The organism is Chitinophaga alhagiae (assembly GCF_003568665.1).
In the GTDB taxonomy this organism is placed as follows: domain Bacteria; phylum Bacteroidota; class Bacteroidia; order Chitinophagales; family Chitinophagaceae; genus Chitinophaga; species Chitinophaga alhagiae.
In genome coordinates, this window is the sequence record NZ_QXMH01000002.1 from 57,672 (window position 1) to 173,014 (window position 115,343).

The following is a 115,343-nucleotide window of genomic DNA, read 5'->3' on the forward strand; positions in this document are numbered from 1 at the left end:
CTTATTACCTGTACGCCAAGAACAGCATCCCCGCCAAGCAGAAAGACCGCTATGAAACGGTGCTGACCGAGTACCTGGAGTTCTCGGACCGGTACCCGGATAGCAAATTGCGCTCTGATGCCGAAAAATACTTTACCTTAGCAAAAAATAATCTTAAACACCTGGAAAATGAGCAAAATAAAGAGAAGTCTAACCAGTAGCATGAACCCCTGGGTAGAGACCAGGAACACCACTGACATCAAGAACAGAACCGGTAACCTGTACGAGTCCATTGCCATTATTGCCAAAAGGGCAAACCAGATCAATATCACCGTAAAGGAAGAGCTGCATTCCAAACTGGAAGAGTTTGCCAGCCATACGGACAACCTGGAGGAAGTGCATGAGAACAAGGAGCAGATAGAGATCTCCCGTTTTTATGAGAGACTGGCCAATTCCGCTATCCAGGCTACCAACGAGTTCCTGGAGAACAAAATTTACTTCCGTAAGAACGATGACGATCTGTATAGCTGATCTCACCGTTTATCACGAAAAATATTAACTTCATAGCGGCAGAATGTTTTGTTCTGCCGCTTTTGTTTTGTGACATGCTACAAGGGAAAAAAATTCTTTTAGGGGTTTCCGGCAGCATTGCGGCCTACAAGGCGGCCATACTGGTGCGCCTCCTGGTAAAGGAGGGGGCCCAGGTAAAGGTGCTGATGACGCCGGCCGCCTGCGATTTCATTACCCCGCTTACGCTTTCTACCCTTTCCAAAAACGAAGTGGGGGTTACCGTCAGCGAAAACGGCACCTGGGCTAACCACGTGATGCTGGGCCGCTGGGCAGACGTGATGCTGATAGCCCCGGCCTCCGTGAACACCATCGCCAAAATGGCCAACGGCATTTGCGATAACCTGCTGCTGGCCGTGTACCTCTCCGCCACCTGCCCGGTGCTGTTTGCGCCGGCCATGGATGAGGACATGTGGCTGCACCCCGCCACCAAAGCCAATGTGGCCCGCCTGCTGGCCTATGGCCACCGGCAGTTGCCTGTACATAAAGGGGAACTGGCCAGCGGCCTCTTCGGCGAAGGCAGAATGGCCGAGCCGGAAGCCATCGTAGCATACCTCTACAGCTTTTTCAGCGGCGAACAGCAGCAAAAACCGCTGGCCGGCAAAACGGCCCTGGTATCTGCCGGCCCCACGCAGGAGCCTATAGACCCCGTGCGTTTCATCAGCAACCATTCCAGCGGTAAAATGGGCATTGCCCTGGCAGAAGCCCTGGCGGAAGCCGGCGCTACGGTGGAGCTGGTGCTGGGCCCTACACACCTGGGCACGCTCCACAAAGGCGTGCATATCCATCGTGTGGTAACGGCGGCAAATATGTTTGACCAATGCACGGCACTGGCCCCTTCCGCGGATATCATGGTGATGGCCGCGGCGGTGGCCGACTACAGGCCCCGCAGCGTGGCGGATAAAAAGATCAAGAAGAAGGAGGAAGACATGCGCCTGGAACTGGAGAAAACGGCAGACATTGCCCGCACCCTGGGCGCGCAGAAAAAGAACGGCCAGGTGTTGGTGGGCTTTTCGCTGGAAACCAACAACGAAAAAGAATATGCGCTGAAGAAATTACAGGACAAGAACCTGGACATGGTGGTGCTCAACTCCCTGAACGACGCCGGCGCCGGGTTCAACCATGATACCAATAAAGTGACACTGCTCTCCCGCAGCGGGCAGGAGCAGGTGCTGCCCCTCCAGTCCAAACAGGAGGTGGCCCGCAACATTGTAATGGCTATAATTGATCTGCAACATGCTTAAACGGATTGTATTCTTTTCCCTTTGCCTGCTGGCCTGTTACCGTTCAGACGCCCAGGAGCTGAGAGCCAACGTATCTGTGCAGGCGGCCCAGCTGGGCACCAGTACAGACAAAAAAGTATTTGCCACCCTGCAAACGGCCCTTTCGGAATTTATCAATAACCGCCGCTGGTCTGATGACGCTTATGCGCCCGCGGAACGCATAGAATGCAACTTCCTGCTGAACGTTACCCAGGCTTTGGGCAACAATACCTACAAGGCATCCCTCACCATACAGGCCACCCGGCCGGTGTACAACTCCGGCTACACCACCAGCCTGCTCAATACGCAGGATAACAACGTGGTGTTCAAATACGTGGAGTTCCAGCCGCTGGAGTTCAACGAGCAGCGCATTGTAGGCAATGACCCGCTGGTATCCAACCTCACCGCCATACTCGCGTATTACAACTACATCATACTGGGCCTGGATTACGACTCGTTCTCTCCCCGCGGCGGCGACGCTTTTTTCAAAAAGGCGCTTAACGTGGTGAACAACGCGCCAGACGGCAAAGACATTTCCGGCTGGAAGGCGTTTGAAGGCAACCGCAACCGCTACTGGCTGCAGGATAACCTGCTGAACGTGAAGTTTGCCCGTTTTCATGACGTGATGTACCAGTACCACCGCATGGGGCTTGACCAGATGTATGAAGATACCAACAAGGGCCGCGCCGCCGTTATGAACTGCCTCACGCTGCTCATGGGCATTCACGAAGAGCTGCCCAACTCCATGCTGCTGGCCGCTTTCTTCAATGCCAAAAACGACGAACTGTTTAAAATATTCTCCAAGGCGCCCCCGCAGGAAAAAACCAGGGCGGGGCAGATGCTGGCGCAACTGGATGTGCCCAATGCAAATAAATACCAGCAATTAAGATAAATGATGAACCTGAGAAAGACAGTCGGCGTTTTATTGTTCAGCGTGCTGCTGGCCTGCGGACAGGCAGACAGAACGCCGAAGGGCGTATTGCCCCCTGAAAAGATGCGGGATATTTTGCTGGATATGAACTATGCGGAAGTATATGGCCGTGACCAGGGCGTAGACACCGTGCATATTGCGGATAGCGTGAGGGAGCAGCATATCAAGCGGTACTATGTGCAGATACTGCAGTTGCACAACGTTACGAAAGACGAGTTCCTGAACAGTTACCGGTTCTATGAGTTGCATTCGGACCGGCTGGAAGAAATATACAAGCAGATGCAGGCTATTGTGCAAAGGCGGAGGGAAGTGATGGATTCCATTGAGCGCAAACAATCCGACCTGAAATATGGCATTGAACGGCGCACGCACTGGGACTCGCTGTACTGCCCGGCAGACAGCCTGCGGCTGATTTTACCCTGAACCACCACAACACCAAAACATGCAGAAAGTAATTGTTAACGCTGACGAGGCCGTGAAAGACATTCCCAGCGGCGCCACGCTGATGCTGGGCGGCTTTGGCCTGTGCGGCATTCCCGAAAACAGCATTGCGGCGCTGGTACGCAGCGGCATCAACAACCTCACCTGTATTTCCAACAACGCGGGGGTAGATGACTTTGGCCTGGGCCTGCTGCTGAAAACCCGGCAGATCAGGAAAATGATGGCTTCTTACGTGGGGGAGAACGCGGAATTTGAACGGCAGCTGCTCTCCGGCGAGCTGGAGGTAGACCTCATTCCGCAGGGCACCCTGGCCACGCGCATACAAATGGCGGGGATGGGCATCCCGGCGTTTTTTACCCCCGCCGGTTATGGTACCGAAATAGCCGAAGGCAAGGAAACCCGCCGCTTCAACGGCAAGGATTACCTGATGGAACTGGCGCTGCATGCGGACTTTGCCATTGTAAAGGCCTGGAAAGGGGATACGATGGGCAACCTCGTATTCCGCAAAACCACCCGCAACTTCAGCACCTCCATGGCCAAAGCGGGCCATATCACCATTGCCGAAGTGGAGCACCTGGTGCGGCCGGGTGAGCTGGACCCGGACCAGGTACATGTTCCCGGTATTTATGTACACCGCATTTTCCAGGGGAGCGGTTATGAAAAACGCATTGAGCGAAAAACAGTTAAAATCTAAAACCTGCTGTTATGGCCCTCGATAAATTTGGTATTGCAAAACGTATTGCGCAGGAGCTGCGTGACGGTATGTACGTGAACCTGGGCATCGGTATTCCCACGTTGGTATCCAACTTTGTGCCCGCCGGCATTTCCATTATGCTGCAGTCTGAGAACGGGATGCTGGGCATGGGCCCTTACCCCGCGGAAGCGGAGATAGACGCAGACCTTATCAACGCCGGCAAGGAAACGGTAACCGTGCTGCCCGGCGGCGCCTTTTTTGACTCGGTCGAGAGTTTTGGCATGATACGCGCGGGTAAGGTAGACCTGACCGTGCTGGGCGCCATGGAAGTGTCTGATACGGGAGATATCGCCAACTGGAAAATACCCGGAAAAATGGTGAAAGGCATGGGCGGCGCCATGGACCTGGTGGCATCTGCCCAAAACATCATAGTGGCCATGATGCATACCAACCCCAAAGGGGAAAGCAAACTGCTGCCGCAATGCTCGTTACCGCTCACCGGTGTTAAATGTGTAAAAAAAATAGTGACGGAGCTGGCTGTGCTGGATGTTACGCCGGAAGGCTTTCAGCTACTGGAACGCGCGCCGGGCGTGAGTGTGGAGGAGATAAAAGCTAAAACGGCCGGGCGCCTGGTCATAAAAGGCGATGTGCCTGAAATGGTTTTATAATCGTAACTTACAGTATGCAATTGTGTTATAACGGAAAATTCATGGCGGCTGATAAACCGTTGCTGACCGTAGATAATCGCAGTTTCAGGTATGGCGACGGATGTTTTGAGACCATGAAGGTGTACCAGGGGCAACTGTTGCTGGCCGACCTCCATTTTGAGCGGCTGATGATGAGCCTGCACATTCTTCATTTTCACATTCCACCGCACTTCACCAAAGAATACTTTACCGGCCTTGTGCTGGAACTGTGCCGCGCCAGCGGCGTAAGTGACCTGGCCCGTGTGCGCCTCACCGTATGGCGGGCCGGAACAGGACTGTACGATCCCGTAGACCATACGCCGGAATTTATCATCCAGTGCTGGAAGCTGCCAAGGCATATTTTTGAGCTGAACCAGGCCGGCCTCACCATGGACGTGTTCCCGGACGCTATCAAACCGGGAGACAAACTGTCAAGCGTAAAATCCAACAACTGCCTGCCCTACGTACTGGCCGCCCTTTACGCCAAAGAGCACCAGATCAGCGAGTCACTGTTGCTGAACCAGTACGGCCGCGTGGCAGACAGTACCATTGCCAATGTTTTTATTGTTAAGGGGAACGATATACTAACCCCGCCGCTCAGCGAAGGCTGCGTGTGCGGCGTGATGCGCAAGCACCTGCTGCAGACCGAAATACCTTTCAAGATAAAAGAACAGCCGCTCCGGATCAGCGATCTGGAGAACGCTGACGAAATATTTCTCACCAACGCCATTTACGGCATCCGTTGGGTAGGGCAGTTCCGCGATACCAGTTACGGGAACGCTGCTTCCGTGATCCTGCATGACCTGCTGTACGAGTCTATGTTGTAAGCGGGCATCTCAGGCCACCATCGATTTCAGTTGCTCAATGGCCGTTCGGCCTTCTTCGCCCAGGTCAAGGCTGAACTGGTTAACGTAAAGGTCTATATGCTGGCGCATCACCTGCTCGTCCATTTCCTGGGCATGCGCTTTTACATAGGGAGAAAGCACAGGGTAAGCGGCAAAGGCCTGCTGCAGGCTGCTGCGGATCAAAGCGTCTACCTGCTGCTGTATTTCCTCCGGCACGTCTTTCCGTATAAAAATACCGCCTAATGGAATGGGCTGGCCTGTTTTGTTTTCCCAGAACTCTCCCAGGTCCGCCAGTTTGACCAGTCCTTTTTGCTGATAGGTGAAACGGTTTTCATGGATGATAACGCCGGCGTCTGCGGCGCCGCTCAATACGGCGTTCTCGATGTCTGAGAACAGCATGATCTTTTTATGCCGGGCATCCGGGTAGGCAATGCTGAACAGCAGGTTGGCCGTGGTGTTTTCCCCGGGAATGGCTACCGTGAGGTCTTTCACCCTTGCGGCCTCCACAGGCTCGCGGGCTATCAGCAGCGGGCCGCAGCCTCTTCCCAGCGCGCTGCCGCTGTTGAGCAGGCAGTATTGGTCCGCCACTTTGAGGCCGGCGGCAAAACTCAGCTTGGTGATGTGCAGTTTGCCGTGCATAGCCCACTGGTTGAGCGTTTCCACATCTTCCAGCAGGGTATTGAATTGCAGGCCGTTGGTGTTGAGCTGGTGGTTGACCAGCGCATCAAATATGAACGTATCGTTCGGGCAGGGCGAAAAGCCCAGTGTCAGTTCCATATCCGGTTATTCTTTTTGACGCAGCTCTTCCAGCAGGGAGCGCAGCGTATTGTTTAGGTTTTGCAGGGCAAGGGAAATGTTCCATTTGCTTTTGTCCCGCGGTTCCACATAATTGGAAATGCTGCGCAACTGTACAAAAGGTACCTGTTCCAGCAGGCAGCTGTAGTGGAAGGGTGCTCCTTCCATCGTCTCCACGTCTGGCCGGTATTGCGCCTGCAGGCGGGCAACAGCGGTTTCGCTGCCGCTCACGGTATTGACGGTAACGCCTGTTGCCTGCGGCAGGCCCTGGAGGCTTTCCGGGAAAAGGCGCAGCGTATTCACCAGTTCTTTTTCCGTAAAAGGCGGCATGCCGGCTTCCCACAGGCCCATGTCGAACAGGTCGAGAAAACGGCCGTTGTCATCCGCGCCCAGGTCTCCCAGGGTCTCCCGGGCTACCAGTACGGTTTCTCCCAGCGGCCAGCCGCGGCGGAAACTGCCGGCAATACCGGCCTGTATGGCCAGATCCGGCCTGTTGCGGGCAAAATACCGGCCCAGCTGCCAGGCGGCGGCCATCATGCCCACGCCGGTGATCAGCACGTCCACATCGGGGTACTTTTCTTCGTCCAGCCAGTTCAGCGCTGTTTTTATTTCCAGTTCCGTAGCGGCAACGAGCAGCAATTTCATCCTGTAAAGGTACATTAAACTCCTACATCCCCCCGTTCTCGTCTAATTGCTTTAAATTTGCAGAAATTTATCACAACTACTAGAAATGATCTATCTGACGCGCGTGGAGCATTTTAATGCGGCACACAAGTTATTTAATCCGCAATGGAGCAAGGAGCAGAACCTTGAGGTGTTCGGCAAATGTGCGAACGACAACTGGCATGGCCATAATTATGACCTGCATGTGACTATCAAGGGCAACCCCGATCCCGAAACCGGCTTTGTGTTTAACGCCAAAACCCTGGGGGTATTGATCAAAGACGTGATCGTTGAGAAACTGGACCATAAGAACCTGAACCTGGACGTGGATTTTATGAAAGACAAGTTCACTTCTGCGGAAAACGTGGCCATTGCCATCTGGGAGCAACTGGAAAAACACCTGCCGGGCACGGTGCAATTGCATTGCATCAAGTTGCACGAAACCGCCAAGATCTACGTAGAATACTACGGCGGCAAATAATTGACTAAAAACAGGACTATGGCTTACAAGAAGGAAGAAAAGTACGAGGAGAGAGTGACATCGGGACTGATAGGGAATTATAAGGAAGCAATAGCGCTGCTGGGAGAAGATCCGGAGCGCGAGGGGCTGTTGAAAACCCCGGAACGGATGGCCAAGGCCATGCAATATATGACCCAGGGTTACGGGCAGGATGCCCGGGAAATACTCCGCGGCGCACGTTTTACGGAATCTTACAGTGAAATGGTGATAGTGAAGGACATAGAGCTGTACTCCATGTGCGAGCACCATATGCTGCCCTTCTTTGGCAAGGCGCATGTGGCGTATATCCCCAATGGTTATATTACCGGCCTCAGCAAGATAGCCCGGGTGGTAGACGTATTTGCCCGCCGCCTGCAGGTGCAGGAGCGCCTTACCCACCAGATACTGGACGCTATCCAGGAAACCCTGGAGCCGCAGGGCGTAGGCGTGGTGATCGAGGCACAGCACCTTTGCATGATGATGCGGGGCGTACAGAAACAAAATTCCGTGACCACCACCTCCGCTTTCAGCGGCCAGTTCCAGGATGGCGCTACCCGCGCGGAGTTCATGAAACTGATCAGCTCTGACCTGCTCAGCCGCCGGTAAAATGCCCCGGCAACAAGGTCCCTATGGTTTAAGCCAGCATCTGCCGGATTAAACCATATTTTTTTACATATATTTGTTATCTGATAATTAACAAGATTGAAGCAAATCAAATGAAACACGCCTTTGTATTTCCCGGTCAGGGAGCACAGTTTACCGGTATGGGTAAAAGTTTTTACGACAACAACGCCCAGGCCCGGTCTTTATTTGAAAAAGCCAATGAGATACTGGGTTTCCGGATTTCAGATATCATGTTCGAAGGGTCTGAAGAAGACCTCAAACAGACCCGGGTAACGCAGCCGGCGGTGTTCCTGCATTCCGTGATCGGTTACCTCTGCCTGAGCAACCCGCGCCCGGAAATGACGGCCGGCCACTCCCTCGGCGAGTTCTCCGCCCTGGTGGCCAACGGCGCCCTCGGTTTTGAAGATGCCCTGCGCCTGGTGGCCATCCGCGCCAACGCCATGCAGAAGGCCTGCGAAATAACGCCGTCCACCATGGCCGTAGTACTGGGTATGGAAGATGCAAAGGTAGAAGAGATCTGCGCTACCATTACAGATGATGTAGTGGTGCCCGCCAACTATAACTGTCCCGGCCAGCTGGTGATTTCCGGCACCAAAACGGCCATTGCCCGCGCCATTGAGCTGCTGAAAGCCGCTGGCGCCAAAAGGGCCATGGAGCTGGCCGTTGGGGGCGCTTTTCACTCCCCGCTGATGGCCCCCGCCCAAAACGAGCTGCAGGCCGCCATTGAAAAAACGGCCTTCAACACGCCTGTTTGCCCCGTTTACCAGAACGTGGTGGCCAAAGCCGTAACAGACCCGCAGGAGATCAGGCAAAACCTCATCAGCCAGCTCACCGGCGCTGTAAAATGGACACAATGCGTACAAGCCATGATCGCAGACGGTGCGGGCCGGTTTACGGAAGTAGGCCCCGGCAAGGTACTGCAGGGACTGATTGCCAAAATTGACAAAAACGCGGTTACGGACGGTATCAGCACCGGACTGGAGGAAGCGGTAGCGAAAGGATAAGCCGCAGGCTGCCAACCAGTTCAGCAAACACGCAAACCTGCTGCATCAGCAATATGCATATACTGCAGGGTGGGCGATCCGTTACAAGCCTGCTTTGTGGCAGGCGTGATATTTGGCCGGAACAGGTTGCGGCAAAGACATATGGCAGGGAAAATGCGGCCACATTATAACAGTAGGGCCGCATTTTCACTATACATGGTTAATTTACTATCAGAAAAGCAGCATCGCTGCATGTTCACCTCCTGCATCGGCATTTCCAGGAGTTTCCTTTAACACGCTCCCATGGCAGGTTTTAGCATATCTTCACTATAGCTGCTCGTGACCTTGGCTATAGATGGGCCATATCTCCTCCATATCAAAAGCATGGATGCGTGTAGGTGCAAACATATTTGCATTAGCCGATTTTCGATACTATTGTAACTATTCCTCCAGCTTTTCCGTTTTACGCATACAATACATCCCGCCATGAAAACAACTTTTTTCTCCATCCTGGCAGGCGCGGCCCTGCTCACCGCCTGCACCAAATCTCAAAGCCTGGAAGACCGGTGGCTGGAAAAAAGCCAGCGGAAGGAAGTGATCGTTTTCAGGGAGGCGGTACCGGGCGCCGGCACCGATGTTGCGGAAGAGCGGAGCTTCTATTTCCAGAGCCGCCAGCTGTCGCCTGAAGTAAGCCGGGCCAACGAATCAGGCATTTATTTTTACTCCGTTCAGGGAGACAGCCTGCTGCTGCGCACCCGGCAGGAAAAATTCTATTTTCGCATGAGCGCAGACGGCCGCTCTTTTACCATCGGGCGTTTCTTTACAGACCCGGGCGGGCTGGGAGATATACTGGTGTTTGAGAAACAATAGGGGCGGCGCCGCACACTATTCCGCCACCCTCCGAACATCCGCTATTGTTCGCGTACAAATGCCAGCTAACGCCGCACACTATTCCGCCACCCTCCGAACATCCGCTATTGTTCGCGTACAAATGCCAGCTAACGCCGCACACACTATTCCGCCGCCTTCCGAACATCCGCTATTGTTCGCGTACAAATGCCGGCTAACGCCGCACGCTATTCCGCCACCTCAATGCTCGCATTCCACCACTCCGGGTCAAACTTCGCATTGTACTTTTTATAGAAATTGATGGCGGGCTCGTTCCATTCCAGCACCTGCCATACGATCCCGTTCAGTTTCCGCTCTTTGGCTTCCACTATCAGCCGGTCAAATAACAGTTTGCCAATGCCCTGGCCGCGGGCGCTTTCCGTTACAATGATATCTTCCAGGAACATGCGGCTGCCTTTCCACGTAGAGTACCGGATGTAGTAGAGGGCCAAGCCGGTGATAACGCCGTCTGTTTCCGCTATAAAGGCCCACCATACGGGGTTGGGGCCAAAGCCGCTTTGCTCGAAATGTTCCAGTGTTACGGTAACCTGCTCCGGCGCTTTTTCGTATAAGGCCAGTTCCCGCACCAGTTCCATCATGCGGGCGCAATCTTTTTTCTCTGCTCTTCTTATGTGAATGGGTGTAGACATATTCCTTTTTTATTGCAAAGCCTGGTCAAGGTCATTGAGTATATCCGTTACGGCTTCTATGCCCACGCTCATACGGATGAGGCCGTCTGTGATCTCGTATTTCTCCCGTAGTTCTTTCGGCACGCCGTAGTGCGTCATGGAGGCGGGGTGGCATATCAGGGTGTCGCAAGTGCCGAGAGATACGGCGCGGAGGCACATCTGCAACCGGTCTATAAAACGTTTGCCTGCTTCCAGGCCGCCTTTCAGCTCAAAGCTCAGCATGGCGCCGGCGTGTTTCATTTGCCGGGCGGCAACGGCAAAGTCTGGATGGTCTGCCAGGCCCAGGTAGTTCACTTTGGCCACGGCGGGGTGCCCGTCAAGAAAACCGGCTACCTCCATAGCGTTGTGGCAATGACGCTCCATGCGCACTTCCAGCGTTTTGATGCCCTGTGTCAGCAAAAATGCGTCGAAGGGGTTGCTATTGGCGCCCAGCAGGCGGTGTACCTTTTCTACCGGGCCCCGCATGGCTTCCGCATCCCTTCCTATCAGCACGCCGCCAATGGCCGTGCCGTGGCCGTTCAGGAACTTGGTGGTGGAATGAAAAACATAATCTGCTCCATAGGCAAAAGGCTGCTGCAGGTACGGGGTGGCAAAGGTGTTGTCTACCGCGGATACCAGCTTGTGCTGCTGTGCCAGGCCCAGGAGCGCTTCCAGGTCTACGCAGCGCAGGGTAGGGTTGGCCGGCGTTTCCAGGTACATCATGCGGATGGCGGGATCTGCCTTGATGGCGGCTTCGGTGCCTGCCACGTCCTGCATGTCCACTATCACCGCTTCAATGCCCAGCGGCGGCAATATTTTCCTGAACAGCTCGTCTGTGCCGCCATAGAGAGAATAGTGGGAAATCACTTTGTCGCCTGCCTTGAGGTGAGAGAGGAAGAGGGTAGACAGCGCGCCCATGCCGGAGGAGTGCAGTTTGGCCTTGGCCTTCAGCGGGCTGCCGTCCGGGCCGGTAAGGCCAAAACATTCCAGCGCCGCCATTTTTTCTTCGGCTTCGCGGAAATTGGGACTGTCCCAGCGGGTGTAAATATAGCCGTCTTCCTGCCCGCTGAAGCGGCGCATGCCCTGGTCTGCAGAGTCGTATACATAGGTAGACGAAGCGTATATGGGTGTAAGGTGGGCATACAGGGGATCCTGTTCATGCCCGGCATGTACGCATACTGAACTGAAACCAGTGAGCGGTGTTTGTTTCATGGTTTGATATTTGAATGTTTTCCGGTTATGAGTATCTTGTTATAATTTTTTCCTTGTAAAAATAAGACATAATTAGATGAAGGATCTCCTGTTGCAGTTGGCAACGTACAACATGTGGGCTAACCAGCGGCTGCTGCATCTGCTGGGAGGGCTGGGAGAAGAGCGGTTGGACAGGGACCTGGGCAGCGGTTTCCCCACCTTGCGCAGCACCATCTATCACATCTGGGATGTAGAGAGCATCTGGTACCAGCGTTTGCAGCTGGCTACGCCGGTAGTACGGCCTACGGTGGGTTTTACCGGCACCTGGCAGGAGTTTGCGCAGCAGTTCGGCCGGCAGAGCGCCATGCTCCGGGATTTTATTGCCACCGCTTCAGACGCCCGGCTGGCCCATACCATTGAATACCATCACCCGGTAAAGGGCATCTGCAAGTCTGCCGTGCAGCATGCCATTCTCACCGTGTTCAATCATTCCACCTTCCACCGCGGGCAGCTGGTAACCATGCTGCGCCAGTCTGGTGTGAGCAAAATACCGGCTACGGACTTTATTGAGTTCACCCGCAGCAAGAAATAAGTTAAGTTTGTATCTATGAGTCTTCCATCTTTTTACGTAAACGTTCCCAGGCACCTGGTAGCAGTAGATTGTATCATATTCGGGTTTGAGGACGGGAAGCTGAAGCTCCTGATCATCAAAAGGAAAGTAGACCCTATGGAGGGCGCCTGGTCTCTGGTGGGCGGTTTTGTGCAGGAAGGCGAAAGCACCAACAACGCGGCCACGCGCGTATTGCAGCAAACCACCGGCATACAGGATATTTACATGGGCCAGTTGCAGTGTTACGGAGACGCGGGCAGGGATACCGGCGCGCGGGTCATTTCCGTGGCCTATTATGCATTGATACGTGTCAGCGAGCATGACCGCATGCTGGCCGATAAGTACGGCGCCCACTGGCTGTCTCTGCACCAGATACCGGAGCTGATCTTTGACCATAGCCAGATGCTGGCAGACGCCCTGGCGCGGCTGCGAGACAAGGCGCGCTTTCACCCCATCGGGTTTGAGCTGCTGCCGGAAAAGTTCAGCCTGCCGCAACTGAGGAACCTGTACGAAGAAATTTACCAGCGCCCGCTTGACAAGCGGAATTTCAGGAAAAAGATACTGGCTATGGACATCCTGGAAAAGCTGGACGAGAAAGACAAAAGCACGTCCAAAAAAGGAGCGAACCTGTACCGTTTCGACAAAAAGAAATACGCGGCCCTGGCGGATAAGGGTTTTGTGTTTGAGATATAACGTCATCCTGTAAAAAAACAATGGCGCCCAAACGGGCGCCATTGCCATTGTATGCCTGCCGGCTTCGTTAGGACTTCCGCTTCCAGATATCCACTTCCACGTCATTCCGCCGGTTGGCGCCATCCGTGCTCCTCCCTTCGGCAATGTATTTTTCCAGCAACGCCGTGAGCCGTTGAACAATTTCCGGATGTGCCGCTTCTTCATTGACCTTTTCAGCGGCATCTTTTTCCATGTCATACAATTGCACCGCCGGCAATCCGGCCAGCAGCGCGTCTTTGTTCTTCGGCGCGGCCCATCCACCGGAACCTGCTCCCAGTATCAGTTTCCAGTTTCCTTCCTGTATGGAAAAATTGCCGTCTATGGAATGGAATACAATAGCCTCACGCGGTTGCTTTCCTGCGCTGCCTTTCAGGTAGCGGAGTATGCTGTAACTGTCTTCCGCAGCATTGTCTGGCAGCGCTGACGCGGTAATGTCGGCACAGGTGGCCATAAAATCCGTGAGAGATATCACGTTGTCACTGGCGGTGCCCGCCTTTACCTGCGCCGGCCACCGGGCAATGAACGGCACGCGGTGCCCGCCTTCCCAAATGTCTGCCTTATACCCCCGGAACGTATAGCTGGGCTGGTGCCCCAGGGCTTCCACATCAAACTGTTTCAATACGTAGGGCGCAAACCCGTTATCGCTGGTAACAATTACCAGTGTGTTGTCTGCAATGCCCAATGAGTCAAGGGCCTGCATGACCTGCCCCACCGCCCAGTCTGTTTCCATCATATAGTCGCCGTAATCCGTAACCCCGCTTTTGCCTTTGAAGGTACTGTCTGGCACAATGGGCGTATGTGGGGAGGGCAGTGCAAAATACAGGAAGAACGGCTGCTCCCCCGATGCCCGGGACGCCATTACCTGTTTGGCTTTGCCGGTAATAACGGGCAGTACGTTTTCCGCTTCAAAATCAGCGGCGGCGGGCCCTTCGCGTACCCATTTTTTTGACACCGCGGGAATGGCGGTAGCCTTATCGTTCTCTATGAACACATAAGGCGGCATGTCAAGAGACGCGCTGATGCCAAAAAAATAATCGAACCCGAGGCTGAGCGGGCCATGTTGTATCGGCTGGCTGTAATCTATTTCCCAGCCTGTTTTTGCCAGCGAGTCAGCCTGGCCTTTCAGCTGCCAGTCCAGCCCCAGGTGCCATTTGCCGATGGCGGCGGTGAAATATCCTTTTTCCCTGAGCATGGCGGCCACGGTAAGGCGGTTGCTGTCTATCAGCGGCGGGGAGTAACCATAGAGCACGCCTTTCTGCAGGCGGGTACGCCAGGCATAGCGGCCGGTAAGCACGCTGTAACGGGAGGGCGTGCAAACGGCGGAGCTGCTGTGGGCGTTGGTGAATTTCATGCCCTGTTCGGCCAGCTTGTCCATATGGGGGGTAGCTATTTTGCCGTTGGGGTTAAAGCAGTGAACATCACCATATCCCATATCATCAGCCAGGATGAACACGATATTGGGTGTGGCCTGTGCGGTTTTTCCGCCCGGCGCCTGGCCGCAGGCCGCTATGGAAACGGCGCCCAGCAGCAGGATGCACGGGAGCCAGCCGCCCGGCCCAAAAACAGTTTTTCGCATATCAATCATCGTTTTGTTTAAAAGTACCCCGGGTTCTGACTGCCCAGGTTGGCGTTGTTAATAAATTCGGTAGCCGGCAGCGGGTAGAGGTAATAATTGTTACCGGTAACCGGGTGCGCAATGGTCTTCTGGTCAGGGAACTGCAACTGCAGGTAATCGAGCTGCGGCTGAATGGCTGCCTTGAGCAGTCCCCGGCGGTTCAGGTCAAAATACCGTTTGCATTCAAAGCTCAGTTCCACGCGGCGCTCCTGCGCAACGGCGGCCCTGAAAGCGGCCTGATCGGCAACGGTGGCGGCGGTGAGCGCTGGCAGGCCGGCTTTCAGGCGGCTGGCATTCAGCAGGTTGAAGGCCTCGCCGTCAGGCACAAAACCGTCTTCATTCAAGGCTTCCGCGCGTACAAGCAATACTTCCGCATAACGTATCAGCGGAAAGTTCCAGGTGCTCATGCCGGCCGGGTCTTTTTCGTTGAAGTATTTGTTAACGTATTGCAGGCTGCCCGCCGGGCGCGATGCGTCAATGAAATTGGGCAGCCCGTAACCGGCCATGATAACGCTCCTGCGCCGGTCTTCCGCCTGAATGGCCTGTACAATGCCGTTGCCGGAAGAGGGGCCGCCGCCTTTGCCGTTCAGCAAATTGTCTGTAGGCAGAATAATGGCGCTGCCACTGGGCGTTTCTCTCGGCGCAAAGAACGTACTGATGCTGCTGGTGGTTTCCCCGGCCACGCCGCCGTACTGCACTTCAAATAATGCGCCTGCGCCGTTTTCCGCGGAGCCGTTAAAATTGGCCGCATAGTTGTCTGCCACGGCGCCCTTTCCAATTACTTCGGCCGCTTCCCGGGCGGCATCGCCCCATTCTCGCAGCTCCAGGTGTACCATGGCCAGCAAGGCCCTGGCCGCATAACTGGTAGGCCTGCCCGCTTCCTGGCCGTTGCCGCCGGAATAGGTGGCGGGCAGCAGCTGGGCCGCTTCGCGCAGGTCTGTTTTGATCTGGTCATACACTTTCCCGATGTCTGCCCTTGGCAGCTCCGCGTCCTTGCGGTCTTTGACCTCGTCCAGTATCAGCGGCACGCCGCCAAACAGCCTCACCAGGTTGAAATAATAAAATGCGCGCAGGAACTTGGCCTGTCCTTCCATGGCATCGCGCACGGTGTTGCTGGAAAAATCGGTAACGTGCTGCAGATTGGCCAGCAGTTTGGACGCCCTGGTAACACCGCGGTAGTGCTGTACCCATACGGTTTGCGAGTGGCTGAAGCCTTGTTCCACCACATAAATGTCCGGCTCCAGTTCATTGCGCCAGGCCCAGCCATCGTCACTGGCCAGGTCTGTGAGGCGCTGCATGGGCCCCTGGTACAATGCCATCAGGGGCGCATACACGCCGTTCAGCACGGTAGTGGCGCCTGCCTGCGTGGTGAGGAGCTGGTCAAGCGGTATCTGCCCCTGCGGAACGGGCGAAAGTATCTTCTTGCACCCCAGCAGCAGGAACCCGCATAACAGGAAGATGGTACCGGTATATTTGAAGTATTGCATGCTCGTGTTTTTTAAGTTCGTCAGTCAAAATGTGATCTGTGCAGACAGTGTGTATTGCCGCGTCATGGGGTAAGGCGTGTGATCTATGCCGCCCGTCAGCAGGTTGGCGCCGCTGGAGGCTTCGGGGTCAAGCCCCGAATAACCGGTGAGGGTGGCAAGGTTGGTGCCTGACAGGGTAACCCTGGCGGCGTTGACGCCCAGCCGTTTTACGGTGGCGGCCGGCAGCTCGTAGGAGAGGCTGACGTTTTTCAGGCGGATAAAGTCCGCATCTTCCAGGAAGCGGGTAGACACGCGGGTGGCCAGGTAGGTGGTATTGCCGCCCTGAGAAGGCCTGGGAATGTCTGTACTGGTATTTTCCGGCGTCCAGAAATTGGCTACTTCCGCCAGTTGCTGGTTGAACGGAACAGAGCGGGCGTTCAGGTTGCGGATGGAATTATACAGCTTGTTGCCTGTGGCAAAGTTCATGAATACGGACAGGGAGAAGCTGCCGTAGCTGAAGGTATTGTTGAAACCGCCTGATACCTTGGGCTGGGGGATGCCCACAAAGGTCTTATCTCCATCATCAAGAATGCCGTTGTTGTTCAGGTCCGCATAGCGGGGATCTCCCGGTACGGCGCCAGACCATTTGGCCGCTTCGGCCTCTTCGCCCGGCTGCCATACGCCCATGTACTGCAACATGTAAAAGCTGCCTATTTCCCGGCCCGCCACCGTCATGTTAGACGGCTCGTTGGCCAGCGCAATATTGTCTCCCGGTATCCGCAACGGGTCTCCGATGGAGTTGGTGCCGATGTTCAATGCCTTGTTCCTGTTGAAAGACATGTTGAGGTCTGCGTTCCACCGGAACCGCCGCTGCACAATGCCCGCATGGAGGTCCATTTCCACGCCGGAGTTCTTTACCGCGCCCAGGTTCACCGTGGGGTTTTCCGGCACGCCGGCGGTAAAGGGGATGGGCAGCCTGATGAGCAGGTCTTCAGAGCGTTTGCTGTAATAGTCCGCCGTGAGTGCCAGCCGCCCGTTCAGCAGCACGAGGTCGAAACCCGCGTCAAACTGCCTGGCGGATTCCCATTGCAGCATGGCGTTGCCGATGTTCTGCGGGGCGTTGCCCACTACAACGGCGTTGCCAAATACATAGGGCGCGGCGCCTGCGCGTGTGATAAAAGCAAAATCCCCGATGTTCTGGTTGCCTGTGAGGCCGTAGCTGGAGCGGAGCTTCAGTTCGTTGATAACGGTGGAATGTTTCAGGAACTCCTCGCCCGTGAGCCGCCAGGCCGCGGAAACAGAGGGGAAGATGCCGTATTGCCTCTCTTCGCTGAATTTGGAAGACCCGTCTCGCCGCACGGTGGCGGTCAGCAAATAACGGTCATCAAAACCATAGTTGACCCGCAGAAAGGAAGAGGCCAGCCCCGCGCTCACATTGCCGCCACCTGCCGTGAAATTGGTCTGATTGGCCAGCTGGTTGAGCGAGTTATCTACCGTGCCGGTACCGGTAACGGTGGAAGAACGTGTGTTGAACTGCTGTGCGGAAACACCGGCCAGCGCTGTCAGTTTGTGTTGGCCGAACAGTTTGTCGTATTGCAGCGTAAGGTCGGATACCCAGTTCACATCCCGCCGGGAGGCTTCCGTTACGCTCCCGATGGCGCGGGTGAAGATGCCGATCTTGTAATAGGGCAGGAAGTTGTAGGTGTTGCTGTAAACCAGGTCTGTACCAACGTTGCCCGTCATAACAAGGCCTTTTGCCAGTGTGAGCGAGGCTTTGATGTTGCCCAGCAGGCGGGTGGTGTTGCGTTCGTTGACCGGCGTCAGCAGGTTGATCAGCGGGTTGCTGTTTTCCCCGAAATATGGATCGGCAGTAGTGGCAATGGCGGTCAGGTTGCCGGCCTCATCATAGGGCAGCAGGTAACGGTGGCTGGATATCAGCCCGCGGTACGCGCCGCCATGAAAACTGTCATTGTTGACCACATGCTCGCGCTGGTGCGTGCCGGAAAGGTTGGCCGAAAGCCTGAGCCGGTCCCGGATGGTGAGGTCGTTATTGCCCCGGAAAAAATAGGATTTCAGGTCGGAGTTACGGATGATGCCTTCCCGGCCGAGATACCCGGCGGATATGGCAAAGCGGTTGTTCTCGGAGCCGCCGTTCATGCTCAGGTTGTAGTTCTGCCTGAAGGCCGCCCTGGTACCCAGCTCCTGCCAGTCTGTATTTATTTTCCAGACAGGATCGTTCGGGTTTTCAAAAGCCGCGGTGTTGCGGTTGGAGTTTTTGAAGGCTTGCAGGAATAGCTGGCGCTGCTGTTCGGAAGACAGCACTTCGTACCGGCGGGCTATCTGTTCCATGCCCGCATCTGTGCTGAAAGTGAATTGCGTTTTGCCCGCCTTGCCCCGGCGGGTGGTGACGATCAGCACGCCGTTGGCCGCCCTGGCCCCGTAAATAGCGGTGGCGGACGCGTCTTTCAGGATGTCTATGGCCACAATGTCTTTGGGGTTGATGGTAGAAAGGCCGCCGCTGTAGAGGGGTACGTCATCTACGATGATCAGCGGGTCGTTGCTGCCGGTTACGGAGCCGATGCCCCTGATGGAAATAGCGAAGCGGCCGTTCAGGTCGCCGCCGGTCTGCCGCACCTGAACACCAGGCGCGCGGCCCTGCAGGGCATCCTGCAAATTGGCCACGGGCCGGCTTTGCAGTACTTTTTCCCCTACGTTGGCCACTGCCCCGGTAAGGTCTGTTTTTTTCTGCGTGCCGTAGCCCACCACCACTACTTCATTCAGGCCCGATGCCGCGGGTTGCAGGGCAATGGTCATTTCTTTTCCCGGGTCTGCTTTTGCCTCCAGCCGTTCATAACCCACCCTGCTGAAAACCAGGGTGGCCCCCGGTTCTACATCTGCCAGCCGGAACCGCCCGTTCTCATCGGTCACCGTGCCCTGCTGCCTGCCTTTGACCTGTACTGTTACCAGCTGCAGCGGGCTGTTGCTGGCGGCGTCTTTTACAACGCCCGTAACCGCCGCGGTCACCTGTTCCGGCGCGGCGGGGGGAGGCGGTATGTTTTTCCGGGACAGGATGATGGTTTTTCCATCTATCACAAAAGACAAGGGAAGCGTACGGAATACTTCGGCCAGCGCCTGTTGGAGCGGCTGCCTGTCAAAGAAAGCATCTATCCTGCCAATGTCTTTCGTCATCTGGTTATTATACAGGCAGGTGTAGCCGGTCTGCTTTTTGACCTCGGCAAAAAAAGCTTCCAGCGTCATTCCCTTTTTGCTCATGCTAATGTATTGTGCATTGACGCTTGCAGTTGCCTTCATGCAGAAAACCAGCAGTAAGATATGCAGCTTCATAAACAGAAGAATTTTTGGGAATAGGCGAACTGCCAGGGCATACGTTTGCCCCGATCCATTTATTTGCATAAATTTGAATTGTTGGGTGTCTGTCAATAAAATTGTTACCTCAGTTTTACCAGCATTGCCCAATTCAGCCAGGCGCACCGCAAATGTTCCTGGCTTTTATTTTGAACAATGTATCAGTTTTTCATACGCTGTTATGTTTTCATACGTTTGCCGTTTTTAGGGTGATCAATCGATTTATTGTTTCCGGAATACATGTACGTTGCCGTTTTGTATGCTGAAGCCCGCCGCGCCGGTGAGCGAGAGTTTTTTCAGCACGGTTTCCAGCGCTTCTCCGCGGCTGATCTCGCCGGTGAACTGGAGTGAAGACACGTCGTTGTCATACACTACCTGCACATCATACCAGCGCGCCAGTTGCTGCATCACCTCCTGTATGCTGCTGGTCTTGAAAAGGAATACGTTGTTTTTCCAGGCCAGTACCATGGCCGTGTCTGCCTGCACTACCTCAATCTGGCCCTTTCCCCTGCCAACCCTGGCCTGCTCTCCCTGGCGCAACAGCTTTGCCGCACTGCCCGTTGTTACGCGTACCGCGCCGTTCACCAGGGTGGTGTTGATGCTGCCGGCATCTTCATAGGCCGTTACATTGAAGCTGGTACCGAGTACCTGTACTTCCATGCCGTTCAACTTCACATAAAACGGGGCGCGGGCGTTGGCCTTTACTTCGAAGAACGCTTCACCCAGCAGTTCCACGCGCCGCTCGCTGTTTGAAAAAGCCGCCGGGAAAGTCAATGTGCTGGCCGAGTTCAGCCACACTATGGAGCCGTCAGGCAGTACGATCCTGTACTGGTTCCCTTTCGGAACAACTAAATGATTGAGGGGGATGGTGGCCGCTGCGGCAGGCGCTTTGCCGGCCTTGTATATGAGGGTGCCGGACTGTTGGATGATGTTTGTGCTGCCCTGGCTGGCCAGGTTGCCGTTGCCGGCGCTGTCAAGCGCTACCTGGCTGCCATCCGCCAGCACCAGCCGCACGCCGCCACTGCCGGGCTTTGCGGGCGCCTGCGCCATGGGGGGATAGGGTGGCGCCGCTTTGTTGCCCATACCGTTCCGCATAAGCCAGTACCCCGCCCATACCAGGCATAGCAGGGCGGCCGCGGCCGCCAGGCGGTACCAGTTTTTTCCTTTACGTGGCCGCTCTTCCGCCATGGCCTGCTCCACCGCCTGCAGCATACGGCTTCTGAACCCTTCCGCCGTATCAGGCCGCTCCAGCCCTACCTCCTCCGTTTCTTCATTGCCGGCGGCATCGTACCAGGCATGCAGCCATGCCTTTTCTTCGTCAGAAGCAGTACCCGCCAAATATTTGCGGGCAAGTTCCGCAAGCTGTGCTTTGTTCATACATCTAGCCGTTACATTAGTATATAGAGTGCCTGCCGCAACAATACCCCCTAACCGGGCATATTTTTTTCAGGCAATGCGGTTTACCGGAGAATGAGGAAAAGGAGCAGGCCAGGGAAGGAACAGAAGAGCCGGGCCAGGTTGAGCCGGATGTTTTTCAGCGCTCTTGTAAGATGGTTCTCTGCCGTTTTGGGAGATATTTTCAACATGCCCGCCACCTCGGAGAGCGGTTTGTCTTCTATTTTGTTATATACAAATACCAGCCGGCATTTTTCCGGCAGGTTGTCAGCCAGCTTTTTCACCAGCTCCATCATCATTTTATTGTCCACCGCCTCTTCCAGGCCGGCTGCCGTGCTGGGGCCTTTATGCAGGTAGCGGTGCCTGGCCTCTTCCTGGCGGTTTTCCCGGGCAAGATGGTGGTATACGGCGTGCCGGGCCATGGTGGCCAGGTAGCGGGAAGGGTGGTCTATTTCCAGGGCATGTCTTTTTTTCCATAAAACGATGAACACGTCTTGCACTATTTCTTCACAAATGGCGGCTGACGGCAGGCGCTTATGGCAGACAAAAAACAGTTTGTTCCAGTACCGGTCATACAGTTCCCTGAAGGCAGACACATTATCTTTCCTGATGTGCTCAAATAAAACCTTGTCTTCCAAAGATGAAAAAACACTCATGAATTGTCAAAATAGTATTATACCGGAAATTGTTTAACAGGCATCAGCGGCCCGAACAGTGGCAATGGGCCTTTTTGTTTTGATAACCGCAATCCCTTTATTGGCGGCTGTTGCAGTCATTTTTGTATCAGAATGTTATTGGTTGATGCAATTGCTTTTACTAAAGTAATTAAAATAATGATTTTCTAATAGCCTTCTTTTTTGTGCCGTTCTTATGTTATTATAACATAAAAAAGGAAGGGCTGACCTTGCGGCCAGCCCTTCTACTATCATCCGGTGTTGTCAGTTCTTGTGGTTGCTCCCGTCATACGCCCACTTCACATAGCAGGCGCCCCAGGTAAAGCCGCCGCCAAAGGCGGCCAGTATCAGGTTGTCTCCCTTCTTCAGCTTGCTTTCCCAGTCCCACAGGCAGAGGGGAATAGTGCCGGCGGTAGTGTTGCCGTAGCGCTGGATGTTGATCATGATCTTTTCTTCCGGTACGCCCATATAGTCTGCCGTGGCGCTGATGATGCGGAGGTTGGCCTGGTGGGGTACCAGCCAGGCAATATCTTCGGCGGTGAGGTGGTTGCGGTCCATAATGTTGCGGGCCGCTTCAGACATGTTGGCCACTGCGTACTTGAACACGGTCTTTCCCTCCTGGAACACGTAGTGCTCGCGGTTGGCCACTGTTTCCGCAGAAGCGGGGCGGTTGGAGCCGCCGGCCTTCATATTGAGAAATTCCCGGCCGTGGCCGTCGCTTTTCAAGATGCTGTCCACCAGGCCCAGCCCTTCGGTATTGGGTTCCAGCAGCACCCCGCCGGCGCCGTCGCCAAAAATGATGCAGGTGGCCCTGTCTGAATAGTCAATGATGGAGCTCATTTTGTCCGCGCCTATGATCATTACTTTCTTGTAACGGCCGCTTTCAATGAACCTGGCGCCAGTGTCCAGCGCATATAAAAAGCCGGAGCAGGCGGCGCCAATGTCAAACCCGAAGGCATTTTTAGCGCCTATCTTATCCGTAACCACGTTGGCAGTAGCCGGAAACACCATGTCTGGCGTAACGGTGGCCACTATCAGCAGGTCAATTTCTTCGGCGGAGATGCCTCTTTTCCGTAAGATCTCCTGTGCTACAGGTACGCACAGCTCGGAAGTGCCTTTCCCTTCGCCCTTCAGTATCCTTCTTTCCTTGATGCCCGTTCTGGTGGTGATCCATTCGTCTGTTGTGTCAACGAGTTTCTCCAATTCCTGGTTCGTCAGTACATAGTCGGGAACATACCCACCCACCGCTGTAATAGCGGCCGTTATTTTGCTCATATTGTTAGGATAAGTTATTAAAATGGGCGTAAAAATACGACATAAACGAATAATTATATTTATGATTTAAATTTGGCCTCTTATTCTTGCATATGATCGCTTATCTGAACGGCAAATTAGCCTATAAATCGCCCGCCCTGGTACACCTTGACGTGAACGGGGTGGGGTATGAAGTACAGATCAGTCTACACACCTGGTCCCAGATCCAGCACCTGGAAACCTGTAAGCTGCTTACTTACGTACATATCAAGGAGGATGCCCACACCATGTACGGCTTTTTTGAGGATGCCGAGCGCAGCATGTTCCTGCAACTGATCAGCGTTTCAGGCATAGGGGCCTCTACCGCCCGCATGATGCTCAGCTCCCTCCACCCGGAAGACATTCAGCGGGCCATTGTGATGGAAAACGAAAAAATGCTGGAAGGCGTGAAGGGAATAGGCGCTAAAACCGCCAAGCGCCTGATCCTGGAGCTGAAAGACAAGATGAAGAAGCATAAAGAAGAAATAACATATTTATCTTCGCCCAGTCACAATACAATACAGGATGACGCGTTAAATGCTTTAGTCACCTTGGGAATAGCCCGTAATATGGCGGAGCAGGCGGTACAGAGGGTACTGAAAGCCGAGCCGCAATTAAATGAATTGGAGATACTTATAAAGAAATCCCTCAAAAATTTATAATTTTAAATCCTTGACCTCTTATAAAACCTAAGATCGCTTGGCAAGAAAGAAATACTATGGTGCTATTGCAGTAATAGGTGTTGTATCTTTAATCATTGTAGAATCTGCCTCCAGTAATAGTTCGGGGAATACCTATAAAAGAATACGGGGAATAGTTGAGATTGACGAAGGGCATATACCTGTTCCAGATACGACTTCCAAGCCGGACACGCTGAAATACCCCATCCGTGACAGGAGGGGCACGGCTGTTACAGACCCCGTACGCAATGTTATTGACCTCAAAGACCCCGCCAATATTCAAAAATCTGTTGAGTACGACCCCGCTACCAAACAATATATCATCACAGAAAAGATCGGGAACCAGTTTTACCGCCAGCCCACCGTGCTGAATTTTGATGATTTTTACCGGTTGCAGGCCGCCCAGAGCGAAAAAGACTACTGGCAGAAAAGGGCCAGCACCATCGGCAACCTCAACCAGCGCAGCCAGGCGCCCCAGCTGTATTATGGCGATAAACTTTTTGACCGCGTATTTGGCGGCACCAAAGTAGACATCAGGCCCCAGGGGAGCCTGGGCCTCACCTTCGGCTACCAGGGCCAGAACGTGAAAAACCCCGTGCTGGTGGAAAGGGCCCGCAAAAACGGGGGGTTCGACTTTGATATTGACATCAATATGAACGTGACCGGGCGCATCGGGGAAAAACTGAAGCTCATCACCAATTACAATACCCAGTCTACCTTCGATTTCGAAAACCAGGTAAAGCTGGAATATACCGGCTACCAGGACGAGATCATCAAAAAAATAGAGGCCGGTAACGTTAGTTTCCCCCTCAGCAGCTCCCTCATCCCCGGCGTACAGTCCCTGTTCGGTATCAAAACACAGTTGCAGTTTGGCCGCCTCACCGTTACCAGCGTGCTCAGTAACCAGAAGTCGCAAAAGCAGAACATGGTGCTGCGGGGCGGCAACAGCACGCAGGATTTTGTGAAAAGGGCGGATGAGTACGAAGATAACCGCCACTTCCTGCTGGCGCAGTTTTTCCGGGACACCTTCAACTACGCCATGGGCAACCTGCCGGTAATACGCAGCCAGGTGTACATTAACCGCATTGAGGTGTGGGTCACCAACAAAACCGGCGCCACTACAGACACCAGGGACATTGTGGGCCTGATGGACCTGGCGGAGCAAGACCCCTATAACAAAACCGCCATTACGGTACTGACCAGCAACCAGCTGCCGGACCGGAACACGAACGACCTGTACCGCAACCTCGTTAGCGACCCAGCGGCCCGCTACTCCGGCACGGTGGTGAGCCGCCTGCTGGCCCTGGGCCTGCAACCCGTGCAGGAGTTTGAAAAGACCTTTGCCCGCAAGCTGGACTCTACGGATTACACCCTCAACCGGCAGGTGGGCTTCATTTCCCTTAACCAGCAGCTGCAGCCTGATGAAGTGCTGGCCGTAGCCTATCAATACACCTACAACGGGCGTACCTTCCAGGTAGGAGAGTTCTCGCAAGACGTGCCGCCGGACCAGAACAACTCCGCCAACCAGCAGATCCTGTTCCTGAAAATGCTGAAAGCCACCTCCGCCCGCCCGGCCCTGCCCATCTGGGACCTGATGATGAAAAACATCTATTCTACAGACGCCTACCAGGTGAACCGGGCAGATTTCAAGCTGGACGTGCTGTATAAAGACCCCGGGAAAGACCAGGGCACAGATACCCGTGTGCCCAGTGAAAAACGCTACCTGCCGGATGCCAAAGGGCAATATGCCGGCGCGCCCATCATTTCCGTGCTCAACCTGGACCGGTTGAACAACCAGAACGATCCCCAGCCGGATGGGGTGTTCGACTTTGTGGAGGGTTTTACCATCACTTCCCAGAACGGCAAGGTGATGTTCCCCGTGCTGGAACCGTTCGCAGACGGCCTGAGACCGGCCTTTGGCGGCGATGCGGCCCTGGAAAAGCAGTACATGTACACCATGCTGTACGACTCCATCAAGGTGGTGGCGCAACAGTTTCCCAACCTCAACCGCTACCTGATCAGGGGTTCCTACAAATCCAGCAACTCCTCCGAAATATCCCTCAACGCCTACAACATTCCCCGCGGCTCCGTTTCCGTAACGGCCGGCGGGCAAATGCTGCGGGAAGATGTGGACTTTGTGATAGACTATAACCTGGGCCGTATCAAGATCATCAACGGCGGCGTGCTCAGTTCCGGTGTGCCCATCAACGTGCAGTTCGAGAACAACGCCCTCTTTGGCCAGCAGGTGCGCAACTACATGGGCACGCGGCTGGACTATTTTGTGAACGACAAGCTGAACATAGGCGGTACCGTTGTCAGAATGAGCGAGCGCCCCTACTACCAGAAGGTGAACTACGGGGATGACCCCATCAAGAACACCGTGGTGGGCCTGGACGCGAACTATATTTCCGAGTGGCGCGGCCTTACCCGCCTGTTAGACAAGCTGCCCAACTTTCAGAGCCAGCAGCCTGCCTCCATCAACTTCACCGGTGAGGTGGCCCGGCTGTTCCCCGGCCACAGCAAGCTGGTAAACGCCCCCGGCAGCAAGCAGGGGCAGGTGATGATAGATGACTTTGAAGGCACGCGCAACGGTTTTGACCTCAAATTCCCGGCCACCAGCTGGGCGCTGGCCTCCACACCCAAAGACGCCAGTGACGCCAACGGCAACATCCTGTTCCCCGAAGCGGACGATAACGACACCCTTTCTTACGGCAAAAACAGGGCGCTGCTGGCCTGGTACATCATTGAGCCTACGCTGCAGATACCCAACTCGCCCAACCGCCCGCGCGGGGTAGACGCCAAATCGCAGCGGGACCTTCGTACCCGCCTCATCTACCAGCGGGACATTTTCCCGAACCGCTCTACAGACTTCGGGCAAAGCCAGCTGAGCACGCTTGACCTGGCGTATTACCCTACGGAAAAAGGCCCCTACAATTTTGAGTCTTCCCTGGCAGGGCTGAATATAGACGGTACGTTGAAAAACCCTAAAGCGCGCTGGGGTGGCGTGATGCGCGCTATTGACAACAGCGACTTTGAAACGGCCAACATCGAGTTCATAGAATTTTGGATACCCGATCCCTTTTACGACAAGCCCGGCAGCTCCGGCGGTTCATTGTATTTCAACCTCGGCAACGTGTCTGAAGACATCCTGAAAGATTCCCGCAAGTCTTTCGAGAACGGCCTGCCAGACCCTTACAACCCCGCCAACCGCAACAAGCTGGACTCCACCCGCTGGGGCCGTATCCCCAAATTCCAGCAGCAGATCACGCAGGCCTTTGACAACGACCCCGCCATCCGCCGCTACCAGGACGTGGGGTACGACGGTCTCAACAGCGAAGACGAAAAGAACTTCAGGGCGCAATACCTGAACGACCTGGCCAGCGTGTTCGGCGCCGGCTCCGCCGCTTACCAGAACGTGGTGAACGACCCCTCTAACGATGACTACCGCTGGTACCGCGACGGGTATTATGACCAGGGCGCTGGCACAGACATCCTGGGCCGCTATAAACGCATTAACGGGCCAGACGGCAACTCGCCCGTTTCCAATGATAATTCCGCCTTCTCGCAGGCCGCCACCAACTACCCGGAGTCTGAAGACCTGAACCGTGACAATACCATGAACGAAACGGAGGAGTACTTCCAGTACCGCGTAGATATCAGGCCAGACATGCAGGTAGGCTCCAACTATATTGTAGACAAGTTCCCCGTCAGGAACGAAATGGAAGACGGCACCATCGTAACGCAGAACTGGTACCAGTTCAAGATACCGATGAACCAGTATGACAAAAAGGTGGGCAATATTCCTGACTTCAAGTCCATCCGCTTCATGCGCATGTTCCTCACCGGCTTTGAAGACTCCGTGGTACTCCGTTTTGCCAAGCTGGACCTGGTGCGCAACCAGTGGCGCCGCTACCTGTACGAGCTGCGCCCCGGAGACCCCATACCGGTAGACGAAAGCACCACCTTCAACGTATCTGCCGTGAACATTGAAGAGAACGCCCGCCGCGAACCGATCAACTACGTGCTGCCCCCAGGTACGCTGCGGCAGAACACGCTCAGCAACAACAACACCAATATCCAGCTGAATGAACAGGCCCTTTCCGCGCAGATCTGCAACCTGAAAGATGATGAGGTGCGGGCCGTATACAAGAACCTGAACCTTGACCTGCGCCAGTACAGCCGTATGCAGATGTTCATCCACGCAGAGGCGGTGGGTGACGCGCTGGCGCTGAAAGATAACGAGCTGCAGGCCATTATCAGAATAGGCAGTGACTTTACGGAAAACTATTACGAGTACCGCATCCCCCTGAAGGTAACCGCCTGGAAAGCCACGCGCGATACGGACGTATGGCCGTCAGAGAACGAGCTGAACCTGGACCTGAACGCGTTTGCCAAGCTGAAGATGGAGCGCAACAACGATGGCTCCGCTTCTCCGCTGGTACCTTACCTGAAGCAGGATGGCAAGAACATTCTGGCCGTGGTGGGCAACCCCAGCCTGGGCGATGTGCGCAACATCATGATAGGGGTGCTGAACCCGAAAGATGACGGGCTGCCGCACTGTACCGAAGTATGGTTCAACGAGCTGCGCCTCTCCGGCCTCGATGAAAAAGGCGGTTATGCGGCGCTGGCCAGGGTAGACCTGAACCTGGCAGACCTGGGTACCCTCACCTTCAGCGGCAACATGCACACGGCCGGCTTTGGCAGCGTAGACCAGCGGGTGAACGAGCGTTTCCGCGACAACTTCCTGCAATACGACATTGCCACCAATCTTGACCTCGGCAAGCTGCTGCCCAAGCGCACCGGTATTACCGTACCCGTGTACGCCGGTTATTCCCAGACCACCAGCAACCCGGAATATGATCCGTATGACCTGGACATCAAGCTGAAAGACAAGCTGGAAATGGCGCGGGACAAGGAACATCGGGATTCCATCCGCCGCAACGCGCAGGATTTTACCTCCATCAAGAGCCTCAACTTCACCAACGTGCGCAAAATGGGCGCGGGCAGGAAGAAGAACAGGATATGGGACATAGAGAACTTTGACGTGAGCTACTCGTTCTCGCAGATGAACCGGCGCAACCCGGTGATAGAAAGCGATGTGCTCACCCGTCACCGCGGTGGCGTGGGGTATAACTACGCTGGTACGCCCAAATACATAGAACCGTTCAAGAACCTTATCAAGAGCAAATCTCCCTGGTTTGCGCTCATCAAGGAGTTTAACGTGAACTACGTGCCTTCCATCATGAGCGTAAGGGCAGACATTACCCGCCAGTTTGGCGCCACACGGCTGCGCAACGTGGGCGGCGGGCCTTTCCAGCTGCAGGAAACGTACGATAAATATTTCCGTTTTGACCGGTATTATACCTTCAAATGGGACTTCTCCCGCAACCTGTCTCTCGACTTCAACGCGGTGAACAATTCCCGTATAGATGAGCCCAACGGCCGCATCAACACCGATGCCAAAAAAGACACCGTGCGGAGCAACTTCTGGAAAGGCGGCCGTACTACCAATTACTTCCATAATGCCACGGTTACCTATACCGTGCCCATGGGCAAGTTCCCGCTGTTGAGCTGGACCAACCTGGCCCTCAGCTACGGCATGGAATACCGCTGGGTAGGCGCTTCCCGCCTGGCCACCTACCTCGGCAACGCCATCGAGAACTCCAACCAGAAAACCATTACGGGAGAGTTGAAGTTTACGGAGCTGTATAACAAGAGCAAATGGCTGCGTAAGATGAACGCCACTTCCACGCCAACAAGAGAATATGTACCGCCCGGCATGGCCAGTGCGCCTAACGCCGCTGCCGCACAGCAGAAGAAAACAGAGGACGAGGATGCCACCTCGCCGGTGCTGAAGGCGGTGATGCGCGTGCTGATGTCTCTGAAACGCGTGAACATCAACTATACGGAGAACGTGGGCACCCGCCTGCCCGGCTACCTGGACAGTACCAAGCTGCTGGGTATGAACTGGCAGACCATGGCCCCGGGGCTGGAGTTTGTGGTGGGTAGGCAACCTACCAAAAAATGGATGGACAACTTTGCGAAGAAAGGCCTCATTACGCCAGACACGCTTTTCAACATCCAGTTCCAGCAGCAGTTCACGCAGAAGCTGGACATACAGGCCCAGCTGGAACCGGTGCGTGACCTGCGTATAGACCTGAACCTCACCAAGTCTTTCACCAAAACGCATACAGAGCTGTTCAAGGACACCATCGGGGACGGCAGCGGCTTTGGCCACCTGAGCCCCTATGACGCCGGCGGGTTCGACATTACTTTTATTGCCATCAAAACCATGTGGGGCAAGATCAACGCTACCAACGGTGTGTCTGAGACCTTCCGCCAGTTTGAGAATTACCGCCAGGTGATCTCTGAAAGGCTGGGCCGGCAGAACCCGTACAGCAACAATGGTACGGTGCCGGAATATGATCCCAAAGACCCGCAGTACCGCTACGGTTATGGCCGTTACGCACAGGATGTGCTGATACCCGCCTTCCTGGCGGCGTATACCGGCGAGAGCCCGGAAAACGTACCGCTGCTGAAGCAGGGCAGCTACACCGTGCGCACCAACCCGTTCAAGAACATTCTGCCAAGGCCCAACTGGCGTATTTCTTACAACGGCCTGAGCCGGGTGAAACCGTTCTCGGACTTCCTCACCAATTTCACCCTGACGCATGCCTACATCGGGCGGCTCACCATGAACTCCTACAATACGGCGCTCATGTTCTACGATCCGCTGTACCTGGGCTTCCCGTCTTTCAGGGACTCTATATCCGGTAATTATATCCCGTACTTCCTGGTGCCCAACCTCACTATTTCAGAGCAATTTGAGCCGTTGCTGGAGGCAGACATGACCTTCACCAACTCGCTTAACCTGCGCGTGGGTTTCAAACGCAGCCGTACCCTCAGCCTCAGCCTGATAGACTATCAGCTGAGCGAAATGCGCAGCAGCGAAATTGTGGTGGGCGGCGGTTACCGCGTACGCGGCCTGCCCATGCCGTTTGCGGTAGGCAAAGACGGCGGGCGGAAGTTGGAGAACGATATGAACTTCAGGCTGGACCTGAGCTTCCGGGACGATAAAACCACCAATAACCGGCTGGATGCGGACTCGCCACTGCCAACAGGCGGGCAAAAAGTGATCAGTATTGCGCCCTCCATAGACTATGTGGTGAACAACCGGTTGAACATCAAGTTCTTCTATGACCGGCGCCAAACCATCCCGGTTATTTCTACTGCTTACCCCATTACCAATACCCGCGGCGGTATTACACTGCGCTTCATGCTGGCGCAGTAGGGGAGAAGAGCGGAACGCAACAAACGGGGGATCCTGAACAGGGGTTCCCCGTTTGTTGTTAGCGGATATAATGATGAAAATCATTTGGCTGCAATACGGATAAGTTTACTTTTGTAGCGTTCCTTATGAAGTACATATTCGTCATAGTCACATTAACAGGCCTTATGCTGCAAACCTTCGGCAAAGGGCTGGTATTGGCGGAATACCTGCTGAATAAGGAATACATTGCCCGTGTACTTTGTATCAACAAGGCAAAACCCGAAAAAGGCTGTAACGGCCAGTGCCACCTGATGAAGCAGATGGAGAAGGAAACAAAACAGGAAGAAAAGGGGAATGCTGTAAAAGACAAATACGAAGTGATCATTATACAGGCGGATTTTCCGCTTCCCTTCACCCCCAGCACCGGCGGCATAAAACTGTTTGCCGCGTATAACGGCGGAATGGCGCAAGACCCGCTCCATGCCGTATTTCACCCACCCAGGGCGTAAGTTGCAATTGACGGTTGCCCGTTGCGGGCAGCACGTTTTTACTTCACTGATCGAAGCAAGATGGATGCGTTTGCAGAGCGGTACCAGCCTGCAGGCTCACCTCATCTAGCAGGAACAGACCGGCATGAATATGCTGCAGGCATTGCCCCGGCGGGCTTTTGCCACCGCATGGCGGGCATGCATCCATACCGGCATTGACTCACCGGCAGACCAACTGCAACGGGCCCTGTACTGCGCACCCTGCAGTGCCCCGCAGTAAACTGTCTGCCACGTATAACCGGGCTGTTGCCCCGGGGGCGCTCCGCGTGCCCGGCAACGTAGTGGCCACTGGTTACGTAAAACCTATAGCATGTCAAAATTTTCCGTCCTTATTGCGCTTTTAATATACTGTTTACCCCTGGCCGCACAGCAAACACTGAACGGAAAGGTAGTAGACGCCATCACCCGCGAGGCCTTGCCCGGCGTTAGCGTGCGGGTACTGCACGGCGGCCCGCAGGGCTGCCTCAGCGATCACAGCGGCGCCTTTACGCTGAACGGCCTCCGTACCGGCCGGGACTCTATTGCCGTTTCCTTTGTGGGCTATGCAGAGCAGCGCCTGCCCGCTTCGTCCGGCATTATTTACATGGAACCGCTGTCTACCCGGCTCAACGAGATCATTGTATCCGCCGGCAGGGAAAAACAATACCGCACCGAAGCGCCGGTGGCCATCAGCACCATTTCCACACAAATGATCAGGGAAACAAAAGCCACCTCGCTGGAGCAGGTGCTGAACAAGGTAAGCGGCGTGTACATGGTAGACCTGGGCAATGAACAGCATACCATGGCCATCCGCCAACCTATCGGCTACCGCAGCCTTTTCCTTTACCTGGAAGATGGCATTCCCATCCGCACTACCGGAGACTTCAACCACAACGCCCTGATAGAGATCAATATGGCCACGCTCAAGACCATAGAAGTGATCAGGGGGCCGGCATCGTCCCTGTATGGCAGTGAGGCCGTAGGCGGCGCCGTTAACTTCATTACGGCTTCCCCGGCATTGCTGCCCACGGCCCGGGTACAGGCGGAAATGAGCAACCAGGGCTACAAACGTACAGACTTCAGCGTGTCCGGCACCAGCGGCAAGCTGGGCGTGCTGCTGGGAGGCTACTATGCAGATCAGCGCAATGGTTACCTGGACCACAGCGATTTCCGTAAACTGGCGCTCACCCTGAAAACAGAATACGCTTTCAGCGAACGCAGCAAATGGACCACCACCGCCTCTTTTGCAGATTATAAAACAGACCAGACGGGCGGGGTAGACAGCGCCAATTTTTACTCCAGAAACTACAAGAGCTTTCACACGTTCTCTTACCGGCTGGTAAAAGCATTACGGCTGCGCAGCACGCTCGAGCAGCGCTGGAACGATCAGAACACCACCAGTTTCACGCTCTTTTATCGCCACAACGAAATTGGCCAGAACCCTTTCTACGCCATTAAAACCACCAGCAACCCGCTGAAAGCGCGCGGCGAGATCAACAGCGATCATTTTCAGAGCTACGGCATGCTGGTACAGCACAAGAAGAATTTCAGCTGGCGCAATGCTTCGCTGATGGCGGGCGTGAGCGCTGATTACAGTCCTGCCGGCTACTACGCCCGATACATAGACGTAGACCGTGATGCCGCCGGTTACTTCACCGGCTATACGGAAACAGACTCTACGCTAACGGACTACCGCGCTGCGTTGCTGAATACCGCCGTGTACGCCCAGGCGGAAATGAGCCCGCTCAACCGCATGAAGGTAATTGCCGCGCTGCGGTATGACAGGATGGACTATGATTTTGACAACCACCTGCCGCCCTCTGCCTTTACCGGTTCTCCGGACGAGCGCAACTACTTTCACGCCTGGACGCCGAAGTTGGGCCTTACGTACGACTTTGGGCATGACAGGGGCCTGTATGCCAACTACAGCGTAGGGTTTGCGCCGCCCAATATTTCCGAATTGTACCGCGGCGTGAAAGTGCCGGTGCTGAAACCCGCCAGCTACAACAACTATGAACTGGGCGGCTGGTTTGCCTTTGCCGGCAACAAGGGTTATGTAGATGTAAGCCTATACAGGATGGACGGCCGCAACGAGATCGTAAGCGTGCGCCTGGCGGATAACTCTTCGGAGAACCGCAATGCCGGCCGTACGCGCCACAGCGGTGTGGAATGGAACCTGCGCTATGCCCCGTTGCCGGGCCTTTTGCTGCGCACCGGCGGCACCTGGGCACAGCATGAATTTATTGTGTACGAAGACAAAGGCGCGCAATACGGCGGCAACCGCATGAACGGCGCGCCCGCGGTGATCACCAATACGGAGCTTGGCTGGAAACCCGCTTTCCTCAAAGGCATCCGCACGTCTGTAGAATGGCAGTGCGTAGGCCGGTACTATATGGACCCCGCCAATACGGAAACATACGGCGGTTACAACCTGCTGAACGCGCGCATAGGCTACAACTACAAAAATTTTGAATGCTGGCTGAACTGCCGGAACGTGGGAGATGTGATGTATGCCACCACGGCAGAAAAAAGCGCCTTCGGCAAAAGCTACCGGCCCGGCCCCAACAGAACGTTTAACGCAGGTGTGGCGTATACCATCACTGCAAAAAAATAAAGATGCGATATTACCTGTTTTTGTTATTAGCGTTGGCCGCCTGCCAGCCACGGAATTTCAAGGGAGGGCAGGAAACGGTGCTTTCAGACACCGCGCGCAATGCCTCCTGCGCGTACATGACCGTTACACCGCAGGGCCAGCCTGTGGTGAGCTGGGTGGAAGACGGGAGCATGTACTTTGCCGTATCGCCAGACGGCGGGCAGACCTTTTCCGCCCCCCGCCAGGTCACCACTGCGGAGGGCATTCAGCCCCATGCGGAAAACATGCCCAAGATCATATTCAGGCCCAACGGAGAAGCCATAGCCATGTACGGCGTGGAAAGCGACGACCCGCGGAACAAATACGCCGGTAAGGTGCGCTACGCCCGCTCCGCAGACGGCGGCCTGCACTGGGAGCCTTCCCGCCCGCTGGTAACAGACACCGCGGGGTATGACCAGCGGTACTTTGACATGGCGCTGCTGCCCTCCGGGGAGGTGGCCGCCATCTGGCTGGACAACCGCAAGTTTCACCAGCAGGAGGGCTCTACCCTGTACATGGCCATTGCCGCTGATACTGCCGGCTTCCGGCAGGAGCGCGCACTGGTGCAAACCGTTTGCCAGTGTTGCCGCACGGCACTGTATACAGACGCGCAGGGCGCGCTGCATGCCGCCTTCCGCGATATTATGAATGACAGCATCCGGGACATGGTACACATGGTGTCAACAGACGGCGGGCAAACCTTTTCCCCGCCCGTGCGCATCAGTGCGGATAACTGGGTGATCAACGGCTGCCCGCACACGGGGCCCGCCATGGTGAAGAACGGCAGCGGCGTGCATTTTGCCTGGTTCACCATGGGCAGCGGGCAGGGAGTGTTCTACTGCCAGTCGCCAGACAATGGTATCACCTACTCCAAAAAGGAAAGCATCAGCGCCCTGCCTACGGCCAAACACCCGCAGCTGGCCGCCCTTGGCAGCGGAGAGCTGGCCCTGGTGTGGGACGAAGCGGCAGACACCGCCGCCAGCCGCATTGGCATAGTGCATAAAGCAACTGACGGAAAAACGCTGGCACAGGGCTTTCTCACGGAGCCGGGCGGCTACGCCAGCTTTCCTGTGCTGAAGGCAGTGGGGGAGAACCAGGTACTGGTGGCTTACAAAAGGCGGCAGGGGCCGCGGGAGGTGGTTTGTGTGAGGATGGTGAGCCTGTAACGCTGCTTGATCGGATCAGGAAAATAAAAGGGAGAACGTGGTTGCCGCGTTCTCCCTTTTATTAGGGCCGTGCCACAAGCTCGTTTGCCCTGAACGCCCGCCCGTACGGCCGTTGCACCCGCTATGACGTTACCCTGACATTCCACGGCCCCAAAACCAATGATCGGATCGGGAAAATCTTTGCCAGGCGACCGCTCCGCCGCCGCAAAGCCCTTTGATGTTCAGTACTTTTGCTCCGTCAAATCAAGGGAAATCAGCTTTAGTGGAGATGTTCAGTAATTCAAAGAGACATAGCATACATTTGTTTTTTACTTTATCCCTTCTGTTTATAGCGCCAGCCTATACAATTGCCCAGCAAACGCGGGGCGTATTATCTGGCCGCCTGTGGGATAAGGAGAATGGGCGCGGCGCCGATTCCATTCTCGTTATTGCCCAAAAGGACAGCCTGCAATTCCGCGCCTACAGTGCAAACGGCGGCCGTTTTTCTTTTGGGCCGCTTCCTTCCGGTACGTATAAAGTAAGCATAGCGGGCATGTTGTTCAAAGCCCCCGTCAAAACCGTTCACCTGCATAAAGACCAGCAGGTGGAGCTAACGGTGGAGAAAGCGCTGCAAACCCTGCAGGAAGTGTTTATCACCGCTTCAGAGGCCAGGGGCATGACCAGCACCTCCGTCATTGACCGCAGGGCCATGCAACACCTGCAGCCGTCCAGCTTTACAGACCTGCTGGAGCTATTGCCCGGTGGGCGTTCCAAAGACCCTTCGCTGACCAGTATGAACCGCATCAGGCTGCGCGAAGCGGGGGCGCCGGAAACAGACTATGACATCAGCTCCCTGGGTACGGCCTTCCTGGTAGACGGGGCGCCCATCAATACCACGGCCAATTTGCAAAGCTCCAGCGTATACATAGCCAGTGACCCCAACCAGTACCGCAACACCACCAACCGCGGTGTAGATATGCGTACCCTGTCTACAGACGACATCGAGAAAGTGGAGATAGTGCGCGGCATTCCCTCCGTTGAATACGGAGACCTCACCAGCGGCCTCATCAAGATCGAGAGAAAGAAAGGATATACGCCGTTCACCGCCCGCATGAAAACCGATGGTTTCAGCAAACTGTTCGCGTTGGGCAAGGGGTTTAATGTACCGGGGCAGGATATGTCCGTGAACGTAGACCTTGGTTTTCTGGATTCAAAAAGCAAGCCCACAGATAATTTTACGAACTATAAAAGGATCAATTCCAGTATACGCGCGGAAAAACGCTGGGAGAACAGCTACCGCCGCCTGAAATGGTCCGGCTCATTCGATTATGCTACTACGGTAGATAACCAGCGCACAGATCCAGACAACGGGTACGCGCCGGTAGACAAGTTCCGTTCCCGGTTCAACCGCTACGTATTCAATACCAGCCTGAAAAATGAAGTGACCCGCTTGGGCGCTCTTGTAAAATCCTGGGAAGTAAATACGCAGGTAGATTACCAGCGGGACAGGATGGACGTTACAAAATGGGTGCAGGCCCGCTCCGCCACCATATTGGCCAATGCCTTGACGGAAGGGGAGCATGATGCTACTTTTATCACCCCCAGCTATGCCGCCGAGCTGCTGGTAGACGGCCGGCCGCTCAACGCCTTTCTGAAAGCGAAAATGAACCTCGGCTTCCGTACATCCGCTATCACGCACGATGTGAAGCTGGGGCTGGAAACCAATTACAGCAAGAACTTCGGCAAAGGCCAGATATATGACCTCACTTACCCCATGAACCCCACCGGTTCAGCGCGGCCGCGGGCCTTTGATACCATCCCGGGCATGCTCAACCAGTCTTTCTTTGCGGAAGATATGATGACCTTCAACGTAGGCCGGCACAAGGTTGCCACCGCTGCGGGCCTGCGCGGCATGAGCCTGCTGGCTATGGACAGGCAATATGCCATTGCCAATAAAATTTATCTCGACCCCCGCATCAACACCCGGTGGACGCTGCCCGGCATCCGTACCGGCCAGCATACCCTGATGGTTACCCTGGGCGCGGGATTTGGCCTGCATACAAAAATGCCCACGCTTGACATGCTTTACCCCAACCCGAAGTACACGGATATTGTGCAGCTTAACTTTTATCACAATAACCCGGACTACCGGAAGGCCAACGTGGCCACTTACGTTGCCGACGGGATCAACTATCACCTGAAACCTGCCGTAAACCGCAAGCTGGAATTTAACGGGGATTTTGAGCTGAACGGCAACCGCCTTTCGCTCACCTACTTTCATGAAAAGCTGACATCCGGTTTCCGCTCGGCTTCAAGGTACCGCGTGCTGGATTACAAGATCTATGACAACGCGTCCGTAGACGCCCCCAACCTGACCGCTCCGCCTGCTACCAGTGACTTTGATTACCGGGATGCGCGCCAGTTCTTCAGCTATTCCGTTACGGCCAACGGCAGCGCGCTCATCAAGGAAGGCATAGAGTTCCAGTTCGTTTCAAGGAGGCTCACCGGCATCAATACCCGCTTTACCGTAAACGGCGCCTGGTTCAAGACCAACTACGTTAACAGCTTCCCCTTGTACAAAGGCATCAGCTCCAACGTTATCATAGACGGCAAGCAATCACAATACATAGGGGTGTATGACTACCAGGATGGCGCCTACCGCGGCCAGCTGAACACCAACCTGACAGTAGACAGCTATTTGCCCGTGCTGGGCCTCACGGTGTCCGCCTCTTTGCAGAACATCTGGTTCAGGATGGAGCAATATCATTACAACAACGGAACGCCCGTGCAATACATGGGGATAGATGGCATACTGCATCCGTATACCAAAGAAAGCCTGGAAGATCCCAACCTGGTTTGGCTGAAAGAAACTACCAGCGGCATCCTTTTCCAGAAGCGCCTCGTTCCTATTGACCTGCAGGGCAATGTAAAGGTGACCAAAGAATTTAAAAAGAAGGCGGCCGTTTCCATGTTCGTGAACCGGTTGTTCACGTACACACCAGACTATGTTTTCAATAATACTATTAACAGAAGGAGCGGCTTTAGCAGCCCGTATTTCGGAATGGAACTGAATCTTAACTTTTAAACAGAACAGATATGCGTCAAATTAAATTACTCTTATGTATACTCGCGGTGACAGGTACGGTGTTTACTACTGCCTGCAAGAAAGACGGCCTGACCATCAGGCAATCTGCCGTGGGCCTTACGCTGACCCCGCCCGCGGGATTGCAGAACGTGCGGACATCTAACGTAGTGCTGGTGTTCAAGGAAAGCAACAGCGGCGTAGACAGCACTTTTCACATGAACGGCAACACACCGCCGGCTATCACACTGCCAGACGGCTCTTATGAGGTGACCCTGGAAGGTGATGTGGAATACGAACTGGACGATGTGAAATACTCCCGCAAAATACGCGGCCACAAGCAAGGCGTGGCCGTAAGCGGCGGCACCGTAACGCTTGATATTCCCCTCTTCCTGTACGATGAAACGGCGGGCCTGGTATTCAAGGAAATATTCTTTACCGGTACGGTAACCCCGGAAGGCAAACAGTATAACGGAGACAAGTACTTTATCATCTACAATAATTCTGAAGATACGCTGTATGCAGACGGCCTCGTAATTGCGGAAGCGGCTTTCCTTTCCACCACCAAAAGAGAGTACGATCCCAATGTAATGCCCGAAGCCTTTACACCGGGTGCTATGGTGATGATACCCGGCAAAGGTACAGAGCACCCGATATATCCCGGCAAGCAGATCGTGGTGGCCAATAACGCCATCAATCACAAGGAGTACAACCCCAATTCATTCGACCTGCGCAAATCCGAACTTGAACTGACCTTGCTGGGTTCTATCAATGTAGACAACCCGGAAGTGCCTGACCTGGTGAACATGAACGGTTTTATGACCATGCATAACCGCGGGTTTAAAAGCTACATCGTGGGCCGTTTGCCGGAAGGGACTACTATTGATAAGTATAAAGAAGAAAACAAGTACACCTACTCGTATATTCAAACCAACGGTACGCCCCGGTATGTTGACGGGTATAAATTTCCCAACAGCTGGATCATAGATGCCGTGAACCTGTCTGTGCCCGCCGTGTTTGAATGGATACTGACTGCGCCGGAGCTGGACATGGGCTGGACATATTGCGGTAAGGTAGATTCTGACGATGGCCGTTATGGCAAGAGCGTAAGGCGCGCCGTACTGTCTACCAATCCTGACGGGCGTGTGATCCTGAAAGATACCAACAACTCTACCAAAGACTTTGAAGCAGAGGCCAAACCCTCTTTAATGCAATAATACATGCGCTGGCAACAAACAATATTGACAATGGCCATCCTGGGCGCCGCGCTTACCGCAGGCGCTCAGGATTCCATGCCTGTGCGGTTGATCAGGGAACAAACATCGCCGGTGGTGTTTCTGCGAGACGAGGTGTATGCCAGCCCGGCATTGAAAGTGTATCAGCGTGAAAACACCTGGTCGCGCCTGTCTGCCTCCTTTCGCCATTCTGACCAGGAGCTTTATTTACAGCAGGAGGGCAGCGGCCGGCAAACTTTCAACGTACACTCTGAAACATACCTGAAACCCGGCCCCAAAGCTACTGTTTGGGGCCAGGCCTATTACAGCAATGAAGAGCTGTACAAAGTGAAGTTTAATGAAACGGCGGATTATCAGCTGGTATATCCGTATGTGATGGCAGATTCCGTGGGCGGAGACCTCAAGTCAGAAACCTATGCTTTTGCGGGCGGCCTGGCAAAGGCGGTGGGAGCATACCAGCTAGGCTTCCAAGCCGGGTTTAAAGGCCTGCAAACTTACCGGGACAGAGATCCGCGCCCGGAGAACATATCATCTGTTATCAGCCTGGGCCTGTCCGCTTCCCGTAAAGTGACGGAACGTTATACCCTGGCCCTTGACCTGAGCGGCCTGAAATACGGTCAGAACAACAAGCTGGATTTTGTGAGTGAACTGGGTTACCCGCTGGTTTATCATGAAGCCGGTTTGGGCGCCTACAATGAGTTCTTGGCAGGAGCCCGTACCAAGGCCAGCTTTCAAGGCTTGGGGTACGGGGTGGCCTTAAACTTTGTGCCGGTGCAATATAAAGGTTGGTTTGCCCGTGCAGGCTATAATCACCTGAATATTGGCAAACGGCTGACAGATATTATTGATGACATCAGCGTTATTCATGAAAATACGCTGAATGGCGCCGTTGGCTACATGTTTGATGCAGACCGCCGGCACTTTATTGCCGAACTGCGTGCAGCTACGGTGAAGCGGGAAGGCATTGAAGCCCGCTTTATCAACACCGGTGGCGCCAACGGCGTACAGAAAATAGCCGAAGACGTAAGGTACGTACACGATGTAGCCACCTTCCGCTTCCGTACTGTATACGGGCGCAGCGGCGGGGCCATAGACTGGTTTGCCGGGCTGGAAGCCGGGTATGAAGATAATGCGCAGCAATACGTAATGCCCAACCGGGAGCTTTCATACAGCCAGATGCTGATAGGCGCTGACATTACCGCCAGGAAGCAGCTGGGCGGCATCATGTTGTCGCTGAACGCAAAGGCCCAGCGGCAGGAAAACCTGGAAAGCACCGGCCGCTGGAATGACGTAAGCCCTCAGCGCGCCATTTTTACGATGCTGAATAGTAACTTTGCGTATCTCACCGCCTCCGGTATGAACTATGGCGGAGGGCTGCGGGCAGACTTTCGCCTTACCGGCAAGGTATCCTGCTTTATCAGTGCGGACGCTGCGTACCACAGCGGCATAGAGAGGAAAGACCTGAGGGTGACAACGGCATTTCAATTTTAATAACAACGACCAATTGCAATGAGGCGGGAACTGATTATACTGGCAGTTTTGATGATTTTTTTGACGGGCACGGGTTTCCTGTACAAAACAGACCCCGGCAGCCTGCGGGCGCTCTATGAAAAGCCTGTGGCAGAATGGCCGCGGCCAGACATAGACTCCGGCGTGGTATGGACCGAATTTAAATCACTGCCGGGAACGGATACTTCCTATTTCAGGATCATTGCGCAGCCGCAGGTAAAGCTGGGCAAACTGCTCTTCTTTGACCCGCTGCTGTCCAGCTCCAGCCAGATATCCTGCAGCAGCTGCCATGACCCGCACCTCTCCTGGGGAGACGGCCGCCGTGTGTCTCTGGGAAGCGACCACCTGCAGGGTACCCGCAACACGCCCAGCCTGCTCAACGTTGGCCAGCGCAAGTCTTTCTTCTGGGACGGCCGGGCCTTTTCTCTGGAAGACCAGGCCACCTTCCCCATTGAGGCGCATCATGAAATGAATATGGACGCCAAACAGCTCGGCCCCAAACTGGGCGCCATCAAGGCATACCGGGCATTGTTCAAAGATGCTTACGGCACGGAAGACATTTCCACCGAAAAGATAGTGAGCGCGCTGGCGGCCTTTCAAAAGACCATTACCAGCAGGAGAAGCCGCTTTGACAAGTTCCTGGACGGCGACCATAAAGCCATGACGGACGAAGAAATTCACGGCATGCACCTGTTCCGCACCAAGGCCCGCTGCATGAACTGCCACAATGGGCAGTTCCTTACAGACGAGAGCTTCCACAACATCGGCCTCACCTATTACAAACGCAAGTATGAAGACCTGGGCCGCTACAACCTCACCAGCAACCCGGACGATGTGGGCAGATTCAAAACCCCTTCCCTGCGGGATGTGATGCATAACGCTCCCTGGATGCACAACGGCCTGTTTAACGATATTACGGGCATTGTGAACCTCTATAACAGCGGCATGCACATGATAGACCCCAAGCCGGAGCAAAAGCAGCAAGATAGGCTATATCCCTATACAGACCCGCTGCTGAAAAAACTGAACCTTACACGAGACGAAATAAAAGCGGTGGTAGCCTTTATGGACGCCATTACGGCCACGCAATACAAAATGCAGCGGCCGGAGCTGCCGAGAGATTAGGCGCGGTCAGCGCACTATCACCCGGGAAATCCTGCCTGACCTGAACAAAAAAAAGCATCCGCCATAAATAATAAAGGCCTTCGCATTGCGAAGGCCTTTATTATGAAAAGAATTTTTTCAGCTATAGCCGAAAGTGTAAGATTTCTCCACCTTCCAGCTTTGACGCATGGCCCACCGGCCGTAGTTGTTTCTGCGAGACCTGTCAAAATAGAAACTCAGAAACTCCTTACATCTAGGATAGTACAGTCTGATGACGTACATAGTAACAAATGTTAGCATAGGGATATGGTTATAGGATTTATAGGCTCGTTTTCATAGTTGTACCCTTTTGGCACTACTGTACTTTTCTGTGAATCAGTTCCGTGGTATTTATAAGGCACCCGGCGTGTTGCCGGTACACACAATGCCGCTCAAAACATATAGGATTTCAAATATAGTTTTATAATTTAAAGTATAGTATAACACGTATGTGTAATTTTACCGGTGAATATAATAGGCATTGGCCTGCGCCGTGGGCGTTATCACCAGGTCATTGATACAAACGTGGGGAGGCAGGGAGCAGCAGTAATACACCACATCCGCCACATCCTGCCCGCTGAGGGGCGTAAAGCCCTTGTATACATCTTTGGCCTTGCCTTCATCCCCCTTGAACCGTACCAGCGAAAATTCCGTTTCCGCCGCGCCCGGGTGTACCGCCGTTACCTTGATATTGTAAGGCAGCAGGTCTATGCGCATACCTTGGGAAAGCGCGTCTACCGCCGCTTTGCTGGCACAGTACACATTCCCTTTGGCATATACGGTTTTGGCGGCGGTAGAGCCTATGTTAATGATATGCCCTTGCCGGCGCGCTTTCATCCAGGGCATAACAATGCGGGATACATACAACAGGCCTTTTACATTGGTATCCAGCATGGTGTCCCAGTCATCGGTGTTGCCTTCGTCTATGGGGGAGAGGTCAAGCGCAAGACCGGCGTTGTTCACCAGCACGTTGATGGCCTGCCATTCAGCCGGCAGAGAGCCAAGGGCAGCCTCGCAGGCGGCTTTGCTGCGTACGTCAAATGCGAGGGTATGGGCCTTGACCTTGTACTGCTCCTGCAGCCGTTGCTGCAATTGCTGCAGGCGCTCTTGCCGGCGGCCGGTAATAATGAGGTGATAACCTTCTCTGGCAAACCGTTCTGCGCAGGCTTCACCAAACCCGGCTGTAGCGCCGGTAATGAGGGCAATTTTTCCAGTCGTCATGGTGCGTTTGTTTAACGCAGCAAAGTTACCGTTCCTTTCTTTGAAATTTTCTGCCCGTTGAGATCGGTGCCTTCCAGTATCCAGAGGTAGGTGTCAATAGAGGCCGGCCGGCCCCTGTAATAGCCGTCCCAGCCTCGGCGGAAGTCGAGCGAATCGAATATCAGCTCACCCCAGCGGTTGAAAATGCGGAAGTAGGCGTATTCTTTAATGCCTACCGGCGTGAACCGGAAAAAGTCGTTCAGCCCGTCGCCATTGGGCGTAAAGGCGTTGGGAATGTAAAATTCGGGGCCGGTATAATATTTCACATTGATCGTATCATATCCGAAGCAGCCTTGCTGGTTGCTGACCCGCAATACAAAGTCTATCTCGCTGTTCCAGTTCAGCAGCGGGTCACGCGCATTAGGATTGTTCAACCCGGTGGGTGGGGACCAGGCATAGATCTCCCCGCCGGAGCCTTGCAACTGCAGCGGCTGCCCCCGCGCCAGGATGGTATCATTGCCGGCAAAGGGATTGACCTCGTATAGCCGGAAGTTCTGGGTAACGGTAGACGAGCAACCCCGGTCTGTTTCCAGCTGCAACGACACGCTGTATACCCCTCCCCGGGGAAAGCGGTATACGGGGTTGGGCACCAGGGCCGTGTCTAGCGGCGTATCCGGCACGCCAAAATCCCATTTGCGCGAAGTGATGCTGCCGTAGCGGTAGCTGGAGGTATCATTGAACTGTATGGGGTTTTCCCGGCAAAGCCCGCTGATGGTAAAGCCGGTGCGCAGGCCGGGGTAATTGTTGATGCGGCCGGTGATACTGTCTGTGCAGGGGAGGCCGGGGTTGACGATCAGTTTAACCGTATAGGAGCCTGTGTCCGGGAAATGATGGAAGAACACGTTGCGGGAATCCGTGATGGTGTCCGTTCCATCGCTGAACGTCCATTGGTAGGTGGAAGTAAAGCCGGCTACGCTGTTGTTGGTAATGGGCACGGCAAAGCCCAGCGTATCGTTGCAATGGTTGAGCAGGCTGGGGGTGGAGGCGGTAATGCGTGTTACGCAATTGTATACGGTGATGAGAATATCTTTATGATGCACGCCCAGCAACCGGCCCGTGGCACGGTCCCATTCAGACACGCATACGGATACTACAAACTTGCCAGACCTGTCCGGCACGCCGGTAATAAGCCCGTTATTGTCAATGGCCATGGCGGGGTTGCCGCCCATAGGCCCGCCTCCGTGATAGGGCGGAATATAGCTGACCGTGGTGGTGTAAGGCGGGGGGGATACGGCCTCGCTGGTGCGGGACGTGCCCCCGGCCAGCGCGCTGCAGAGGGAATAGGTCAGACTGTCCCCGTCAGGGTCTGTAGCGGAATAATTATAGCGGAAGGGGAGGCCGGAGCAGATCACAGGCGCTTCATCAATCCCGAAGTAGGCGCTGTTGTTACCGGGCCTTGAATCGCTGCCGGGTATCACGGTGTAGAAAGTAGACCCTTCTCTTTCGGAGTTGTAAATGTTGGTCAGCGCCTCACCGCGGCAGCAGCGCTGATAGGATACGGTATAGCCGCCGGGCACTGGCGCCAGGTTGATGGTATCACTTTCATAGAAGGCTACTTCCAGGTAAATAGTTTGCGGCGCCAGGCAGGGGTTTTTCAACGTGTCGCGGATGGCGCGGGTCACCTTGATCTCCATCATTCTGGCGGCTGTAACACGCTGGCCGGAAGAATTGAAAATATTGACAGGCACGGGGTTCTCAAAATAGTCCAGGCAGCCCTGGCGCGTGCCGCATACAAAGTCTCCGTCCCGGTAGAGTTTCAGGGTAAAAATATAACGATAGGTCCCATTAGTGGCATTAAATCCTACTGTGCGGTAGTAGATCTCACCGCCGATGATATGATACGCACTCGCGGTGCTGATCAACATCCAGCTTAGTATAAGAAGGGTAACAGATTTGCCCATGGGGTAAGGCTTTCTTGTTATACTGAATTTACGGAAAATAAAGGGCCTGCTGAAATATAAATAGCCGGAAAACCGCCACAGTTCTATATATTAAAGATAATAAAGTGTAATGCTTTAGTTGATAGATTTATCCGGAAAAAGGGTAGAAAGAAATGTGGAGCGGCAAGTTTTGGGACGGGTATAGGGGGTATCAGCGCACCAGGGTTACAGTGCCTTTATATTCAACCATTTGCCCTGTTTCGTTCAGCCCGCCTACTACCCAAACGTAGGTACCGTTGGCTGCGGGGCCGCCGCGTTGCTGTCCGTCCCAGCCTTTCATATATTCCTGCGTGCTGAACACCAGCTCCCCCCAGCGGTTGTACACCCTGAAGTAGTCCAGTTTTGTAATGCCTACCGGCAGTGGCCTGAATATGTCATTGAGGCCATCTCCATTGGGCGAGAAAGCATTAGGTACATATATTTCAGGCCCGGCCATAAAACGGAGATTGATATCATCTTCTCCCAAACAACCTTCCGGCGTGTATACCTTTAAGTGATAGGTGAACGTGCGGTCAATAGTGGTAATGGGGTTGGGAATGTCGGGATCGCTGAGCCCTTCCGCGGGAGACCATTGATAGGTATACCCGCCGCTGCCGTTCAACTGGAAGGGCCGGCCCTTGATCACAATGGTATCGTTGCCGGCAAAGGCCGGCACCGGCGGTACAACGTTCACCGTAACGGAAGATGTAATGGGTTTGGGGCATCCCAGTGTGTCCGTTACCGTTACCGTGTAGGTGGTGGTGTCTGTTGGCCAGGCCAGGGTACGGGGTTGGCGCGGACTGGTCAGCGTGCCGGCGGGAGACCAGTTGTAAAATGCCCCGCCGCTGGCTTCCAGCCAGATGCTTTCTCCATGGCAGATGGTGGCATCTGCGCCGGCGTAAGCGGCCGGCGGGTCTACCAGTTTGTAAAAAACAGAGTCTCGCGCGGAGCAGTTGCCCAGCGTTACCAGTATTTCATACTGCGTGCTTCTTGCGGGCACAATGGTTTGCGAGCGCTGCGTACCTACTATCTGCCTGGTATCAAGGTCTGTCCAGGTGAAGGCGTAAGGCCCGTCTACCACCGCGTTCAATGATATGGGGTCTCCTGTGCAGATCACACTGTCTGCCGGTGCGGTGACCAGCAGTTTGTCCTTTACATCAATAAACACTTTTTGGGTGTTCACACATCCCGTCTGGTCGGTAAAGGTTACTTCGTAAGTAGTATCTACCCGTGGCGCTACTGTGGGCGTGGCCGTGTTCTCCCCGGTGATGTTGTACAGCGGCTGCCACTGGTATGTGCCGGCCAGGCTGCTTTCTGCGTTGAGTTGCAGGGCGTCCAGGATGCACAGTGCGGTATCGCCCGTGGTGGTAAAGGGCGGCTTGTCGTAGATCAGCAGCGTGTCAGAGATGGTCCGTTCGCAACCTTTGTCCGTTTGCATAAAAAGTTTAACAACATAATTGCCCGGCTGGGTGTATTGCCATTGTGAGGCGGCAAGGTTAGAGGTATCATGTTGCAGGCTGGCTTCGCCAAAATCCCATTTCAGGTACTCAAAATTGCCCACATCGTTGGTAGAGGTGTTGGTGAAAGTGGTGGGCTGTGTAGTGCAAAGGCCGGCAAAATCAAAAGACGGCCGCAGGAAGGGATATACATGCACGGTGGCAAAGGTACTGTCTCCGCAGCTGCTGTTGGGGTCTACCACCAGCTTCACCTGGTAGGTACCCTGTGTGGCGTAGGTATGCGGAAAGGTGCTGAGGTCTGTGGTGGAGAACGGCGCGGAGCCATCCCCGAAATCCCATACGTATTCTTTGCCTACGGTGCTCTGGTTGCTGAAATTGATCGTATAGCCGTCACAGTCCGCATACTTGTCCGGCATGGCCGCTGTTACCTGCCGTACGCAGGATTCCACGGTGAACTGGAATTCTTTCCGGTGCTCGCCGATCAGCACACCGTTGCGATACTCATGGGCAGATACTGTTACAATATAGAGGCCGCTGCGGGGGGCAATGCCGGAAATAAGGCCGGTTTGCGGATCTATGGTCACTTTGTCTCCCAACGGCTGCGCCGCGGTAAAAGGGTTGTTGTACTCTACCGTTTCTCCCGGCCCGCCAGACCTGACGGGTTTAGGGTCTGCCTGGGTGCCGCCTTTATAGGCGGTTGAAAAGGAATAGACCAGTGAATCGCCATCGGGGTCAACGGCCGCAAAATTGTACCGGAAGCGGTTATTGGCGCAAACAATAGCGCCCCTTTCCGCATCAAAGCGGGGGCTTTTATTATTTTGAAAGCCGCCGGCCGTACCGGGAATGCGGGTGAAGTAGGTAGCGCCCACATCGTTGGCGTTAGAAGAGATATTGGTGAGGCCGGTACGCCGGCAACAACGTTGAAACGTGGCCAGGTAACCGTTTGTATTTGCGGGCAATTTTACGGTGCCGCTGTAATAGGCTATCTGGTAACATACCGTAGGCGGGTTCACAATGCAGGGATCTATGTCTGTAGCGCCGTAACGCTGCATGCTGCCGCGGTCAAATTCATAGCTGTTTACCAGCGCTCCGCCCGCGTGGTAAATAGTGATGAAAGCCTCCGCGTCAATTTGGGAGGGAGTGGCATCGCAGCGGATAAAAAGTTTGAGGGTGATCTCGTAAACATTGTCTGCCCCTTCCGCCCTCACAAAATTATAATACATTTCCCCGCCGATAACATGATCGGCCCTTGCAGCCATAGCACCCAGGCCCAAGAGGAATATAAGCAGCAGTTTCCGCAATGTTTGTGAGTGCTACGACGAATGTTGGCAAAATGCAACGAAATGGTGTAATACCAGGTTACTTTCTTCATATACTTCCAGCAGCCCCATATGCCCTACCTGGTCAAAAATATGTATGCTGGCTACGGCCGGCATGGTTACTTGTGGTAACGAATTATCAAGCGGCACCGCCTGGTCTTCCTTGCCGATCACGAACAGTACCGGTACCTGGATGGTTGCAAGCACTTCCGTGCGGTCCGGCCGGGCCATCATGGCTTCGTAATAGGCAATACAGCCCTCCGGGGTGGCGGTGGCCAGCGCCTGCTGGATGTAGTTGTCTACCCTTGCTGCCTGCTGGTTGCGGAAAGCAGCGGCAAACATACTGGGCAGCGTTTGCCGGAAGAAAGACTCCAGCCCGTATTGCTGTATCATGCGGATGGATTTTTGCCGCCCCTCCTTTTTCTCCTCACTGTCCGGCCTGGCCGTGGAGCTGAACAGCCCCAGCCCTTCCAGCAGGTGCGCATATTTTTCAGCAAACGCCAGGGCCACGTAGCCGCCCATGGAATGGCCTATCATGGTTACCTGGCTGATGTTTTCCTCTACCAGTATGGCATATATGAACTCAGCCATACTTTCTATGCTGAGGCCGTCTGTTAACTGCGATCTGCCGGTGCCAGGCAGGTCAGGCACCAGTACGCGGTAGTGGTTGCGCAAAAAGGCGGTCTGGTGTTCCCACACGGAATGATCTTCTGCAAAGCCATGCAGCAATATTACTGCCTTTCCTTCTCCTTCAGACCAGTATGCGCCTTCGCGGCCGCCGTTATTGATTGTTTTCCACATACTTCCTGCGTATTACCCTTGTAACAATGGTGTATAACAGTAGCAATATACAAAATACCGGGGGAGCTTTGGCAATGAAATCGGCGAATCTCACATAAAAGGTGAGGCGGGACGACGGCAGTACATTCGTTTTAAACACCCCTTCTTCCCAATACGGCAACCTTTCGTGTATCTCTCCCCATTCATCTATGGCGCAGGAAATACCTGTATTGGCGCTCCGCACCACCCATCTTCTTGTTTCAATGGCCCGCAGCCGCGCGTATTCCATATGCTGCTTGTGCCCTTGCGTATTGCCCCACCACCCGTCATTAGTGCTTACGGCCAGAAAGCTGGCGCCTTCCCGCACTTTTTTTGCTATCAGGTCACTATAAACAGATTCATAACAAATGGCATCAAACACTTTCCAGCCTTTCACAGGGTCAGTAAACTGGCTGACGCCGGGCGTAAGGCCGTAGCTGCCGGTAATGCCGCCAAAGTCAAGCGCCAGCTTTTTCATGAAGGGGAGGTAACGCATGTATGGCGTTATTTCTACGCCCGGTACCAGTTTTACCTTGTGGTATACCTGTATGCTGGCGGAGGTGTCTATCTGTATGGCGGAGTTAAAGGCATCGTAGGTAATGCTGCCGTCTGATGCGGTCCTTGCGGTGGCGGGTATTTCATCCTGCCCTGTATATTTTTTGTAGGTGGATGCGCCGGAAATAATTTTCAGGTTGGGGTACTGTGTTAAAAAACGGCGGATGAGCTGTACCTCAGGCTGTGCGTTCAATTCGTGCTCCCAGGCACCCTGGGGGAAGAGGGCGGTTTCCGGCCAGATAACGTAGGCTGTTTTTTCGGTTACCTGCTGTTGGGTGAGGCGCAGCAGCTTTTCCACTTGTTGCTGCGCCATGCCGAAGGAGAACTTTTCGTCGTACGGGTCTATATTGGGTTGTACCACTACTACGGAGAGGCCCAGGCCTTTGGAGAAAGAGAGCGCCCTTATGGTCATGGAAACGCCCATGGGTAAAAGAATGAAGAGCAGCGGCTGCCAGGCTTTTTTCCAGGCGGCGCCGCCGGTACGGTATTGCCTGATAAATTCGTATACAAGAATGTTGGCCAGCAATACATACAGGGAGCCTCCGGGCGTGCCGGTATATTCGTACCATTGTACGAGGTCAGGCCGGGAAGCGAACGCATTGCCCAGCGTGAGCCAGGGCCAGCTCAATTCCCATTGCTGGTGAATGTACTCAAATGTGAGCCAGTATACTATCAGCGCAAAATATGCGGTGGTGCGGCTGCTGCGTTCTTTTGCTATTTTGAACCCCAGCAGCGGTATGCTCATGAGCAGCGCATTGAACGCGTTGGCAAAAATGCCGCTGGCCGGTACAGGGGTATTGCCTACCCACCAGGTGGTGCCGGTGTTCCATATCCACAACGCCAGGTATATGAGCCCAAGATAAACGCTCCGCCGCGGCACCCGGTCCGCAATGGCCAGCAGGGGCGCAAAACCAGCAAATATGAGAAAGGTAAGTGGAGAGGTAGGCCATGCCGCCCACATGGTACAGCCTGCAAGAATGCTGAGCAGAAGGGGCATGCGTTTGCTGATGGATGGGTTCATGCTCCAAAAATAGAATAAAAAAGGGCATACGGAGAAAGCGGTGCTCTTCGTATGCCCTTTTTAATATGCTGGTAATAATTAGCGGCTGTAGTTGGGTGCTTCTTTGGTGATCACCACATCGTGCGGGTGGTTTTCCTTTACGGTGGCGGAAGTGATCTTCACGAACTGCGCATCCTGCAGGGCCTTGATATCTTTGGCGCCGCAATAGCCCATACCGGCGCGGAGGCCGCCTACGAACTGCTGCACCACTTCAGACAGGTAGCCTTTGTAGGGCACGCGGCCTACAATGCCTTCCGGCACCAGCTTTTTGATATCAGCCTCCACGTCCTGGAAGTAGCGGTCCTTGCTGCCTTCAGACATGGCCTCAATAGAGCCCATGCCGCGGTAGCTTTTGAACTTGCGGCCTTCGTAAATGATGGTCTCTCCGGGGCTTTCTTCCACGCCGGCAAAGATGGAGCCTGCCATGATGGTAGACGCACCGGCTACCAGGGCTTTCACCATGTCGCCGGTATAGCGGATGCCGCCGTCTGCAATAACGGGGATGCCTGATTTTTTCAACGCCTGCGCCGCGTTCATGATGGCGGACAATTGAGGGAAGCCGGCGCCTGTTACCACGCGGGTGGTACAGATGGAACCGGGGCCTACGCCCACTTTTACCGCGTCTGCACCAGCGGCGGCCAGTGCCAGCGCGCCTTCTGCGGTAGCAACGTTACCACCTATTACCTGCAGTTTGGGGAAAGATTTCTTGAGTTTCTTCAGTGCTTCCAGCACGTGTACGGAGTGGCCATGCGCACTGTCTAGCGTTACCACGTCAACGCCCACATGGATGAGGGCGGAGGCCCTTTCCTGGAGGTCTGCCGTAATGCCCAGCGCAGCCCCCACCAGCAGGCGGCCGTAAGCGTCTTTGGCGGCATTGGGGTAGCTTTGCAGCTGCAGTATGTCCCGGTAGGTGATCAGGCCGGTCAGTTTACCCTGCTTGTTCACTACGGGGAGCTTTTCAATACGGTGCTGCTGGAGTATTTTTTCGGCCTTTTTCATGTCAGTGCCTTCCGGCGCGGTCACCAGCTTGTCTTTGCTGGTCATCACTTCACTGATAAGCCTTTTGGTGTTGGATTTTTCGAACCGCAGGTCGCGGTTGGTGAGAATGCCGATCAGCTTTTTATCACCGTCAACAATGGGAATACCGCCAATGCCGTTTTCCCGCATCATGCGCAGCGCCTGGCCAATGGTGGAATCTGCGCTTAATGTCAGCGGGTCAAGGATCATTCCGCTTTCGCTGCGTTTTACCTTTCTTACCAGTTCCGCTTGTTTCTCAATGCTCATGTTCTTGTGCAGGATGCCGATGCCGCCCTCACGCGCCAGCGCAATGGCAAGATTAGCTTCCGTTACAGTGTCCATTGCGGCAGACACCATAGGGATGTTGATTCTGAGATTTTTGGTAAGTTGAGAGGAGATGTTCACTTCCCTGGGCAGCACTTCTGAATAGGCTGGTACCAGGAGTACGTCATCGAAGGTAAGACCGTCAGCTACAAATTTCTGTTTGGATTTTCCCGCAGGCATATTGCAATTATTTTGGCAGTTTTCTAAATAATTGCACGCAAATGTACGACTATTTTGTGTAATCAGTGCAGTTCATTTTTCATGTGTGGATTAATTGATATGTATTGCCCGGCATGGCGCGCACCAGTCCTTCCATTTCCAGCTGCAGCAGTACACCGGGTATTTGTTGTTGCGGAATGCCGCTGCGGTACTGGATTTCGTCAATATGCATATGATTGCCGCCGCCCAGCACCGCTACCACTTGCTGCTGGCCGGGGCCAAGCTGGTTGAACAGCCTGCTTTGCACCACCGGTGCGGCGTTTTTGGGAGCGGCCGGCCGCCAGTTCAGCATCTCCAGCACATCTTCCGGCCCTGTTACCAGCGCGGCTTTGTTGTGGCGTACCAGTTCCAGGCAACCGGCGGAGCGCGCATCGCCAATACGGCCGGGCACGGCCATTACATCCCGGTTGTAACCGCAGGCTATGTCTGCCGTGATCAGGGACCCACCTTTGATGCCGCTTTCGATCACCAGTGTAGCGTCGCATAACCCTGCCACTATACGGTTGCGGCGGGGAAAGTTCTGTTTGCCCAGCTTGGTGCCGCTGCAGAAGTCGGTTAACAGCCCGCCGTTTTCCAGCATCTGCTGCGCGGCATGGTAGTGGGCGGCGGGGTAGAGCTTGTCAAGCCCGTGGGCCAGTACCCCAACGGTGGGCAACCCTTGCGCCAGTGCGGCTTTGTGGGCGGTGATGTCTATCCCGTACGCCATACCGCTTACAATGGTGATGTGGTGTGCGGCAAAGGCAGCTATGAACTGTTCGCAGATAGCGTGGCCATAGGCAGTAGGGGTGCGGGTGCCCACTACGCCCAATATCTTTTCCGCCTGCAGGTCCATGTGGCCTTTGGCATAGAGCATCACCGGGCTGTCATAACAATGTTGCAGGCGCCGGGGATATAAAGGGTCTGTGTAAAACAGCGGCTGCACGCCGTTTTTGCCCATAAAAGCAATTTCCGCATCGGCCAGGTGAAACGCGTTGAAGGCGCGGATGGCCGCGGCGCGCTGTGTGCCCACCCCGGGGATGCTCTCCAGTAGTTTTTTTTGTGCCGTGAAAATATCCCGGGCCGTACCAAACCGGCGGAGCAGCTCTTTGGCCACCACATCGCCTACCTGCGGGATGAGGGTCAATGCAATACGATAATGTAATTCATCGCGCATGGGTTAACAATTTAAGCACGGTCAATTTACGGTTTTTTGGCGAAGTTTGCTGTTCATATACATTGTTATGCAAACACGTTACCTGGTATGGCTGCTGCTTGCTTTCGCAGCCTGCAAAACCCCTCAACGCACTACCGCCACTACCTCTTTTGCCAACACCGGTCCCGCCTGGGGAGCGCTCTGGCAGCAACGCGCGGCAGAATACAAGGCGCTCTGCCTGCAGGCCTACCATGCGGCAGCGCAAAGAGTGGAAGTTATGAGCCATCAGCAAACCCTGCGGCCGCGGGCCATTGTAACGGACATAGACGAAACCGTGCTGGACAACAGCCCTTACTCCGCCAAAACCGCGCTGGCCGGCCGCCCTTATTCGCAAAAGGAGTGGGAAGAATGGACGGCTCTTGCCGCCTGCGATACGGTGCCGGGCGCGCCCTCATTCTTCAAATACGCCGCGGAAAAGGGCTTCACCATCTATTACGTGACCAACCGCCTGGAAAATGAACGGGCCGCTACCCTGAAAAACCTGCAGCGCTGGGGTTTCCCGTTTGCAGATAATGAGCACCTGGTACTCTCTAACGGCAACTCCAACAAGGAGCCCCGCCGCCTGGAAATAGCGAAGAAATTCGAGATCGCGATGCTGGTGGGCGATAACCTGGGAGATTTTGCAGCGGTCTTTTATCATAGATTACCCGAGGAGCGGAGCGCTGCGGTAGATGAGTTGCGCGCGGAATTTGGCGAGCGTTTTATTGTGCTGCCCAATGTGATGTACGGGGACTGGGTAACGGCGCTGTACCCGCGCGGGCTAACCGAAGCGCAGGCGGACAGTGTAATGAGAACGCAGGTGAAAAGTTTTTGATTTAGTATTTTCAGGAAAACGCTCTATACACTATGAAAAAGATCATCTTGTTTTTTGGCTTGGTAATTATTTCGAATGTGGTTATCGGTCAGTCCTTTCCTCCGGGTATTAGTTTTCAATCTCCAGACGTTCAGGTGCAGCCGCCGTCTCACCCCCTGGGGCTATCTCTTTCCACAACCACCAGTTTCTTGAATAATCAGGCAGTGAGCAGCTTTGGCCTTCAACGGAAAAAATTTCATTCTGTTCAGCCGACAGGCAATGATATGAATGACGAAGTATCTATCTGGATAAAAGGATATTATCAGAATTCCGCAGTTGCACTGCCGGTGCTGCTGGGTGGATACGGTTGGAATTCAGAAGCGGCTCATATGATTGTTGACCGCAATGGCAGCGTTGGTATTGGTACGCTGATGCCGGGGAGCTTTGCCAACCAAAACCAGGTGAGCTATCCCCGCACATATACTCAACAAGACAGGGTAGTAAGCATTATATCCAATGAACAACCTGTTCTCGAACTTGGCCGTTCTATAAGCACTTTGAGCGCCGGGGAAAGGGTGGGGGCTATTTTCTTCAGCAATATTACCGGTCAGGCTGACGCGCACCGGCAGATAGCTGGTATTTGGGCGGAAAAGGGAGACTTTCCCACTCATCCTTACCTGGTAGGGGCCCGTCTTGTTTTTGCTACAAAAGTACTTGGTGGCCCTGCACAGAATAAAATGGTCTTCGATGAATACGGTAACCTGTCCATTGGCACCACCACGAGTAGCGGCTATAAACTCGCAGTCAATGGCCCCGTGAAAGCCCGAAAAATAAAGGTTACACAAACAGAGTGGCCTGATTTTGTTTTCGAGGCATCTTACAAACTTAAATCTCTCGAAGAGCTGGAATTTTACATCTCCAAATACAAGCATCTTCCGGAAATACCCGCCGCTGCAGATGTTCAGAAAAACGGGCTAGATGTAGGGGAGAACCAGGCAAAATTGCTACAGAAGATCGAAGAGCTTACGCTTTATTTGATCGATATGAATAAAAAAATGACTACGCAGGCAAAACTGATAGACAAACAGCAGCAACAATTGGCACGGCAGGAGAAAGAACTGGAAAGCCTGAAAAACAAGTCAGCCAGAACTGATCCAATAAAAAAGGAAGAGGAAGTGTCGAAGGTATTTTGAAACTTTTGAGGATCGCGTAAACGAAAGCCTCCTCGCAAGGTACCCACGTAAAAAGAGGGTGCATCAATTCGATACACCCTCTGAACGATCTTACAAACTGATCACCTTCAGCTCCGTTCTCCTGTTCTGCGCGCGGCCGGCATCGGTATCATTGGTATCTACCGGTTTGCTTTCGCCATAACCTTTGGCCTTCAGCCGTTTTGCGGCTATGCCCTGTTTCACAAGGTATGCTACTACCGCTTTAGCCCGGTTTTCAGAGAGCACCTGGTTGTCCGTATCGCTGCCCACATTGTCTGTATGGCCGCTTAGCTCCACTTCCATGGTGGGGTTGCTTTTCAGCAGGGCCACCAGTTTGTCCAGCTCTGTAGTGGAGGCAGGTTGCAGGGTATATTCGTTGCTGGCAAAGAAGATATTGCGCAACACCACTACCGCGTTAGCTTCCAGCGGCTGCAGCGGCACGTTCTTTTCAAACGGCTGGCCTTCTTTCACCTCTTTCAATGAAAAGTTTTCAGAATAGAAGAGATAGCCCTTCCGGCTTACGGAGAGCGCATAGTCTTTACCCGTGGGCAGGGGTACCAGGTAGTCCCCGTTCTCGTTGCTGCGTATGTTCGCTACCGTTAGTTTGGTGGCCAGGTCTGTCAGTTCCAGGGCGGCTACCAGGCGCTGGTTGGTTTTAACATCGTATACATAACCTCTTACGTACAACGTGGGCTGCGGCCGTGCGGCTTCGTACAGCTCAAAACTGTAGATGTCCAGGGAACCGCGCCCCTCGGCGCGGTCAGACGAAAAGTACGCCGTAACGCCGTTTGCCGCCACGGTAAGGCTGCCGTCTTCGTCAATAGTGTTGATGGGGTAGCCGAGGTTTACGGCGGGGCCCCAGGTACCATCCGGCTGCAGGCGGGAGTAAAAGATGTCCAGTCCGCCGAAGCCCTGGTGCCCGGTAGAAGCAAAAAACAGCGTTTGCCCGTCCGCATGCAGAAAAGGGGTCATTTCGCGGCCGCGGGTGTTGATGTTGGGCCCCAGCCGTTCTGCCAGGCTCCAGCGCCCGTCAGGACTGCGGCGGCTTACAAAAATATCGGCGCCGGCATCCGGTGTTTCGCGGGTGAAATAAAGGGTTTGTTTGTCTGGCGAAAGGCAGGGTTGTGATTCCCACAGTTCGCTGTTGATGGCCGTGCCGATGTTGCGGGGCGCCTGCCAGCCATTGGCCGTTTTGACGGAGTAATAAATATCGCAGCTGCCGCGGCCCCCGGGAAAATCGCACCCGGTGAAGACCAGCATTTCCCCGTCTTGCGAAATGTTCTGTGCGCCCTCGTTGAACGCGGAGTTAACAGGCTCTCCCATGTCTTTTGACAACTGCCATTGCAGGCTGTCTTTTTCCGATACAAAAAAATCTTCGTTGCGGCCGCCCACCCGGCGCGTATACACCAGGGTTTTACCGTCTATGGTGAGAGAGGGGAAATATTCCGCGTCTGCGCTATTGATGTTGGCGCCAAGGTTTTTCGGCTCAAAGGGCACGGGTTGGGTGGAAAGGGCGTACTCCATGTTCTTTTTGAACTGGGCCTGTTCAGGAGATGCCTTTTTGGAAACAGCGATCTGTTCTTCCACCATTTTCAGGGCGTCTGCAAACTGCCCGTTGCCAGCCAGGGCTTTGGCATAAGACATGCGGATGAAGCGCAGCCCGTCCGCATCAATTTCCAGCAGCTTTTTGAAAGCGGTGATAGCCTCCTTGTACTGCTTCTTAGCTACGTAAGTAAGGCCCATCTGGCCGTAAGCATCGGGATAATTGGGTTTTACCTTCAGGGCTTCATGGAGAAAGTGGATGGCATTGTCGTACTGATAGCTACGCATGGACTGGATAGCCTGTTCAAACAGTTCTCCGGCTTTCTTGTCAGCTTTATCCGTTTTTTGCGCCATCAGCCCGAGGCTGATCAGGCAGCATAGTGATAACAGGATGTGTTTCATAGTTGATCACTAAATAACGGAAAAAAAGGGGTTTATGATATGAAGATGATAAAGAATGTGATAGGCGACAGGCCTGTTGAAAGCAAACCGGTGTCAGGGAACGTTGATGTATTTATGGATCTGCAGGGAGATCTGCCATTGGGGGTGTTCCTTTACATAGTCTATAATGTGCGGCGTCATTTCCGCTGCCCGGCTCCATTCCGGCTGCAGGTACAGCTTGCATTGCCGGCCCGCCAGGGCCGCATATTTTTCCGCCCAGGCAAAATCTGACTTGTTGTAGATCACGATCTTCAGTTCATGCGCTTTGGCGCATATCTCCGGCAGGGGCGCCTTGAATTTTTTGGGGGAGAGGGTGATCCAGTCCCAGTTTCCGCTGAGGGGAGAGGAGCCGGAGGTTTCAATATGGTTCCTGAACCCGGCTTTGTGCAGGGCGCTGGTGAGGGTGGTCAGGTCATGCATCAGCGGTTCCCCGCCGGTGATAACGGCAATGCGGCCGGGGTGGGCCGCTGCTTCCCGTACCATGTCTGTGATAGTTTGCTGCGGGTGTTTGTCTGCCTCCCAGCTTTCTTTGACATCGCACCATACGCAGCCCACATCGCAGCCGCCGAGGCGGATGAAATAAGCGGCCTTCCCTTGATGGAAACCTTCACCCTGCAGGGTGTAAAAAGACTCCATCACAGGCAGGGTAGCAGTATGTAAAGCGGTGCCGGGCATGGTACAAAGGTAGCTCATTTATCAGTTTTGATGCCCGCGCTGCCCGGTGGCGGCGAGGTAGGTATTTTTCAGCAATGCGGCAATGGTCATGGGCCCTACGCCGCCGGGAACGGGGGTAATGTAGCTGCAGCGCGGGGCTACGGCTGCATAGTCCACATCTCCCACCAGGCGGAAACCGCTCTTTTTGGACGCGTCTTCCATTCTGTTGATGCCTACATCTATCACCACGGCGCCTTCTTTTACCATATCTGCCGTTACAAAATTGGGGCGGCCAATGGCGGCTACCACAATATCCGCCTGGCGGCAGAGCTCGGCGAGGTTTTTTGTATGGGAGTGGCACAGGGTTACGGTGCAGTTGCCGGGGTTGGTGTTGCGGCTCAGCAGGATGCTCACCGGCGTACCCACAATGTGGCTGCGGCCTATCACCACGGCGTGTTTGCCCCTGGTCTCGATATTATAATGTTCCAGTATCAGCATAATGCCGTAGGGAGTAGCGGGAATAAAAGCCGGCAGGCCGCTCACCATTTTACCCACGTTCATGGGGTGGAAGCCGTCTACGTCCTTGCTGGGGTCTATGGTATTGATTACCAGCTCTTCGTTGATGTGTTTGGGCAGTGGCAGCTGTACAAGAATACCGTCAATATCCGGGTTTTCGTTCAGCATGGCAATATGGTCCAGCAAATGCTTTTCGGGAATGGTGTCCTCAAAACGGAGCAGGGTGGAGTTGTAACCGATCTCTGCGCAGGATTTGACCTTGCTGGCCACATAGGTTTCACTGGCGCCGTTGTTGCCCACCAGTATGGCGGCGAGGTGAGGTATTTTTTTGCCCTGGGCCTTTAACGAGGCTACCTGGGTGGCCAGTTGATCTTTTACAGCCTGGGATACGAGTTTGCCGTCTAAAATTTGCATGCGCAAAAGTAAGGAAAAAATCGGCGAATGGAAAGGGGCTGCCTGGCCAAAGGCAACCCCGTAAACCAAATTGATAAATGAACGTAGGAATCTAAAAAGGAAAACTGCAAACGGCTGGCATTAGCACAACCTGGAACTTATAAAGGCGTTGTGTGATCATATTCTGGGGGCGGCCGCCAGTATTTCTTCACTGGCCTCGCCAGCATATTTCTCAAAGTTCTTCACGAATTGTTCTGCCAGGTCTTTGGCCTGCGCGTCGTACGCGGCGGCATCCGCCCAGGTATTGCGCGGGTCCAGCAGCTCATCCGGCACGCCGGGGCACGCTTCGGGAATGGCCACGCCAAACACTTCGTGATTTTTGTAAGCCGCTTTTTCCAGGTCGCCCTTCAGCGCGGCGCTGATCATGGCGCGGGTGTAGCTCAGCTTGATACGCTGCCCGGTGCCGTAGGCGCCGCCCGTCCAGCCGGTGTTGACCAGCCAGATGTTCACTTCGTGCTCCCGCATCCTTTCTCCCAGCATCTGCGCATAGCGCGCGGGGTGTAGGGGCAGGAAGGGGGCGCCAAAGCAGGCGCTGAAAGTGGATTTGGGCTCTGTGATCCCTGCTTCCGTGCCGGCCACTTTGGCCGTGTAACCGGACATGAACTGGTACATGGCCTGGCCCGGGCTCAGTCGGGAAATGGGGGGCAGTACGCCGTAAGCGTCGCAGGTGAGGAAGAAAATGTTCTTCGGGATATTGCCGATGGAGGGCTCCTGCGCATTGTCGATATAATGCAGCGGGTAGCTCACCCGGGTATTTTCGGTAATGCTCTTGTCCGCAAAATTCACCGTACGGGTGCCGGGATAGCAAACGGTATTTTCCAGCAGGGCGCCATCGCGGATGGCATTGAATATCTGCGGTTCCTTTTCGGCGCTCAGGTCAATCGTTTTGGCGTAGCAGCCGCCTTCAAAGTTGAAAACGTTGTGGTCTGTCCAGCCATGCTCGTCATCTCCAATGAGCTTGCGCTCCGGGTCTGCGCTGAGCGTGGTTTTGCCGGTGCCGCTGAGGCCAAAGAAAACAGCCGTATCGCCCCCTTTGCCCTGGTTGGCCGAACAGTGCATGCTGAGCACGTTTTGCGTATGCGGCAGCAGGTAGTTGAGAATGGTAAAGATGCCCTTCTTGATCTCGCCGGTATAGGCGGAGCCTCCGATGAGGATCATTTTACGGGTAAAGCTCACCACGGCAAAGTTATGCTGCCGGGTGCCGTCCGCAGCGGGGTCTGCATGGCAGCCGGGCGCCTGTATCACCGTCCATTCCGGTTCCATGTGCTCCAGCTCCTCTTCTCCGGGGCGGAGGAACATGTTGTAGACAAACAGGCTGGACCAGGGCGTTTCCGTGATTACGCGGATGTTGAGCCGGTACGCCGGGTCGGCGCAGGCCTGGCAGTCTCTCACCCACACGGGTTTGCCGGTAAAATAACGGGTAATGCGGCGGTACAGCTTGTCAAAGTTCTCTTGCGGGAATGGTTGGTTGAAGTCGTTCCAGTTCACGGAGTGGGCAGTGAGCTGGTCTTTTACAATGAACTTGTCTTTCGGGGCACGGCCGGTGAACTCGCCGGTATTTACCATCAGCGCTCCCGTGTCCGCCAGGCTGCCCTGGCCCAATGCCAGGGTTTGCGCCGTCAACTCTTCGGGAGGCAATTGATAATGTACATCAGCGATGTTCTCTATGCCCAGGTCCCGCAGCTCCTTGAGTGTATCCCTTACACTGCTGATTTGCATAAAGAAAGATTGTTTTGGTGTATGGGCAAATCTAGGCTTTTTTTGATATTTTCAAATTTTATAGGTGTTGTGCCATCTAATTTCCTGAATAATTCCTTATTTTATGGGTTGTTTTTAGATATTATCTAATTCATTCGATTTCAATTTATCGGAAAATCAAAAGACGGCGGGAATATTTATTTGTTCAATTCTCCAGGTTGTTTTCATGGCTGTTAACGCCCGGCCGTTTTTGCCGGTTGGCGATTTTCCGGTAAGTTTGAGGCTTCATACCCTGTAAACAAGAAACTGATGAAATATTTACCACTGGACCCGCAGCTCTTTGTCAAAAACCGGGAGCGATTCAGGACCAAGATGAAGGAGAACTCGATTGCCATCTTTAATGCTAATGATGAACTGCCCACCAACGGAGACGCCCTGCATGCTTTCAAACAAAATGCCGACCTGTACTGGCTGACGGGTATAGACCAGGAAGATACCATGCTGGTATTGTTTCCCGGCAACCCCGATCCGAAATACCGGGAAGTACTGGTACTGGTACGCCCCAACGAGCTGAAGGAAAAATGGGACGGCCACCGCCTCCGCCGCGAAGAAGCGCAGGCCATTTCAGGCATCGGCACCATTGTGTGGCTGGACAGCCTGGACGCCCTGCTGCAGCCCTGGATACACGACGCGGAGAACATCTATCTCAATACCAACGAAAACAACCGTAAAGCCAACCTGGTACCCGTGCGGGACTATCGCTACGCCGCCGAGCTGCGCAGCCGCTACCCGCTTCATCACTACCTCCGCGCCGCGCCTATCCTCAAGGAACTGCGGGCCGTAAAAACGGCGGAAGAAGTGAAAGTGATACAGGAGGCCATTGATATCACCGAAAAGACCTTCCGCCGCCTGCTGAAATTCATCCGGCCGGGGGTGTTCGAACACGAGATCCATGCGGAGATCATGCACGAATTTCTCCGTAACCGCGCTACAGGAGAGGCATATGGCTCCATTATAGCGTCTGGTGACAGGGCCCGTACCCTGCATTATGTGTCCAATAACCAGGAGTGCAAAGACGGTGAGCTGATACTGATGGATTTTGGCGCGGCCTACGGCGGTTACAATGCGGACCTTACCCGTACCGTACCGGTAAACGGCAAGTTCACAGACCGGCAGCGCCAGGTGTACAATGCCTGCCTGCACCTGCACAACTACGCCAAGTCCATCCTTGAGCCGGGTATCACCATTGCAAAGTATCATGAAATGGTGGGCGTGGAGGCCGGCAAGGAGTTCGTGAAACTGGGCCTGCTCACAGCAGGTGATATCAAGAACCAGGACCCTGAAGCGCCGGCCTACCGCAAGTACCTGTACCACGGTATCTCCCACCACCTGGGAGTAGACGTGCATGACCTGGCGCCCTCTTTCCACCAGCCCCTGCCGGAAGGCGCGGTGCTCACCGTGGAGCCGGGCATTTATATTGAAGAAGAAAAAATGGGTATCAGGATCGAAAATAACATCTGGCTGAAAAAAGGCGGGAATATAGACCTGATGAAAAATATGCCGATCACGGCAGAGGAGATCGAAACGCTGATGAAAGCGTAACATTGCCGGAAGCGGCGCAACACGCCGCTTCCGCTTCCTGAAATACCCGAATGAAACGTTCCGGCCCGCAAGCCGCTGAACGTTCCGTCTGGCCATTGAAAAGACGAATAAAACACTGATGAAACAAATTCCCAATATCCTTACCCTTTCCAATCTCTTTTGCGGCGCATTGGCCATTATTTTCATTTTGCATGCGCCGGAGTACATTGCCGAGTTCAATGGCCGTGAATACACTGTTACCAACCCCGAGCCCATTTACTGGGCCTCCGGCCTGGTAGTGCTGGCGGGCATTATAGATTTTTTTGACGGTTTTGTGGCCCGGCTGCTGAAGGTAGCGTCGCCGCTGGGCCGGGAGCTGGACTCGCTGGCAGACGTGGTGACCTTTGGGGTGGTGCCCGGCATGATCCTCTTCCGCCTCCTGCGCAGCGCCTATCTCCGTATGCCGGACGTGTTTGACGTGTCTTACATCAACCTGGCCCCGGCGCTGCTGGTGCCCTGTTTTGCGGCGTACCGCCTGGCCGTTTTCAACCTCGATACCCGCCAGTCTGAAAACTTCATTGGCGTGCCCACGCCCGCCGCAGGCTTCCTGGTGGCCTCTTTCCCGCTCATCATGCTCAACAATCCCTTTAACCTGGCCCACTGGCTGCAAAACATCTGGGTATTGTACGCCATTATTGCCGTGCTCTGCTACCTCATGGTCAGCTCACATCCCATGATCAGCCTCAAGTTCAAGAACCTGGGCCTGAAAGACAACTGGCCCCGTTTTCTGCTGGCGGCGCTGACCATTGCGGGTATACCGGTACTGGGTTTTGCGGTGGTGCCGTTCATATTTATTGCGTACGTGGCACTGTCCCTGCTGGTGCCGCCGAAGGTGGCCGCGGCATAGAAGAAGTGATGTATGAGCCACAGCCTGTTCACGCTCAGCTACCGCTACGTCAAAACGAGCTTTCCCGGCCATCCGGCGTGGTTATCAGGCAGTAATTTATTTGGTTATTAATAACCAATTTGATAAATGCTTAACATTATTCCCTAGTTTTGCGTCAAAATTTTCAGGAAAAATGACATTTACTGCGCATATCAACGTGATGCCGCTGAAGGAACTGCTGGACCCCCAGGGGAAAGCCGTATTGGGCGGGTTAAAGAACCTCGGCCTTGGGAATGTACATGACGTACGGGTGGGTAAACACATTACCCTGCAGATAGAAGCCTCCTCCAAAGAAGAAGCACAGCATATTGCTGAAAACGCCTGCCAGAAACTGCTGGCCAACCAGGTAATGGAATTTTACGAAGTAAACATTCAATAGCTTTGTCCAAACTCTTCATCATTCCTTCGCCCATCGGTAACCTGGCGGATATGACCTACAGGGCCGTAAAAACGTTGGAAACGGTGGAGCTGGTGCTGGCGGAAGATACCCGTACCTCGGGCATCCTGCTGCGGCACTATGGCATTACCAGGCCTGTAACACCTTATCATCAGCACAACGAGCATAAGGTGTTGCAGCACCTGGTACAGCAACTGCAGGCCGGCAAACAGATGGCCCTGCTTACAGACGCCGGCACCCCGGGCGTATCAGACCCGGGTTTCCTGCTGGTGCGGGAGTGCATCCGCGCCGGCATACCGGTAGAATGTTTGCCCGGCGCCACCGCCTTTGTACCGGCCCTTGTAAACAGCGGCATTCCCATGAACCGCTTTGCGTTTGAAGGTTTTCTTCCCCCCAAAAAAGGCCGCCACACCCTGTTAACCCGGCTGGCCGAAGAAGACCGTACCATGGTGTTTTACGAATCTCCCCACCGCCTTGTCAAAACATTGGAAGACTTTATGGAATATTTCGGCGCCGCCCGCCAGTGCTGCGTTTCCCGCGAGCTGACCAAGATGTTCGAGGAAAACAGGCGCGGCTCCCTGCAGGAGGTGCGTGACCATTTTGCGGAGAAAGGCGTAAAAGGTGAAATTGTGATCATTGTGGAAGGAAAGACCGCCTGACACTTTTTTGCCATGTGGTGAATTATGGTTAATATTACAGTAGACAACAGCCCCGGAATAGCAAACAAAAGTTGACATACTTCAACCCCAGGATACCGGAAAAAACATAGGGCACCCGCATAGGTGCAACCCCAATAACCAGGCATCATTCAGCATGAGGCATGTAAACTTGTACAGGTACCGGTATACTATTTGAACGTCCCGTAAAAGGTTATCAAAAACAAGTACTTATGGAAGTCAGGAACAGTGTATTGTCAGAACAGGAGCAGCCAGGCGGCCTGTATCCTGAAGCGGAGCCTGAACCGCAATGGGGGCTTTGCTCTGTGAGCGAGATCTACCAGTATGCCTGGTTCTTTTTCATGCAATACGGCCTCATTCCATGGTGGATGCAGCAGGAAACGCCCGACTCCCTGGAAGAGAACATCATTGCCGCCGTTCAGCGGCAGCCGCCTTTATGCCGCGCCAAATGGCTGCAGGCCCGGGCCGGCAACAGGCTATGTATTCCCCGGTGGGTGCTGCAATGCTCTTCCTCCCTGCAGCAGGCCGTGCTGCACGCCGTGTTGGGAGAAACAGCAGGGAACGCGGCCGCCGCCGCGGAAAGCAGCCTGCGGCAGCGTTTTAGCCCGTTGCCCGTGGCGCAACACAGCCTGCGCTGCCTCTATTGGGATGCCTTGTTCAGCACCATGATGGCGGGTGAAAAGCCGTTGTGCCTGAAAGAAAAGATCAGGGAAAAGTGGACCGGGTGGATGAAAACGGCTATCAGCATCTCCGGCAGCAAGATACTGGATAACATCGCGTTCCCTGACAACCTGGATGCGCAGGCCATGCCTGTGGCCGGTGAAAGTGCGGGCAACCCCGCCGCGCCTGACCTTGGGTTGGATGAGCCGCTGCTGGTAAAACAGGCAGGGCTTGTCATGCTGCATGCACAGCTGGCGCGTTTATTGACGGACATGCAATGGCTGCGGCCGGGCGGCGCCGGCATTCTGCCGGAACTGCATAGCAGGGCCGTACACCTGCTGGCGTTCATGGCAGACGGAGAGGAGCAGGCGCCGGAATACAACATGGCGCTGCACAAGCTGCTTTGCGGCATACCGCTGAATGAGCCCGTGGAAAAAAACGTTTGGCTAACGGAGCAGGAAAAACAGGCGGCCGTGGCAGGGGTGGATGCGTTGGCCGCCGCATACGGCCTGGGCCGCCAAGGCTTCCGCAACCTGTTGCTCCGGCGCAACGGTAAGCTCCGGTTTGCGGGCGGGGAATGGGTGCTGACGGTATTGCCGCAAACGGGCGCGGAAGAACAGCTTTCCGGCCCGGCGCTGCCGGACGCAACGCCGCAGCCGCTGCAATTACCCTGGATGCAACACCTGGTCACCGTGCAATGGACAACATAAATCCCAAATGTTTACTCATGATTACCAATGAAATCAAGAAAAAGATCGTCAGCATCGTGAACGTGTTTGAGACCGGCAGTGCGGAAGGGGAATACGATGCGCTGGTGATTTACCCGGACGGACGGGGCGGCAGCCGCCAGATCACCTATGGCCGCAGCCAGACCACCGAGCAGGGCAACCTGCGCAACCTGCTGGAACGCTATATCAGCATGGGCGGGAGCTTTGCGGCCGCGTTTCAGCCGTATATGAACAGGGTAGGCCGGCAGTCGCTGGTGAATGACAAACAGTTCATCAAACTGCTAAAAGACAGCGCCCGTCAAGACCCTATTATGCGCCAGGCGCAAGACGAGACCTTTGAGCGCCTGTATTTCGACCCCGCGTTCTATTTCTTCAACGCGGAAGGTTTCCAGCTGCCTTTAAGCCTGCTGGTGATCTATGACAGTTTCATCCACTCCGGCACCGTTCCGGGCTTTTTACGTGTCCGTTTCCCGGAGCGCACGCCCCTGCACGGCGGAGATGAAAAAAGCTGGGTATTGGCTTATACAAAGGCCCGGCAGCAATGGCTGGCCACACATTCCAAAAAGGTCCTGCACCCTACCGTATACCGGACAAAAACATTTTTAGCCCAGGCGGAAAAAGACAACTGGGACCTTTCGGCCCCGGTGACCACGCAGGGCATCACCATTGCATAAGGGCCAGCGCCTGGAATGCAGAGGAAAAACCCGCCTGCCGGCCGATGTAGCAAGCACAAGTGTTCTGGAACGCCGGCAGGCCTTCTCCTGACCGTATATCCCAAATACCCCCGCCTCCCCGGTTAATTTCATTATTTTCACGCCTTATACCAACAATCTGAGTATGAGGAAACTTTTCTTTCCGGTGATGGTACTGGCGCTGACAACAACCACAGCCCTGGGCCAGACAGACCGCTGGCAACAACATGTGCAATACAAGATGGACGTTCAGCTGAACGCACAGACCAACCGCCTCACCGGCAAACAACAGTTACAATACACCAACAACTCGCCAGACACCCTGTTCCGCGTGTTCTATCACCTGTACTGGAACGCGTTCCAGCCCGGCAGCATGATGGACGTGCGCAGCCAGGAGCTGGGGAAGATCATAGTGGGAAAAGATGCCAAAGGGCATAACCGGCACGACTGGGATGCGCGCGTAACCGACCGCATTTCCAAACTGCAGCCCAACGAGATCGGGTACCAGAAAATACTTTCCCTGAAGAGAGATGGCCGCCAGCAGGCGTACCGCACGGAAGAGACCATACTGGTAGTGGAGTTGGACCAGCCCATCCTTCCCAGAAGCAAAGCCGTATTTGACATGGAGTTTGAAGCGCAGGTGCCCGTGCAGATCCGCCGCAGCGGCCGGCATAACAAGGAAGGCATTGACTTTTCCATGGCGCAGTGGTACCCCAAAATGTGCGAGTACGATTATGAAGGCTGGCACCCCACGCCCTATATTGCCCGCGAGTTTTATGGGGTTTGGGGAGATTTTGACGTAAAGATCACGCTTGACAAACAATACGTGGTGGCCGGTACCGGTTACCTGCAAAATCCCAACCAGGTAGGGCACGGGTACGAGGCAAAAGGTGCAAAGGTGACCCGCCCCGCGGGCAAAACGCTTACCTGGCACTTTGTAGCGCCCAACGTGCATGATTTTGTATGGGCCGCAGATCCGGAGTACAAACACATCACCAAACAGGTAGATGATTTTACCGCGCATTTCTTCTACCGTGAAAATGATACCACCAAACATACCTGGCCGCAACTGGCGGAAATGATACCCGCGGCATACGCCTATATCAAGCAGCACTACGGCCCTTACCCGTACAAGCAGTATTCTTTCATTCAGGGCGGGGACGGCGGAATGGAGTACCCCATGGCCACGCTCATTATGGGCAACGGCAAAATGGACGGCCTCTACGGCGTGGCCATTCACGAATGGATGCACAGCTGGTACCAGGGCATGCTGGGTACCAATGAAAGCCTGTACCCCTGGATGGACGAGGGGTTCACCACTTTTGCGGAAGACAATACCATTGGCAATACCGTAGATTCACTGAAAGGGAGATGGCATCAGGCCGGTAATTACCGTTCCTACTTTGCCCTTGTCAGAAGCGGTTTTGAAGAACCCATGAGCACCCATTCAGATCACTTTAATACCAACTACGGCTACAGCATCAACGCCTATTCCAAGGGCGCCGTGTTCCTGGAGCAGCTGGGTTACGTAATAGGCGCCGCCAACCGCGATGCAGGGCTGCTGCGGTATTACCGTGACTGGCGCTTTAAACATCCCAACCCGAAAGATTTTATCCGTTCCATGGAGAAAGAAAGCGGCCTGCAACTGGACTGGTACCTGCAATACATGCTCAATTCCACCAAACACATAGATTATGCGCTGGACAGTATTTATGACGCTGGCGGAAAGACCGTGGTGCGCCTGCGGCGGGTGGGGCAGTTCCCCATGCCCATAGACCTGGCGGTGGAGCTGGCAGACGGTCGCCGGGAAATGCACAACATCCCGCTCACGCTGATGTTTGGCAGCAAGCCTAACGAGAACGCGGACCAGAAATACGTTGTGCATGACGGCTGGCGGTGGACGCACCCCACCTACACCTTTACGCTGGATGTGCCCATTGGCCAGCTGAAAAGTATTGAAATAGACCCGAGCATGCGGCTGGCGGATGTAGACCGCTCCAATAACAAGGCCGTTTCGCGGTAACACCGGGAAAACGATATGCGGGGCTGACCAGAAAGTAATGGTCAGCCCCAATTTATTCGGGTACCTGACGGAGACCTGCCATCGTTCAAGCAATTCTAAAACACTTCATTTTACTTTTTTGATCAGTCCCTTATTTAACCCTCCAGCGCCTCAAAATATTTCCGCGCTGTTTCCTCCCCGTAGGCCACCATTTTTTTCATTTCAACAGGGTCGAACACCAGGCCGCCGGGGCCGCCGTTGAGCGGCTTTTCTGGCCTGATGATGTGCAGCTTCAGGTCTTTTTTGCCCATGAACGGGTTGCTGAGGGGAATGTCAAAAAAAGATTCAATGTCTTTGGGCTTGAGCCCGGCCTCTTTCATTTTTGCTTTTACGGCTTTGAGGTAGTTCAGGCTGCGGTTGATGAACTTCGGCATTTTGAGGTCGTTCACGGCTACGTCCATCGTGAACCAGTCCATGGTTTGCTGCAAGATCTCAAAGGGGCTTTTGAACACGCGGTTATCTGCTTCCGGGGTTTCGGGAGAAAGCAGGATGGCATACACTTCCGTGGCGCCGGTATCAATGGCGAGGTCTACAGGCGCGTATTCCCGCACGCCGCCGTCTACGTACTGCCAGGGTTCGGACTCTATTACCTGGTAAGGCGGCATGAACACCGGCTGGCAGGAAGACGCGAACATGGCCCGGCGGAAGGTGCTGCTGTTCTGCACCTGTATCACGTCATAGTCTGGCGAGGTCATGGGCTGGTCACTGTTGGTGAAATAAACAATGCGCCCCGTTTGCAGGCAAACGGTGGTGAGGTAGATGGCTTTTTTGCTGCGCAGCAGCGCCTCGTACATGGCATCCGTGTAAGTGTTTTTGACGAGTATGCTGAGGGGCTGCGCGTCAAAAAGAGAATAGGTGTCTTTTCCCGCAAAGCGGTTTACCACGTTGCCTGTGGTAATGATATCGCTGGTTTTGTGCGTGGTGTACAGTTTCTCCAGCAGGTTGATCTCTCCAAGGGCGGCCAGCGGCACAATGAGGGAGCCGGTGCTGGTGCCGCAAAGCGTATCGAATTTTATTTTGGGCGTGGCGGCCATGTACTTGAGGACGCCTACGGCAAAGGCCCCTTTGGAGCCGCCGCCGCTGATGACCAGGGCTGTTGTGGGCATGGTGATGCGTTTTAAAGATTTATAAAGAAGGCGGCGGCGCCACTTTTTTCCGGAACAGGTGAATGCCAAGGCTCCCCTGGAGCCACCAGCTGTTCAGCGCATAGTCCCGATGCACTTTTACCGCAACCGTGGCCATGGTGCCTATTTCCGCGGCCATGCCGCCGCCGGCCAGCCGCTGGTCTTTGGTGCCCAGCAGGTACTCGCCAACCAGCTGCAGGTTGAATACGGAGCTTTCCAGCACTTTAGGCCCGCCCCACACCAGCAGGGAAACCCTGCCGCCGCCAATGCCGTAAATGCGTTTGGCAGTGAATGCCCCGCCGGCCGTAAGGCCCGCCCGCAGCCTGCCCGGCACTACCGTTACCTGCGGGGAAAAGGCCAGCGTGGCCAGGTAAAGGTCAGGCGAGGAATTGAAGGCTGTTGCGGCGCCCTGCCCAAGTTCCAGCGGAAATATCCAGCCCTTCGCAAACTCGCTCTGGGCAAGGGCGCAGACAGGTGCATACAGCAACAGCACAACGCAAATGAATTGTTGTGTACGTTTCATAAAACAAATTGTTAGGGGGCAGTGAGTGGCCAGATCGTTGTTTTGGGGTTGGCGCAGGCTGCCCTTGGGGTTAAGTAGTACAGAAAGGTACGAATTTAATGGCAAAAAAATAGCGGCCACCGGAGGCGCCCGCTATACAACAGTATGCTGAGTATATAGAATGCTAAAATATGGCCCGTTCCAGCTGGCTGGCCCACGTTTCGCCATGCTGCTCCCGCTGCTGCAGGGTATCCAGGTGGTGATGGTTGTGATAGGCCGTAAAATACAGCACTTCCCGCATGGTGAGCTTGCCCAGCAGGGGGTGGGGCACCTGGTACCGGTCCAGGTCCTCTTCCGTCCACTTGTCAAGCAAGGTGACCATCCTGTCTTTTTGCTGCGCAAACTGCTGCACCAGCGGCGCCCGTTGTGCCGCTTCCGTTACCGGCGGAATGTAAGGCCGGGTGGCTACGCCGCCCTGCGTAAGCACGCTGCGGTAAGTGTCCCGTATCTGCTCGTAGCTGCGGGACCTAGCCATGGGGCGGCCAAAGAAACGCAGCAGCAGCTTGGGCAGGCCCAGCGCGGTATTAACAGGCCTGGCGCTGCGTATCAGGTGGTCCATTTGCTGGCCGGCAGACCATTTCCCCTCGGGAGAAACCACAAACCGGTGATCAGATAAGGTGCCTGTAAAAGTGGAGAACGCTGAAAAGCTGTTGTCCAGTAAAGTGATGAGGGCTTGCTTGTTCATATGGTGATGGTTATCCTCGTTAACGGTCATTCATCATTCTAGCACTTCGCAGAGGAAGCCCTGCTCTTGTACAAAACTGATAATGGAGCGCTCGTCTACTTTCAGGTCTACGATCCGTAGTACTTTGTCGCAATCTTCAATATCAACATGGCAGGACGCCACATCAAAATTATTACAAATTGCGTCAACAATGAAGGTACGCTCATGGTAAGTGCCTATGTTGGTCCTGAAGATACCGATCATGGCAATGGTGTTTGAGGAGGGTTGCATAAAGTCAGGTTAAAAAGTGGTTATTCCTGGGTTTCTTCCGGTTTGCCCGTAAAGGGTTGCGTACGGCTGTTACTGTCCTGGTCTTTTTCCGACGCCATCCAGCTTCCCCAGCGGGGGCCCATGCACCGGTTGAGCTGTTCTTTCATTCTTTCCCTTTCTTCGGGGCTCATATGTTCGAGCTTGGCTTTCATTTTTTCTTTCCATTTCCGGCGTTTGGAGGCCCAGCCGCCTTCGTGATGCTTGTGGGGGAAGCCCAGCAGCAGCTTGCTGAGCAGCAGCAGGCCAAGCGCTTGCCAGAAAGTGATAACGGGGCCTGCAAACAGCGTGGGCACCAGCCAGTTCCACAGGTACATCACGGCAAAGCCGAAGAGCGCCACACAGGCCACGCCCAGCACTATAAAGCCTAATATTTTGCCTACTTTTTTCATGATCATACTTCTTTAATCGTTCAGTAAATCTTTGTAGATACCTGCCAGGCTTTCGCGCAGCGCCAGTACGGCGTACCGCTTGCGGGAAAGCAGCGTATTGACCGGCACGCCGGTGGTGGCAGACAGTTCCTTGAAGGAGCGGCCTTCCACCTCGTGCTGCAAAAAAACGAACCGCTGTTCTTCCGGCAGTTCCTCCACTGCTTCCATAATGGCCTCCAGCAAGATCTTCCTCACCATCGGCTCATCGGTTTGCGCAGCGGTATCCGGCAGTATATCTGATAAATAAAGTGGCCCGTCCCCTTCGGCGGAAGCCAGGGCGGTGTCTGAAAACCTGTCTTCCTTCTTTTTTCTGAACCAGTCTGTAATACGGTTGCGCGCTACGGCAAACAGCCAGCCCGTGAGGGAATCGATGTCCGAGCCCAGGCGGAGGTATTGGGTGAACTGAACGAACACGTCCTGCAGAATGTCTTCCGCGTCCGCCACATTGTCTACCCGTTTACGGATAAAGTTCAGTAGCCGTGTGCGTTCTTTTTCTACGGTGCGTTGTATGCGCTCGTTTTGTTCCGCTGCCATGGGTTTTTTTATGGAAAGCCACTCGTTCATCTTACATAGGTAGACGAACAAGGCCGGGGCATATTTTGTAAAGGTGATCTTTTTTTTACAGCCGGGCTCTGTATGGATATTGTGAATTGATAACCAGTAATTTAACGAAACAGGCAGGGTTTTGTTACAGGGCGCCGGATGTTTATGTGCCGCCGGGAGCAATATCGCTTGCCGGAACGGGGGGCTGTGCCAATGGGCCACTAGGGAAGGTCCGTTGTTCCTTTGTTCACTTCACCGCCACCACGTACTTTTCGAGGAAAAACGCTTCGGGGAACAATTTGTGAATATTCACCAGTTGGGGCCTGCAGGCGCTTTCGGAAATTTCCTGCGCCAGGTCGCCCCCTTTCAGGCAGATCAGCCCGGAAGGCCGGTCTGCCGGCGGGTTCTTTTTGAGGAGGGGTTTGCTCCAGCCCCAGAGGTCTTTCAGGGGTGCCACCGCGCGGGATACCACCAGGTCGAACTTCCGGTTTTTGATGTCTTCCACGCGGGCGTGCGCCGTGGTAACGTTGGAGAGGTTCAGCCCTTCGGCCACGGCCTCCACCACCTTTATTTTTTTGCCGATGGAATCTACCAGGTGAAAATGCGCTTCAGGGAAAAAGATAGCCAGGGGAATACCGGGAAAACCGCCGCCCGTGCCCAGGTCCAGCACCTGCAGGCCGGGAGTGAGGTCTGCCACCGCGGCAATGGCCAGGGAATGCAGCACGTGTTTTTCATACAATGCGTCAATATCTTTCCGGGATATCACGTTGATCTTATCGTTCCATTCCCGGTAAAGCGGCGCCAGCGAACGGAACTGGTCCAGCTGGCGGGGGGTGAAATCAGCAAAATATTTTAAAACGATCTCCATGGCTATTTCCACTTGCTTCTTCCTTTTTTGAAGAACAAAGCGGGCGTGAAGATAACATAATAAAGGAACATGAGCATGTCCATCAGCCAGCTGTACCAGAAGAGGTCTTGCTCGTCCAGCTTCCTGAGGGCCAGGTAAGTGATGATGGATTGCACCAGTATTTTGCCGCCCAGGATGTACAGGGTGATGTACAGCATGGGAGGGTAGAACAGGGCCATTACAAGGGCCGGGTAAAAAAGGAAGTGGGAAAGGGAAAACAGGCCCAGCAGCACTTTATGGCCAAAGCGGTAGTGTTTGCCGGTAGACATGTGCCTGGTTTTCTGCTTGAACCAGTATTTCCACTTCGTTTTAGGCTCCGAGTAGGCAAAGGCGTGTTTGTTGATGATCACGGCCGTGTTGCGCCCGTTGGCCGCGCGGTTGATGAACAGGTCGTCATCCCCGGAAGCCAGGTGCTGGTGTGCCGTAAACCCTTTATGGCGAAAAAACAGCTCTTTTTTATAGGCCAGGTTGCGGCCTACGCCCATGTAGGGAATGCCCGAGAGCGCATAGCTGAGGTATTGCAGCGCACTGAACCAGGTCTCGTACCGCACCACCTTGTTGAGAAAGCCCGGCTTTTTGTAGTAGGGGCCGTAGCCCAGCACTATTTCCTTGCCCTCTTTAAAGCCCTGCGCCATCATAGACAGCCAGTAGGTACTGGCGGGCTTGCAGTCCGCATCCGTCAGCACCAGCGTGTCATACTTCGCTCCCTTGATACCGATGGAGAGCGGGTATTTTTTTCCCGGAATGAACTGGGCGGACTGTTTGATCTCTATATGGCGGTAATGCGGATAGCCGTTCTCTATGGAAGCCAGGTAATATTTGGAATCATCTTCCGAATTGTCATTCACCACTATTACCTCGTAAACAGGCTGCTGGTGTATATGGTACCGCTGCTGCAGCACGGTAGGCAGGTTTTTGGGCAGGCTCCTTTCTTCGTTCTTGGCGCAGATCACTACAGAAAGCTCTTCCTGCGGGGGAAAGTCCTCATCAAACCGCCGTTTGTAAAAGGCCACCCTCGAAAAAAAGATCAGGTAATACAGTGCCTGCACGCCGGCCGCGGCGGCAAAACAGTAAAAGACGATAATCCCCAGATTGTCCGACATAGGGGGCAAAAATATATGTTTTTATTTATCTATGTAAGCATGTGGAAAAAATAATGATCGAACGGGGGGATGGGCAATATTCAATACCTTTGCGTCCTGAAAAAAACACAGCGGTTTTGCAATTCGATCTAATTACCACAGACGGCTCCGGCGCCAGGGCCGGCCTGATTACAACAGACCATGGCAGCATAGAAACGCCCATTTTTATGCCGGTGGGCACGGTAGGCTCTGTGAAGGCCGTTACCCAGGAGCAGCTCCGGCAGGAGGTGAACGCGCAGATCATCCTGGGCAACACCTACCACCTGTACCTGCGCCCCGGCATGGAAGTAATGCGCCAGGCGGGCGGGCTGCATCAATTTAACGGCTGGGAGCGCCCTGTTCTGACAGACAGCGGGGGGTACCAGGTGTTTTCCCTGGCCGCCAACCGCAAGATCAAGGAAGAAGGCGTAGTGTTCCAGAGCCACATAGACGGCAGCCGCCACCTGTTCACCCCTGAAAACGTGATGGACATCCAGCGCGGCATCGGGGCGGACATTATTATGGCCTTTGACGAGTGCCCGCCTTACCCCAGCGAGTACCGCTATGCCAAACGGAGCATGGAGCTGACGCACCGCTGGCTGGACCGCTGCATTCAGCGGTTGGGGGAGACCGCCCCGGAATACGGGCATGAACAAACGTTGTTCCCCATTGTACAGGGCAGCACCTATAAAGACCTGCGCAAGGCGTCTGCCGAGGCCATTGCCTCCCGCAACTGCGCCGGCAACGCCATTGGCGGCCTCAGCGTAGGGGAGCCGGAAGCGGAGATGTATGACATGTGCGGCCTGGTAACGGACATCCTGCCCAAAGAAAAGCCCCGCTACCTCATGGGCGTAGGCACCCCCTGGAACATCCTCAACAATATTGAGCTGGGCATAGATATGTTTGACTGTGTAATGCCTACCCGCAACGGGCGCAACGGCATGCTCTTTACCTGGCAGGGCGTGGTGAACATCCGGAACAAAAAATGGGCAACAGACTTTTCGCCGGTAGACCCGGAAACGCCCTGCACCGCCAGCCAGCAATACAGTCGGGCCTACCTCCGCCACCTGTTTGTGGCCGGGGAAATACTGGGCATGACGCTGGCCAGCATCCATAACCTCTGTTTTTACCTGGAACTGGTCAGGGCGGCAAGGGTACAGATTTTGCAGGGTACCTTCGGCGCGTGGAAAAAAGAGATGCTGCCAAGGCTGCAAACCCGCCTGTAATAACATTGTTTAATTTGCATATGTATTGCTAGCTTTGGAACTTTAAAGCCCTGCCGCCAAATTATATGAAGAAAATAGACTGGTATATATTACGCAAGTTCATCGGTACCTTCATTTATTCCCTGATGATATTACTGGTGATCTCTGTTGTGATAGACATCACGGAAAAAGTGGACGACTTCATGAACCACGACCTCTCTCTCGGGTTTGTGTTCATGAACTATTACATTGGCTTCATCCCCCATATTGCGGCCCTGCTTTTTCCCCTCTTCATCTTCATTTCCGTTATCTTTTTTACCTCCAAAATGGCGTACAGAACGGAAATTGTTGCCATTCTCAGCTCCGGCGTGAGTTTTCGCCGTTTTCTGCGTCCTTACTGGGTGGGCGCCTTCCTCTTTGCCAGTATTCTCTGGGCCGCCAACCGCTGGGTGGTGCCCAACGCCAACCGCATCCGCACTTCTTTCGAGAATAAATATGTAAGCGCCCCCAAAGAGGCGCTGGCGCTGAGAAATAAAACCCTGCGGGTAGACAGCATCACCTATATCACCTTCGGGTATTACGATCCCAACTTCAAGAACGGGTCAGACTTTACCATGAAGCGCATCAGAGGCCAGCAGGTGATCTATAACATGCGCGCGGAAAGGGTCAGCTGGGACTCCACGGGCCGCCAATGGAAACTGGAGTTTGCCAGCGAGCGTACGGTGAACGGGCTGAAGGAAACGCTGACCACCCACCAGGACACGGCCATTAAAATACCCCTGAACCCGGCAGAGCTGGTAGAAGAAAAAAACAAGCAGGAGACCATGACCACCGCAGACCTCACAGCGTTCCTGGAAAGAGAAGAGCTGCGGGGCGCGGAAGGCCTGAACGTATATTACGTGGAGAAATACCGCCGTACCTCCGCGGCCGTGGCCGTGGTGATACTGGTGCTGATCGGCGCCATCATTTCCAGCAAGAAGGTAAGAGGCGGTAGCGGCCTGCATCTTGCCATCGGTATCGTGATCAGCGCCAGCTATATCCTGTTCATGCAGTTCTCCACGGTTTTTGCCACCAAAGCCAGCCTTAACCCCTTGCTGGCAGCCTGGATACCCAACTTCGTATTTGCCGGCCTGGCGTTTTACCTCTACCTCCGCGCACCCAAATAAGGGTTTGCCGTAATATGTGGAAATAATACATTAAATCTGCGTATTCGCTTAGTCTTTTTGCGATTAATCGTTACTTTTGTTCATTGATCGAATTCGTTAATTTTTCTAAATCATTGCGGGAAAATGAGTTATATAAAAGAGAAATTCAAGGCTAAGGCAGATGAGCTGAGTGCGGAAGTAAAAGACCTGCTCAAGAATCATGGCACAAAGAAAGTAGATGACGTTACTATTGCCCAGGTATACCAGGGCATGCGCGGCATCACGGGGCTGGTTACAGAAACCTCCCTGCTGGATGCAAATGAAGGTATCCGTTTCAGGGGCTATTCCATACCCGAGTTGCGGGAACATCTGCCCAAAGCGCCGGGCGGCGTAGAACCGCTGCCGGAAGGGCTGTTTTACCTGATGCTGATCGGCGAGCTGCCAACGGAAGCAGACGTGCAGAACCTGAGCAGTGTGCTGGGCCGCCGCTCCCACGTGCCTAACCACGTGTTTGACGCTATTGAGGCGCTGCCAATCTCTACTCACCCCATGACCATGTTCACCGTGGCCGTAATGGCATTGCAGACCGAATCCGTATTTGCCAAGGCATATGCGGACGGCATCAATAAAAAGGACTACTGGAGCTATATGTATGAGGATACGCTGAACCTCATTGCACGCCTGCCCCGCGTAGCCGCTTACATCTACCGCCGCAAATACAAGAACGGCCAGCATATTCAGCCAGACGGCATGCTGGACTGGGGGGCCAACTTTGCCCACATGCTGGGGTATAGTGACGACGGTTTTAAAGAACTGATGCGCCTCTACATGGTGATACACGCAGACCATGAAGGCGGTAACGTGAGCGCCCACACTACCCACCTGGTAGGTTCCGCGCTGAGCGACGCCTACCTGTCTTTTGCCGCCGGCATGAACGGCCTGGCGGGCCCGCTGCACGGCCTGGCCAACCAGGAAGTGATCAAGTGGATACTGAGCATGCGCGAAGAGCTGGGCGGCGGCATGCCCACCAAAGAGCAGATAGCGGCATATGTGAAAAAGACCCTTGCCGAAGGCAAAGTGGTACCGGGCTACGGCCACGCCGTATTGCGCAAAACAGACCCCCGCTTCACCGCGCAGATGGAGTTCGCTAAAAAACACCTGCCTGAAGATGAGCTGGTACGCATAGTATGGATGGTCTATGATACCGTGCCGGGTATCCTGAAAGACCTGGGCAAGGTGAAAAACCCCTGGCCGAACGTAGATGCGCACTCCGGCGCTCTGCTGCTGCACTACGGTTTTGTGGAATACGAATTTTACACCGTGCTGTTCGGCGTTTCACGCGCGCTGGGCGTACTGGCTTCCCTTTGCTGGGACCGTGCCCTCGGCCTCTCCCTGGAACGCCCCAAATCAGTTACGTCTGAATGGATGAAACTGTTCGTGGAAGGCAAAGTAGACGCTATCGCGGAATAAAACATTACATCGTCAAACATATTAAAGGCAAATGGCTCCGGCTGTTTGCCTTTTCTTATGAAATTCCCGTACTTCGTACACTGAATAATTTTCCGGCGCAGTTGAACCTTGTCTCCTCCATATTATCCAACCCGATTGAATACCTGAAAGGCGTAGGCCCGCAGCGGGGAGAGTTGTTGCGGAAAGAGCTGGACCTGCATTCTTTCCGGGACCTGCTGGAGTATTACCCTTTCCGGTATGTAGACCGTACACGGGTAGACAAGATACGCCACCTCAGCGGTATGGAAGATTATGTGCAGATACGCGGCCGCATTATACACATGGAGGTGGTGGGAGAGAAACGCAGCAAACGCCTGGTGGCCACCCTGCAGGACGAAACGGGGAAAATAGACCTGGTATGGTTCCAGGGCTGGCAGTGGATGCAGAAGTCGCTCCGCGAAAACACCGGCTACCTGGTATTTGGCAGGCTTTCCCAGTTCAACGGCATTCTGCAGATGGCCCATCCTGAAATGGACCTGCTCACGGAAGAAACGGCTACCGGCCGGCAGCACCTGGAACCGGTCTATTACACTACGGAAAAACTGAAAGCCCGCGGCCTAACGGCCAAGGCCATAGGAAAACTGACCCGCAACCTGCTGGAGCAGCTGAACCTGGCGGAAATATGGGAGAACATTCCCGCGCCGGTGCTGCAGCAGTTCCGCCTGATGCCGCGCGGGCAGGCCTTTTTCAAGATACATTTGCCCGCTACGGAAGAAGAAGCCAAACAGGCCCAGCGCCGCCTCAAGTTCGAAGAGCTTTTTTTGGCGCAGATACGCATCTGCAGGCTGAAGATACGCCGCCACAAAGCCAGCCACGGTTTTGTGTTCAACGCGGTAGGAGAGGTGTTCAATACCTTCTATAACCATCACCTGCCTTTCCCTTTGACCGGCGCGCAGAAAAGAGTGCTGAAAGAGATCCGGAAAGATACCACCACCGGCCGCCAGATGAACCGCCTGCTGCAGGGCGATGTGGGCAGCGGTAAAACCATGGTGGCCCTGCTCACGCTGCTGATGGCGCTGGACAATGGCTTCCAGGGTTGCCTGATGGCGCCCACGGAAATACTGGCGCAGCAGCACTTCAAGGGCATTTCGGAACTGCTGAAGGATATGCCGGTAAATGTGGCCCTGCTCACCGGCAATGTAAAAGGCAAAGCGCGGAAAGCGGTACTAACGGGCACGGCTGATGGCAGCATCCACATCCTGATAGGCACACACGCCCTGCTGGAAAAAGAAGTGCAGTTCCAGCACCTGGGCATGGCCATTGTAGACGAGCAGCACCGCTTCGGGGTGGCGCAACGGGCCCGGCTATGGGAAAAGAACAACACGCCGCCCCACATTCTGGTGATGACGGCCACGCCCATTCCGCGCACGCTGGCCATGACGGTGTACGGGGACCTTGACGTGTCTGTGATAGACGAAATGCCCCCCGGCCGCAAACCCATTACCACGGTACACCGCACAGAGTACCAGCGCCCGCAGGTGATGGACTTCATTAAGGACGAGATCCGCAAAGGCCGCCAGGCCTACATCGTATACCCGCTCATTGAAGAGTCTGCCAACATGGACTATGAGAACCTGACCAAAGGTTACGAGGAGGTGAAAGCCTTTTTCCCCGAGCCGAAGTACTGGATCAGCATGGTGCATGGCCGCCAGCCGGTAGAACAGCGGGAAACCAATATGCAGCGTTTTGTTACCGGCGATACGCAGATCATGGTGGCCACCACGGTCATAGAAGTAGGGGTGAACGTGCCCAACGCCTCCGTAATGGTGATAGAAAGCACGGAGCGCTTCGGGCTTTCCCAGTTGCACCAGCTCCGCGGCCGCGTAGGCAGGGGGGCGGAGCAGAGTTATTGTGTTCTGATGACGGGCAACAAGATCGGGAAAGACTCGCAGGAAAGGGTGAAGGTGATGGTGCAGACCAATAACGGCTTTGTGATCTCCGAAAAGGATATGGAACTGCGGGGCCCCGGAGACATTGAAGGCACCCGCCAGAGCGGTCTGCTGGACCTGAAGCTGGCGGATATTGTACAGGACCGCGCCATGCTGCAGGCCGCCCGGGACAGCGCCGAGATCATACTGGAGGCAGACCCCGACCTGGAACTGCCTGAAAATAAACCCCTCCACGATTATTTGGCCACGCAACGGTCAAAATCCGCATGGAGCAAAATATCCTGACCACTTTTACGTTCATGAAGCTGGAATGACTGGCAGGGGTGGTTGATCCTGAACCTGTTGCTTGCCCAATACCTTCGTGGACCGCCTCCTGCCAGTCGCCAACCAATCCGCACCCCCGTAACAAATTGACACGCGAAACCGTTAAATAGAAGTATATTAGTTTACTGGGACAATCTTTAAAAATCAGAACCGTTTTGAAATCTACACGCCCTGTCAGTCTATCAAGTGCATTGCAAGTATGGATAATAATGCTCTTCAGCTTGCCTGTGGCCGCACAGGAGGCTACCGGCAACTATTCTCCGCTGGAGTACGTGGAAAATAAAGGGCAATGGGCGGGAGACTTTCAGTACCGCGCCGTATTGGGCACCGCCAATATTTACCTGAAAAAGAACGGGTTCCGTTTCCTGCTGCTGAGCAAGGAAGACATGCAGAGAATGGAGGTTTTCCGCCATGGCCACTCCCACATAACGGATACGGTGTACAACCCTGACCCTAACAAGCCGCTCCCTCCCAGGCCCGGCCAGCCGGGTACAGGACCGGAGCCGGAAAAAGTGCGCGGCCATGCCTATGACCTGGAGTTTCTGAACACCCGGCCCAACCCGGTAGTGACCGCTTCCAAACCCACGCAGGAAAATATCTCTTATTTTATCGGCAACGACCCCTCCAAATGGAAGGCCGGCATCGGCGCCTATACGAACGTGCTGTACACCGGCCTCTACAACAACGTGGATATGCAGGTGTATTCGGAAAGCGGGCAAATGAAGTACGACCTCATCGTACACCCGGGGGGAGACCCCTCCCAGGTGCGGTTCAAATATAACGGCGCTACCGGGGTAAAGCTGGAAAAGGGCAACCTGCGCATACAAACGTCTGTAGGCGATGTGATAGAACTGATGCCTTTTGCCTACCAGTATATCAACAGTGAAAGGAAAGAAGTGACCGTACGGTACCAGCTGAGCGGCAATACCGTGTCTTTCAGGGTATCCGGCAAGTATGACAGCCAGTACCCGCTGGTCATAGACCCCACCGTGGTTTTTGCCACGCTCTCCGGTTCCCGGGCAGATAACTGGGGCTTTACCGCCACTTACGATGCCGAGGGCAACTTTTACGGCGGGGGCATTGCCTTTGACGCCGGTTACCCTACCTCCGCCGGCGTGTACGACCAGTCTTTCAACGGCGGGGAATATGATATGGCCATCACCAAGTTCAACCCCTCCGGCACCCGCATCATCTATTCCACCTACATTGGCGGAGCGGGAGAAGAACAGCCGCACAGCCTTTTTGTAGACGGGCAGGGCAACCTGGTGATCTCCGGCAGAACAAACTCCGGCAATTTCCCCGTTACCAGCCAGCAAGGCCCGGGCGGCGGTTACGATATTACCGTTACCAAGCTGAACGCCACCGGCACCGGGCTGATAGGCTCCATGCGTATTGGCGGCACTTCTAACGACGGTTGTAATATGAGGAGCCAGAAAGGAGGGGGCATAGACCAGTTGCTCCGCAATTATGGGGACGATGCCCGCAGCGAGGTGGTGATAGACGGCGCCGGCAATATTTACGTAGCCAGCTCCACCCAGTCTACCAACTTCCCCGCTACCGCCGGCGTGTTCCAGGCCACCTATGGCGGCGGCCGGCAGGATGCGGTGGTGATGAAGATCAGCCCCAATGTAGACAACCTGATCTGGGCCAGCTTCCTGGGCGGCTCTGATGCCGATGCCGCCTACGTGCTGGCCGTTAACGGCGGCAACAGCGTATACGTGGCCGGCGGTACCGCCAGCGCCAACTTCCGTACTACCGGGGGCGTGGTATACCCCGGCTACCGGGGCGGCGCTTGTGACGGGTATATAACCCACATTTCTACAGACGGCACCACCATTCTGCAATCCACCTTCCTGGGCTCTGACAATTCCCGGGCAGACCAGGTATACGGCATCCAGCTGGACAGGAACGGCGATGTATACGTAATGGGCACCACGGAAGGCACCTGGCCCATTATGCAGCCCGCCGGTACCCCTACTTTCTATAACGACAATTCCAAACAGTTCATCTCCAAGCTGCGGCCAGACCTTACCGGTTTCATCTATTCCACCACTTTTGGCAAATCTGCCTCACAGCCCAGTATCTCACCCGTAGCCTTCCTGGTAGACCGCTGCCAGAACGTTTACGTGTCCGGCTGGGGCGGCGTGCTGAACGAGGGGTTCTCCAGTTCCGGCACCAATGGCCTGCGCGTAACGCCAGATGCCCGTAAGGGCACGTCTGACGGGAGCGACTTTTACTTTTTTGTCATGAAGCGCGATGCGCTTGATATCCTGTACGGCACCTTTTACGGCGGCAACGGCCTGGCGGAACACGTAGACGGCGGCACCAGCCGTTTTGACCAGAACGGGGTAATTTACCAGGCTATCTGCGCCGCTTGTCCCAACCCTACGCAACCGCGCCTGCGTTTCCCCACCACGCCGGGGGCTTACAACAGCGGTATTCCCCGCGGCTGCAACCTGGGCTCGCTCAAAATAGCCTTTAACCTGGACGGGGTGCGGGCGGCATTTACCACGCTGGAAAGAAAACGCAACTACTGCCGCCCGGCGGATATTACTTTTATAGACACCACCAACGTGACCGCGCAAAGCTGGCGCTGGAACTTCGGGGACGGCTCCGCCGAAGTGACCACCACCGAGCCTACCGTAGACCATTCCTTCCCCAACATCGGGGACTATAACGTGCGCCTGATCAAATACGACCCCGCCAGCTGCAACCTGTACGATACGGCCATTGTGCCCATCAGGGTGCGGGACGACAGGGCTACCGTAGATTATTCCTACCAGCGCCTCACGCCCTGTGAAGACCTGGCGTACGAGTTTACCAACCTCTCCCAGGCGCCGGTGGGCAAGCCTTTCACCACACAGTCTTTTGTATGGAACTTCGGGGACGGCACGCCTCCGGATACTACAGATGCAAGTACCATGCACCACCAATTCCAGAATGAAGGCGTTTTCAACGTAACGCTCACGCTGATAGACACCAATTACTGCAATGCGCCGGAAACGGTAACACGGCAGATACGTGTAGCCGAGAACGTAGTGGCGTCCTTTGCGCTGCCAGACAGCGCCTGCGCGCCTTTCACCGCACATATAGACAATACGTCCCGCGGGGGCGTTACCTTCCTGTGGACGTTCGGTGACGACGGGTCTACTTCCACGGATATTTACCCCGTGCACACCTTTACGCAGCCCGGTACCCATACGGTTACCCTGCATGCGGAAGACCCCACTACCTGCAACCTCCGGCACGATACCACCATGCAGATAGTGATACTGCCGCCGCCGGTGGCCGCCTTCTCCTTCCAGCCCAACAAGCCGGTAGAGAACACGCCCACCACGTTCACCAATGAATCTACCGGGGCGTCTACCTTCTGGTGGGACTTTGGGGATGGCAACACTTCTACGGAAGCCAACCCCACGTACCAGTATTTCAGAACGGGAACGTACGAGGTATGCCTGATTGCCACCACGCCGTTTGGCTGCCAGGACACTACCTGCCAAACGGTAAGCGCCATTGTGAACCCGCTGTACGACGTGCCCACCGCCTTCTCTCCGAACGGGGACGGCATTAACGATAAATGGGAGGTCAAAGGGTTTGGTATCGTGAAGTACGATATGAAAGTTTTCAACCGCTGGGGGCAGCTCATGTTCCAGTCCAATGACCAGAAGCTGGGATGGGACGGGCGTTTCAACGGCGCCATTCAACCCATGGACGCGTATGCCTTTGTGCTCAATATCGAGTTCTCTGATGGTAACCGGGTGTCGAAAACGGGGAATGTAACATTGTTAAGATAGCATTTGAGGGTTATGAGAAAGACATTGAAACACATCGCCATTTTTTGTTGCATGGCCGCCGCTTTACCGGCAGCCGGGCAAGACCTGCATTTTTCGCAGTTCTTTAACTCACCCCTGTCTACCAATCCCGCCAATACCGGTTTTATACCTGACGGCAATTACCGCATTGGCATCAACTACCGCAACCAGTGGGCGTCTATTCCGGTACCGTATAAGACCATGTCTGCCTTTGGGGACTTCCAGCTGTTCCGCGAGCGGCTTACCTACGGCTGGGTAGGGCTGGGCGGTATGGTGCTGCGCGATGTGGCGGGCAGCGGCAACCTTACCTCCACCAAAGCCTACGGCTCTATTGCCTATCACCAGCTGCTGGGCCAGAGCAGCCTGCTTTCCGCCGGCTTCAACGTAGGGTATGCAGACAAAAGGGTAGACCTGAACAAACTCACCTTCGGCACCCAGTGGAACGGGCAGTTCTTTGACTCGCAGATGTTCTCGGGAGAGCCCATCACCCAGGCCTCCATCGGGTACCTGGATATGCAGGTGGGCATGAACTACGCTTATTTTCCTACAGAAGAAATATATATCAACGGTGGTTTTTCCGTACACCACGTAAATGAACCGCGGGAAACGTTCTACGCCGGCAATAACCAGATAGAGCGCCGTTACATCGGCTTCCTCAACGCCAGCCTGAAAGTGTCTGACAATGTGATCCTGAACCCCGGCGCCTATTATGCGCGGCAGGCCACGGCCAGCGAGACCATGGTGGGCGCTTACGCCGCCTACAACCTGGCAGATCACGGGGAGAAACAGGTATTTGGCGGCGCTTACTACCGGTTCAGCGATGCCTTCGCCTTTCTGGTAGGGTACCAGATGAGCAATTTCAGGCTGATGTTCAACTATGATGTAACCTCCAGCGCGCTGGCCGTATCCAACAGCCGGCAGGGGGCTTATGAGCTGAGCCTTATCTACATAGGCCTGTACCCGAACCGCAGCTTCTCCAACGCGCGGCGGCATACCCTTTGCCCCTCGTTCTAGCGCGGTCTAAAGAAAACGTTAATGTAGGCGGCAGATCAGCAAAAAACAGATAATTTAGCGCCAGCACCTATTCAATATGCACATGAAACGTATATTCCTTGCAGTTATATTCCTGGCCCTGGGCCAGGCTGTATTTGCCCAGTCACGCGAAGAAGAAGAAGAAGAAGAAGCGGGGCCGCCCCGCCAGGAGCAGGAGAAAGGGTTCAACCCCCGCAACCTGATGGTAGGCGGCGCATTGGGAATGGCTTTTGGCGATTATACTTTCGTGAACGTATCACCCATGATAGGGTACCGTTTTTCCCGGCTGTTTGCCGCCGGCGTAAACGTTAACGCCCAATATTCAAGCGGCAAAAGCTATGGCTATGACAACGCAGTGCTGTCAAGAAATAAATATACCATGTTCGGCGGCGGCCTCTGGGGCCGGTTTTACCCGCTGGATATGCTCTTCATACATGCCCAGCCGGAATACAACTTCATCTCCGCAAAAATAACCGAGTACGAACCGGACCGGCGGGAGTATAAAGACCGTTACGGCGCGCCCAGCCTGTTGCTGGGGGGCGGTTATTCCCAGCCCGTAGGCGGCAACTCCGCCGTTACCATCATGGTCCTGTATGACGTGCTGCAGGATAAAAATACCCCCTATCTCAACCGGCCTATTATTTCCGGCGGTGTGAACATCGGGTTGTAGTATGCTGCCGGGCGTATTTGTATTGTTCCTGGCCGGCTATTTCCTGCTGCTGCTGCTCATTTCCTGGTTAACGGGGCGCAAGGCGGATACACAGGCCTATTTCATCGGCAACCGCAACTCCATCTGGTACGTGGTGGCCATCGGCATGATCAGCGATTCCCTCTCCGGCGTTACCTACATTTCCGTGCCCGGCAAAGTGCAAACGGCCTCTTTCTCCTACCTGCAAACCGTGCTGGGCTACGTATTGGGATATGTGGTGATAGCGGCCGTGCTGCTGCCTTTGTATTACAACCGCAACCTTACTTCCATCTATACCTACCTGCGGCAGCGGTTTGGCCCCGTCAGCCAGAAAACGGGCGCCGTGTTTTTTATGCTCTCCCGCCTCACCGGCTCCGCCGCGCGGCTGTTTGTCATAGCCGGCGTGTTGCAGTTGTTCGTCTTTGATCATTATAAGGTCCCTTTTGCCTTGTCGGTATCCATCATGATAGCTTTGATGCTCGTGTATACTTACCGCGGGGGCATTAAAACGCTGGTGTGGACAGATGCGCTGCAAAGCGCGCTGCAGGTGCTGGCCATTGTGCTCACCGTGGCGGTGATAGGCAGCAGCCTGCACTGGGGCCCGGCAGAAATGGTAACCCGTATTGTGAACAGTGAAAAGTCCGCCACGTTTTTCTGGGACTGGCGGGCCGTTAACTTTTTCCCGAAAGATTTTTTTGGCGGTATGATGATTGCCGTGACCATGACGGGGCTTGACCAGAACATGATGCAGAAGAACCTGAGCTGCCGCTCGCTGTCAGATGCCAAAAAGAACATCTATACTTTCAGTGTGCTGCAGCTGCTGGCGCATGTGCTGTTGCTGGGCCTTGGCGTGCTGATGTATGAATACATGAAGGCGTACGGTATACAGGTGCCTGTAAATGCGGCAGGGGCGCCGGTTACAGACCAGGTATTCCCCCTGCTGGCGCTTCATCACCTGGGTACTTTTGCGGCGGTGGTATTTTTAATGGGGCTTACCGCCTCCACGTTTTCCAGTGCGGACAGTGTGCTCACCACCCTCACCACCTCGTTTTACATAGACATACTGGGGTACTCCACAGAGGGCATGGGCCGCGCCCGCAGGCGCCTGAAGAACGGTATCCACATTGGCTGCGGCATATTGCTGCTGCTCACCATCCTGTTGTTCAGGGCCTTTAACGAGAGCGCCATTATTGACACCCTGCTGTTCCTGGCCGCGCTTACTTACGGCCCTATGCTGGGCCTGTTCGCTTTCGGTATTTTTAACCGCCGCGCCATTATTGATAAAGGCGCTTTTATAGTATGCCTGCTGGCGCCCGCGGGCTGTTTTTTCCTGAAACAATATTCGGCTGGCTGGCTCAACGGTTATAAATTCGGGCACGAATTATTGATAGTAAACGGCCTGTTTACGTATATTGGGTTATGGTTGCTCTCGCTCCGGCGCGGCAATCCCGCTTAATCATTAAAATAGAAGAGGAGATGAACGATTCATTAAAGAACCTGAACAATCGCGACTGGACGGAAACCAAAGCGCATTCCAGTTGGCAGATCTTTAAAATTATGGCGGAATTTGTGGATGGCTTTGAGGCCCTGGCAAAAATCGGTCCCTGTATCTCAATTTTCGGCTCCGCCCGCACCCGGGAGGGCAACCCGTATTACGACCTGGCTTGCGATATAGCCCAGCGGCTGGCGGAAGACGGCTTCGGCATTATTTCCGGCGGCGGCCCCGGCATCATGGAAGCTGCCAACAAAGGCGCGCAAAAGGCCAAAGGCAAAAGCGTGGGCCTCAATATTACCCTGCCGCATGAACAGTTTGCCAATCCTTTTATCGATTATGATAAAAACCTCAACTTCGATTATTTCTTTGTTCGCAAGGTGATGTTCGCCAAATATTCACAAGGTTTTGTGATGATGCCCGGCGGCTTCGGCACTATGGACGAGTTCTTTGAAGTGGCCACCCTCATACAGACCAAAAAAATGACGGAAACGCCGCTGGTGCTGATGGGTACGCAATACTGGTCCGGCCTGCTGGAGTGGATAGATGCCGTGATGATGAAAAAAGAAAGCAATATTCACCCGGAAGACCTGGACCTGCTGAAAGTATTTGATACCGCGGAAGAAGTGGTGGAGTACTTCAGGGTGTTCTACACCACCAACAAGCTGCGGCCCAATTTCTAGCACTATGCTCCGGATGCGCAACCGCGCACGGGGCCTGGTCAATAACATGCCGTACATATCATCGGGTAAAACGCCTGAGAATGCTGTCAGGCGTTCTTGTAGCGGGCGGCAGTCCGCTAGTCAGCCGCCGTTGTGTCACTCCCTTCAGCGCCCGGCCATATGAAGGGCGTTCGGGAACCCGCTATTCCCGTGTATTTTCCTTAGGTTTGCAAAAAAAACAGGAGCATGGAGGTAATACCGCCGGAGATACAGGCGTTTGCAGAGAAGTACACCACGCCGGAAACGGACCTGTTGTACCGGTTGCACCGCGAAACCTATCTGAAGGTAGACCAGCCTCATATGCTCAGTGGCCATGTACAGGGCCGGTTCCTGGCCATGGTGAGCCAGATGCTGCGGCCCGCCCGCATACTGGAAATAGGCACGTACACCGGCTATTCCGCCATATGCCTGGCGCAAGGCCTGGCAGAGAACGGGCTGCTCCACACCATTGATGTAAACGAGGAGCTGGAAGAGATCAGCGCCCGGTACATAGAGGAAGCAGGCCTGCGGCAAAAAATAGTGCAGCACATCGGCAAGGCCGCGCAGGTGATCCCGCAGCTGAACGAAGTGTTTGACCTGGTGTTCATAGACGCGGACAAGGCCGGCTACGGCGCGTATTACGACCTGGTGTGGGAGCAGCTGCGGCCCGGTGGTTTTATACTGGCAGACAATGTGCTGTACCACGGAGAAGTAGTGCTGCCGGAAACTGAGCAGAGCAACAATGCCAAAGCCATGGTGCGCTTTGTGGAAAAGGCCGTGGCAGATGGCCGCGCGGAAACCCTCCTGTTGAGCCTGCGAGACGGCGTACTGCTCATCAGGAAAAAATAAGACCCATTAAATTCAACATATTCATGCAAGTAAAGTCATACTGCCTGGCCATTTGTATGGTGATCTGCGGGGCCCTCGGCGCAGCCGCACAAACCATCAGCACCACCCGGTACATAGACAGTTACAAGAACATTGCCATGGAAGAGATGCGCCGCTCCGGCGTGCCCGCCGCCATCAAGCTGGCGCAAGGCATCCTGGAAACACAGTCCGGCAACGGCTGGCTGGTGCTCAATTCCAATAACCACTTTGGCATCAAGTGTAAAAACAACTGGGTAGGCCAAACCGTTAATTACGACGATGACGAGAAGCAGGAATGCTTTCGCAAATATGCTTCCGCCGCGGATTCCTGGAAAGACCATTCCGAGTTCCTGCGCAACAACCCGCGGTACAAATTCCTGTTCGATCTCAACCCGGAAGACTACAAGGCCTGGGCCTACGGCCTCAAAACGGCCGGTTATGCCACCAGCAGGACCTATCCCCAGCAACTCATCCAGATCATAGAACGGTACAACCTGCAGCAATACAACACGCTGGCCATGAGCAATGCCCCCCTTCCCACAGGCCCCGTATTTGTGCAGGAAGAAGGCTATGCGCCCGAAGCGCCGCGCCCGCAGGCCGGGCAAACAGCGCCCGTGGCCGCCGCGCCCGCCGCCGTAAAATACCCGCAAGGCGCCGTGTTCAAGATCAACGGCCGCAAGGTGATCTTTGTGGAAGAAGGCACCGCCCTGATACAGGTAGCCAACCAGCGCAACATCCGCCTCAGCAGCCTGTTAAAATACAACGACCTGGAGCAGGACGTGCCGCTGCAAAAAGACATGCTCATCTACCTGCAAAGCAAAAGCAAGCGCGGGCAGAACGACTACCACATTGTTGCGCCCGGTGAAACCCTGCATGATATTGCGCAGGCGGAAGGCGTGCAGATGCGCTGGCTCCGGAAAAGGAACAAAATGCAGGAAGGCGAGCAGCCCGCCGCCGGTGAAAGAATTGCGCTGGACGGGTATGCTTCCGCAAAACCGAAGCTGGGCAGCAATACCGTGGTAAAAGAAGACACGCATAAAGACTTGGAGCCGCGGCAGATCCTTAAAGACATCAGGGAGGAAATTGAGAAGGCCAGGAACGGCGGCGCTGAAACGGCCCAAGGGCCCGCGGCGGCGGAAAACAATGCCAGGGCCGCTGCCCCCGCCAGCCAGTATGAAGCGCCTGTACGCACCGCGCAGGCCACACCGCAGCCGGTCCGGCAGTCAGGCATACCCCGTTCTATGGTAGATGACCTGAAAAAAGCAGGCGGCACGGTAACGCCCGCCGGTACTTCAACAGAGGAACGCCGGGAAGGTACACCCCCTGTAACGCATGCCGGCAACTCCTCCGCAAGAGAAAGAATGCCCGCGGGCAGCCAGCCCGTTGAAAGAACAGCAGGCACGGCAACGCCCGCCGGCAACAAATACCACACCGTGGAGCAGAAAGAAACGCTGTACAGCATTTCCCGCCGTTACAATATTACCGTGGCGCAATTGCAGCAATGGAACAACCTGGCAGACAACGGCATTAAAATTGGCCAGCAACTGATCGTTGCGAAATAACAGAGGGCATATGACCATACAAGTACACGATAAAAGATTTGTACCCTATATTACCGAAGCAAAGCTGCAGCAGCGCATTAAAGAACTGGCGCAGCAGATCAGCCATGACCTGGAAGGCACCCGCCCCCTGTTCATTGCCATCCTCAACGGCTCCTTCATGTTTGCGGCGGATATTTTCAAGCACCTCAGCATTGAAGCGGAGATCTCCTTCATCAAACTGGCCTCCTACAAAGGCACCAAATCTACCGGCAATGTAATTACCGCCATTGGCCTGGAAGAAGACCTCTACGGCCGTACGGTGGTAATATTGGAAGATATTGTGGATACCGGCAAAACCCTTCACCAGTTCCTGCCCCAGTTGCGGCATCAGCAACCCCAACGGCTGCTGGTAACCGCCCTGCTCCACAAACCCGACGCCACTACCCACCCTATAGAGATAGACTACCTGGGCTTCAGCGTGCCGAACAAGTTCCTGCTGGGGTACGGGCTTGATTATGACGGGCTGGGGCGCAACCTGCCGGAGATCTACCAGCTGGAGGAGTAGGATTATTTTCTCCCGGATAATCAACTAATTAAATATTTCCTTAATTTTATGTGTCGTTGTATGTAAATAATTTACGATGCATAAGGTATTCATGCTGCTCATTTGCATAGGATGGGGCATGATGGCAGGGGCACAACAGCGAACGTGGGTTACCGGCGCCGTGCAGGACAGCGTAACCCGGCAGCCCGTGAAGGGCGTAAAGATCAGTATCCCGGGAGATACGGTGTACGTAAAGACTAATCAGTATGGCCTGTTTCGTATAGATCTGCCCGTTGGCAGCACTCACCTGGTTTTTGAGCACCCCGGTTACAGCAGAAAAACGATTGCCCTCAACCATCATGACCGTATGCTCATAGAGCTGGCTCCCACGGGAGAAACGGTACAAAAAAATGATATTGCCCGCGCAAAAGCGAAGGCAAGACTGGCGCACAGCACCAATCCCAATTATGGCAATGTGGGCATGGGTACCGGTATTGCCTCCTTTTTTGACGAGACCTACGGCAAAATTTACGAGAACAAGTTCGTAGACAGCAAAAAGAGCAGCACGTCATCCTTTGCCATGGACGTAGACCGCGCGGCCTACAGCAATATGCGCCGCTTTGTGAAGCTGCGGGAGCCCATACCGGTAGACGCCGTGCGTATTGAAGAGCTGGTGAACTATTTTCATTACAGCTACCCCCTCCCGCATAACGACAGCGTTTTTGCCATTTACTCCCACTATACGGAATGCCCCTGGAACACGGAGCACAACCTGCTGCAGATAGCCGTACGGGCCAAGCAGGTGGAAATAGACAGCCTGCCCGCCAGCAACCTGGTATTTCTGATAGATATTTCCGGCTCCATGGGCACGCCCAACAAACTGCCCCTGCTGCAGGCGGCCTTCAGGGTACTGGTCAACAACCTGCGGCCAAAAGACAGGGTGTCTATTGTAGCCTATGCCGGCGCGCCGGGCATTGTATTGCCCTGCACCATGGGCAGCCAGAAGCAGAAAATCCTCAACGCCATAGACTACCTCAGCGCCGGTGGCGCCACCGCGGGCGAAGCGGCCATCAACATGGCCTACCAGCTGGCGGAAGAGAACTTCATCCCCGAAGGCAACAACCGCGTAATAATGGCTACGGACGGGGATTTTAACGTAGGCCAAACCAGTGACCAGGATATGGAAGAACTGATCCTCCGCAAGCGGGAAAGCGGCGTATTGCTCACCTGCCTGGGCTTTGGCATGAAGGACTATAAGGATTCAAAGCTGGAGACCCTGGCCGCCAAGGGCAACGGCAACTTTGCGTACATAGATGACCTGGAGGAGGCCAACAAGGTATTTGCCCGGGAGTTCGGCAGTACGCTGTTCACCATTGCCAAAGACGTACGGGCGCAGGTAGACTTTAACCCCGCCAGGGTCAGCGCTTACCGCCTGATAGGGTATGAGAACAAGGTGCTGAAAGAAGACAACAGCAACGGTGACCATATAGAAGGCGGCATTGTAGGCTCCGGCAATTGCGTGGTGGCCTCGTATGAAGTGGTGCCCGCCGGCCCTGACCAGGAAACCGCGCTGGCAGACGTGAAGATATGGTACCGCACCCCGCCTGACACTTCCCAGCACTTCCAGGTAAAGACCTTGCCCGGCAGGCAGCAGAGCTTCAAGGCCGCGCCGGACGATTGCCGTTTTGCCGCGTCGGTGGCCCTGTTTGGCCTGCTGCTGCGCAAGTCTTCCTACAAAGGCACAGGCAGCATCGGTATGGTAACGGATATGGCCAAACGGTCCCTGGGGAAAGATGCGGGCGGGTACCGGGCGGAGTTCCTGAAACTGATCAAACTGGTGAAAAAGAATAACGCCTGGCTCAGGTAACGGGCGCCTTGGCCCGCACCAGGAAGGTGCCCAGCAGCATGCCGCCAATGCTGCACAGCAGCCCCACAAAAAGGGAGGGCATGCCGGTTTCCCACCATTCAGCGGCCATGTAACCCGCCGTACCCAGTATGATAGACAGAATGGCCCCGGCCTCATTGGAGCGCTTCCAGTACAGCCCCGCCGTAAGCGGCACAAAGAGAGACACCAGGCTGAGTACGGAAGAGGCCGCCACCAGTTCATAAATGTTCTGGCTGCCCAGCGCCATCACCATAGATATGGCGGATACGGCCACTACAGACAGCCTGATCACCCGCAGGAATTTTTTATCTGAAATATTCCCGAAAAACGGGCGTACGATGTTTTCGCCCAGCACCGTGGCAGGGGCCAGTATGGCGCCGCTGGTAGTGCTCATAACGGCGGAGAGCAGCGCCCCGAAGAAAAGCACCTGGATAAAAAGGTTGCCGTGCTGCAGCACCATGTTGGGCAATATCTTCTCCGTGTCTCCCGCCGCCAGCTCCGGGTACAATTGCTGCGCGCACAATACTATCAGCAGCGGGAGGCTGCCTATTACGAGGTACATGAGCGCGCCCAGGTAAGAAGAATGCTGGGCCACCCTTTCGCTTTTGCTGCTCATGAGCCGTTGAAAAACATCTTGCTGGGGGATGGAGCCCAGGCCTATGGTAAACCAGGCGGCCAGGTAATGCAGCCAGTTGTTCCAGCCGCTTTCGGGGAAAAAACGGAAGGTGCCGGCCGGCGCGTTGGCAATTACCGTGGGCAGCCCGCCCGCCTTGTTCACTACTACGTAAGTAATGATCAGTATGCCGATGATGATCATGATGGTCTGTATAAAGTCCGTAATGGACACAGACCACATGCCGCCCATGTACGTATAGCCCATTACAATAATGCCGCTGGCCACCATGGCCACCGTGGTGTCTATGCCCATCACGGTATTCACTACAATGCCCATGGCCACTATCTGCGCGGCTATCCAGCCAAAGTAGGAGGGGACCATCAGCAAGGCGGAGATCAGTTCGGCTTTTTTCCCGAAGCGTACTTTAAAGAAATCGCAGAAGGTGAGCAGGTTGCTGCGGTACAGCTTGCGGGCGTAGAAGAGGCCTACCAGCAGCAAACACAGGGACGCGCCGAAGGGGTCTTCCATGACGCCCATGAGCCCGTGTTGCGCAAACTCGCTGGTAGCGCCCAGCATGGTTTCGGAGCCGAACCAGGTGGCAAAGATCACACAGGTGCTGATGCCCAGCGGCAGGCTGCGGCCGGCCACTACAAAGTCATTGGCGGTTTTGACCTTCAGGGAGGCCCAACGCCCCACCAGGATGGTAAGCAGTAAATAGAGGATAACGAATGCTGCCAGCATGAGCGAAAAATAGGAAAATCAGCCAAAGATCCGATAGCGTGCGTTTATTTTCTTTTCACCGAAGTGTTGAATAACAACTTGCCGCATCCCATATAAGTAACATTTTTATAAGAAAAATAGATTTCATGCGTGGGGTTTTCCTCCTCGGTAATATCCAATTGGCAGGTACCACTGGATTTTCTGATGACGCCAAAAACATGTTTGCCGCGAAACGCCCAGGTGTTGGTATGTGCTTGTTTCCCGGAAAAATAAAAGGTGTCTTTTTCAATAGTATTGATGCAATGCAATACCAGGGTATCATTGCTGATCTTCATATTCCAGAAAGGTTCGCTGCCTTCAAAATAACCAACAAATCCCTGTTCCCATGGTGTGCCACCCTGGCGTTGAGGGGCCGTTAATGAACCGTTCAAATGGGGCACTACTATCCATAGCAATAAGGCCATCATTTTCATAATTTCTCCGGTTTAATATTGTCTAATTCAAAAGGGATCTTTTGAACGGACGCTTCATTCTCAATCATGATCTCTACGTGAATAGCATCGCGCTCGGCGGGCGTGATACCTCTTTTGATGCGGCTCAATACATACATAATGCCGGTTTTCTTATCTTTCAATGTCAGGTTGTTATACCCTGGAGCAGGATCGTTGTTGATGAAATAAACAATTTTCTGGTGATCCGTATACCGATAGGCATAGATGAGGTCAAAGGAGCTGAAATCAATTTTCCGGTACGGCTCGCTGTCCCTTAGCTTATACGTGAAACCTGGAAATACGCGGTTGATCATTGTGGAATCTGCAATGCAAAAGTAAAGTTCCGGGTTTTGAGCTAATATATTTTTGGCTACCAGATTTACATTGCGTTTGATCGCTCCGGCAGTGCCCAGGTCGAAATAGGAATTATGTTCTTTTGATGGCCTGAAGTATTTTATCCGGCCTTTGACCTTCAGGCGCTTTACTTTATATTTTGGCGGATAATAGCGTGATACGGTATTTGCGCCATTATTGTAATTGTAGTTTAGCGGATATTCCTTGTTTTCCTTCAGTAGATTTCCCCGGTTGTCGGTTAGGATGAGGGTGTCTTCCTCAATGAGGTGGAACTTGCTGAAAGGTTTGTTCATCTTTATGCTGATCTCTATAAAATCATCGGTTGCCATCGCATGTTGTACGGTGATTTCGTGCTGAGCAAAACCAGTGGTTGACAGGAACATAAGCAGTGGAAGGAGTTTGTTTTTCATCGTTTTGTATGGTGAAATTTTTATTGCCATACCGAGGCGGATGGCTTTGTATAAGCGTTAGCGTACAATTGCCGGCGGCATGGTGTAAAATAAGAAAATCCGCCGGGATTTATTTGCTCATTCCGGAACATGCCGTTAAGCGCCTGCATGGGTGGCCGGGCTACTTGATCATCCTGAAACAATGCCGTAACAGCTTGCCCTGAAAGTCGAACGGTTCTGTTTGTTTGGTGATGTTCTTCACGGCAGTGGCGGTAATGGCCGCTTCATCCAGCTCAAACTTGCGCAGGTTGTTGCTGAAATACAGTACCCCGCCGGGTTTCATGGCCAGCAGCACTTTGTTGATGATGGCCGCATGGTCCCGCTGGATGTCAAGGAAATCTTTCATGCGTTTGCTGTTGGAGAAGGTGGGCGGGTCCAGCACCACCAGGTCATAGGTGTTCAGCTTCAGCTCGTCCAGGTATTGCAATACGTCCGCATGCACGTACTGGTGTTTGGCAGGGTCAAACAGGTGGTTGAGCCGCATATTGTCTTCCGCCCATTGCAGGTAGGTTTTGGACAGGTCTACAGACGTAACGGCCGCCGCGCCGCCCGCCGCCGCATATACGGAAAAGGAGCCGGTGTAGCAGAAAAGGTTCAGCACTTTTTTGTGCTGCGCTTCTTCCCGTACCATTTGCCGCGTAATGCGGTGGTCAAGGAACAGGCCGCTGTCCAGGTAATCGGACAGGTTCACCTTGAACCGCAGCCCGGCTTCCTGCACTACAAATTCTTCCTTGCTGATATCCAGCTTTTCATACTGGCCCTGGCGGTTTTGTTTGCGCTGGCGGGTGCGCAGGTAGAGGCGGTCTTCCGGCACTTCCAGCACTTTGGCGGCTACTGCCAGGCTTTGCCGCAGCCATTCGTCATACGCTTCATCGTCCATGCCGTGCTGGCTGCGGTATTCCGCTACATACACATGCTCGTCGTACAGCTCTATGATCAGTGGAAATTCAGGCAGATCGCGGTCGTACACCCTGAAACAGGTAATACCCTGGCGCCTGGCGGTTTTGCGCAGGTGCCGGTACACTTTGGACAGGCGGTTCTCGAACATCTGGAATTTGTCTGACATGGGTGCAAAGATGGGGAAATAGGCGGGCATAAACAAAGCGTGTTTGTGCCCGGCTGCGGCCGTAGGAGATTGCTCCATGGGAAATAGACGGGGCATCAACAAACGCCTTCATACGCAGCCGCCCGGCGGCATACCTCCGGGAACAAAAAAACTGCTCCGGTTATAACGAAGCAGTTAATATTTTGTGCCGCTGGCGGCAATGTCTTATCAGGAGCTATCTCAGCTGAAAATATCCTTCACCTTTTCAAAAAAGCCTTTTTCGCTCTTTTCGGGGTTCGGTTTGAAGTTGCCGGATTCCTGCAGTTTTTCCAGCACGTCCCTTTCTTCTGCGGTCAGCGTCTGAGGCGTCCATACGTTCACGTGTATCAGCTGGTCTCCTTTCTCATAGCTGTTTACGGAGGGGAAGCCCTTGCCTTTGAGGCGGAATATTTTACCGCTTTGGGTGCCGGCCGGCACTTTTATTTTGGCCTTGCCGTCTATGGTGGGCACTTCCAGTTGTACGCCAAAAGCCGCGTCGGGGAAGGAGATGTGCAGGTCATAGGCTACGTTCAGCCCGTCACGCTGCAGCTCCGGGTGGGGTTCTTCTTCGATCAGTATCAGCAGGTCTCCCGGGGCGCCGCCTCTTTCTCCGGCGTTGCCCTTGCCGCTCATGCTCAGCTGCATGCCTTCCATTACACCGGCCGGGATGTCTATAGACACGGTCTCTTCGCCGTACTGACGGCCTTCGCCCCTGCAGGCGGTACATTTGTTGGTAATGATCTGGCCTTCGCCGTTACAGGTGGGGCAGGTGGTAACGGTCTGCATTTGCCCCAGGAAGGTTTGCGTTACCTTGCGCACCTGGCCGGAGCCCTGGCAGGTGGTACAGGTCTGGAAGGCGTTTTTGTCTTTTGCCCCCAGGCCGTTACAGGTAGTACAGGTAACGTGTTTTTTTACCTTGATCTTTTTATTGGCGCCTTTGGCTATTTCTTCGTAGTTCAGCTTTATTTTCACCCGCAGGTTGCTGCCGCGCGTGCCTCTGCCCCTGCGGGCGCCGCCACCGCCGCGGTTGCCGCCGCCGAAGAAGCTGCCGAAAATGTCCTCCCCGAAAATGTCCCCGAAGTTGGAGAAAATATCGTCCATGTTCATATGGCCGGCGCCGCCAAACCCGCGGTTGCCCATGCCGGCATGGCCGAAACGGTCGTATTGCGCCCGCTTGTCCGGGTCGCTCAGTGCTTCATAGGCTTCGGCGGCTTCCTTGAATTTTTCTTCCGCCTCCTTGTTGCCGGGGTTACGGTCAGGGTGGTATTGCATGGCCACCTTGCGGTACGCCTTCTTGATCTCATCCTGTGAGGCTGATCTACCCACACCCAGTATTTCGTAAAAGTCTCGTTTGGTGGACATCTTTATACACTTGAATAGCCCACTCCAATGGAGCGGGCCGGTTATCACATATTTATAGTGCCATGGTTATTTTCCCACCACAACGCGGGCATGGCGAATAATTTTGTCGTTCAGGTAGTAGCCTTTTTGCAGCTCATCCACCACTTTCCCTTTCAGGTCTTCCGTAGGCGCGGGAATTTCCGTAATGGCCTCATGGAGGTCGGCATCAAACTCCTGGTGAAGGCTTTCCATGGGCTTCAGGCCCTTGCTGTACAGGATATTGCGCAGCTTATTGAAAACAAGCAGCACGCCGTCTTTCACCGCTTCGTTGCCTGGCGTTTTTTCCATTTGCTGAGCAGCCCTGTCCGCATCGTCCAGTACCTCCAGCAGGGCGGTCACCACTTCCCGGTTGGCCGTGCCGATCAGTTCGATACGTTCCCGGGCGGTCCTTTTTTTATAATTATCGAAGTCAGCGTTCAGCAGCAGGTACTTTTTCTTCAGTTCCTCCAGTTCCGCCTGGGCCTTTCCCAGTTCACCCTCATCTTGCACGGCGTCGTTCAAATGGGTAGAGCCGCTCTGGTTCTCATCGGAATTAATGTCAATCTCGTTGGGGTCCGGCTGCCCATTTGCCTGCATTTCTTTGTCTTTTTCTGTCATGATGGTATAATTATCTGCAAAAGTACAACGGGCAATTATTTTGCCAATGGGGGCGGAGGGGACAATTTGGCAGAAGCCGTGCGTAATTCCTGCGCCGTCGTTTATCTTTGCGGGGCATGACAAAGGTTTTTCTCAAGAAAAAGATACAGAACAGGGTACTGCTGGGGCATCCCTGGATATTCGGCAATGAAGTAGGCCAGGTGGAGGGGGAAGTGACCCCCGGGGATATTGTGGACGTTTTCACGCACAACGGTGTTTTTGTAGGCCGGGGATACATCAACCCCCAGTCCCAGATACTGGTACGGCTGCTCACCCGCAACCGGCAGGAGCAGGTAAACGATGCTTTTTTCCTGCATCGCCTGCAAAAAGCCTGGGATTACCGCAAAAAGATAGGGTATGTGGAAAACTGCCGCCTGGTTTTTGGGGAAGCGGACGAGCTGCCCGCCCTCATCATTGACAAGTTCAACGATTACCTGGTGATCCAGACCCTGGCGCTGGGCATGGACAAGTGGAAGCCGGCCATCGTAGCCGCCCTGCAGCAAATTTTCAATCCCAAAGGCATTTACGAGCGGAATGACGTACCGGTGCGGGAGCTGGAAGGCCTGCCACAGCAGAAGGGCTTTTTAAGCGCCCCTTTTGACACCAACATCATCCTGCACGAAAACGGGCTGAAATTCCATGTAGACATCGAAAACGGCCAGAAAACGGGGTATTTCCTTGACCAGCAGGACAACCGCCGGGCCATTCAGCATATTGTGAAGGGGGCGGACGTGCTGGAGGCCTTCTGCTACACCGGCACCTTCTCTTGCCACGCCGGCCACTACGGGGCCAAAAGCGTGCTGGGGCTTGATATTTCTGAACATGCCGTAGCCACGGCCCGCCGCAACGCGGAGCTGAACAACCTGCAGGACATTTGCCGGTTCCAGGCCGTGAACGCCTTTGACCAGCTGAAGCAGTGGACAAAAGAGGAGCGGAAATTTGACGTGGTGATACTGGACCCGCCCGCCTTTACCAAGAGCCGGGAAAACATCCAGAAAGCCATTACCGGGTATAAGGAGATCAACCTGCGGGGCATGAAACTGCTGAAGCCGGGCGGCTTCCTTGTTACCGCCAGCTGTACCAACCTGGTAAACCCGTCCCTGTTCCTGGAAATCATAGACATGGCGGCCAAAGACGCCCGCAAAAAGCTGCGGCAGGTTACCTTCCTGACCCAGGCGCAAGACCACCCGATACTCTGGAACATCGAAAATACCACCTACCTGAAGTTCCTGATCGTGGAGGTGCAGTAGCGGGCCGCGCAATTTGTTCGTATCTGGCCCCTTGCAGGGGCTTTTTCCCTCTGAGAGGTACTCAGGCCGCTGGAACACAGCGCTTTCACAGCGGCATCGGGTACATTTTTTTATTGATTTACAGGTCTTTATAAGCCTTAGTGCATGAAAATAAGGGTCATTTCGGCCAAAGTGGTATATAAGTAGTTGAGAATGTGTTGGTTGTAAAGTCACTACAACGGTGTTTATGCTGAAAACATACACTCCCCATACACTATGGTGGGAGTATCCTGGGAGTAAGGTGGAGGTTACTACGGAGGTGACTGGAAGGAACCACGGGGCAGGGTGGGGCCTGGATAAGGCACAATGGGGGTAAACCTATTTCAGGACTAGACCCTGACCGATGTATAAGACAGACCTATATCCTACCTATATCCTACCTATATCAGACCTATATTAGACCTATATCACACCTATATTAGACCTAGTTCGTACCTAGTTCGTACCTAGTTCCCACCTAGTTCAGCCCAGGGAAGACCCCGGATTACACCTAGATCAGACAAGGATATGCCTTATGCTGCAAACGCTGCCAAAGCATGGTTATGGAGAAGGCACTGCCCGGAATGAAAAAAGGGTACATCCCGTCAGGAAGTACCCTTTTTTATATCGTTTGAAGCAGTTTTTATTTCACTACGTTAAATTTCCCCGATTCCACCAGGGTGCCGTTGACTTCCCGCAGCTGGAAAATATACAGGCCGCTGTAGTAGTTTTCCAGGTTCAGTTCCTTTTTAACGCTTACGTTCTTCAGGTGATCAACTTTTTTACCGAGGAAGTTGAAAACAATAATCTCGTATATCTTGTCGTTATTACGCTGAATTTCGAAATAAATCTTTGTGGAGGCAGGGTTCGGATAGGCTTTCACGATCTTAACAACACTCTCCTGCTCGGTAGAAGTAGGTTTGCTTTGAGACCATGCCGGCAAGGCAAAGGTACAGAGCAGTAAAAGTAAAATGAGAGTAGAGTTTTTGAACATAGTATTCAAAGATAATAATTTTTTTAAATATTACTCAAATCTTTCCTGATTTAGTTCCTTGTAAATATAACAAACCACGCGCCAAAAAGTAAATACGAGGAAGGCTTTTTTTCAAAATTTTAACGCTTTTTAACAGTCCCGTTCAGAACGAGGGGCATGTTACGCTGTTGAGCGTAGTGCTCCGGCTGTTCAGAAAATTCTTGAAAACCATGGAAACCTCGAACCCGCCCATGTTCTGGCTGGCCGTACGCAGTTTTGACATGTTCACATCATAGCTTACCCCAATTTCATAGGCCCCCATGTCCAGCCGCACCACCGGCACCAGGGCGTCGTTCCAGCGGTAAAAAAGGCCGCCGTACACGCCCCGGTCAGACTCCAGGCCCTGGTCCATCAGCCCGTAACCTACCAGCCCCCCGCCAATGAACTCTGTATAGGCGCCCTGGTGCATCTGGTTGTAATGCGCCACTATTTTTACCCGTTCAGACACGGGGATGGTAATACCCAGGTTGAAGCTCATTTTGGGGTCAAGGGTCACCTTGTCGTCCCCGTAAAAAGACACGGAGGGCCTGTTGAAGTGGTAATAGGCGGCTCCCACAAAGTAGTTGGTGGCTTCACCGATCACCCCGTTGTAGCTGATACCGGCGCCCACGTCCCAGTAGCGGTAGCCTATCCTGGCCAGGCGGCCTTCTTCCCCGGTAGGGGCGTAAGGGTCAAACCGCCCGCCGGTATACTGGTTGTTGAAGGTGAGGTGGGTAGGGTCGAACTGGCGTTGTACCATGCCGCCCATGAACCCTACAGACAGGAAGCTGCTTTTATCTTCGCTGAGGGACTTGTGGTAGTTGATGGCCGGCAATATCTGCACAGACTGCAGGGCGGAGGTGCCCGCCTTGTCGTAAGACAATTGCAGGCCGGCCGTTACGTGATCATTATAGTTCCCTACGGGGAACTTCATTTCTCCGCTCATGGTGCCCGTCTGGTAAGGAACGGTTACGCTGTTCCACTGGTTGCGGTATACCGCCTGCAGCCGCACGTCTCCCTTGAAGATCCCTATCAGTGCCGGATTGCGCAAGATGGGCGTTTCCGCGAACTGCGAGAGGTGTATGTCCTGCGCCCCGGCCTGTATCCCCATTGCCAGCAGTATGGCGCTTTTCCACAGCCTTTTCATGCTTGTGCGTATTTTTTGTTATCGTAATAAAGTAACATTCCCTTTCAGCTGGAAGCGCTCGCCGGTGTCGCAGATGGCGTCAAACAGCCATACATACACGCCTGCGCCTGCTTCCCGGCCGTTCGTGGCCCCGTTCCATCCCTGGCTGATATCATCTATGTTAAAGTTTTCCCGGCGGAACACTTCCTGCCCCAGCCGGTTGAAAATGCGTAAGGAAACTACCTGGCGCACGCCTTTGCCGCGCGGGTAGAAGATATCGTTTTCCCCGTCCCCGTTGGGAGAGAAGCCGCCGGGCAGGAACACCAGCCCCTGGTCGCACACCAGTTTTACGTTCATCACATCTGAAGCCTTGCAGCCCGCGGTGTTGGTCACTTCCAGGGCATAGTCCATAGACTGCCGCGGCGCCGCCACGGTTGCAGGGCAGGAGGGGCAGTCCAGGTAAGTATCGGGTGCCCACTCCGCGCTCACCACGTCCGCGCTGTACGATCCGTTGAGGTACAGCAGGCTGCCTGCGGCAATTACCTGGTCTGGCCCGGCATTGACGGCGGGCACGGGCTTTACGGTAATGTTGACCTGTGCGGTGGCGGAAGGGCAGGCCGGGTCATTGCCGGCGGTAACGGTGTAGGCGGTATTGTCTGTGGGCGCTACTACGGGCATGGCCGTATTGGCGCCGGAGGTACCGGCGGGCGTCCAGGTATAGAACGCGGCGCCTTCCGCCCGCAGCTGCGCGCTCATACCGCGGCAGATGGCCGTGTCAGGACTTACGGCCAGCAGCACGGCAGGCACTACCTGCAGCGCTACCGTATCACTGGCCGTGCAGCCGTTGGCGGTAGTGGCGGTGGCAATATAAGCGGTGTCTTTCAGCGGCGTAACAACAGGGTTGGGGCAATTGGCGCAGCCCAGCTGGTAGGCCGGCTGCCATTGCAGCGGGGCGTTGCTGATGCCCTGCAGGGCAACGCTGTTGCCTTCGCAGAGTTTGGCCTGCGGGGTCAGCGCATGTACAATAGGGCTGGCGTAAACAGGCGTTTGCAGGGTAATGGAGTCCGTACAGTTACGCGCGTCTTTCACTACCAGCTTTACCGGGTACTGTCCGCTGGCGCTGAACAGCGTGGCTGGCGGGGCCTGTACGGAAGAGGTTGCGCCGTTGCCAAAATCCCACTGCCAGTTGGTGAGCGGAATATTGGGAGAGGGGCTGGAGGCATCCTGGAATTTTACGGGCTGGCCTTCGCAGGCGCCTGTGGCCAGGGTGAAATACGCCGCCGGGGCAATCACGTTCAGGTGCTGCTGCTTCACCACGGTATCGTTACAATAGGCCGGGTCTTTATAGAAGATCACCAGCATGTCAGTGAAAACGCCGGTAATGGGTATCGTTTTTCGTATGTCCACCTCCGTTGTATTGAGCACGCTGCCGTCTCCAAAGCGCCAGCTATAGGTGTCTACCAGGGTATGCGGAACATGCACCACCCCGTACGGCACTTCGCTGTTGCGGCATACCGTGCCCACGCCGGTATGGAAGTCCGCATTGAACACCTGTACCGTTCTGAAAACAGTGCTCATGCAGGTTTGCGCCGCATTGCGGGCCACCAGGCGCACGTTGTAGGTGCCCGGCTGGGTAAATTCATGGGTGGGGTGCATGCTGTTGTTCAGCGGCGTATTGTCGTCAAAATACCACTCGTAGGTATCTCCCGGCGCACCGGCGGAGGTGTTGGTAAAGGTGTAGGCGTTCTTGTTGTTGCACAGGCGGGTGAAGCTGAAATCAGCCACCGGCCCGCTGGCAGCCAGCGTTACCGGTGTGGCGGCGGTATAGCAGCCATTGGAGCCGGCGCTCATTTGCACGGTAACGCTGCCGGTTGTACGAAAAGAATGGTTAACGTCATTCTCCGGCCCTTCATGCGTTTGCCCGTCCCCAAAGTCCCAGCGGTAGCGGGTGGCGTTGGTGGCGGAGGCCAGCAGGCGGGTGCTGGTGCCGGCGCAGTCATTGGGCCGCGTAGCGGTAAAGCTCACCTGCTGCGGCGGGGTGCCGGTACTTACCAGTTGCGGAAAGTTTTTCAATGCGGTGCAGCCCTGCTGCGTGGTAACAGACAGGCTGACGTTGTAGGTGCCGGTACTGGTATAGGTATGTTGTATGGCGGGTATGGCCGCGCTGCCGCTCTGCCCGTCCCCAAAGATCCAGTTATAGGCGGTTACGGGATCGTTGTTGATGGTGGTTACCTGCGCTGTAAGCCCCGCCTGGAAAGGCGCGCAGCCTTCCAGCGCGTTGCCGGTCACCGTAATTTCCGGGGCGGCAATGGCAATAAGATCTTTCTTGGTCACCGTGTTGGTACAGCCGTTGGCGTTGGTTACCGTGAGTTGTACGGTGAATGTATCTGTGCGGCCGTACTGGTGGGTAACGGTAGCCTGGCCGGTGGTAACGGGCGCGGAGCCGTCACCAAAATCCCAGGTACGCTGCTGCCCGCCGGGCGTGAGGTCTGTAAACGTGGCCGTATAGGGGCCGCAGGCTATCTGCCGGTCTGCCGAAAAATCTGCCGCCGGCGCGCCGTATACCACAAAACTCTGCGTGGTGCTGCTGGTGCTGTTGCTGTAATACGCGGTGAGCGTTACAGACACCGGGCCGGGCTCGGTAAAAGTGATCACGGGCCGCAGCTCCCGGGAGGTGCGCCCGTTCCCGAAGTCCCACACCACGCTCAGGGGCGCGCCGCCGCTGGTTTGCTGAAACGTAAAGGTGGCCGGCCCGCAAAGGGTTACCGGCGATGCGGTATAGGTAAATGCCGCCTGCTGGGCCATCAAGGCCCCCGGCAACATGGTAAGGCACCATATCAGCCATCTACGGTAAAACTGGTTTTTCTTGGCAGGTGTCATCTTTCACAGGATATGGATAATTATGAATTATACAAATTTATAATATTATTTGAATATTAGCGCAAAAGCGTCACATTTCCCTTAAGCAGCAACGGTTCGTTGGTGGCGCAGGTCAGCTCCGCGAAATATATATACACGTCAGGCGGCAGCAGTTTGCCGTTAAAGCGGCCGTCCCACCCGCAGGAAACATCGTCGGTATTACAGTTGGCCCGCTCAAACATGAGCTGCCCCCAGCGGTTGAATATTTTGAAAGACCTGACTACGCTGATGCCCGCGCCCCGCACGTAGAACACATCGTTCTGCCCGTCCCCGTTGGGGCTGAAGCTGTTGGGCAGAAAGGCGGTGCTGCCCGGGCATACGAGCTTGACAGGCAGCAGGGCAATGGTCTGGCAGCCAAATGAATTGGTGGCGGTGATGTTGTAGGTCACATCGCCTTTGGGCGTTATAACCGGCGCGGCACAATCTGCGCAGGATATCCATTGGTTGGGGTACCAGTTCCACTGCGTTACGTCTGCCCCGCCCTGTACATGCAGCGGTACGGAAGTACCGGCAGCCACTTCTACGGGCATGGTGTGTATATCGGGACTGGGGTTGACGGTCAGCGTTACGTTGGCCGTATCGGTAAAACAGTTGTCTGCACCATATCCCACCACCTGGTACTGCGTGGTGGAAGCCGGTGCGGCCAGGGGGCTGGCCACGTCTGCCCGGCTGAGGCCTGTGGCGGGCATCCACCGGTAAGAAACAGCGCCGGCGGCATGCAGTTGCGTGGGTTTGCCGCTGCACATCACGGCGTCCGTGGCGCGCACGGTAAAGGGCTGGGAAACGGCCACCCTGGCGGAGTCTCTCCGCATGCAGCCAAACTGGTTGATGGCCTGTACGCGGTATACTGTATCTACTGCCGGGCTTACGGAGGGGTTGGCGGCGCTTGCATTGGAAATATTGTAATCCGTCCAGCTGAGCTGGGCGTTGCCTGCGTTAGACTGCAGCTGCAGGGACTGGCCCAGGCAGATGCTGGTTTGCCGCGGGCTTACGTTCAGCGAGGGCAGCGGGTTTACGCTGATGTTGGTTGTGGCCGTATTGGGGCACTTGTTGTTCTCGTTAGTGATCACCAGCTGCACGGTATGCTGGCCCGCATCCCTGAAAGCCAGCCTGGGCGCAATATGCGGCCCGTTGTACGGCTGCCCGTCTACCAGCCACTGCCAGTGCGTGCCGGGCAGGCCCTTATTTTCCCGGCCGGAAAGGCGGACGGTATCTCCCTCGCATACCGGCCCCACCGGGTTGATGAGGGCCTCCGGTAAAGGCTCTACGGTAACGGCGCCGGTCACTTCGTCCGTACATCCGTACGCGGTGGTCACTTCCAGGTGCGCGGTATAGGCGCCTGCGCCCTGGTAGAGAAAAGACGGGTTTTGCAGGGTGCTCACATCATCTGTACGGTTGGCGTACCCGAAATCCCAGCGGAAGGTATGCGGCTGCCCCAGGCGGTCTTTGGAAAGGCCGGTGCTCTGGTCTGTAAAGAACACTTCCCCGGCATCGCAGGCGCGGCTGTCATCCAGCACAAACGCGGCGTTGACCCCGTCTGCAATGATGTTGGGGCCGGAGCTTTGCGCGGGCACCTGGCAGCCTTTGGCGTCTTCCAGTATCACCCTGGGGGTGTAGACGCCCTGGTTGGTGTAGGTATATTGCACGGTATTGGTCACAGTGGTCTGTACCGTGCCGTTGTCAAAGTCCCAGATGTACTTCACCGCGTTGGGCGAGCTGGCGGTGAACGAAGCTGCCAGGGGCACGCAACCGCTTTCCGGCGTCCAGTTGCTGGTGCCGGTAGGGCCTTCTATCTTCACGCTCTTTGATACGCTGCTGATGCAGTCTCCCTCGGAATATACGTCCAGGCTGATGGTATAGGTGCCCGGTATATTGTATACGTGAGAAGGAGATTCCAGGCTGGAGCGGCTGCCGTCTCCAAAGCTCCACACGGAGCGCACAAAGTCTGTGCTCTGGTTGGTGGTCTGCACCAGTACGGGCGGGCATTCCGAGAGGCTGGAAGGCACGCTGAACCTGGCCTGCGGATCAGGCACATGGATGTACGCATCTTTCACCATGGTAGCCGTACAGCCCGGCCCGCCGGTTACGGTGAGGGTTACCGTGTAGCGCCCCGGCTGGCCGTATTGTTTGAGGGGATGCGCATCCGTACTGGTGGTATTGTCCCCAAAGTTCCAGGCGTATTGCAGGTTGGCGCCGGTAGCCAGGTTGCTGAACAGCATCTCCTGGTTAAGGCAGGCAATGGGGGAGGCGGAACGGAAATCTGCCGTAACGCCGGTAACCGGTACGGGTCTGGTAACGGAAGTTTCGCAGCCGGTGTTATCTGTGATGTGGAGCTGCACGTTGTACGTTCCCATGTTGGCAAAGGCGTGCTTGTGGTCAACCGGCCGGGCGGTCACTGTTTCCGCCGGCGTACCGTCCCCGAAGTTCCAGCTCCAGCTGGTAAGGGCGTTGCCATGGGTGGCGGTGGAGGCATCTGTGAAAGTGATCTCGTCGTTGCGGCAGTTGCGGCCGCTGAAAGAAAAATCCGCCACAGCGCCGTTCACCTGTATGGTAACGGGCGCGGATGTGGTCACGCAATTGTTCAGGTCTGTTATTTCCAATGTAACCTGGTAGGTACCGGGCTGCGTATAGGTTTTGCTGATGGCATCGCCGGGGTTGGGAGAATAGGTGTTGTCTCCCCAGTTCCAGTACCAGCGGCGGATGTTGGCCTCGTTCAATGCATCGCGGCTGATGATCACCGGGGTACCGGCGCAAACGGTGGTCTGGTCCGCATGCACAACCGGCTTTTCGTCTATGATGCGCACTTGCCTTATAAAATCTGATTCGCAGTTTTCGTTGTTCACGGTAAGCCGTACACTGTACAGGCCTGGCGTGGCGTATACATGTACGGGATGCTGATCTGTGGAGGTATTGCCGTCACCAAAATCCCACACCCAGTGCTGCGGCGTAGGCAGCGGGCCAAAATCGGACACGTCCCGGAAGGTAACGGAATACCGGTCACTACAGTCTTGCGTAAAACCGAAGTTGGCCACCGGCGGCTTGAGGGTGATCAGGTCCGTTTTGGTGAGCGAGCGGCGGCAGCCGTAGTTGTTGACCTGCAGGGTAACGCTGTGCAGCCCCACGTTCCTGAATTGCCGTTGGGGGTTTTCCGTGGTGGAGGTGGCGCCGTCTTGGTGAAACGTCCACAACCATTCCGTACCGCGGGGCTGGCTGAGGTTTTCGAAGCGCACCATTTCATTGGCGCAGGGCTCTTTCGGGCTGGCATCGAAATCCACTACGGGAATTTCACCGGCAGATACAATAGACTGGCGTACGATGCGGCAACCGCCCGCCAGTTCCGCCGTTAACGTAATAATGAACTGGCCCTCTGTAGTATAGGTGTGCGAAGGCTGGGCTTCTGCAGACGTGGCGCCGTCACCAAAATCCCAGTGCCAGGACGTGATGGTGCCTATGGAGCGCAGGGCGGCGCTGAAAGAAACATCCAGCGGCAGGCAGCCTTCCTGCGCGGAGCGGTTTATTTGCATACTGGGCTCCTGCACCTGTATGTATTGCGGCCTGCTGGCCACGGCGGCGCAGCCCTGCGCATTTTCTACCCGGAGGGTCACCGCATAGTCACCGAACTGCTGGTATATGTGCGAGGGAGATTCTTCCGATGCCGTGGCGCCATCCCCGAACGTCCACTGCCAGGCAGTTGCTCCCTGGGATTGCGAGCTGAATTGTGTGGTGAAAGGAACGCTGCAGCCGGTGAGCGGTGAAGCGGTGAAAGCGGCGGTGGGCGGCTCGTGTACGGTAATGGTCTTTGTGACGGTTTCCATGCAGCCGGGCAGGCCGGTGTAGAGCGTTACCTGGTAGTCTCCCGGCGCGGGGAAGATGTATACGGCATTGGTGGCGGAAGAGGTGCTGCCGTCTGGCAGCGTCCAGGTAGACTGCTGGGGCCGCGGCATGGTGGTGTTCTCCAGCGTAACCAGCGCGCCCGCGCAGGCGGGGCCTGCTATATCGAAATCCGCTTTGGTACGTTCTATCACGATGTAGGACTGTTTGGTGACCACGGCTTCGCAGCCCTCCGCCGTGCGTGCCACCAGCGTTACGGTGTAGCGCCCTTCCTGCGTGTACTCATGAGAAGGCTGCGGGTCTGTAGACGTGTTGGCCGCGCCGGAGGCCGGGTCCCCAAAGTCCCAGGTATAGGTAAGCCCCCCGGGGCCGTTGATAAAAAAGGTAACGGGCAGCGGTGTGGTGCAGCTGCTGGTCACATTGGCGGTGAAGTCTACCTGGGGCGTTTCTCCTACTGTGATCAGCCGTGTTTTGGTGAGGCCTTTTGAGCAGCCGAAGCTGTTGGTCACAATGGTGGAAATGGAAAAGGAACCGCCTATGCTGTAGGTATGCGCGGGGCTGGCCTCCGGGGAGGTAAGCCCGTCCCCAAAGTCCCACACCACGCTGCTGATAGTGCCCGAGCCGGGAGCAGACTGGTCTGTGAATTGCACCTGCAGCGGCGTGCAGCCGGTGGTGGCGGATACGGCAAACTCCGGCACAGGATTTTCATATACGGTAATGGTGCGGCTGAAGGTCTTAGGCCCGCCCGGGTAGGTGACCGTGAGCGTAACGGAGTAAGTACCAGGGTCCAGGAACAGCCTGTCCGCATCGCGCGTGGTGGTGCCGCTGCCGCCGTTGCCAAAATCCCAGCTGTAGCTGAGCGCCCCGGCATCGGAGCCGTTGATGAATGAAACGGTAAGGGGGGCGCAGCCGGATTCCTTGCTGGCGGTGAACGTGACGTTTTGTGCAAAAGCAGGGGCTATAGCGCCAAGCAGCACTATCAGGAGCATTGCAGGATATGCGCGCCAGTAGGAAGCGCGTAGACGGTCAATCATGGATATGTGGATAAAAGGGCGGCCACTTAATAGTTCTGCCCCTAATACATTATAAAATTAATATTTAAAAAACAATTATCTGTCTGTATTAACATTATGTTTTCAAGCAGTTAACCGATTTATTACTTATTTGCCGCCAATACCGGGGTCTAAACCCCTGTATTTCAAAACAAACAGTTCAAGGGATGCAGGCATTAGACAAAGCATATTGGAACGCACGCTACGAGCGTGGTGAAACAGAATGGGACATGGGAACAGTATCTCCGCCATTACAACATTATATAGACCAGCTGCCGAACAAGCACCTCCGGATACTGATACCGGGAGGGGGCAACAGTTATGAGGCCAGGTACCTGTGGGACAATGGTTTTCACGACGTTACGGTGCTGGATATTTCAACGGTGGTCATAGACCGGCTAAAACGGGAGCATCAGCAAACCGGCATCAAGTTCGAGACCGGCGATTTTTTTGAGCATGAGGCGGAGTATGACCTGATCATAGAGCAGACCTTTCTCTGCGCGCTGGACCCGGGCCTGCGCCAGGCCTACGCGCGGCATATGTATGACCTGCTTTGGGAAGAGGGCCGGCTGGTAGGCGTATTGTTCAACCGGGAGTTTGATGCGCCGGGCCCCCCGTTTGGCGGCGGCATTAAGGTGTACCGCCGTATGTTTGAGCCGTACTTCAGTTTCAGGACCTTTGCGCCTTGTTATAATTCACACCCCGCCCGGCAGGGAAAAGAGGTGTTCATCAACTTCAGGAAACTGGACCCCCTGTCCAGGAAGCGCTAAAAGCCTATCTTTGAGGTTTGAACAAAGGACCACTTCATGAACAGGATACTATTTACAGTTGCCCTGCTGCTGGTTGCGGCAGGAGGCTGGGCGCAGGATGCGGTAACGCCGGAAGTTTTTGAAAAAGGCATGCGGCAACCGGGCGTACAGCTGCTGGACGTGCGCACCGCCAGGGAATTTAACACCGGTCACCTGCAAAATGCCCTGCAGGCGGATTTTACTAAAAAAGACGAATTTTTTGAACGCGTCAAATATATTGACAAGTCAAAGCCCGTGTACGTGTATTGCCTGAGCGGCGGCCGCAGCACCGCCGCCGCCAAATGGATGCGGGAAAACGGTTATGAGCAGGTAGTGGAGATGACAGGCGGCGTAATGGCCTGGAAGAACGCCGGCAAAAAACTGACCGGCGCTGCTGCCCCGGGCCCGCAAATGGCCATTGCAGACTTTCAGAAGGCCGTTAAAGCCGGCAAATGGGTACTGGTAGATGTAGGCGCCGCCTGGTGCCCGCCCTGCCGTAAAATGGAGCCTGTGGTGAAACAGTTCCGGACAGCGCAAAAAGTAGAAGTGCTGCATGTAGACGGCGGAAAAGATACGGACGTGATGAAGCGCATACAGGCCACCACACTGCCTACGTTTGTGCTGTATAAAGACGGCAAGGAAGTATGGCGGAAAGAAGGGGTAGCCACGCTGGAAGAGATGAAGGCAGCCATGCAATAACAAAACATACTGCGGCATAAAAAAAGATCGCTCATGCGGGCGATCTTTTTTTATGCGGTTGCGTACCGTTACAACCCGTAGATCCCCCCGAACTTTTGCTGCGCATACGCCAGGAAGTATTTGAAAGACAGTTTTTCCCCCGTCACTTTTTCACACAGTTCATTGGAAGTATAAAAGCGCCCGTAGCGGTGAATGTTGCTGCGCAGCCACTCCAGCAGCGTATTGTAGGAGCCGGCGGCAATGGCGTTCTCGAGGCCGGGCACCTGCTGTACCGCGGCGCTGTATAACTGGGCGGCGTAAAAGCTGCCGAGAGAATAGGTGGGGAAGTAGCCGAAGCTGCCGTGAGACCAGTGTATGTCCTGCAGCACGCCCCGCAGATCGTCCGGTACTTTTACCTGCAGGTAATCCTGGTAGTACCGGTTCCAGACCTCGCGCAGGTCTTTGGTTTGCAGGCTACCGTCCATCAGCCCTTTTTCTATTTCGTACCGGATCATTACGTGGAAATGATACGTTAGCTCATCGGCTTCCGTGCGGATGAGGGAGGGCTGCACCAGGTTGATGGCAGTGTAAAAGTTCTGCAAAGGCACCGCCAGCAGGTTGCTGCGGAAAATGCCCTGCAGGCGGCCGTAGTGATGCTGCCAGAAAATGAGGCTTCTGCCTACATTGTTTTCCCACAGCCTTGACTGGGACTCATGAATGCCCAGGCTGGCCGCCTCCCCGCAGGGCAGGCCGTATTCTTCTACGGGCAGCCCCTGTTCATAAAGGGCATGCCCGCCTTCATGAATGCAGCTCCAGGTCATGTTGCCGAGGTCTTGCTCGTCTATGCGGGTAGTTACCCTTACATCCTGCGGGTTGAAGCTGGTGGTGAAGGGGTGCTCGGATACATCCTGCCTGCCGGCGTTGAAATCGTACCCCATGGAGCGCAGTATGCCCAGGCCAAACTCCCATTGCTGGTCTTTGGCGTAGTGGCGGTTGAGGAACTTGCGGTCAGGCACATCGCGCAGGGCTATCTGTTGCAGCAGCGGCAGCAGGGAGTTCTTAACGTCCCTGAAAATGGTGTCCAGCATCTGCACATCGGCCCCCTTTTCGTATTCATTCAAATGCGCGTCGTACGGGTGGCCGGTGTAGCCCAGTATGGCCGCTTCCTGCTTTTTCAGTTCCACCATGCGGGCCAGCAGCGGTTCAAAAACAGCAAAGTTGTTCTCTTTGCGCGCCTTGATCCAGGCATGGTAGGCCGCGTTGGTGGCGGAAGACATTTCCGCTACAAAGGCAGCCGGGTATTTGCGGTTCTTTTCATAATCTTCAAGGGAGAGGGCGGCGTTTTTTTGTTGAATGGCGCTGAGGTCTGTGCGGCTGTTCAGCTCTTGCAGCAGCGCGCCCAGCGCCTCATCGGCAAACAGTTCGTGTGCAATAGTGCTGAGGGTGGTGAGCTGGCGGCCCCTGAAGGCGGCGCCGGCGGGAGGCAGGTAGGTTTCCTGGTCCCAGCCTAATACAGACATGGCATTCCGTACATCCGCTATTTTCTGCATCTTTTCAACATAATCCTGGTAAAGGTCGGCCGAAGTTTTTTGTACTGTCATTAAAACCGTTTTATTTTACAAATCTAAGGAACGCACCTATAAGATATGTACATCCGAGATATAATACAAGTGCTGGAAGCGTTTGCTCCGCCCAGCTACCAGGAGCATTACGATAATGCGGGCCTCATTTTCGGCAACCCGGATGCCGCCGTTACCGGTGTGCTCCTGACGCTAGACGCAACGGAGGCGGTGATGGACGAAGCGCTCGAAAAAGGATGTAACCTGGTGGTGGCCCATCACCCCATTGTGTTTGGCGGGCTGAAAAAGATCACCGGCCGCAATTATGTTGAGCGCGTGGCCATTAAGGCCATCAGGCATGATATTGCCGTATATGCCGCCCATACCAACCTGGACAATGTGCGGGGCGGTGTCAGCGCCATGATGGCGGCCCGGCTGGACCTTCAGCACACCCGGGTGCTGGCGCCCAAAAGGGAGCTGCTGCGCAAGCTGTACACCTTTGCCCCTGTTGCCGACGCTGAAATAGTGCGGAACGCCCTGTTTGCCGCCGGCGCGGGCCACATCGGCCAATACGGGGAATGCAGCTTTTACCATCCCGGCACCGGTACTTTCAACGGCGCGCCCGGTACAGACCCCTATGTGGGCCAGCCAGGGGAAAGGCATCATGAAGAAGAGATCAAGATAGAGGTCATATTCCCCGCCCACCTGGAAGGCCGGGTGGTCAGCGCCATGCTGCAGCACCACCCTTATGAAGAAGTGGCGTACGATGTGGTGAAGCTGGAAAATGCCTACGCGGAGGTTGGCTCCGGCCTGGTAGGCTCCCTGCCGGAGGCAATGGACGAAATGGACTTCCTGCGCCTGGTAAAGGAGCGCTTCCTGACGGGATGTGTGCGGTATACCCCCCTCCGGAACAAAAAAGTAAAGAAAGTGGCCCTCTGCGGCGGGGCCGGCAGTTTTCTGCTGAAGCAGGCCAAAGCCGCGGGGGCAGACGCCTACATATCTGCGGATTTTAAATATCATGAATTTTTTGATGCTGAAAATCAATTGATTATAGCGGATGTAGGACATTTTGAGAGCGAACAGTTCGCAGTGGACTTATTTTATCATATATTGACTGAAAATTTCCGTAAATTTGCGCCTCTAAAATCTACCATCAACACAAACCCGGTAAATTATTTATAATACATGGCTACTGTTAAAGAATACAACGTTGAGGAAAAGCTGGTCTCTGTACTGAAACTGCAGAAGATCGACTCCAAGTTGGACGAAATCCAGGTACTGAAAGGTGAGTTGCCGATGGAAGTACGGGACCTGGAAGACGAGATCGAAGGCCTCAACCACCGCCAGGCTCATATTGAAGATGAGATCAAAGGCATTTCCGATTTTGTGGCCGCCAAAAAAGCAGCTATCAAGGAAGCGGAAGCCCTGGCAAAAAAATACGAGAAGCAGCAGGACAATGTGAAGAACAGCCGTGAGTTCGAAGCGATCAGCAAAGAGATCGAAATGCAGAACCTGGAGATCAAGCTGGCCGAAAAGCATATAAAAGACGCCAACGAAGAGATCAAGGAAAAGAACCGCGCCCTGGAAGTAGCCAAAAAAGTAGTGGCTGAAAAGGAACAGAACCTGAAGCATAAAAAAGGCGAGCTGGAAAAGATCATCGGCGAAACAGACAAGGAAGAGAAACAATACGAGAAACAGAGCGCCGATGCCCGTGAGAAAGTAGACGCCCGTTTGCTGCAGGCTTATGAAAAGATCCGCAAAAATTACCGCAACGGCCTGGCCGTGGTAACCATTGTGCGCGATTCCTGCGGCGGCTGCTTCAACGCCATCCCTCCCCAGCGCCAGGCCGAGATCCGCCAGCGCAAAAAGATCATTGTTTGCGAACACTGCGGCCGCATTGTGGTAGACAATGACCTGGATGCCACCGTTACCATCTAGTGAACACTGCACATAACTTATCTTCATAAAGGAACTCCGCGCATGTCCATTGCGCGGAGTTCCTTATTTTTGCCCTTATGCGTTTTATTTTCATCATTGCCGTCTGCTGCAGTATATCCGTTACCGTACATGCACGGCAGAAAAAGTATGAGCTGAATGCCCGTTGCCAACAGGCTTATGATGCCATTATGCAACTGCGCCTCAACACCGGCAGGGCCATACTGGAAGAAGAAAAACACAGCAACCCGGATAACCTGCTCCCATATTTCCTGGATAACTATATTGATTTTTTTACGCTCTTTTTCAACGAAGACCCGGCAGCATATGCGAGCCAGCGCAAACAGCGCGCCGCCCGCCTGGATATGTTGAGCCAGGGGCCTTCCGATTCTCCCTGGTACCTGTACACGCAGGCCGCGCTCAAGTTCCAGTGGGCCATTGTGCGCGTGAAGTTCGGCGAGAAGTGGGATGCCGTATGGGAAATACGCAAATCCTATCTCACGCTGAAAGAGAACCAGCGGAAGTTTCCCGGTTTTCAACCCAACAACATGATGGTGGGCGCCATGCAAACCGTGTTCGGCACCGTTCCCGAAGGGTATAAATGGATCACCAACATACTGGGCCTGCGCGGCAGCATTAAAGACGGCATGAACACGCTGCAGGGCTTCATTGACAGCCATGATCCCACGGCCGTGGCCTTCCGCGAAGAATCTTATTACTATTACTGCTACCTCAAACTGTTTATCGAAAATAAACCCGAGCAGCTCTGGCAGTTCATCCAGCAGAAAAAGCTGGATACGGAACATAACTACCTGTTTGCGCTGATGGT

91 protein-coding genes (2 of these 91 cut by a window edge) are annotated in these 115,343 nt (G+C 54.7%); 51 read left to right on the forward strand and 40 right to left on the reverse strand.

Annotated elements, in window-relative coordinates:
• The 8 genes from D3A97_RS11050 to D3A97_RS11085 all read left to right on the forward strand — a co-directional run.
• A protein-coding gene (locus D3A97_RS11050; RefSeq protein ID WP_119078574.1) for an outer membrane protein assembly factor BamD crosses the window boundary here: on the forward strand, positions 1 to 200 show its 3' end. Its footprint begins 634 nt before the window's first position; only the last 200 of its 834 coding nucleotides appear in the window; its start codon lies off the left edge, out of view; its stop codon occupies positions 198 to 200.
• 1 nt (position 201) lies between these two features.
• Positions 202 to 510, forward strand: coding sequence for a DNA-directed RNA polymerase subunit omega (locus tag D3A97_RS11055; RefSeq protein WP_232825935.1), 309 nt, complete (start codon positions 202 to 204; stop codon positions 508 to 510).
• Between the two features lie 74 nt (positions 511 to 584).
• Positions 585 to 1,790, forward strand: coding sequence for a bifunctional phosphopantothenoylcysteine decarboxylase/phosphopantothenate--cysteine ligase CoaBC (gene coaBC, locus D3A97_RS11060; protein WP_119078576.1), 1,206 nt, complete (start codon positions 585 to 587; stop codon positions 1,788 to 1,790).
• Positions 1,783 to 2,700 (forward strand): type IX secretion system protein PorD, encoded by a 918-nt coding sequence (gene porD / locus D3A97_RS11065; RefSeq protein WP_119078577.1) that lies wholly within the window; start codon positions 1,783 to 1,785, stop codon positions 2,698 to 2,700. Before coaBC ends, porD begins: the two co-directional genes overlap by 8 nt.
• Complete coding sequence (locus D3A97_RS11070) at positions 2,701 to 3,162, forward strand: DUF4296 domain-containing protein (RefSeq protein ID WP_119078578.1); 462 nt, start codon at positions 2,701 to 2,703, stop codon at positions 3,160 to 3,162.
• 19 nt (positions 3,163 to 3,181) lie between these two features.
• On the forward strand, positions 3,182 to 3,874 hold the full coding sequence (locus D3A97_RS11075) for a CoA transferase subunit A (RefSeq protein WP_119078579.1): 693 nt from the start codon (positions 3,182 to 3,184) through the stop codon (positions 3,872 to 3,874).
• Between the two features lie 11 nt (positions 3,875 to 3,885).
• A complete protein-coding gene (locus D3A97_RS11080) occupies positions 3,886 to 4,542 on the forward strand; it encodes a 3-oxoacid CoA-transferase subunit B (RefSeq protein WP_119078580.1) in 657 nt (218 codons plus the stop codon).
• 41 nt (positions 4,543 to 4,583) lie between these two features.
• Positions 4,584 to 5,387: an aminotransferase class IV gene (locus D3A97_RS11085; protein ID WP_157986480.1), complete on the forward strand. Its 804-nt coding sequence runs from the start codon at positions 4,584 to 4,586 to the stop codon at positions 5,385 to 5,387.
• Between the two features lie 9 nt (positions 5,388 to 5,396).
• Here the strand turns inward: D3A97_RS11085 and D3A97_RS11090 are convergent, their stop codons facing one another.
• Both D3A97_RS11090 and mqnB read right to left on the reverse strand, forming a co-directional pair.
• Positions 5,397 to 6,182 carry a 1,4-dihydroxy-6-naphtoate synthase gene (locus D3A97_RS11090; protein ID WP_119078582.1) on the reverse strand — a complete coding sequence of 262 codons (786 nt, stop codon included), beginning with the start codon at positions 6,180 to 6,182 and terminating at the stop codon, positions 5,397 to 5,399.
• 6 nt (positions 6,183 to 6,188) lie between these two features.
• Positions 6,189 to 6,845, reverse strand: a complete 657-nt coding sequence (mqnB, locus tag D3A97_RS11095) for a futalosine hydrolase (RefSeq protein ID WP_157986481.1) — start codon at positions 6,843 to 6,845, stop codon at positions 6,189 to 6,191.
• Between the two features lie 85 nt (positions 6,846 to 6,930).
• Here mqnB and D3A97_RS11100 point away from each other — a divergent pair, with 85 nt between their 5' ends.
• From D3A97_RS11100 to D3A97_RS11115, 4 genes are all read left to right on the forward strand, one after another.
• A complete protein-coding gene (locus D3A97_RS11100) occupies positions 6,931 to 7,344 on the forward strand; it encodes a 6-pyruvoyl trahydropterin synthase family protein (RefSeq protein WP_119078584.1) in 414 nt (137 codons plus the stop codon).
• A gap of 18 nt (positions 7,345 to 7,362) precedes the next feature.
• Positions 7,363 to 7,968 (forward strand): GTP cyclohydrolase I FolE, encoded by a 606-nt coding sequence (folE, locus tag D3A97_RS11105; protein WP_119078585.1) that lies wholly within the window; start codon positions 7,363 to 7,365, stop codon positions 7,966 to 7,968.
• Between the two features lie 110 nt (positions 7,969 to 8,078).
• Entirely contained in the window at positions 8,079 to 8,990 is a 912-nt protein-coding gene (fabD, locus tag D3A97_RS11110) for an ACP S-malonyltransferase (RefSeq protein WP_119078586.1), read from the forward strand.
• A gap of 465 nt (positions 8,991 to 9,455) precedes the next feature.
• Positions 9,456 to 9,839 (forward strand): hypothetical protein, encoded by a 384-nt coding sequence (locus tag D3A97_RS11115; RefSeq protein ID WP_119078587.1) that lies wholly within the window; start codon positions 9,456 to 9,458, stop codon positions 9,837 to 9,839.
• 206 nt (positions 9,840 to 10,045) lie between these two features.
• On the opposite strand, the gene D3A97_RS11120 is transcribed toward D3A97_RS11115, so the two are convergent.
• Together D3A97_RS11120 and D3A97_RS11125 are read right to left on the reverse strand one after the other, a co-directional pair.
• On the reverse strand, positions 10,046 to 10,507 hold the full coding sequence (locus D3A97_RS11120; RefSeq protein ID WP_119078588.1) for a GNAT family N-acetyltransferase: 462 nt from the start codon (positions 10,505 to 10,507) through the stop codon (positions 10,046 to 10,048).
• A 9-nt stretch (positions 10,508 to 10,516) separates the two neighbouring features.
• The gene (locus tag D3A97_RS11125) at positions 10,517 to 11,737 is read right to left on the reverse strand and encodes a trans-sulfuration enzyme family protein (RefSeq protein WP_119078589.1); all 1,221 of its coding nucleotides are present in this window, start codon (positions 11,735 to 11,737) and stop codon (positions 10,517 to 10,519) included.
• A gap of 76 nt (positions 11,738 to 11,813) precedes the next feature.
• Here D3A97_RS11125 and D3A97_RS11130 point away from each other — a divergent pair, with 76 nt between their 5' ends.
• Both D3A97_RS11130 and D3A97_RS11135 read left to right on the forward strand, forming a co-directional pair.
• Entirely contained in the window at positions 11,814 to 12,308 is a 495-nt protein-coding gene (locus tag D3A97_RS11130) for a DinB family protein (RefSeq protein WP_119078590.1), read from the forward strand.
• A gap of 15 nt (positions 12,309 to 12,323) precedes the next feature.
• Positions 12,324 to 13,019: an NUDIX hydrolase gene (locus D3A97_RS11135; RefSeq protein WP_119078591.1), complete on the forward strand. Its 696-nt coding sequence runs from the start codon at positions 12,324 to 12,326 to the stop codon at positions 13,017 to 13,019.
• A gap of 67 nt (positions 13,020 to 13,086) precedes the next feature.
• Here D3A97_RS11135 and D3A97_RS11140 read toward each other — a convergent pair whose 3' ends face one another.
• The 6 genes from D3A97_RS11140 to D3A97_RS11165 all read right to left on the reverse strand — a co-directional run bounded on the left by D3A97_RS11140 (position 13,087) and on the right by D3A97_RS11165 (position 22,849).
• Positions 13,087 to 14,634, reverse strand: a complete 1,548-nt coding sequence (locus D3A97_RS11140) for a sulfatase family protein (protein ID WP_119079532.1) — start codon at positions 14,632 to 14,634, stop codon at positions 13,087 to 13,089.
• 17 nt (positions 14,635 to 14,651) lie between these two features.
• Positions 14,652 to 16,160 carry a RagB/SusD family nutrient uptake outer membrane protein gene (locus D3A97_RS11145; RefSeq protein WP_119078592.1) on the reverse strand — a complete coding sequence of 503 codons (1,509 nt, stop codon included), beginning with the start codon at positions 16,158 to 16,160 and terminating at the stop codon, positions 14,652 to 14,654.
• A gap of 24 nt (positions 16,161 to 16,184) precedes the next feature.
• On the reverse strand, positions 16,185 to 19,484 hold the full coding sequence (locus D3A97_RS11150; RefSeq protein WP_157986482.1) for a TonB-dependent receptor: 3,300 nt from the start codon (positions 19,482 to 19,484) through the stop codon (positions 16,185 to 16,187).
• A gap of 243 nt (positions 19,485 to 19,727) precedes the next feature.
• Positions 19,728 to 20,882, reverse strand: a complete 1,155-nt coding sequence (locus D3A97_RS11155; RefSeq protein ID WP_119078594.1) for a FecR family protein — start codon at positions 20,880 to 20,882, stop codon at positions 19,728 to 19,730.
• Between the two features lie 83 nt (positions 20,883 to 20,965).
• Complete coding sequence (locus D3A97_RS11160) at positions 20,966 to 21,556, reverse strand: RNA polymerase sigma factor (protein WP_119078595.1); 591 nt, start codon at positions 21,554 to 21,556, stop codon at positions 20,966 to 20,968.
• A 282-nt stretch (positions 21,557 to 21,838) separates the two neighbouring features.
• The gene (locus tag D3A97_RS11165) at positions 21,839 to 22,849 is read right to left on the reverse strand and encodes a beta-ketoacyl-ACP synthase III (protein ID WP_119078596.1); all 1,011 of its coding nucleotides are present in this window, start codon (positions 22,847 to 22,849) and stop codon (positions 21,839 to 21,841) included.
• A 92-nt stretch (positions 22,850 to 22,941) separates the two neighbouring features.
• On the opposite strand from D3A97_RS11165, the gene ruvA reads away from it, so the two are divergent.
• From ruvA to D3A97_RS11210, 9 genes are all read left to right on the forward strand, one after another.
• Positions 22,942 to 23,529 carry a Holliday junction branch migration protein RuvA gene (gene ruvA, locus D3A97_RS11170; protein ID WP_119078597.1) on the forward strand — a complete coding sequence of 196 codons (588 nt, stop codon included), beginning with the start codon at positions 22,942 to 22,944 and terminating at the stop codon, positions 23,527 to 23,529.
• 37 nt (positions 23,530 to 23,566) lie between these two features.
• A complete protein-coding gene (gene sov, locus D3A97_RS11175; RefSeq protein ID WP_119078598.1) occupies positions 23,567 to 30,838 on the forward strand; it encodes a T9SS outer membrane translocon Sov/SprA in 7,272 nt (2,423 codons plus the stop codon).
• A 125-nt stretch (positions 30,839 to 30,963) separates the two neighbouring features.
• Entirely contained in the window at positions 30,964 to 31,326 is a 363-nt protein-coding gene (locus tag D3A97_RS11180) for a hypothetical protein (RefSeq protein ID WP_157986483.1), read from the forward strand.
• A gap of 349 nt (positions 31,327 to 31,675) precedes the next feature.
• A complete protein-coding gene (locus D3A97_RS11185; RefSeq protein ID WP_119078600.1) occupies positions 31,676 to 33,958 on the forward strand; it encodes a TonB-dependent receptor in 2,283 nt (760 codons plus the stop codon).
• 2 nt (positions 33,959 to 33,960) lie between these two features.
• Positions 33,961 to 35,142 (forward strand): sialidase family protein, encoded by a 1,182-nt coding sequence (locus D3A97_RS11190; protein WP_119078601.1) that lies wholly within the window; start codon positions 33,961 to 33,963, stop codon positions 35,140 to 35,142.
• Between the two features lie 301 nt (positions 35,143 to 35,443).
• Complete coding sequence (locus tag D3A97_RS11195) at positions 35,444 to 38,206, forward strand: TonB-dependent receptor (RefSeq protein ID WP_157986484.1); 2,763 nt, start codon at positions 35,444 to 35,446, stop codon at positions 38,204 to 38,206.
• A gap of 11 nt (positions 38,207 to 38,217) precedes the next feature.
• On the forward strand, positions 38,218 to 39,420 hold the full coding sequence (locus tag D3A97_RS11200; RefSeq protein WP_119078603.1) for a DUF4876 domain-containing protein: 1,203 nt from the start codon (positions 38,218 to 38,220) through the stop codon (positions 39,418 to 39,420).
• Between the two features lie 3 nt (positions 39,421 to 39,423).
• Complete coding sequence (locus D3A97_RS11205; RefSeq protein ID WP_157986485.1) at positions 39,424 to 40,929, forward strand: DUF6850 family outer membrane beta-barrel protein; 1,506 nt, start codon at positions 39,424 to 39,426, stop codon at positions 40,927 to 40,929.
• A gap of 51 nt (positions 40,930 to 40,980) precedes the next feature.
• The gene (locus D3A97_RS11210; protein WP_232825987.1) at positions 40,981 to 42,072 is read left to right on the forward strand and encodes a cytochrome-c peroxidase; all 1,092 of its coding nucleotides are present in this window, start codon (positions 40,981 to 40,983) and stop codon (positions 42,070 to 42,072) included.
• A gap of 477 nt (positions 42,073 to 42,549) precedes the next feature.
• On the opposite strand, the gene D3A97_RS11215 is transcribed toward D3A97_RS11210, so the two are convergent.
• The 7 genes from D3A97_RS11215 to dprA all read right to left on the reverse strand — a co-directional run bounded on the left by D3A97_RS11215 (position 42,550) and on the right by dprA (position 53,192).
• Positions 42,550 to 43,311, reverse strand: coding sequence for an SDR family NAD(P)-dependent oxidoreductase (locus D3A97_RS11215; RefSeq protein ID WP_119078606.1), 762 nt, complete (start codon positions 43,309 to 43,311; stop codon positions 42,550 to 42,552).
• Between the two features lie 11 nt (positions 43,312 to 43,322).
• Complete coding sequence (locus D3A97_RS11220; protein WP_198673960.1) at positions 43,323 to 45,215, reverse strand: PKD domain-containing protein; 1,893 nt, start codon at positions 45,213 to 45,215, stop codon at positions 43,323 to 43,325.
• Positions 45,216 to 45,441: 226 nt separating this feature from the next.
• On the reverse strand, positions 45,442 to 47,949 hold the full coding sequence (locus D3A97_RS11225) for a PKD domain-containing protein (protein WP_198673961.1): 2,508 nt from the start codon (positions 47,947 to 47,949) through the stop codon (positions 45,442 to 45,444).
• 90 nt (positions 47,950 to 48,039) lie between these two features.
• Complete coding sequence (locus D3A97_RS11230) at positions 48,040 to 48,846, reverse strand: alpha/beta fold hydrolase (RefSeq protein ID WP_119078609.1); 807 nt, start codon at positions 48,844 to 48,846, stop codon at positions 48,040 to 48,042.
• Positions 48,827 to 50,440, reverse strand: a complete 1,614-nt coding sequence (gene lnt, locus D3A97_RS11235; RefSeq protein WP_119078610.1) for an apolipoprotein N-acyltransferase — start codon at positions 50,438 to 50,440, stop codon at positions 48,827 to 48,829. Before lnt ends, D3A97_RS11230 begins: the two co-directional genes overlap by 20 nt.
• Positions 50,441 to 50,518: 78 nt before the next feature.
• A complete protein-coding gene (gene guaB / locus D3A97_RS11240) occupies positions 50,519 to 52,000 on the reverse strand; it encodes an IMP dehydrogenase (RefSeq protein ID WP_119078611.1) in 1,482 nt (493 codons plus the stop codon).
• 79 nt (positions 52,001 to 52,079) lie between these two features.
• Complete coding sequence (dprA, locus tag D3A97_RS11245; protein ID WP_119078612.1) at positions 52,080 to 53,192, reverse strand: DNA-processing protein DprA; 1,113 nt, start codon at positions 53,190 to 53,192, stop codon at positions 52,080 to 52,082.
• A 67-nt stretch (positions 53,193 to 53,259) separates the two neighbouring features.
• Here dprA and D3A97_RS11250 point away from each other — a divergent pair, with 67 nt between their 5' ends.
• A complete protein-coding gene (locus tag D3A97_RS11250) occupies positions 53,260 to 54,045 on the forward strand; it encodes a 5'-nucleotidase, lipoprotein e(P4) family (RefSeq protein WP_157986486.1) in 786 nt (261 codons plus the stop codon).
• Between the two features lie 32 nt (positions 54,046 to 54,077).
• On the forward strand, positions 54,078 to 55,217 hold the full coding sequence (locus D3A97_RS11255; RefSeq protein WP_119078614.1) for a hypothetical protein: 1,140 nt from the start codon (positions 54,078 to 54,080) through the stop codon (positions 55,215 to 55,217).
• Between the two features lie 90 nt (positions 55,218 to 55,307).
• On the opposite strand, the gene D3A97_RS11260 is transcribed toward D3A97_RS11255, so the two are convergent.
• From D3A97_RS11260 to pckA, 4 genes are all read right to left on the reverse strand, one after another.
• Positions 55,308 to 57,179, reverse strand: coding sequence for an OmpA family protein (locus D3A97_RS11260; RefSeq protein ID WP_119078615.1), 1,872 nt, complete (start codon positions 57,177 to 57,179; stop codon positions 55,308 to 55,310).
• Positions 57,180 to 57,272: 93 nt separating this feature from the next.
• A complete protein-coding gene (locus D3A97_RS11265) occupies positions 57,273 to 57,911 on the reverse strand; it encodes a 7-carboxy-7-deazaguanine synthase QueE (protein ID WP_232825936.1) in 639 nt (212 codons plus the stop codon).
• A 3-nt stretch (positions 57,912 to 57,914) separates the two neighbouring features.
• Positions 57,915 to 58,802 carry a bifunctional methylenetetrahydrofolate dehydrogenase/methenyltetrahydrofolate cyclohydrolase FolD gene (folD, locus tag D3A97_RS11270; RefSeq protein ID WP_119078616.1) on the reverse strand — a complete coding sequence of 296 codons (888 nt, stop codon included), beginning with the start codon at positions 58,800 to 58,802 and terminating at the stop codon, positions 57,915 to 57,917.
• A 156-nt stretch (positions 58,803 to 58,958) separates the two neighbouring features.
• A complete protein-coding gene (gene pckA, locus D3A97_RS11275; RefSeq protein WP_119078617.1) occupies positions 58,959 to 60,560 on the reverse strand; it encodes a phosphoenolpyruvate carboxykinase (ATP) in 1,602 nt (533 codons plus the stop codon).
• A gap of 288 nt (positions 60,561 to 60,848) precedes the next feature.
• Between pckA and D3A97_RS11280 the strand changes: the two genes are divergently transcribed.
• The 7 genes from D3A97_RS11280 (at position 60,849) to D3A97_RS11310 (ending at position 68,243) form a co-directional block, all read left to right on the forward strand.
• Positions 60,849 to 62,141: an aminopeptidase P family protein gene (locus tag D3A97_RS11280; RefSeq protein WP_119078618.1), complete on the forward strand. Its 1,293-nt coding sequence runs from the start codon at positions 60,849 to 60,851 to the stop codon at positions 62,139 to 62,141.
• 118 nt (positions 62,142 to 62,259) lie between these two features.
• Positions 62,260 to 63,027 carry a CDP-alcohol phosphatidyltransferase family protein gene (locus D3A97_RS11285; RefSeq protein ID WP_119078619.1) on the forward strand — a complete coding sequence of 256 codons (768 nt, stop codon included), beginning with the start codon at positions 62,260 to 62,262 and terminating at the stop codon, positions 63,025 to 63,027.
• 172 nt (positions 63,028 to 63,199) lie between these two features.
• Positions 63,200 to 63,445, forward strand: a complete 246-nt coding sequence (purS, locus tag D3A97_RS11290) for a phosphoribosylformylglycinamidine synthase subunit PurS (protein ID WP_119078620.1) — start codon at positions 63,200 to 63,202, stop codon at positions 63,443 to 63,445.
• A 2-nt stretch (positions 63,446 to 63,447) separates the two neighbouring features.
• Positions 63,448 to 64,122: a 16S rRNA (cytidine(1402)-2'-O)-methyltransferase gene (gene rsmI, locus D3A97_RS11295; RefSeq protein ID WP_232825937.1), complete on the forward strand. Its 675-nt coding sequence runs from the start codon at positions 63,448 to 63,450 to the stop codon at positions 64,120 to 64,122.
• A gap of 230 nt (positions 64,123 to 64,352) precedes the next feature.
• A complete protein-coding gene (locus D3A97_RS11300) occupies positions 64,353 to 65,510 on the forward strand; it encodes a contractile injection system tape measure protein (protein WP_119078621.1) in 1,158 nt (385 codons plus the stop codon).
• 17 nt (positions 65,511 to 65,527) lie between these two features.
• Positions 65,528 to 66,202: a chitosanase gene (locus D3A97_RS11305; protein ID WP_119079535.1), complete on the forward strand. Its 675-nt coding sequence runs from the start codon at positions 65,528 to 65,530 to the stop codon at positions 66,200 to 66,202.
• A 163-nt stretch (positions 66,203 to 66,365) separates the two neighbouring features.
• Positions 66,366 to 68,243 carry a M1 family metallopeptidase gene (locus D3A97_RS11310; protein ID WP_119078622.1) on the forward strand — a complete coding sequence of 626 codons (1,878 nt, stop codon included), beginning with the start codon at positions 66,366 to 66,368 and terminating at the stop codon, positions 68,241 to 68,243.
• A 134-nt stretch (positions 68,244 to 68,377) separates the two neighbouring features.
• Here the strand turns inward: D3A97_RS11310 and D3A97_RS11315 are convergent, their stop codons facing one another.
• From D3A97_RS11315 to D3A97_RS11350, 8 genes are all read right to left on the reverse strand, one after another.
• Positions 68,378 to 69,388, reverse strand: a complete 1,011-nt coding sequence (locus D3A97_RS11315) for a patatin-like phospholipase family protein (RefSeq protein ID WP_119078623.1) — start codon at positions 69,386 to 69,388, stop codon at positions 68,378 to 68,380.
• Between the two features lie 19 nt (positions 69,389 to 69,407).
• A complete protein-coding gene (locus D3A97_RS11320) occupies positions 69,408 to 69,929 on the reverse strand; it encodes a hypothetical protein (RefSeq protein ID WP_119078624.1) in 522 nt (173 codons plus the stop codon).
• A 163-nt stretch (positions 69,930 to 70,092) separates the two neighbouring features.
• A complete protein-coding gene (locus tag D3A97_RS11325) occupies positions 70,093 to 70,653 on the reverse strand; it encodes a DinB family protein (protein WP_157986487.1) in 561 nt (186 codons plus the stop codon).
• A gap of 33 nt (positions 70,654 to 70,686) precedes the next feature.
• Positions 70,687 to 70,923 carry a hypothetical protein gene (locus D3A97_RS11330; protein ID WP_232825938.1) on the reverse strand — a complete coding sequence of 79 codons (237 nt, stop codon included), beginning with the start codon at positions 70,921 to 70,923 and terminating at the stop codon, positions 70,687 to 70,689.
• A gap of 20 nt (positions 70,924 to 70,943) precedes the next feature.
• Positions 70,944 to 71,351, reverse strand: a complete 408-nt coding sequence (locus tag D3A97_RS11335) for a hypothetical protein (protein ID WP_157986488.1) — start codon at positions 71,349 to 71,351, stop codon at positions 70,944 to 70,946.
• Positions 71,352 to 71,363: 12 nt separating this feature from the next.
• The gene (locus D3A97_RS11340; protein WP_119079537.1) at positions 71,364 to 71,924 is read right to left on the reverse strand and encodes an RNA polymerase sigma factor; all 561 of its coding nucleotides are present in this window, start codon (positions 71,922 to 71,924) and stop codon (positions 71,364 to 71,366) included.
• A gap of 256 nt (positions 71,925 to 72,180) precedes the next feature.
• Positions 72,181 to 72,801 (reverse strand): 16S rRNA (guanine(527)-N(7))-methyltransferase RsmG, encoded by a 621-nt coding sequence (gene rsmG / locus D3A97_RS11345; protein ID WP_198673962.1) that lies wholly within the window; start codon positions 72,799 to 72,801, stop codon positions 72,181 to 72,183.
• 2 nt (positions 72,802 to 72,803) lie between these two features.
• Positions 72,804 to 73,943, reverse strand: coding sequence for a glycosyltransferase (locus tag D3A97_RS11350; protein ID WP_119078628.1), 1,140 nt, complete (start codon positions 73,941 to 73,943; stop codon positions 72,804 to 72,806).
• A 116-nt stretch (positions 73,944 to 74,059) separates the two neighbouring features.
• Here D3A97_RS11350 and tgt point away from each other — a divergent pair, with 116 nt between their 5' ends.
• From tgt to D3A97_RS11415, 13 genes are all read left to right on the forward strand, one after another.
• Positions 74,060 to 75,187, forward strand: coding sequence for a tRNA guanosine(34) transglycosylase Tgt (tgt, locus tag D3A97_RS11355; RefSeq protein ID WP_119078629.1), 1,128 nt, complete (start codon positions 74,060 to 74,062; stop codon positions 75,185 to 75,187).
• Positions 75,188 to 75,252: 65 nt separating this feature from the next.
• Complete coding sequence (locus tag D3A97_RS11360; RefSeq protein WP_119078630.1) at positions 75,253 to 76,332, forward strand: LptF/LptG family permease; 1,080 nt, start codon at positions 75,253 to 75,255, stop codon at positions 76,330 to 76,332.
• 123 nt (positions 76,333 to 76,455) lie between these two features.
• A complete protein-coding gene (locus tag D3A97_RS11365) occupies positions 76,456 to 77,781 on the forward strand; it encodes a citrate (Si)-synthase, eukaryotic (RefSeq protein ID WP_119078631.1) in 1,326 nt (441 codons plus the stop codon).
• Positions 77,782 to 77,882: 101 nt separating this feature from the next.
• Positions 77,883 to 79,994 (forward strand): ATP-dependent DNA helicase RecG, encoded by a 2,112-nt coding sequence (gene recG, locus D3A97_RS11370; protein ID WP_119078632.1) that lies wholly within the window; start codon positions 77,883 to 77,885, stop codon positions 79,992 to 79,994.
• A gap of 248 nt (positions 79,995 to 80,242) precedes the next feature.
• Positions 80,243 to 83,827: a DUF7948 domain-containing protein gene (locus tag D3A97_RS11375; protein ID WP_119078633.1), complete on the forward strand. Its 3,585-nt coding sequence runs from the start codon at positions 80,243 to 80,245 to the stop codon at positions 83,825 to 83,827.
• A 12-nt stretch (positions 83,828 to 83,839) separates the two neighbouring features.
• Positions 83,840 to 84,859 (forward strand): PorP/SprF family type IX secretion system membrane protein, encoded by a 1,020-nt coding sequence (locus tag D3A97_RS11380; RefSeq protein WP_119078634.1) that lies wholly within the window; start codon positions 83,840 to 83,842, stop codon positions 84,857 to 84,859.
• Between the two features lie 82 nt (positions 84,860 to 84,941).
• On the forward strand, positions 84,942 to 85,547 hold the full coding sequence (locus tag D3A97_RS11385; RefSeq protein ID WP_119078635.1) for a hypothetical protein: 606 nt from the start codon (positions 84,942 to 84,944) through the stop codon (positions 85,545 to 85,547).
• Between the two features lies 1 nt (position 85,548).
• Entirely contained in the window at positions 85,549 to 87,021 is a 1,473-nt protein-coding gene (locus tag D3A97_RS11390; protein WP_119078636.1) for a sodium:solute symporter, read from the forward strand.
• A 20-nt stretch (positions 87,022 to 87,041) separates the two neighbouring features.
• Complete coding sequence (locus D3A97_RS11395; protein ID WP_119078637.1) at positions 87,042 to 87,740, forward strand: LOG family protein; 699 nt, start codon at positions 87,042 to 87,044, stop codon at positions 87,738 to 87,740.
• A gap of 225 nt (positions 87,741 to 87,965) precedes the next feature.
• Positions 87,966 to 88,607: an O-methyltransferase gene (locus tag D3A97_RS11400; protein ID WP_119078638.1), complete on the forward strand. Its 642-nt coding sequence runs from the start codon at positions 87,966 to 87,968 to the stop codon at positions 88,605 to 88,607.
• 23 nt (positions 88,608 to 88,630) lie between these two features.
• A complete protein-coding gene (locus D3A97_RS11405; RefSeq protein WP_119078639.1) occupies positions 88,631 to 90,187 on the forward strand; it encodes a glucosaminidase domain-containing protein in 1,557 nt (518 codons plus the stop codon).
• 10 nt (positions 90,188 to 90,197) lie between these two features.
• Entirely contained in the window at positions 90,198 to 90,731 is a 534-nt protein-coding gene (gene hpt / locus D3A97_RS11410; protein ID WP_119078640.1) for a hypoxanthine phosphoribosyltransferase, read from the forward strand.
• Positions 90,732 to 90,807: 76 nt separating this feature from the next.
• Complete coding sequence (locus D3A97_RS11415) at positions 90,808 to 92,577, forward strand: YfbK domain-containing protein (RefSeq protein WP_119078641.1); 1,770 nt, start codon at positions 90,808 to 90,810, stop codon at positions 92,575 to 92,577.
• On the opposite strand, the gene D3A97_RS11420 is transcribed toward D3A97_RS11415, so the two are convergent.
• From D3A97_RS11420 to D3A97_RS11445, 6 genes are all read right to left on the reverse strand, one after another.
• Complete coding sequence (locus tag D3A97_RS11420) at positions 92,570 to 93,952, reverse strand: high affinity choline transporter 1 (RefSeq protein ID WP_119078642.1); 1,383 nt, start codon at positions 93,950 to 93,952, stop codon at positions 92,570 to 92,572. The genes D3A97_RS11415 and D3A97_RS11420 overlap by 8 nt on opposite strands.
• A gap of 44 nt (positions 93,953 to 93,996) precedes the next feature.
• Positions 93,997 to 94,404, reverse strand: coding sequence for a hypothetical protein (locus D3A97_RS11425; RefSeq protein WP_157986489.1), 408 nt, complete (start codon positions 94,402 to 94,404; stop codon positions 93,997 to 93,999).
• Positions 94,401 to 95,186 carry a hypothetical protein gene (locus D3A97_RS11430; RefSeq protein ID WP_119078644.1) on the reverse strand — a complete coding sequence of 262 codons (786 nt, stop codon included), beginning with the start codon at positions 95,184 to 95,186 and terminating at the stop codon, positions 94,401 to 94,403. The genes D3A97_RS11425 and D3A97_RS11430 overlap by 4 nt, the downstream gene beginning before the upstream one ends.
• 160 nt (positions 95,187 to 95,346) lie before the next feature.
• Positions 95,347 to 96,321 carry a class I SAM-dependent methyltransferase gene (locus D3A97_RS11435; RefSeq protein ID WP_232825939.1) on the reverse strand — a complete coding sequence of 325 codons (975 nt, stop codon included), beginning with the start codon at positions 96,319 to 96,321 and terminating at the stop codon, positions 95,347 to 95,349.
• A 189-nt stretch (positions 96,322 to 96,510) separates the two neighbouring features.
• Entirely contained in the window at positions 96,511 to 97,671 is a 1,161-nt protein-coding gene (gene dnaJ, locus D3A97_RS11440; RefSeq protein WP_119078645.1) for a molecular chaperone DnaJ, read from the reverse strand.
• Between the two features lie 66 nt (positions 97,672 to 97,737).
• Positions 97,738 to 98,307, reverse strand: coding sequence for a nucleotide exchange factor GrpE (locus D3A97_RS11445; protein ID WP_232825940.1), 570 nt, complete (start codon positions 98,305 to 98,307; stop codon positions 97,738 to 97,740).
• A 116-nt stretch (positions 98,308 to 98,423) separates the two neighbouring features.
• On the opposite strand from D3A97_RS11445, the gene D3A97_RS11450 reads away from it, so the two are divergent.
• The gene (locus tag D3A97_RS11450) at positions 98,424 to 99,596 is read left to right on the forward strand and encodes a class I SAM-dependent rRNA methyltransferase (protein ID WP_119078646.1); all 1,173 of its coding nucleotides are present in this window, start codon (positions 98,424 to 98,426) and stop codon (positions 99,594 to 99,596) included.
• A gap of 661 nt (positions 99,597 to 100,257) precedes the next feature.
• On the opposite strand, the gene D3A97_RS11455 is transcribed toward D3A97_RS11450, so the two are convergent.
• The 4 genes from D3A97_RS11455 to D3A97_RS25295 all read right to left on the reverse strand — a co-directional run bounded on the left by D3A97_RS11455 (position 100,258) and on the right by D3A97_RS25295 (position 109,536).
• A complete protein-coding gene (locus tag D3A97_RS11455) occupies positions 100,258 to 100,608 on the reverse strand; it encodes a T9SS type A sorting domain-containing protein (protein WP_119078647.1) in 351 nt (116 codons plus the stop codon).
• A gap of 142 nt (positions 100,609 to 100,750) precedes the next feature.
• Positions 100,751 to 101,773 carry a PorP/SprF family type IX secretion system membrane protein gene (locus D3A97_RS11460; protein WP_119078648.1) on the reverse strand — a complete coding sequence of 341 codons (1,023 nt, stop codon included), beginning with the start codon at positions 101,771 to 101,773 and terminating at the stop codon, positions 100,751 to 100,753.
• A gap of 18 nt (positions 101,774 to 101,791) precedes the next feature.
• Positions 101,792 to 104,632 carry a PKD domain-containing protein gene (locus D3A97_RS11465; RefSeq protein ID WP_119078649.1) on the reverse strand — a complete coding sequence of 947 codons (2,841 nt, stop codon included), beginning with the start codon at positions 104,630 to 104,632 and terminating at the stop codon, positions 101,792 to 101,794.
• Between the two features lie 56 nt (positions 104,633 to 104,688).
• A complete protein-coding gene (locus tag D3A97_RS25295) occupies positions 104,689 to 109,536 on the reverse strand; it encodes a PKD domain-containing protein (RefSeq protein ID WP_119078650.1) in 4,848 nt (1,615 codons plus the stop codon).
• 185 nt (positions 109,537 to 109,721) lie between these two features.
• Between D3A97_RS25295 and D3A97_RS11475 the strand changes: the two genes are divergently transcribed.
• Positions 109,722 to 110,324, forward strand: a complete 603-nt coding sequence (locus D3A97_RS11475; protein ID WP_119078651.1) for a methyltransferase domain-containing protein — start codon at positions 109,722 to 109,724, stop codon at positions 110,322 to 110,324.
• A 36-nt stretch (positions 110,325 to 110,360) separates the two neighbouring features.
• Entirely contained in the window at positions 110,361 to 111,041 is a 681-nt protein-coding gene (locus D3A97_RS11480) for a rhodanese-like domain-containing protein (protein ID WP_119078652.1), read from the forward strand.
• A gap of 68 nt (positions 111,042 to 111,109) precedes the next feature.
• Here D3A97_RS11480 and D3A97_RS11485 read toward each other — a convergent pair whose 3' ends face one another.
• Positions 111,110 to 112,621 carry a carboxypeptidase M32 gene (locus tag D3A97_RS11485; RefSeq protein ID WP_119078653.1) on the reverse strand — a complete coding sequence of 504 codons (1,512 nt, stop codon included), beginning with the start codon at positions 112,619 to 112,621 and terminating at the stop codon, positions 111,110 to 111,112.
• Between the two features lie 45 nt (positions 112,622 to 112,666).
• Between D3A97_RS11485 and D3A97_RS11490 the strand changes: the two genes are divergently transcribed.
• The 3 genes from D3A97_RS11490 to D3A97_RS11500 all read left to right on the forward strand — a co-directional run.
• Positions 112,667 to 113,761 (forward strand): Nif3-like dinuclear metal center hexameric protein, encoded by a 1,095-nt coding sequence (locus D3A97_RS11490; RefSeq protein ID WP_119078654.1) that lies wholly within the window; start codon positions 112,667 to 112,669, stop codon positions 113,759 to 113,761.
• A 3-nt stretch (positions 113,762 to 113,764) separates the two neighbouring features.
• Entirely contained in the window at positions 113,765 to 114,517 is a 753-nt protein-coding gene (locus D3A97_RS11495; RefSeq protein ID WP_119078655.1) for a zinc ribbon domain-containing protein, read from the forward strand.
• Between the two features lie 77 nt (positions 114,518 to 114,594).
• Positions 114,595 to 115,343 carry the 5' portion of a tetratricopeptide repeat protein gene (locus D3A97_RS11500; protein ID WP_119078656.1) on the forward strand. Its footprint extends 739 nt past the window's final position, so 749 of the gene's 1,488 nt are visible here — the first part of the coding sequence; the start codon lies at positions 114,595 to 114,597; its stop codon lies beyond the right edge, outside the window.

Coding starts and splice junctions, on each gene's coding strand:
- D3A97_RS11055 (WP_232825935.1), top strand. CDS start 202: ATGAACCCCTGGGTAGAGACCAGGAACACCACTGACATCAAGAACAGA.
- coaBC (WP_119078576.1), top strand. CDS start 585: ATGCTACAAGGGAAAAAAATTCTTTTAGGGGTTTCCGGCAGCATTGCG.
- porD (WP_119078577.1), top strand. CDS start 1,783: ATGCTTAAACGGATTGTATTCTTTTCCCTTTGCCTGCTGGCCTGTTAC.
- D3A97_RS11070 (WP_119078578.1), top strand. CDS start 2,701: ATGATGAACCTGAGAAAGACAGTCGGCGTTTTATTGTTCAGCGTGCTG.
- D3A97_RS11075 (WP_119078579.1), top strand. CDS start 3,182: ATGCAGAAAGTAATTGTTAACGCTGACGAGGCCGTGAAAGACATTCCC.
- D3A97_RS11080 (WP_119078580.1), top strand. CDS start 3,886: ATGGCCCTCGATAAATTTGGTATTGCAAAACGTATTGCGCAGGAGCTG.
- D3A97_RS11085 (WP_157986480.1), top strand. CDS start 4,584: ATGGCGGCTGATAAACCGTTGCTGACCGTAGATAATCGCAGTTTCAGG.
- D3A97_RS11090 (WP_119078582.1), bottom strand. CDS start 6,182: ATGGAACTGACACTGGGCTTTTCGCCCTGCCCGAACGATACGTTCATA.
- mqnB (WP_157986481.1), bottom strand. CDS start 6,845: ATGAAATTGCTGCTCGTTGCCGCTACGGAACTGGAAATAAAAACAGCG.
- D3A97_RS11100 (WP_119078584.1), top strand. CDS start 6,931: ATGATCTATCTGACGCGCGTGGAGCATTTTAATGCGGCACACAAGTTA.
- folE (WP_119078585.1), top strand. CDS start 7,363: ATGGCTTACAAGAAGGAAGAAAAGTACGAGGAGAGAGTGACATCGGGA.
- fabD (WP_119078586.1), top strand. CDS start 8,079: ATGAAACACGCCTTTGTATTTCCCGGTCAGGGAGCACAGTTTACCGGT.
- D3A97_RS11115 (WP_119078587.1), top strand. CDS start 9,456: ATGAAAACAACTTTTTTCTCCATCCTGGCAGGCGCGGCCCTGCTCACC.
- D3A97_RS11120 (WP_119078588.1), bottom strand. CDS start 10,507: ATGTCTACACCCATTCACATAAGAAGAGCAGAGAAAAAAGATTGCGCC.
- D3A97_RS11125 (WP_119078589.1), bottom strand. CDS start 11,737: ATGAAACAAACACCGCTCACTGGTTTCAGTTCAGTATGCGTACATGCC.
- D3A97_RS11130 (WP_119078590.1), top strand. CDS start 11,814: ATGAAGGATCTCCTGTTGCAGTTGGCAACGTACAACATGTGGGCTAAC.
- D3A97_RS11135 (WP_119078591.1), top strand. CDS start 12,324: ATGAGTCTTCCATCTTTTTACGTAAACGTTCCCAGGCACCTGGTAGCA.
- D3A97_RS11140 (WP_119079532.1), bottom strand. CDS start 14,634: ATGCGAAAAACTGTTTTTGGGCCGGGCGGCTGGCTCCCGTGCATCCTG.
- D3A97_RS11145 (WP_119078592.1), bottom strand. CDS start 16,160: ATGCAATACTTCAAATATACCGGTACCATCTTCCTGTTATGCGGGTTC.
- D3A97_RS11150 (WP_157986482.1), bottom strand. CDS start 19,484: ATGAAGCTGCATATCTTACTGCTGGTTTTCTGCATGAAGGCAACTGCA.
- D3A97_RS11155 (WP_119078594.1), bottom strand. CDS start 20,882: ATGAACAAAGCACAGCTTGCGGAACTTGCCCGCAAATATTTGGCGGGT.
- D3A97_RS11160 (WP_119078595.1), bottom strand. CDS start 21,556: ATGAGTGTTTTTTCATCTTTGGAAGACAAGGTTTTATTTGAGCACATC.
- D3A97_RS11165 (WP_119078596.1), bottom strand. CDS start 22,849: ATGAGCAAAATAACGGCCGCTATTACAGCGGTGGGTGGGTATGTTCCC.
- ruvA (WP_119078597.1), top strand. CDS start 22,942: ATGATCGCTTATCTGAACGGCAAATTAGCCTATAAATCGCCCGCCCTG.
- D3A97_RS11180 (WP_157986483.1), top strand. CDS start 30,964: ATGAAGTACATATTCGTCATAGTCACATTAACAGGCCTTATGCTGCAA.
- D3A97_RS11185 (WP_119078600.1), top strand. CDS start 31,676: ATGTCAAAATTTTCCGTCCTTATTGCGCTTTTAATATACTGTTTACCC.
- D3A97_RS11190 (WP_119078601.1), top strand. CDS start 33,961: ATGCGATATTACCTGTTTTTGTTATTAGCGTTGGCCGCCTGCCAGCCA.
- D3A97_RS11200 (WP_119078603.1), top strand. CDS start 38,218: ATGCGTCAAATTAAATTACTCTTATGTATACTCGCGGTGACAGGTACG.
- D3A97_RS11205 (WP_157986485.1), top strand. CDS start 39,424: ATGCGCTGGCAACAAACAATATTGACAATGGCCATCCTGGGCGCCGCG.
- D3A97_RS11210 (WP_232825987.1), top strand. CDS start 40,981: ATGATTTTTTTGACGGGCACGGGTTTCCTGTACAAAACAGACCCCGGC.
- D3A97_RS11215 (WP_119078606.1), bottom strand. CDS start 43,311: ATGACGACTGGAAAAATTGCCCTCATTACCGGCGCTACAGCCGGGTTT.
- D3A97_RS11220 (WP_198673960.1), bottom strand. CDS start 45,215: ATGTTGATCAGCACCGCGAGTGCGTATCATATCATCGGCGGTGAGATC.
- D3A97_RS11225 (WP_198673961.1), bottom strand. CDS start 47,949: ATGTATTATAATTTTGTGAGGGCGGAAGGGGCAGACAATGTTTACGAG.
- D3A97_RS11230 (WP_119078609.1), bottom strand. CDS start 48,846: ATGTGGAAAACAATCAATAACGGCGGCCGCGAAGGCGCATACTGGTCT.
- lnt (WP_119078610.1), bottom strand. CDS start 50,440: ATGAACCCATCCATCAGCAAACGCATGCCCCTTCTGCTCAGCATTCTT.
- guaB (WP_119078611.1), bottom strand. CDS start 52,000: ATGCCTGCGGGAAAATCCAAACAGAAATTTGTAGCTGACGGTCTTACC.
- dprA (WP_119078612.1), bottom strand. CDS start 53,192: ATGCGCGATGAATTACATTATCGTATTGCATTGACCCTCATCCCGCAG.
- D3A97_RS11250 (WP_157986486.1), top strand. CDS start 53,260: ATGCAAACACGTTACCTGGTATGGCTGCTGCTTGCTTTCGCAGCCTGC.
- D3A97_RS11255 (WP_119078614.1), top strand. CDS start 54,078: ATGAAAAAGATCATCTTGTTTTTTGGCTTGGTAATTATTTCGAATGTG.
- D3A97_RS11260 (WP_119078615.1), bottom strand. CDS start 57,179: ATGAAACACATCCTGTTATCACTATGCTGCCTGATCAGCCTCGGGCTG.
- D3A97_RS11265 (WP_232825936.1), bottom strand. CDS start 57,911: ATGAGCTACCTTTGTACCATGCCCGGCACCGCTTTACATACTGCTACC.
- folD (WP_119078616.1), bottom strand. CDS start 58,802: ATGCAAATTTTAGACGGCAAACTCGTATCCCAGGCTGTAAAAGATCAA.
- pckA (WP_119078617.1), bottom strand. CDS start 60,560: ATGCAAATCAGCAGTGTAAGGGATACACTCAAGGAGCTGCGGGACCTG.
- D3A97_RS11280 (WP_119078618.1), top strand. CDS start 60,849: ATGAAATATTTACCACTGGACCCGCAGCTCTTTGTCAAAAACCGGGAG.
- D3A97_RS11285 (WP_119078619.1), top strand. CDS start 62,260: ATGAAACAAATTCCCAATATCCTTACCCTTTCCAATCTCTTTTGCGGC.
- purS (WP_119078620.1), top strand. CDS start 63,200: ATGACATTTACTGCGCATATCAACGTGATGCCGCTGAAGGAACTGCTG.
- D3A97_RS11300 (WP_119078621.1), top strand. CDS start 64,353: ATGGAAGTCAGGAACAGTGTATTGTCAGAACAGGAGCAGCCAGGCGGC.
- D3A97_RS11305 (WP_119079535.1), top strand. CDS start 65,528: ATGATTACCAATGAAATCAAGAAAAAGATCGTCAGCATCGTGAACGTG.
- D3A97_RS11310 (WP_119078622.1), top strand. CDS start 66,366: ATGAGGAAACTTTTCTTTCCGGTGATGGTACTGGCGCTGACAACAACC.
- D3A97_RS11315 (WP_119078623.1), bottom strand. CDS start 69,388: ATGCCCACAACAGCCCTGGTCATCAGCGGCGGCGGCTCCAAAGGGGCC.
- D3A97_RS11320 (WP_119078624.1), bottom strand. CDS start 69,929: ATGAAACGTACACAACAATTCATTTGCGTTGTGCTGTTGCTGTATGCA.
- D3A97_RS11325 (WP_157986487.1), bottom strand. CDS start 70,653: ATGAACAAGCAAGCCCTCATCACTTTACTGGACAACAGCTTTTCAGCG.
- D3A97_RS11330 (WP_232825938.1), bottom strand. CDS start 70,923: ATGCAACCCTCCTCAAACACCATTGCCATGATCGGTATCTTCAGGACC.
- D3A97_RS11335 (WP_157986488.1), bottom strand. CDS start 71,351: ATGAAAAAAGTAGGCAAAATATTAGGCTTTATAGTGCTGGGCGTGGCC.
- D3A97_RS11340 (WP_119079537.1), bottom strand. CDS start 71,924: ATGGCAGCGGAACAAAACGAGCGCATACAACGCACCGTAGAAAAAGAA.
- rsmG (WP_198673962.1), bottom strand. CDS start 72,801: ATGGAGATCGTTTTAAAATATTTTGCTGATTTCACCCCCCGCCAGCTG.
- D3A97_RS11350 (WP_119078628.1), bottom strand. CDS start 73,943: ATGTCGGACAATCTGGGGATTATCGTCTTTTACTGTTTTGCCGCCGCG.
- D3A97_RS11360 (WP_119078630.1), top strand. CDS start 75,253: ATGAAGAAAATAGACTGGTATATATTACGCAAGTTCATCGGTACCTTC.
- D3A97_RS11365 (WP_119078631.1), top strand. CDS start 76,456: ATGAGTTATATAAAAGAGAAATTCAAGGCTAAGGCAGATGAGCTGAGT.
- D3A97_RS11375 (WP_119078633.1), top strand. CDS start 80,243: ATGCTCTTCAGCTTGCCTGTGGCCGCACAGGAGGCTACCGGCAACTAT.
- D3A97_RS11380 (WP_119078634.1), top strand. CDS start 83,840: ATGAGAAAGACATTGAAACACATCGCCATTTTTTGTTGCATGGCCGCC.
- D3A97_RS11385 (WP_119078635.1), top strand. CDS start 84,942: ATGAAACGTATATTCCTTGCAGTTATATTCCTGGCCCTGGGCCAGGCT.
- D3A97_RS11390 (WP_119078636.1), top strand. CDS start 85,549: ATGCTGCCGGGCGTATTTGTATTGTTCCTGGCCGGCTATTTCCTGCTG.
- D3A97_RS11395 (WP_119078637.1), top strand. CDS start 87,042: ATGAACGATTCATTAAAGAACCTGAACAATCGCGACTGGACGGAAACC.
- D3A97_RS11400 (WP_119078638.1), top strand. CDS start 87,966: ATGGAGGTAATACCGCCGGAGATACAGGCGTTTGCAGAGAAGTACACC.
- D3A97_RS11405 (WP_119078639.1), top strand. CDS start 88,631: ATGCAAGTAAAGTCATACTGCCTGGCCATTTGTATGGTGATCTGCGGG.
- hpt (WP_119078640.1), top strand. CDS start 90,198: ATGACCATACAAGTACACGATAAAAGATTTGTACCCTATATTACCGAA.
- D3A97_RS11415 (WP_119078641.1), top strand. CDS start 90,808: ATGCATAAGGTATTCATGCTGCTCATTTGCATAGGATGGGGCATGATG.
- D3A97_RS11420 (WP_119078642.1), bottom strand. CDS start 93,952: ATGCTGGCAGCATTCGTTATCCTCTATTTACTGCTTACCATCCTGGTG.
- D3A97_RS11425 (WP_157986489.1), bottom strand. CDS start 94,404: ATGAAAATGATGGCCTTATTGCTATGGATAGTAGTGCCCCATTTGAAC.
- D3A97_RS11430 (WP_119078644.1), bottom strand. CDS start 95,186: ATGAAAAACAAACTCCTTCCACTGCTTATGTTCCTGTCAACCACTGGT.
- D3A97_RS11435 (WP_232825939.1), bottom strand. CDS start 96,321: ATGCCCGCCTATTTCCCCATCTTTGCACCCATGTCAGACAAATTCCAG.
- dnaJ (WP_119078645.1), bottom strand. CDS start 97,671: ATGTCCACCAAACGAGACTTTTACGAAATACTGGGTGTGGGTAGATCA.
- D3A97_RS11445 (WP_232825940.1), bottom strand. CDS start 98,307: ATGACAGAAAAAGACAAAGAAATGCAGGCAAATGGGCAGCCGGACCCC.
- D3A97_RS11450 (WP_119078646.1), top strand. CDS start 98,424: ATGACAAAGGTTTTTCTCAAGAAAAAGATACAGAACAGGGTACTGCTG.
- D3A97_RS11455 (WP_119078647.1), bottom strand. CDS start 100,608: ATGTTCAAAAACTCTACTCTCATTTTACTTTTACTGCTCTGTACCTTT.
- D3A97_RS11460 (WP_119078648.1), bottom strand. CDS start 101,773: ATGAAAAGGCTGTGGAAAAGCGCCATACTGCTGGCAATGGGGATACAG.
- D3A97_RS11465 (WP_119078649.1), bottom strand. CDS start 104,632: ATGACACCTGCCAAGAAAAACCAGTTTTACCGTAGATGGCTGATATGG.
- D3A97_RS25295 (WP_119078650.1), bottom strand. CDS start 109,536: ATGATTGACCGTCTACGCGCTTCCTACTGGCGCGCATATCCTGCAATG.
- D3A97_RS11475 (WP_119078651.1), top strand. CDS start 109,722: ATGCAGGCATTAGACAAAGCATATTGGAACGCACGCTACGAGCGTGGT.
- D3A97_RS11480 (WP_119078652.1), top strand. CDS start 110,361: ATGAACAGGATACTATTTACAGTTGCCCTGCTGCTGGTTGCGGCAGGA.
- D3A97_RS11485 (WP_119078653.1), bottom strand. CDS start 112,621: ATGACAGTACAAAAAACTTCGGCCGACCTTTACCAGGATTATGTTGAA.
- D3A97_RS11490 (WP_119078654.1), top strand. CDS start 112,667: ATGTACATCCGAGATATAATACAAGTGCTGGAAGCGTTTGCTCCGCCC.
- D3A97_RS11495 (WP_119078655.1), top strand. CDS start 113,765: ATGGCTACTGTTAAAGAATACAACGTTGAGGAAAAGCTGGTCTCTGTA.